The 115,343-nt window shown below is 59.6% G+C and carries 102 protein-coding genes and 1 riboswitch (2 of these 103 only partly in view); of the genes, 50 read left to right on the top strand and 52 right to left on the bottom strand.

Annotation, left to right across the window (positions count from 1 at the left end; translation table 11 throughout):
- The 3 genes in view from LCQ44_RS05935 to LCQ44_RS05925 are tightly spaced (at most 2 nt apart) and all read right to left on the bottom strand, a layout consistent with a single transcriptional unit that may run on beyond the window.
- Positions 1 to 942 carry the 5' portion of an electron transfer flavoprotein subunit alpha gene (locus tag LCQ44_RS05935; protein WP_225093336.1) on the bottom strand. 264 nt of this gene lie to the left of the window's left edge, so 942 of the gene's 1,206 nt are visible here — the first part of the coding sequence; the start codon lies at positions 940 to 942; its stop codon lies beyond the left edge, outside the window.
- Positions 943 to 1,758 (bottom strand): electron transfer flavoprotein subunit beta/FixA family protein, encoded by an 816-nt coding sequence (locus tag LCQ44_RS05930; RefSeq protein ID WP_117769804.1) that lies wholly within the window; start codon positions 1,756 to 1,758, stop codon positions 943 to 945. It lies immediately after the preceding gene.
- A gap of 2 nt (positions 1,759 to 1,760) precedes the next feature.
- Positions 1,761 to 3,362, bottom strand: a complete 1,602-nt coding sequence (locus tag LCQ44_RS05925) for an FAD-binding oxidoreductase (protein WP_225093335.1) — start codon at positions 3,360 to 3,362, stop codon at positions 1,761 to 1,763.
- Positions 3,363 to 3,707: 345 nt separating this feature from the next.
- On the opposite strand from LCQ44_RS05925, the gene LCQ44_RS05920 reads away from it, so the two are divergent.
- The 9 genes from LCQ44_RS05920 (at position 3,708) to LCQ44_RS05880 (ending at position 13,456) form a co-directional block, all read left to right on the top strand.
- Positions 3,708 to 4,004, top strand: coding sequence for a hypothetical protein (locus LCQ44_RS05920; protein WP_195503477.1), 297 nt, complete (start codon positions 3,708 to 3,710; stop codon positions 4,002 to 4,004).
- A complete protein-coding gene (locus LCQ44_RS05915) occupies positions 4,001 to 4,510 on the top strand; it encodes a hypothetical protein (protein ID WP_117746254.1) in 510 nt (169 codons plus the stop codon). The genes LCQ44_RS05920 and LCQ44_RS05915 overlap by 4 nt, the downstream gene beginning before the upstream one ends.
- 90 nt (positions 4,511 to 4,600) lie before the next feature.
- Positions 4,601 to 5,200, top strand: coding sequence for a hypothetical protein (locus tag LCQ44_RS05910; protein WP_161160416.1), 600 nt, complete (start codon positions 4,601 to 4,603; stop codon positions 5,198 to 5,200).
- Positions 5,184 to 5,465, top strand: a complete 282-nt coding sequence (locus LCQ44_RS05905; RefSeq protein ID WP_055287144.1) for a hypothetical protein — start codon at positions 5,184 to 5,186, stop codon at positions 5,463 to 5,465. The genes LCQ44_RS05910 and LCQ44_RS05905 overlap by 17 nt, the downstream gene beginning before the upstream one ends.
- An 18-nt stretch (positions 5,466 to 5,483) precedes the next feature.
- Positions 5,484 to 6,914 (top strand): hypothetical protein, encoded by a 1,431-nt coding sequence (locus LCQ44_RS05900; protein ID WP_138111938.1) that lies wholly within the window; start codon positions 5,484 to 5,486, stop codon positions 6,912 to 6,914.
- Between the two features lie 118 nt (positions 6,915 to 7,032).
- Positions 7,033 to 7,749, top strand: a complete 717-nt coding sequence (locus tag LCQ44_RS05895) for a DUF554 domain-containing protein (RefSeq protein ID WP_035137052.1) — start codon at positions 7,033 to 7,035, stop codon at positions 7,747 to 7,749.
- An 88-nt stretch (positions 7,750 to 7,837) separates the two neighbouring features.
- Positions 7,838 to 9,598, top strand: a complete 1,761-nt coding sequence (locus tag LCQ44_RS05890; RefSeq protein WP_225093334.1) for a TerB N-terminal domain-containing protein — start codon at positions 7,838 to 7,840, stop codon at positions 9,596 to 9,598.
- On the top strand, positions 9,591 to 10,895 hold the full coding sequence (locus tag LCQ44_RS05885) for an ATP-binding protein (RefSeq protein WP_225093333.1): 1,305 nt from the start codon (positions 9,591 to 9,593) through the stop codon (positions 10,893 to 10,895). Before LCQ44_RS05890 ends, LCQ44_RS05885 begins: the two co-directional genes overlap by 8 nt.
- A 116-nt stretch (positions 10,896 to 11,011) precedes the next feature.
- Positions 11,012 to 13,456 (top strand): DEAD/DEAH box helicase, encoded by a 2,445-nt coding sequence (locus tag LCQ44_RS05880; protein WP_225093332.1) that lies wholly within the window; start codon positions 11,012 to 11,014, stop codon positions 13,454 to 13,456.
- 26 nt (positions 13,457 to 13,482) lie between these two features.
- Here LCQ44_RS05880 and LCQ44_RS05875 read toward each other — a convergent pair whose 3' ends face one another.
- From LCQ44_RS05875 to LCQ44_RS05860, 4 genes are all read right to left on the bottom strand, one after another.
- Positions 13,483 to 14,361, bottom strand: a complete 879-nt coding sequence (locus LCQ44_RS05875) for a spermidine synthase (protein ID WP_225093331.1) — start codon at positions 14,359 to 14,361, stop codon at positions 13,483 to 13,485.
- The gene (locus LCQ44_RS05870) at positions 14,362 to 16,269 is read right to left on the bottom strand and encodes an elongator complex protein 3 (protein WP_225093330.1); all 1,908 of its coding nucleotides are present in this window, start codon (positions 16,267 to 16,269) and stop codon (positions 14,362 to 14,364) included.
- Positions 16,270 to 16,366: 97 nt separating this feature from the next.
- Positions 16,367 to 17,266: a DUF4097 family beta strand repeat-containing protein gene (locus LCQ44_RS05865; RefSeq protein WP_225093329.1), complete on the bottom strand. Its 900-nt coding sequence runs from the start codon at positions 17,264 to 17,266 to the stop codon at positions 16,367 to 16,369.
- Complete coding sequence (locus LCQ44_RS05860) at positions 17,263 to 17,985, bottom strand: helix-turn-helix domain-containing protein (RefSeq protein WP_225093328.1); 723 nt, start codon at positions 17,983 to 17,985, stop codon at positions 17,263 to 17,265. The genes LCQ44_RS05865 and LCQ44_RS05860 overlap by 4 nt, the downstream gene beginning before the upstream one ends.
- A gap of 267 nt (positions 17,986 to 18,252) precedes the next feature.
- Between LCQ44_RS05860 and LCQ44_RS05855 the strand changes: the two genes are divergently transcribed.
- From LCQ44_RS05855 to LCQ44_RS05845, 3 genes are all read left to right on the top strand, one after another.
- Positions 18,253 to 19,125 carry a class I SAM-dependent methyltransferase gene (locus LCQ44_RS05855; RefSeq protein ID WP_225093327.1) on the top strand — a complete coding sequence of 291 codons (873 nt, stop codon included), beginning with the start codon at positions 18,253 to 18,255 and terminating at the stop codon, positions 19,123 to 19,125.
- Between the two features lie 117 nt (positions 19,126 to 19,242).
- Positions 19,243 to 20,082, top strand: coding sequence for a tRNA (guanine(46)-N(7))-methyltransferase TrmB (gene trmB, locus LCQ44_RS05850; protein ID WP_225093326.1), 840 nt, complete (start codon positions 19,243 to 19,245; stop codon positions 20,080 to 20,082).
- 309 nt (positions 20,083 to 20,391) lie between these two features.
- Positions 20,392 to 23,073, top strand: coding sequence for a DEAD/DEAH box helicase (locus LCQ44_RS05845; RefSeq protein WP_225093325.1), 2,682 nt, complete (start codon positions 20,392 to 20,394; stop codon positions 23,071 to 23,073).
- A 79-nt stretch (positions 23,074 to 23,152) separates the two neighbouring features.
- Here LCQ44_RS05845 and LCQ44_RS05840 read toward each other — a convergent pair whose 3' ends face one another.
- The 7 genes from LCQ44_RS05840 to LCQ44_RS05810 form a co-directional block, all read right to left on the bottom strand.
- Positions 23,153 to 24,910: a DUF2130 domain-containing protein gene (locus LCQ44_RS05840; protein ID WP_225093324.1), complete on the bottom strand. Its 1,758-nt coding sequence runs from the start codon at positions 24,908 to 24,910 to the stop codon at positions 23,153 to 23,155.
- A 139-nt stretch (positions 24,911 to 25,049) separates the two neighbouring features.
- Entirely contained in the window at positions 25,050 to 25,814 is a 765-nt protein-coding gene (locus tag LCQ44_RS05835; protein WP_225093323.1) for a ChbG/HpnK family deacetylase, read from the bottom strand.
- Between the two features lie 67 nt (positions 25,815 to 25,881).
- Entirely contained in the window at positions 25,882 to 26,427 is a 546-nt protein-coding gene (locus LCQ44_RS05830; protein WP_225093322.1) for a metallophosphoesterase, read from the bottom strand.
- A 66-nt stretch (positions 26,428 to 26,493) separates the two neighbouring features.
- Positions 26,494 to 26,673, bottom strand: coding sequence for a hypothetical protein (locus LCQ44_RS05825; protein WP_225093321.1), 180 nt, complete (start codon positions 26,671 to 26,673; stop codon positions 26,494 to 26,496).
- A gap of 18 nt (positions 26,674 to 26,691) precedes the next feature.
- Entirely contained in the window at positions 26,692 to 27,018 is a 327-nt protein-coding gene (locus LCQ44_RS05820) for an HIRAN domain-containing protein (RefSeq protein WP_128620442.1), read from the bottom strand.
- Between the two features lie 422 nt (positions 27,019 to 27,440).
- Positions 27,441 to 28,820: an aldehyde dehydrogenase gene (locus LCQ44_RS05815; protein ID WP_225093320.1), complete on the bottom strand. Its 1,380-nt coding sequence runs from the start codon at positions 28,818 to 28,820 to the stop codon at positions 27,441 to 27,443.
- Positions 28,821 to 28,828: 8 nt separating this feature from the next.
- Positions 28,829 to 30,049, bottom strand: a complete 1,221-nt coding sequence (locus LCQ44_RS05810) for an iron-containing alcohol dehydrogenase (protein ID WP_225093319.1) — start codon at positions 30,047 to 30,049, stop codon at positions 28,829 to 28,831.
- Between the two features lie 256 nt (positions 30,050 to 30,305).
- Here LCQ44_RS05810 and LCQ44_RS05805 point away from each other — a divergent pair, with 256 nt between their 5' ends.
- Entirely contained in the window at positions 30,306 to 30,866 is a 561-nt protein-coding gene (locus LCQ44_RS05805; RefSeq protein WP_022094328.1) for a ferritin family protein, read from the top strand.
- 242 nt (positions 30,867 to 31,108) lie between these two features.
- On the opposite strand, the gene LCQ44_RS05800 is transcribed toward LCQ44_RS05805, so the two are convergent.
- From LCQ44_RS05800 to pdxR, 3 genes are all read right to left on the bottom strand, one after another.
- A complete protein-coding gene (locus LCQ44_RS05800; RefSeq protein ID WP_225093318.1) occupies positions 31,109 to 31,990 on the bottom strand; it encodes a hypothetical protein in 882 nt (293 codons plus the stop codon).
- A gap of 537 nt (positions 31,991 to 32,527) precedes the next feature.
- A complete protein-coding gene (locus LCQ44_RS05795; protein WP_089573697.1) occupies positions 32,528 to 33,862 on the bottom strand; it encodes an IS256 family transposase in 1,335 nt (444 codons plus the stop codon).
- A 180-nt stretch (positions 33,863 to 34,042) separates the two neighbouring features.
- A complete protein-coding gene (gene pdxR, locus LCQ44_RS05790) occupies positions 34,043 to 35,482 on the bottom strand; it encodes a MocR-like pyridoxine biosynthesis transcription factor PdxR (RefSeq protein WP_225093317.1) in 1,440 nt (479 codons plus the stop codon).
- A 145-nt stretch (positions 35,483 to 35,627) separates the two neighbouring features.
- On the opposite strand from pdxR, the gene pdxS reads away from it, so the two are divergent.
- Together pdxS and pdxT are read left to right on the top strand one after the other, a co-directional pair.
- Entirely contained in the window at positions 35,628 to 36,518 is an 891-nt protein-coding gene (gene pdxS / locus LCQ44_RS05785) for a pyridoxal 5'-phosphate synthase lyase subunit PdxS (protein ID WP_022094325.1), read from the top strand.
- A 20-nt stretch (positions 36,519 to 36,538) separates the two neighbouring features.
- A complete protein-coding gene (pdxT, locus tag LCQ44_RS05780) occupies positions 36,539 to 37,126 on the top strand; it encodes a pyridoxal 5'-phosphate synthase glutaminase subunit PdxT (RefSeq protein ID WP_225093316.1) in 588 nt (195 codons plus the stop codon).
- Between the two features lie 321 nt (positions 37,127 to 37,447).
- Here pdxT and LCQ44_RS05775 read toward each other — a convergent pair whose 3' ends face one another.
- Positions 37,448 to 38,359 carry a hypothetical protein gene (locus tag LCQ44_RS05775; protein ID WP_225093315.1) on the bottom strand — a complete coding sequence of 304 codons (912 nt, stop codon included), beginning with the start codon at positions 38,357 to 38,359 and terminating at the stop codon, positions 37,448 to 37,450.
- A 152-nt stretch (positions 38,360 to 38,511) separates the two neighbouring features.
- Entirely contained in the window at positions 38,512 to 39,924 is a 1,413-nt protein-coding gene (locus tag LCQ44_RS05770; protein WP_225093314.1) for an MFS transporter, read from the bottom strand.
- Positions 39,925 to 40,128: 204 nt separating this feature from the next.
- On the opposite strand from LCQ44_RS05770, the gene LCQ44_RS05765 reads away from it, so the two are divergent.
- The gene (locus LCQ44_RS05765) at positions 40,129 to 40,539 is read left to right on the top strand and encodes a peptide deformylase (RefSeq protein WP_225093313.1); all 411 of its coding nucleotides are present in this window, start codon (positions 40,129 to 40,131) and stop codon (positions 40,537 to 40,539) included.
- 75 nt (positions 40,540 to 40,614) lie between these two features.
- Here the strand turns inward: LCQ44_RS05765 and LCQ44_RS05760 are convergent, their stop codons facing one another.
- Both LCQ44_RS05760 and LCQ44_RS05755 read right to left on the bottom strand, forming a co-directional pair.
- Positions 40,615 to 42,096: an aminotransferase class I/II-fold pyridoxal phosphate-dependent enzyme gene (locus tag LCQ44_RS05760; protein WP_276530462.1), complete on the bottom strand. Its 1,482-nt coding sequence runs from the start codon at positions 42,094 to 42,096 to the stop codon at positions 40,615 to 40,617.
- A gap of 202 nt (positions 42,097 to 42,298) precedes the next feature.
- Positions 42,299 to 43,156, bottom strand: coding sequence for a LysR family transcriptional regulator (locus LCQ44_RS05755; RefSeq protein ID WP_225093312.1), 858 nt, complete (start codon positions 43,154 to 43,156; stop codon positions 42,299 to 42,301).
- A 118-nt stretch (positions 43,157 to 43,274) separates the two neighbouring features.
- On the opposite strand from LCQ44_RS05755, the gene LCQ44_RS05750 reads away from it, so the two are divergent.
- Together LCQ44_RS05750 and LCQ44_RS05745 are read left to right on the top strand one after the other, a co-directional pair.
- A complete protein-coding gene (locus tag LCQ44_RS05750; protein WP_225093311.1) occupies positions 43,275 to 44,186 on the top strand; it encodes a DMT family transporter in 912 nt (303 codons plus the stop codon).
- Positions 44,187 to 44,358: 172 nt separating this feature from the next.
- A complete protein-coding gene (locus tag LCQ44_RS05745; protein WP_225094241.1) occupies positions 44,359 to 46,575 on the top strand; it encodes a KUP/HAK/KT family potassium transporter in 2,217 nt (738 codons plus the stop codon).
- A gap of 79 nt (positions 46,576 to 46,654) precedes the next feature.
- On the opposite strand, the gene bsh is transcribed toward LCQ44_RS05745, so the two are convergent.
- Together bsh and LCQ44_RS05735 are read right to left on the bottom strand one after the other, a co-directional pair.
- Positions 46,655 to 47,620: a choloylglycine hydrolase gene (bsh, locus tag LCQ44_RS05740; protein ID WP_035137018.1), complete on the bottom strand. Its 966-nt coding sequence runs from the start codon at positions 47,618 to 47,620 to the stop codon at positions 46,655 to 46,657.
- A 243-nt stretch (positions 47,621 to 47,863) separates the two neighbouring features.
- Complete coding sequence (locus tag LCQ44_RS05735) at positions 47,864 to 48,283, bottom strand: peptide deformylase (RefSeq protein ID WP_196025965.1); 420 nt, start codon at positions 48,281 to 48,283, stop codon at positions 47,864 to 47,866.
- A 193-nt stretch (positions 48,284 to 48,476) separates the two neighbouring features.
- Between LCQ44_RS05735 and LCQ44_RS05730 the strand changes: the two genes are divergently transcribed.
- A complete protein-coding gene (locus LCQ44_RS05730) occupies positions 48,477 to 49,787 on the top strand; it encodes an NCS2 family permease (RefSeq protein ID WP_225093310.1) in 1,311 nt (436 codons plus the stop codon).
- A gap of 143 nt (positions 49,788 to 49,930) precedes the next feature.
- A complete protein-coding gene (locus LCQ44_RS05725) occupies positions 49,931 to 50,590 on the top strand; it encodes an alpha/beta hydrolase (RefSeq protein ID WP_225094240.1) in 660 nt (219 codons plus the stop codon).
- A 60-nt stretch (positions 50,591 to 50,650) separates the two neighbouring features.
- On the opposite strand, the gene LCQ44_RS05720 is transcribed toward LCQ44_RS05725, so the two are convergent.
- The 4 genes from LCQ44_RS05720 to LCQ44_RS05705 form a co-directional block, all read right to left on the bottom strand.
- Complete coding sequence (locus tag LCQ44_RS05720; protein ID WP_161160389.1) at positions 50,651 to 51,985, bottom strand: uracil-xanthine permease family protein; 1,335 nt, start codon at positions 51,983 to 51,985, stop codon at positions 50,651 to 50,653.
- Between the two features lie 123 nt (positions 51,986 to 52,108).
- Complete coding sequence (locus LCQ44_RS05715) at positions 52,109 to 53,242, bottom strand: 5-methyltetrahydropteroyltriglutamate--homocysteine S-methyltransferase (RefSeq protein ID WP_225093309.1); 1,134 nt, start codon at positions 53,240 to 53,242, stop codon at positions 52,109 to 52,111.
- A 155-nt stretch (positions 53,243 to 53,397) separates the two neighbouring features.
- Positions 53,398 to 54,294, bottom strand: coding sequence for a LysR family transcriptional regulator (locus LCQ44_RS05710; protein ID WP_055286633.1), 897 nt, complete (start codon positions 54,292 to 54,294; stop codon positions 53,398 to 53,400).
- Positions 54,295 to 54,304: 10 nt separating this feature from the next.
- Positions 54,305 to 55,213: an HAD-IIB family hydrolase gene (locus tag LCQ44_RS05705; RefSeq protein WP_225093308.1), complete on the bottom strand. Its 909-nt coding sequence runs from the start codon at positions 55,211 to 55,213 to the stop codon at positions 54,305 to 54,307.
- Between the two features lie 93 nt (positions 55,214 to 55,306).
- A riboswitch (TPP riboswitch) is annotated at positions 55,307 to 55,417 on the top strand.
- A gap of 51 nt (positions 55,418 to 55,468) precedes the next feature.
- Here LCQ44_RS05705 and thiM point away from each other — a divergent pair.
- The 3 genes from thiM to LCQ44_RS05690 are packed head-to-tail and all read left to right on the top strand — an operon-like array spanning position 55,469 to position 57,345.
- A complete protein-coding gene (gene thiM / locus LCQ44_RS05700; RefSeq protein WP_055310018.1) occupies positions 55,469 to 56,308 on the top strand; it encodes a hydroxyethylthiazole kinase in 840 nt (279 codons plus the stop codon).
- Between the two features lie 3 nt (positions 56,309 to 56,311).
- On the top strand, positions 56,312 to 56,653 hold the full coding sequence (locus LCQ44_RS05695; RefSeq protein ID WP_225093307.1) for a thiamine-binding protein: 342 nt from the start codon (positions 56,312 to 56,314) through the stop codon (positions 56,651 to 56,653).
- Positions 56,650 to 57,345, top strand: a complete 696-nt coding sequence (locus LCQ44_RS05690; RefSeq protein ID WP_225093306.1) for a thiamine phosphate synthase — start codon at positions 56,650 to 56,652, stop codon at positions 57,343 to 57,345. Before LCQ44_RS05695 ends, LCQ44_RS05690 begins: the two co-directional genes overlap by 4 nt.
- Positions 57,346 to 57,457: 112 nt before the next feature.
- Here the strand turns inward: LCQ44_RS05690 and LCQ44_RS05685 are convergent, their stop codons facing one another.
- Positions 57,458 to 58,327, bottom strand: coding sequence for a patatin-like phospholipase family protein (locus LCQ44_RS05685; protein ID WP_225093305.1), 870 nt, complete (start codon positions 58,325 to 58,327; stop codon positions 57,458 to 57,460).
- Positions 58,328 to 58,585: 258 nt separating this feature from the next.
- Here LCQ44_RS05685 and LCQ44_RS05680 point away from each other — a divergent pair, with 258 nt between their 5' ends.
- The 6 genes from LCQ44_RS05680 to LCQ44_RS05655 all read left to right on the top strand — a co-directional run bounded on the left by LCQ44_RS05680 (position 58,586) and on the right by LCQ44_RS05655 (position 62,717).
- Positions 58,586 to 59,209 (top strand): flavodoxin family protein, encoded by a 624-nt coding sequence (locus tag LCQ44_RS05680; protein WP_225093304.1) that lies wholly within the window; start codon positions 58,586 to 58,588, stop codon positions 59,207 to 59,209.
- A 14-nt stretch (positions 59,210 to 59,223) separates the two neighbouring features.
- Positions 59,224 to 59,562 carry an arsenate reductase family protein gene (locus LCQ44_RS05675; protein WP_225093303.1) on the top strand — a complete coding sequence of 113 codons (339 nt, stop codon included), beginning with the start codon at positions 59,224 to 59,226 and terminating at the stop codon, positions 59,560 to 59,562.
- Positions 59,563 to 59,648: 86 nt separating this feature from the next.
- Positions 59,649 to 60,779 (top strand): GTP-binding protein, encoded by a 1,131-nt coding sequence (locus LCQ44_RS05670; protein WP_138341106.1) that lies wholly within the window; start codon positions 59,649 to 59,651, stop codon positions 60,777 to 60,779.
- 94 nt (positions 60,780 to 60,873) lie between these two features.
- Positions 60,874 to 61,473 carry a tRNA (cytidine(34)-2'-O)-methyltransferase gene (locus LCQ44_RS05665; RefSeq protein ID WP_225093302.1) on the top strand — a complete coding sequence of 200 codons (600 nt, stop codon included), beginning with the start codon at positions 60,874 to 60,876 and terminating at the stop codon, positions 61,471 to 61,473.
- Between the two features lie 314 nt (positions 61,474 to 61,787).
- The gene (locus LCQ44_RS05660) at positions 61,788 to 62,327 is read left to right on the top strand and encodes a hypothetical protein (RefSeq protein WP_225093301.1); all 540 of its coding nucleotides are present in this window, start codon (positions 61,788 to 61,790) and stop codon (positions 62,325 to 62,327) included.
- A gap of 33 nt (positions 62,328 to 62,360) precedes the next feature.
- On the top strand, positions 62,361 to 62,717 hold the full coding sequence (locus LCQ44_RS05655; protein ID WP_225093300.1) for a winged helix-turn-helix transcriptional regulator: 357 nt from the start codon (positions 62,361 to 62,363) through the stop codon (positions 62,715 to 62,717).
- A 40-nt stretch (positions 62,718 to 62,757) separates the two neighbouring features.
- On the opposite strand, the gene LCQ44_RS05650 is transcribed toward LCQ44_RS05655, so the two are convergent.
- The 4 genes from LCQ44_RS05650 to LCQ44_RS05635 all read right to left on the bottom strand — a co-directional run bounded on the left by LCQ44_RS05650 (position 62,758) and on the right by LCQ44_RS05635 (position 69,221).
- Positions 62,758 to 65,253: an excinuclease ABC subunit UvrA gene (locus LCQ44_RS05650; RefSeq protein ID WP_225093299.1), complete on the bottom strand. Its 2,496-nt coding sequence runs from the start codon at positions 65,251 to 65,253 to the stop codon at positions 62,758 to 62,760.
- Between the two features lie 10 nt (positions 65,254 to 65,263).
- Positions 65,264 to 66,382 carry an AAA family ATPase gene (locus LCQ44_RS05645; RefSeq protein WP_225093298.1) on the bottom strand — a complete coding sequence of 373 codons (1,119 nt, stop codon included), beginning with the start codon at positions 66,380 to 66,382 and terminating at the stop codon, positions 65,264 to 65,266.
- 93 nt (positions 66,383 to 66,475) lie between these two features.
- Positions 66,476 to 68,479 carry a GTP-binding protein gene (locus tag LCQ44_RS05640; protein ID WP_225093297.1) on the bottom strand — a complete coding sequence of 668 codons (2,004 nt, stop codon included), beginning with the start codon at positions 68,477 to 68,479 and terminating at the stop codon, positions 66,476 to 66,478.
- 253 nt (positions 68,480 to 68,732) lie between these two features.
- Positions 68,733 to 69,221, bottom strand: a complete 489-nt coding sequence (locus LCQ44_RS05635) for a GNAT family N-acetyltransferase (protein WP_225093296.1) — start codon at positions 69,219 to 69,221, stop codon at positions 68,733 to 68,735.
- A 125-nt stretch (positions 69,222 to 69,346) separates the two neighbouring features.
- Between LCQ44_RS05635 and LCQ44_RS05630 the strand changes: the two genes are divergently transcribed.
- A complete protein-coding gene (locus LCQ44_RS05630; protein WP_225093295.1) occupies positions 69,347 to 69,595 on the top strand; it encodes a hypothetical protein in 249 nt (82 codons plus the stop codon).
- Positions 69,596 to 69,643: 48 nt separating this feature from the next.
- Here LCQ44_RS05630 and LCQ44_RS05625 read toward each other — a convergent pair whose 3' ends face one another.
- Positions 69,644 to 70,348: a class I SAM-dependent methyltransferase gene (locus tag LCQ44_RS05625; RefSeq protein ID WP_225093294.1), complete on the bottom strand. Its 705-nt coding sequence runs from the start codon at positions 70,346 to 70,348 to the stop codon at positions 69,644 to 69,646.
- A gap of 439 nt (positions 70,349 to 70,787) precedes the next feature.
- Here LCQ44_RS05625 and LCQ44_RS05620 point away from each other — a divergent pair, with 439 nt between their 5' ends.
- Complete coding sequence (locus tag LCQ44_RS05620) at positions 70,788 to 71,189, top strand: hypothetical protein (RefSeq protein WP_055286664.1); 402 nt, start codon at positions 70,788 to 70,790, stop codon at positions 71,187 to 71,189.
- Between the two features lie 128 nt (positions 71,190 to 71,317).
- Here the strand turns inward: LCQ44_RS05620 and LCQ44_RS05615 are convergent, their stop codons facing one another.
- Complete coding sequence (locus tag LCQ44_RS05615) at positions 71,318 to 72,133, bottom strand: putative RNA methyltransferase (protein WP_225093293.1); 816 nt, start codon at positions 72,131 to 72,133, stop codon at positions 71,318 to 71,320.
- A 178-nt stretch (positions 72,134 to 72,311) separates the two neighbouring features.
- Between LCQ44_RS05615 and LCQ44_RS05610 the strand changes: the two genes are divergently transcribed.
- Positions 72,312 to 73,694 carry an MATE family efflux transporter gene (locus tag LCQ44_RS05610; protein ID WP_225093292.1) on the top strand — a complete coding sequence of 461 codons (1,383 nt, stop codon included), beginning with the start codon at positions 72,312 to 72,314 and terminating at the stop codon, positions 73,692 to 73,694.
- Positions 73,695 to 73,721: 27 nt separating this feature from the next.
- On the opposite strand, the gene LCQ44_RS05605 is transcribed toward LCQ44_RS05610, so the two are convergent.
- Positions 73,722 to 74,588 carry a LysR family transcriptional regulator gene (locus tag LCQ44_RS05605; protein ID WP_225093291.1) on the bottom strand — a complete coding sequence of 289 codons (867 nt, stop codon included), beginning with the start codon at positions 74,586 to 74,588 and terminating at the stop codon, positions 73,722 to 73,724.
- A 158-nt stretch (positions 74,589 to 74,746) separates the two neighbouring features.
- Between LCQ44_RS05605 and LCQ44_RS05600 the strand changes: the two genes are divergently transcribed.
- Positions 74,747 to 75,649: a DMT family transporter gene (locus tag LCQ44_RS05600; protein WP_225093290.1), complete on the top strand. Its 903-nt coding sequence runs from the start codon at positions 74,747 to 74,749 to the stop codon at positions 75,647 to 75,649.
- Between the two features lie 88 nt (positions 75,650 to 75,737).
- Positions 75,738 to 76,463, top strand: a complete 726-nt coding sequence (locus LCQ44_RS05595) for a uracil-DNA glycosylase (protein WP_225093289.1) — start codon at positions 75,738 to 75,740, stop codon at positions 76,461 to 76,463.
- 50 nt (positions 76,464 to 76,513) lie between these two features.
- Here the strand turns inward: LCQ44_RS05595 and LCQ44_RS05590 are convergent, their stop codons facing one another.
- The 3 genes from LCQ44_RS05590 to LCQ44_RS05580 form a co-directional block, all read right to left on the bottom strand.
- On the bottom strand, positions 76,514 to 77,194 hold the full coding sequence (locus LCQ44_RS05590; protein ID WP_055309998.1) for an SDR family NAD(P)-dependent oxidoreductase: 681 nt from the start codon (positions 77,192 to 77,194) through the stop codon (positions 76,514 to 76,516).
- Between the two features lie 9 nt (positions 77,195 to 77,203).
- The gene (locus LCQ44_RS05585; protein WP_225093288.1) at positions 77,204 to 77,926 is read right to left on the bottom strand and encodes a VUT family protein; all 723 of its coding nucleotides are present in this window, start codon (positions 77,924 to 77,926) and stop codon (positions 77,204 to 77,206) included.
- Between the two features lie 156 nt (positions 77,927 to 78,082).
- Positions 78,083 to 79,696, bottom strand: coding sequence for a peptide chain release factor 3 (locus LCQ44_RS05580; protein WP_055252215.1), 1,614 nt, complete (start codon positions 79,694 to 79,696; stop codon positions 78,083 to 78,085).
- Positions 79,697 to 79,911: 215 nt separating this feature from the next.
- Between LCQ44_RS05580 and LCQ44_RS05575 the strand changes: the two genes are divergently transcribed.
- From LCQ44_RS05575 to LCQ44_RS05565, 3 genes are read left to right on the top strand one after another with little or no spacing between them, the layout of a single operon-like run.
- The gene (locus LCQ44_RS05575) at positions 79,912 to 80,292 is read left to right on the top strand and encodes a GntR family transcriptional regulator (protein ID WP_225093287.1); all 381 of its coding nucleotides are present in this window, start codon (positions 79,912 to 79,914) and stop codon (positions 80,290 to 80,292) included.
- A gap of 23 nt (positions 80,293 to 80,315) precedes the next feature.
- The gene (locus tag LCQ44_RS05570; protein WP_225093286.1) at positions 80,316 to 81,197 is read left to right on the top strand and encodes an ABC transporter ATP-binding protein; all 882 of its coding nucleotides are present in this window, start codon (positions 80,316 to 80,318) and stop codon (positions 81,195 to 81,197) included.
- Positions 81,194 to 81,892 carry an ABC-2 transporter permease gene (locus tag LCQ44_RS05565; RefSeq protein WP_225093285.1) on the top strand — a complete coding sequence of 233 codons (699 nt, stop codon included), beginning with the start codon at positions 81,194 to 81,196 and terminating at the stop codon, positions 81,890 to 81,892. Before LCQ44_RS05570 ends, LCQ44_RS05565 begins: the two co-directional genes overlap by 4 nt.
- A gap of 88 nt (positions 81,893 to 81,980) precedes the next feature.
- On the opposite strand, the gene LCQ44_RS05560 is transcribed toward LCQ44_RS05565, so the two are convergent.
- The 3 genes from LCQ44_RS05560 to LCQ44_RS05550 all read right to left on the bottom strand — a co-directional run bounded on the left by LCQ44_RS05560 (position 81,981) and on the right by LCQ44_RS05550 (position 84,406).
- Positions 81,981 to 83,285, bottom strand: coding sequence for a chloride channel protein (locus LCQ44_RS05560; RefSeq protein WP_225093284.1), 1,305 nt, complete (start codon positions 83,283 to 83,285; stop codon positions 81,981 to 81,983).
- Between the two features lie 125 nt (positions 83,286 to 83,410).
- On the bottom strand, positions 83,411 to 83,944 hold the full coding sequence (locus LCQ44_RS05555) for an LOG family protein (protein ID WP_225093283.1): 534 nt from the start codon (positions 83,942 to 83,944) through the stop codon (positions 83,411 to 83,413).
- Between the two features lie 36 nt (positions 83,945 to 83,980).
- Positions 83,981 to 84,406: a potassium channel family protein gene (locus LCQ44_RS05550; protein ID WP_225093282.1), complete on the bottom strand. Its 426-nt coding sequence runs from the start codon at positions 84,404 to 84,406 to the stop codon at positions 83,981 to 83,983.
- A 198-nt stretch (positions 84,407 to 84,604) separates the two neighbouring features.
- On the opposite strand from LCQ44_RS05550, the gene LCQ44_RS05545 reads away from it, so the two are divergent.
- Both LCQ44_RS05545 and LCQ44_RS05540 read left to right on the top strand, forming a co-directional pair.
- The gene (locus LCQ44_RS05545) at positions 84,605 to 87,409 is read left to right on the top strand and encodes a response regulator (protein WP_225093281.1); all 2,805 of its coding nucleotides are present in this window, start codon (positions 84,605 to 84,607) and stop codon (positions 87,407 to 87,409) included.
- Positions 87,410 to 87,451: 42 nt separating this feature from the next.
- Positions 87,452 to 87,931: a pyridoxamine 5'-phosphate oxidase family protein gene (locus LCQ44_RS05540; RefSeq protein WP_055286693.1), complete on the top strand. Its 480-nt coding sequence runs from the start codon at positions 87,452 to 87,454 to the stop codon at positions 87,929 to 87,931.
- Between the two features lie 69 nt (positions 87,932 to 88,000).
- On the opposite strand, the gene LCQ44_RS05535 is transcribed toward LCQ44_RS05540, so the two are convergent.
- From LCQ44_RS05535 to LCQ44_RS05520, 4 genes are all read right to left on the bottom strand, one after another.
- Positions 88,001 to 90,193 carry a hybrid sensor histidine kinase/response regulator gene (locus LCQ44_RS05535; RefSeq protein ID WP_225093280.1) on the bottom strand — a complete coding sequence of 731 codons (2,193 nt, stop codon included), beginning with the start codon at positions 90,191 to 90,193 and terminating at the stop codon, positions 88,001 to 88,003.
- Complete coding sequence (locus tag LCQ44_RS05530) at positions 90,190 to 91,059, bottom strand: substrate-binding periplasmic protein (protein ID WP_225093279.1); 870 nt, start codon at positions 91,057 to 91,059, stop codon at positions 90,190 to 90,192. The genes LCQ44_RS05535 and LCQ44_RS05530 overlap by 4 nt, the downstream gene beginning before the upstream one ends.
- Positions 91,060 to 91,203: 144 nt before the next feature.
- Positions 91,204 to 92,418 (bottom strand): MalY/PatB family protein, encoded by a 1,215-nt coding sequence (locus LCQ44_RS05525; protein ID WP_225093278.1) that lies wholly within the window; start codon positions 92,416 to 92,418, stop codon positions 91,204 to 91,206.
- A gap of 111 nt (positions 92,419 to 92,529) precedes the next feature.
- Entirely contained in the window at positions 92,530 to 93,267 is a 738-nt protein-coding gene (locus LCQ44_RS05520) for a tRNA (N6-threonylcarbamoyladenosine(37)-N6)-methyltransferase TrmO (protein WP_225093277.1), read from the bottom strand.
- A gap of 141 nt (positions 93,268 to 93,408) precedes the next feature.
- Between LCQ44_RS05520 and LCQ44_RS05515 the strand changes: the two genes are divergently transcribed.
- From LCQ44_RS05515 to LCQ44_RS05500, 4 genes are all read left to right on the top strand, one after another.
- Positions 93,409 to 94,236, top strand: a complete 828-nt coding sequence (locus tag LCQ44_RS05515) for a TipAS antibiotic-recognition domain-containing protein (RefSeq protein WP_225093276.1) — start codon at positions 93,409 to 93,411, stop codon at positions 94,234 to 94,236.
- A gap of 51 nt (positions 94,237 to 94,287) precedes the next feature.
- A complete protein-coding gene (locus LCQ44_RS05510; RefSeq protein ID WP_225093275.1) occupies positions 94,288 to 94,533 on the top strand; it encodes a glutaredoxin family protein in 246 nt (81 codons plus the stop codon).
- A gap of 261 nt (positions 94,534 to 94,794) precedes the next feature.
- Positions 94,795 to 96,129: an IS256 family transposase gene (locus LCQ44_RS05505; protein WP_089573697.1), complete on the top strand. Its 1,335-nt coding sequence runs from the start codon at positions 94,795 to 94,797 to the stop codon at positions 96,127 to 96,129.
- Positions 96,130 to 96,743: 614 nt separating this feature from the next.
- Complete coding sequence (locus LCQ44_RS05500; RefSeq protein WP_006234572.1) at positions 96,744 to 97,010, top strand: ribbon-helix-helix protein, CopG family; 267 nt, start codon at positions 96,744 to 96,746, stop codon at positions 97,008 to 97,010.
- A gap of 151 nt (positions 97,011 to 97,161) precedes the next feature.
- Here the strand turns inward: LCQ44_RS05500 and LCQ44_RS05495 are convergent, their stop codons facing one another.
- The 5 genes from LCQ44_RS05495 to LCQ44_RS10120 form a co-directional block, all read right to left on the bottom strand.
- Positions 97,162 to 98,115: a tRNA dihydrouridine synthase gene (locus LCQ44_RS05495; RefSeq protein WP_225093274.1), complete on the bottom strand. Its 954-nt coding sequence runs from the start codon at positions 98,113 to 98,115 to the stop codon at positions 97,162 to 97,164.
- Between the two features lie 53 nt (positions 98,116 to 98,168).
- Positions 98,169 to 101,423, bottom strand: coding sequence for an ABC transporter ATP-binding protein/permease (locus LCQ44_RS05490; protein WP_225093273.1), 3,255 nt, complete (start codon positions 101,421 to 101,423; stop codon positions 98,169 to 98,171).
- 256 nt (positions 101,424 to 101,679) lie between these two features.
- A complete protein-coding gene (locus LCQ44_RS05485; protein ID WP_225093272.1) occupies positions 101,680 to 102,648 on the bottom strand; it encodes a TlpA family protein disulfide reductase in 969 nt (322 codons plus the stop codon).
- A 29-nt stretch (positions 102,649 to 102,677) separates the two neighbouring features.
- A complete protein-coding gene (locus tag LCQ44_RS05480; RefSeq protein ID WP_225093271.1) occupies positions 102,678 to 103,580 on the bottom strand; it encodes a 4Fe-4S binding protein in 903 nt (300 codons plus the stop codon).
- Positions 103,573 to 103,644 carry a CD1871A family CXXC motif-containing protein gene (locus LCQ44_RS10120; protein ID WP_254179316.1) on the bottom strand — a complete coding sequence of 24 codons (72 nt, stop codon included), beginning with the start codon at positions 103,642 to 103,644 and terminating at the stop codon, positions 103,573 to 103,575. The genes LCQ44_RS05480 and LCQ44_RS10120 overlap by 8 nt, the downstream gene beginning before the upstream one ends.
- Before the next feature lie 147 nt (positions 103,645 to 103,791).
- Between LCQ44_RS10120 and LCQ44_RS05475 the strand changes: the two genes are divergently transcribed.
- The 5 genes from LCQ44_RS05475 to LCQ44_RS05455 all read left to right on the top strand — a co-directional run bounded on the left by LCQ44_RS05475 (position 103,792) and on the right by LCQ44_RS05455 (position 111,230).
- Positions 103,792 to 104,484, top strand: a complete 693-nt coding sequence (locus LCQ44_RS05475; protein WP_225093270.1) for a response regulator transcription factor — start codon at positions 103,792 to 103,794, stop codon at positions 104,482 to 104,484.
- Complete coding sequence (locus LCQ44_RS05470) at positions 104,481 to 104,702, top strand: hypothetical protein (RefSeq protein WP_225093269.1); 222 nt, start codon at positions 104,481 to 104,483, stop codon at positions 104,700 to 104,702. The genes LCQ44_RS05475 and LCQ44_RS05470 overlap by 4 nt, the downstream gene beginning before the upstream one ends.
- 137 nt (positions 104,703 to 104,839) lie before the next feature.
- Entirely contained in the window at positions 104,840 to 105,634 is a 795-nt protein-coding gene (locus LCQ44_RS05465; protein WP_225093268.1) for a sensor histidine kinase, read from the top strand.
- A gap of 68 nt (positions 105,635 to 105,702) precedes the next feature.
- The gene (locus tag LCQ44_RS05460; RefSeq protein ID WP_225093267.1) at positions 105,703 to 106,707 is read left to right on the top strand and encodes a helix-turn-helix domain-containing protein; all 1,005 of its coding nucleotides are present in this window, start codon (positions 105,703 to 105,705) and stop codon (positions 106,705 to 106,707) included.
- Positions 106,708 to 106,862: 155 nt separating this feature from the next.
- Positions 106,863 to 111,230 carry a hypothetical protein gene (locus tag LCQ44_RS05455; protein WP_225093266.1) on the top strand — a complete coding sequence of 1,456 codons (4,368 nt, stop codon included), beginning with the start codon at positions 106,863 to 106,865 and terminating at the stop codon, positions 111,228 to 111,230.
- A gap of 89 nt (positions 111,231 to 111,319) precedes the next feature.
- Here LCQ44_RS05455 and LCQ44_RS05450 read toward each other — a convergent pair whose 3' ends face one another.
- Positions 111,320 to 111,904: a hypothetical protein gene (locus tag LCQ44_RS05450; protein WP_225093265.1), complete on the bottom strand. Its 585-nt coding sequence runs from the start codon at positions 111,902 to 111,904 to the stop codon at positions 111,320 to 111,322.
- A 9-nt stretch (positions 111,905 to 111,913) separates the two neighbouring features.
- Positions 111,914 to 112,144 (bottom strand): helix-turn-helix transcriptional regulator, encoded by a 231-nt coding sequence (locus LCQ44_RS05445; RefSeq protein WP_195568536.1) that lies wholly within the window; start codon positions 112,142 to 112,144, stop codon positions 111,914 to 111,916.
- Between the two features lie 256 nt (positions 112,145 to 112,400).
- On the opposite strand from LCQ44_RS05445, the gene LCQ44_RS05440 reads away from it, so the two are divergent.
- Both LCQ44_RS05440 and LCQ44_RS05435 read left to right on the top strand, forming a co-directional pair.
- Positions 112,401 to 113,783 (top strand): ATP-binding protein, encoded by a 1,383-nt coding sequence (locus tag LCQ44_RS05440; RefSeq protein WP_225093264.1) that lies wholly within the window; start codon positions 112,401 to 112,403, stop codon positions 113,781 to 113,783.
- Positions 113,784 to 113,939: 156 nt separating this feature from the next.
- On the top strand, positions 113,940 to 115,343 hold the 5' portion of the coding sequence (locus LCQ44_RS05435) for a DNA gyrase/topoisomerase IV subunit B (RefSeq protein ID WP_225093263.1). Its footprint extends 594 nt past the window's final position; 1,404 of the gene's 1,998 nt are visible here — the first part of the coding sequence; the start codon lies at positions 113,940 to 113,942; its stop codon lies beyond the right edge, outside the window.

Below are 115,343 nucleotides of genomic sequence, written 5' to 3'. Positions count from 1 at the left end.
AAGCTCGGCACCCAGCGCATCGGCGAGCTTTCGCATCAGAGGCAGATTCTTCTTGGAGCCAATGCCGCGGCCCACCACGACCAGGCGCTCGGCATCGGCAATTGATGCCTGCTGCCCCCACTCCTCGGCTGGAATCGAGATCTTGACGCGGGCCTTAACATCATCCGCCAGCGATACCTGGGTAATCGTGCCAGAGCGGCCGTAATCAAACTCGGGCGCTCCAAAGATGCCGGGACGCACCGTTGCCATCTGGGGACGATGATTGGGGCAGATAATGGTGGCCATCAAGTTGCCGCCAAACGCCGGGCGCGTCTGCTGCAGTAGGCCCGACTCCGCATCCATCGAAAGCACGGTGCAGTCGGCCGTAAGACCCGTCTGCGAACGCACGGCAACGCCGGGTGCCAGTTCGCGACCAAAAGCGGTTGCACCATATAGGATGGCCTCGGGTTTGCGTTCGGCTGCCAAATCGCAGATCAAGCGGGCGTAGACCTCCGCATCGTTTTGGCGCAGGCGCTCGTCGCGACAGGCCAGGACTTCGTCGGCGCCCGCGCAAACCAGATGCTCCAGGTCCCCAAGCGAGCCCTCGGGGCTCATGCCGACCAGTGCCACCAGACGGCAGCCGCGAGCATCGGCAAGCTCGCGCCCCTTGCCCATGAGCTCGTAGGCCACGGGAGCCACGGCATCGTGCTCGTCAGTCTGCACGAAGACCCAAATGTCTCGATATGCATCAAGGTCCACCGCACCAGCGGCCTCGTCACGCTCGATCGAGATAGCATTGACGGGGCAGGCGTCGACGCACCCACCGCATAGGATGCAGCCGTCAGTTACGCGGGCGCATCGGTTGGGTCGCTCGCCTTCCACTACGATGCCGCCCGAGGCACAGGCGCGAACGCAGCGACCGCAGCCGATACAGGCTTCGCTATGGATAATCAGTCCGCTCATCTATGCCATCCCCTCGATAATCTTGGCAAGCTTTGCCGCCTGCTCGGACGCCGTCCCCTCAACGGCCTCGCACGTTTGGTCACGGTCGGGCACAAACGAGCGCACGACCTGTGTCGGCGACCCGGCAAGACCGCAACGCGCGGGGTCGGCGTTCACGTCGGCGGCACTGACCACGCGCACGTCCGCCTCCTCCGCCGCGCGAATACCGGCAATACTCGGCATACGCAACTGGCCAATCTCCTTGGCAGTCGTCATCGCGCACGGCATCTCAAGGTACACCGTCTCCTCGCCGGCATCGCATCCGTGAACGAGCGCCAGCGAGCCACAGGTCGTAAAGCCCGCGCTCTGCACGCAGCTCACGTCGGTCACGCAGGGAATATCAAAGGCACCGGCAAGCTCGGGACCAATCTGGGCCGTATCGCCATCCACCGCCATCTTGCCGCAGATGAGCAGGTCGAAGTCCTCGTCGAGCGCCTCGATGCCGCACTTGAGGGCATAGGTGGTTGCCAGGGTATCGGCACCTGCAAAGGCGCGATCGGTCAGCAGCAGCGCATCGTCGGCGCCTCGAGCGATGCAGTCGCGCAGCAGCGACTCGGTCGCGGGGATGCCCATCGACACCACCGTCACGCGCACATCCATGCCAAAGCCGATAAAGTCGTCCTTCAGCGCCAGCGCGCATTCCAAAGCGCTCGCATCAAAGGGATTAATGACCGCCTGCTTGCCATCGCGCACGATGGTATTGGTCTTGGGGTCCATCTTGACCTCAGTGCTGCCCGGCACGGCCTTGACGCACACCACCATATGGAAATCGCTCATCTTCACGCGCCCCCTTTCTGGACGAGCTCATCCAAGAGCTTCTCCGAAAACAGGTTACCGCGACCCAGCTGCCCGGCAGGATCGAGCTGGAGCTTGAGCCGCGCCGACTCGACCATGGCCTCGTGACCGTACATCGTCTCCAAGAAGCCCGCCTTGATCTTGCCGACGCCGTGTTCTGCGGAGACGGCACCGCCCATGGCCGTGACCTCGGAAGCCCACTGGGCAAAGAGTTCTGCGCCGCGGCGATAATCCTGTGCATCGCGCGGCAGAATGTTCACATGCAGATGGTTGTTACCGATATGCCCCCAGGCGGCAGATTCAAGCCCACTTTCCGCCAGCGTGCGGCGATAGAGGGCGATAACATCGGCCAAGTGCGCGTTGGGCACCGACATGTCCGAACCCAGTTTGGTGATGGTGGGATCCATGCGGCGGCGCTCGTCGATGAGCATGTTGACGCTCTCGGGCACCGCATGGCGGAAGAATCGCTGACACTCGCGATCGACCTCGGTGCGCGCGACCCATGTCGCATCGTCACTGCCGCCCGCAAGCTCCAGTACCCACCCCAAGTGATACAGCTCCTCAGTCGCCTGGGCTTCGTCGTCGCAGTCGAGCTCCACGTAGACACAGACCTTGGCGTCTTTGTCGAGCGCAGGCAGCGAGGCAAACGCCGTCGACTGCTCACGCTGACGACGCAGGATATCCAGGGCGCCAGCATCGAAGTACTCGATGGCAGCCGCATGGGACAGGACGGGACGCACAGAATCGGTGAAGGACACGGCCTTGTCTTCGCTGTCGAAGAAGCAGCTCACGCCCCAAACGACCGCGGGTGCCACCTGCAGGGCAATCTCGAGTTCGGTGATGACACCGATTGTGCCACACGCACCGATAAACAGATCGATGGCATCCATATCGTCAGCAACGAAATAGCCCGAAGCATTTTTTGTCTTGGGCATGGTATAGCCGGGAAGATCGAGCTCGAGTGTACGGCCCGCTGCCGTCACGAGCGACAGGTGGCGGCCCTGGGCAAAAGCCTCGCCGCGCCGAAGCTCAAGCAAATCGCCATCAGCCAGCACGACGTGGAGTCCCGTGATATGTGGGCGCATGGGGCCGTAGGCGTAGCTGCGGGCACCGGAGGCGTTACATGCCGCCATGCCGCCCAGACAGGCAGACGTCTCGGTGGGATCGGTGGGAAAGAACTGCTCGGGGGCCTCTTGGAACTCCTCGTAGGCCTCAAGCGATGCCTGGTCCCAACCAGCGGTCGGCAGCACCTTCTTGCTCAGCTGCTTGCGCAGCTCCGAGAGCACAACGCCCGGCTCCACGCGCAGCAGAAATTGGCCTTGTTCATCGCGGCGAAGGCCCAAGTAGCGATTCATACGGGAAGTATTGAGGATATGCCCGCCGTGGGGCACGGCACCGGCGGCAAGGCCGGTTCGGGCGCCCTGAACCGTTACCGGGACACGCTCGGCATGGAGCTTTTCCAAAATGGCACGGACCTCGTTTTCCGTCGTCGGAAACGAGATGCTCGATGCTTCGCCCGATGCGCGAGATTCATCGCGGCCATACTCTTCGAACTCGTCGGTGAAGGGTTTGATGGTTGCAGACACGCGAACTCCCCCTTTAGCTAACTACAGTGTTTGCAGGGAGATGTTACCGCATCGTTTCGTCGACGTGTTCGAGACCGTCTCCATAATTGGCGATTTTTACGTTCGTGCAATTCGGCGAGCGGCTTGATTTCCTCGGCAGACGATGCTTTTGACACATATGGCCCCGCCGTCGCCGACCGCGCGATTGTCGCTCGAAAAAAGTTGGAGTATTTTTTGCCGCCTTTTACCTGCGGAGACGCCAATCCGTCAAGCATTTGGTCAGAAATTGGTCAAGTAGCGGCTGATACCGTCGGCATCGACAGCCAAAACCGATAGAAGTTTTGGCCCAGAAGCAGGGAGGTTCCCATGGCATATTACTGGCCCCAGTACGGCATCGCCATCGAAGTCGACGACGATCCCCATCTCCTGCCTTTCGACGAAGAGGCATTCCCCGATACGACGGTCTACCACGTTACCACCGATGTGATCTGCGACCCCGAGTCGTTCTCGGCGCTCGCCCACCACATCGCGCATATCCACGACATCGAGCTCCCTCCCGACTTCGACGAGCTTGTCTACTCACGCCGCCTGATGCTTCACATGCTCTTTGGAGCGAACCCGTCCACCTTTGCGCGCATCTATACCGCCAAGGATGCCGCATGAGCGCGAAGAAGCCACCCCACTTTGCAGGCCTGGGTCGTCGCAAGAAGCTCATCGTTGCCTGCTTGGCCATCGTCTGTGCCCTTGTCGCCGTAGGACTATACGCTTGGCAGTCGCAGCCCGTACCCGAGGCGGGCGCTTCGGTTACGACGGCCGAGGGCAAAACGCGTCAGGAAATCCAAGATGAGCTCGACGCCATCGTCCGCGACAACATGATGACGATTTCGGTCGCACCGGTCGCTCAGCTGCAGGAGGACGGCAAGCTGCGCGTCAACGTGCAAAACGTCCAAGACAATAAATTTCCCCAGCGATTCCGCGTCATCCAAAACGACGAGACCATGTACGAATCCGGTGTGGTCGAGACCGGCAAGACAATCGAAACGTGCCCCGCCGGCGACATCAAAGAAGGCGAGGCGTACATCGAGATTCAGGCGCTCGATGCCAAGACCCTCGACAGCCACGGCAATCCGACACGTGTCAAGGTGCGGGTTGAGCAAGCCGAGAACTAGCTTTTCCGGCCGACGCGGCACCGCACGCAATTCACCAGCATTCGTCCAATCATCGCGGGGACGGCCCGCGGCGAATAGAAAGGAACGACCATGGACATCACCAGGAACATGAACGGAGCCAGAGCGCTCGCCGTGGGCGCAGGGCTCGCGCTCGCGCTCGCAATGGGCGCCGCCCCGACGCCAGCTATGGCAGCCGGGCGCGTTGGAACCACGAAGGTAATGGTCAGGACCGAGATCGACAACGTTGAGTTCAAAGTTCCGACGGTTATTCCCTTCGTCGCCAAGGCCGACGGCACGCTTCAGGGCCCCTCAGAAGACGCGACCACCATCGACAATCATTCGGCCTACGGCATCCATGTCACCAACATGAAGATCGACGCCATGAACACCTGGACCATTGCCGCCGACGCCAAGGCCGGAACCGCGCAGAACTCCATCGACTTTAAGGTCGGCCCCGACGGCGCGCTCCAGAACGCCAGCGCCGCAATGCAGGGAACGGGCCTCGATCTTTCCAAGAATGCAGCCTTCGACATGGGCTACCAGGGCATTGCCGGTGGCACGGACAAAATTAAGCTCAAGACAAGCGGAAACGTCGCCCGCGTCACGCGCGACATCTTCCGCGTAACCGGCGAAGGCGATCAGGTTGCAACGATCACCTGGACGGTCGAGCCCGGTGCGCACACGGCATAAGGCCGTCGCCCTGGCCGCCGCCGTCAGCATCCTAGCGTTTGGGCCAGCCATGGCCTTTGCCCAGCAAGAACAGGCGCAGGCCGCCACGCAAGTGACGGTCGACCTCTCGGAGCTCGACCGCAGCGACCGCGAGGAACCGTTGGCGCAGACAGGCGACAAACGATGGCTCTTGGCAGCAGGCGCCGCAGCAGCAGGCGCGGGAACCGCCGGCCTCGGTCTGCACATCAAACACAGCCAGAAACAAAACATGAACAGGCCGCACTAAATTAGCTAAGGAGACCCCATGGCATCGAAGAACCTTTTGCCCGTCGTCGCACTCTGCGGCGCGCTCGCAACCGGAACGCCTGTCGCCGCTTGGGCGACTCCTGTCATGGCAGACTCCTTACCAGCGGCCCTAAGCTCCGCACCAAATCCGTCGAGCGCCATTGCGTGCAAGCGTTTTTCGATCGCACAGGCCGCAATCTCAACCTCGGGATGCCTTCGTCGTAATACGGACGGCTCGATAGTCGTGGATATCAATCGTTCGAACAAGGCAAACGGCTCCCAGGCGGGGTGCGCCGTCTGCACGTGGCGCTCGGTTGTGCTCGATGCAGATGGCGATCCATGCAATTTAGAGCTGCGCATCGACATCGCTTCGGTCGATGACTCGGCGAACGGAGCGAAGGTCGCCTTCGACGGTACGTTTTTTGAGAAAGGAGGCGGTATATGTCTGGGCTGCGCCGCCGCGAATGCAGACGACACGCAGCCCACCCTCTCATTCACGGCATCGTTGCGGCTGACCAAAGCCGGTACCGATGCCATCGCGGCGGGAGAAGCGTCCCTGCTGTTCTACGCCGTCAGTACCAAAGACACAGACGCTCATTTCGAGAAGCCAGCCGGATCACTCAGCCTTACACGAGGGATAGAGGCAGGCCCTATTGAAATCGATGCCCGCGCGCAAAGCAGGCAACGCATTCTTGCCGACCCGGCGCTTCTCGAAATGGAGTGGAACGGATCCGGAGCCATCGGAATTCTCCCCTCCGCGTTTGACGCCAAGACGCTCCCCCCAAACGACGAACCCATCAACGCAACCATACAAGAAGAGAGCGCGGACAAAGAAGCAGGTGCGGGCGACACGCCGTCGCCGACAAACAGCGTCCCAGCTTCTTTCGAAGCGCCGAATGAGCCCGCTGCCGATCCAAACGATCCCGAGTTCGCGGACAGTCTGGGGCTTGCTGATCCTCAAGAGATCGATGAAGGTAACTGCTGCGTGCTTGCCGCGCTCGACCACACGGAGGTCATCGACGCTGCGAACATCGAAGTTGCCGCCGCCAATCAGCCCGTCCGCAAGTCGGCTATCATCGCATTTCCTGAATCCATCGAAGTCGTCTTTTTGCCATCGGGCGAGGTCGTGGCCCCAACACTGCTCACCTTGTTGGGCGCCAAGAATACTCGAAACGAAATTAAAAAGGTCACGGTTGTCGACCCTGCAACCACCGCCAAGCTGCGTCTATACGCCGTTGCTCCAGACGGAGGCAAGACCTTGGAATTCGATGGTGACACACTCCTAGCCTGGCGACGTCTGGACATTATGCAAGACGTCTCGTATCAGATCGAACTCGAAGGGTTTGATCGTGCCCGCGATGCCAATATCATCGCCGCGGCTATTGAATCCCCGCAGCGGCTTATGACACTGCGCTTTGAATACTATCCCTATGTCCCGACAACCACCTGAGGCTTAAATGCTGCACATCATTCCTAACACCACTTATATAACGTATTAGATGAGTCGCGATGTGCCTCGCATTTCGTTCTGCTACGATTGCCACGTTGGCATCAATACAGGAGGGCTCATGCCGGGCTTGGGAACAATCATCAACGTTGTGCTTTTAGTTGCGGGCGGTCTTTTGGGATTAGCGGGCGGCCGCTTCATCACACCGCGCATCCAAGACACGCTCATGAAAGCATCGGGGCTGTGCGTCCTGTTTATCGGCCTTGGCGGCACCATGCAAAAGATGCTCCTTATCGATGGGAAGGCGCTAGCGACCACCGGCACCACCATGCTCATTGTCTCGTTCGCCCTCGGCTCGCTCATCGGCGAGGCCATCAACTTGGAGGCCGCCATTGAGAACCTTGGCGAATGGCTCAAGCGCAAAACCGGCAGCGAGGGCGATAACGAGTTCACCAACGCTTTTGTCTCGACTTCACTCACCGTGTGTATCGGCGCCATGGCCATTGTGGGATCGATCCAGGACGGCCTGCTCGGCGACTGGTCCACGCTTGCCCTCAAGGGCGCGCTGGACTGCATCATCGTCTGCACCATGACGGCGTCGCTTGGCCGCGGCTGCATTTTCTCCGCCCTGCCCGTCGCCGTGTTCCAGGGGACGATCACGCTGTTTGCCGGCGCACTCTCCCCCATCATGACTACGGCAGCCCTCGACAGCCTTTCGCTCGTAGGCTCCATGCTCATCTTCTGCGTCGGCGTCAACCTCATCCGTCCTCAGACCTTCCGCACGGCCAATATGCTCCCCTCCGTCGTCATCGCCGTCATCTACGCCCTCCTGTTCTAAATCTATCTACGCAGCAGTATCTCGAACACCTGTTTGATGCTGTGCTATGATATGAGGTCACCGAAGCTGCGTTAGGAGAGGAGAAGCGGTGGCCGACCAGGACATCAAGATGCTCATCGAGCGCATTATGGCCGAGGCCCGGACCCATCAGTCCGCCCGTTTCTCACATGAAGTCTACGCAGACGAGCCGATTCTCAAGACCGGCCGACAGATGCAGAACTTCCTCCCCGACCAATACCGCAAGATGCGTGAGATATCGCGTTGGCAAGAAGACCCCGAGGGCGGCGCGGGTCGCTGGCTTTCGGAAGCCGAGCTTTTCTACCGCCAAGGCCTACTGATGGCCGACTTTGAGGACGACTGCCCCTACAACGGCACCTTTAAGTCGTACTTTCCCACCTACAATGCCATGAGCGATCGACAGTTGCGCGGCTACTTTACCTGGCGTGCCCAAGTGCGTCGCGGAACCGTCGAGGAAACGTCTACGTCCTTTGCCTTTCTGTATCTCTATGAGCTGATTTGCGGCATTGGCGTAGATAATCCGCTCGATGGTTTTAACAAGATCAAGGCTTTTTGGGATGTCTATCGCGCCTTCGAGCCCGGCATCGACCGGTTTGCGCGCGTGTGGCTGCAGGATTACGCCGTGTTCCATGGGCTCGACCCCAAGCTGCTTCGTGACTCTAAAACCGTCATGTTCGATAACGCCCTTATCGAGCTGCGACGCGCCGCACGAGACCTTGTGCCAGCGCCAGCACCGTCCGGCCAGACCCCTAAGCGTCGCAAAACCTCCGAGCCCACGCTCCCCCTTCCGCCCGATGAGGTGCGCGAGGAGCGACTCATGGCCGCCATCAACGCCCTCTCCGCGTACAACCTAAGTAACTCGCGGCTCGACCGCAGCTACCACCGCGATCTGCGCCACGTGGCGTGCGCCGTGTATGTCCGTATGGCGCGCTACTATGACACGCACCGAAAGACCGGCATCGTGGCGAGCTTATTTGGGGAGGAGACGGCCATGCCCTACACCATGTTTGCCTCGGCCGTATTCTTTGCGCCCGAGCGCCACGAGGACTGCGAATACCGCCTGGATCCTATCCATATCTACCGTTGCCAAAACGGCTTTTGGGAATGCATGCGTATCCACGGTAGTAGGCAAAAGAGCAGCAAGCTCGGTGAAATGATGCGCGCCTGCGACCAACGCCTGCGCCTGGCGCTGGACCCCGCCCATCCCCTTAAGGAAGAAAAGGTCCCCAAATATCTGGCCAAGATTATCGATGACGAGATTGTGGCATGGCTTTCGTGGGACGCCGCACACCAGCCCGTCAAGATCGATATCGATCTGAGTCAGCTGGGGCACATTCGGAACGCCGCTGCGCAAACGCGCGAAGCGCTTTTAATCGACGAGGAACGCGAGGACAGCGCGTCCGCAGAAGCTGAGGCAGCGGACTCATGGCAACCGGAAGCCGAGCCTGCGACCGACGTGATTGTCGAACCGGTCGTGGCACCCATTCGGCAGGACTTGACCGACGAGCCGACCATATCCACCGAACAGTTTGGTGTCGTGGCACCGCTTCTCGCGCCGACGCCCGCGTTCGCAGCTGCTGCGCCCGCTGACGCCACAAACGAACTCGCGCCCGCCGCAGATGCCTTCCTTCGCGCACTGCTCGAGCAAAACGCAGCGCAAGCGACATCGGCAGTGGCGCACTCAGGACAGAGCGAGGACATGCTCGTCGATACCATCAACGAGGCGCTCTTTGACCTGGTGGGCGACACCGTAATTGAATTTAGCGCGGCAGGGCCGCAGATTATTGAGGACTACGAAGCAGACGTGAGAGGATACCTAGACCATGAGTGATACCGCATCCGCAGCACCCCGCGTGCCCAAGCGCGTCGCTGCCGTCATTCTCAACTCGCTCAAGGGCGGCGTGGTCCCGCGCATCGGCCTTCCCTACATTACCGTAGGGCGCGAGGTCGAGATCCGCGCCCTGCTCACCGATCTGAGTCTCATCGCCGACGGTGGTGCGAGCTTCCGCTTTCTGGTCGGTCGTTACGGCGCCGGCAAGAGCTTTTTGCTCCAGACCATCCGCACGCACGCCATGGGTGAGGGATTCGTCGTCGCCGATGCAGACTTATCCCCCGAGCGCCGTCTGCAGGGCGGGCAGGGGCAGGGCCTTGCCACCTACCGCGAGCTCATACGCAATATATCGACCAAGACGCGCCCCGAGGGCGGTGCGCTCAACCTTATTCTTGATCGCTGGGTCGCCTCGTACGCCGACGTCGACGAGTCGGTTGTCAATGCCCAACTGGCCCCGCTCGAGGAAATGGTCCACGGCTTCGACTTCACCCGCATGCTCCGCCGCTATCGCACGGCCGTATCCGAGGGCGACGAAGAAGCCATGAGCCGCGTGACCAAATGGATTCGCGGCGAGTACCGCACCAAGAGCGAGGCTCGCGCCGAACTGGGGTCCTCAACCATCATCAGCGACGATGACTGGTACGACTACGTCAAACTCATCGCGCGTTTTTTGGTTTGCAGTGGCTACAAGGGCATGCTGGTGCTCATCGACGAGCTCGTGAATCTGTATAAGATTCCCAACGCCATTACGCGCCAGTACAACTACGAGAAGATCCTGACCATGTACAACGACACGCTCCAGGGCAAGGCGCAGTACCTGGGCATGATCATGGGTGGCACGCCAACCTCCATCGAGGACCGTCGCCGCGGCGTGTTCTCCTACGAGGCCCTGCGCAGCCGACTCGCTCAGGGCCGTTTTGCGCGCGAGGACCTTAAGGACATGCTCGCGCCCATCATTCGTCTGCAGCCACTCACCTATGAGGAGCTGCTGGTGCTCATCGAAAAACTCATGCAGATCCATGCCGGCTACTTTGGCTGGACGCCCACGCTTACCGAGAACGACTTGGTGGACTTTCTCAGGATTGAGTTTGGCCGCGTGGGAGCCGATACGCACTTGACGCCGCGTGAGGTCATTCGTGACTTTATCGAGCTGCTCGACATCCTATGCCAAAACCCCGACGCCAACGTGGCCGAGCTACTGCAAAGCGTCGGCGGCGACGCGCTGGCGCCGGCAACAGCAACAGGCGACACCGGCACCGCAAGCGGCGACCGCAATTTCGCCGAATTCACCATCTAACCCGCCAAAAAGGGACAGGTTTATTTTGGCAGGCTTTATCTGGGCAAACGTCGAGGCAGTGATGCGGCAAGCCACTGCTCACCGCGTTAAGAGGTTCGTATTTGAGAGGAGGCCCCGTGAACGCCTTTGACCGCTACGCCCCGTTTATCCAAGACTTCATCTACTCCCACGATTGGGAGAGCTTGCGCTCTATCCAGGTTGCGGCAGCTGATGCCATCTTTAACACGCAAGATAATGTGCTCCTGACGGCATCCACGGCTTCCGGCAAAACCGAGGCAGCCTTCTTTCCCATCCTGACCGAGTTTTGGGAGAACCCGCCCGCAAGCGTGGGCGCCCTCTACATTGGCCCCCTCAAGGCGCTCATCAATGACCAATTCGTCCGCCTCAACGATCTGTGCGAAGAAGCCGATATCCCTGTCTGGCACTGGCATGGCGATGTCTCGCAGTCGCACAAGGCTAAGCTCATCAAAAAACCGAGCGGCATCTTGCAGATTACGCCCGAGTCACTCGAGGCGCTCCTGATCCATAAGCACATGGCGATTCCGCGCATGTTTTGCGACCTGCGCTACGTGGTCATCGATGAGGTCCACTCGCTCATGCGCGGCGACCGCGGCGGTCAGACGCTCTGCCTTATTGAGCGCCTCTCGCGCATGGCGGGCGTGCAGCCCCGCCGCATCGGCCTTTCTGCCACCATCGGCGACCCCGAGCGCACGGGCGCTTTTCTCTCACAGGGAACGGGGCGCGACTGCGTTATCCCCCGCTTTGAAGAACCGCGCCACGTGTGGCGCATCTCCATGGAGCACTTCTACAACTCGGGTCCCCAGGCACAGCAGCGGGGATTCGAGAGCACGGGTCCTCAAGAGGCCGAAGTGCTTGCGTGCGAGCGCATCGAGGCGGCGGCATCCGCGACACTGCCCGCCGGCGCCCAAGACATGCGTCACAGCGGACAGCTCACACAAGAGGAGCGCCGTCAACGTCGTGAGCGGGCACGGGGCAAGGCCGCTCCCAAGGACCGCCAAACTTCCTCGGCCCCCGAGGGCGAAGTCGACATCCCACGAGCGACCGAGCAGGCGCTTCTCAACCCCACCGACACAGCACCAGACAACGCCGACCCCGGCATGGGCTATATCTTCGAACACACCCGCGGCCGCAAGTGCCTGGTCTTTGCCAACTCGCGCGAGGAGGCAGAGGCCGTATGCTCCATGCTGCGTAGCTACTGCGAGAGCCGGCACGAGCCCGACCGTTTTCTCATCCACCACGGCAATCTTTCGGCATCGCTGCGCGAGACGGCCGAGGAACTCATGCGCGATGAGGAGCAGGCGCAGACAACCGTCACCACCTCCACGCTGGAACTCGGCATCGATATCGGCCGTCTGGAACGTGCGTTTCAGATCGATGCGCCGTTTACCGTCAGCTCCTTTTTGCAGCGTATGGGCCGCACGGGACGCCGCGATCTTCCACCCGAGATGTGGTTCGTCATGCGCGAGGAAGAGCCCGAGCCGCGCACGATGATGCCCGAGACCATTCCGTGGAAGCTCCTGCAGGGCATCGCGCTCGTACAGCTCTATCGCGAGGAAAAGTGGGTCGAGCCGCCTGAGCTCGATCGACTCCCCTACAGTCTGCTCTATCACCAGACCATGTCGACGCTTGCCAGCACCGGCGAACTCACGCCGGCAGAGCTTGCCCAGCGCGTACTCACGCTCAGTTATTTCCATCGCGTCTCGGCCGATGACTATCGCGTGTTGCTGCGCCACCTCATCAAGATCGACCATATCCAGGTCGCCGAGGGCGGTGGGCTCATTGTGGGCCTCGCGGGCGAACGCATCATTAACAACTTTAAGTTCTACGCCGTGTTCCAGGAAAACGAGGAGTTCACCGTCCGCAGCGAGTCGGCCGAGTTGGGCACAATCGTCAATCCGCCACCGCCCGGCGAGCGCATCGCCATCGCCGGACACTGCTGGATTGTCGAGGAAGTGGACTGGAAGCGCCATACCGTCTTTGCCACGCAAGTCAAAGGTCGTGTGCCGGCCTACTTTGGCGATTGCCCCGGCGACATCAACACGCATGTGCTCGAACGCATGCGTAAAGCGCTCAACGAGCACGCGGCATATCCGTACCTTATGGGTAACGCGCGGGCCCGCTTGGCGCAGGCTCGCCATACAGCCGAGATTTCGGGCGCGGGAACTAAGCCGCTCATTAACCTGGGTGGCGACACCTGGGTGCTCTTCCCCTGGCTGGGCAGCTACGCCTTTTTGGCACTCGAGCGCATGCTCAAGATTAAGTGTGCCGCGGAGCTGGGCCTTCGCGGACTCGACCCGTCACGCCCGTACTTTATGCAGTTTAAGATGAAGGCCGACGAGGAGGCGTTCTTTGAGGTGCTCGCCGCCGAGGCCGAGAAAGACTTCGATCCCATCGAGCTCGTCTATCCCGGCGAGGTGCCTTACTTTGACCGCTACGACGAGTTTGTTCCCGAAGAGCTCGTGCGCAAGGGCTTTGCCGAAAGCGTGCTCGACATCGAGGGTATGAAGCAGCGCGTTCTCGGCTGGCGCGACCACGCCTAAGACCAGTCTTTTTGGGACGGGGAGACTTACTTGTCGTGAAGGACGGTGCCAAGGAAGTCGGCGTCAAAAGGCACGGCTTCGGCAAAGGCGTAGTCGCCGTCGCTGGCGATGAGCAGATAATTCTCCTCGCCGCCGAACTCTGCATCGCCACAGGGGACCACCCAAGCATGGTCGAACACCTCAAGCGCCGTGGCGGCACAGTCGCGCAGGAACGTCACATCGCTCCCCTCGTTTGCGCTCACGATATTGGCCACGTAGATACCCCCGGGGTTCAGGCTGCCCCGCACCAGGCGCAGCGCCTCAACGGTCGCCAGCCCGCGCACGGGCTCGGCACCGCCAAAGCAATCGCTCACGACCACGTCGTAGCGACGATGGCCCACGCTCGTCACACCCAAATACGAGCGAGCCTCAGCGGTTATCACCCGCAGGCGATCGCCCGCCGCGCGCTCCAGCTCGTCTAGGTAGAACCAGCGGCGCGCCAGGCGCGTAATCTCGGCATCGTACTCAATGACGTCCATGCGCAAGCTCTCGTGCGACATCAGCGCGAACTTGGGATAGGCAAACCCACCGCCGCCCAGCATAAGCATACGGTCGATCCCGTGACCATAAGCATCACGCATTGCGTCCTCGGCTTCAAACACATCGTCAAACGCGCGATAGTACGCAAAGACGGGCTCCGCCCAGCGCTCGCCAACGTAACTCGCACTTTGGTAGACACCGCCCTGCACGAGCACACGGACCTCGTCACCGCCCTCGTCGTGCATGCGCTTTACGCGCGCCAACCCGTTGCGGGTTCGCGCAACCTGCAGACAGGCAGCACGAACAGCGACGGCGGCCGCACCAAGCGCCGCGGCTCCCAAAGCAACGCCGGCAACGACACCAGCAGAAACACTTGGCTTGTTCATCTAGAGCTCCTTTTGCAGATAGAGTCCGTGGTCATAAAAACCCAAATGGCGATAGTACTCGCGCGTACCGATCGCGCTAATCACGTTGATGCGCGTATAGCCCGCATCCCGGGCAATCTCGCAGGCGCGCTCCACCAGCGACCGCCCCAGCCCATGATGCTGAGCCGCCTGGCCCTGATCGCCCACACGTGCCGCCATGCCATACACGTGCACCTCGCGAATCATTGCCTCGTCCGGCGTCGTCGGCAACTCGTCTGCGTGCGCGGTAACAAACGCACGATCGGGCAACGACAGGCGCAAAAAGCCGGCGATCTTGCCTTCGAGCGTCACCCACTGCAAAAAGCGCTCGCGCGTCACCGGCGTCTCGTACGCCACTTCCTCGTCAAGGGTCAACTCGTCCAGGTCGGCACCCGCCGTGCTGATCTCGCGATAGCGAATCTCACGCACCGTCGCACCATCACCCCGAGCAGCCAGGCGGTTCTCAACGAGCTGGCGCAGGTTGGGCTTCTTGTTGCCCACCATAATGTCGTCGGAGCTAAAGTCACGAATCATACGGCTGATGCGACAGAACGCCGGCGTCACCACGATGTCGTCGGCCAGCACATCGAGCAGCTCTTCCTCGGTATAGGGGCGCCACTCGCCGCGCTCATAGCGGCCCACCAGACGCGAGCCCTCGATGAGCGCGCACGGGTAGACCTTGACCTCGTCGGGCATAAAGGCCCCCTCGGTCATAAAGCGCTCGTAGTCGCGCTTGTCCCCCTCGGGCGTGGCGCCCAGCAAGTTGAGCATAAAGTGCGCGTGGATCTTAAAGCCAAACAAGCGCGCAAGCGAAAACGCCCGCTCGATCTGCGCCACCGAAATGCGACGCTCGTTGATATCGAGCAGGTGCTGGTCGAGACTCTGGATACCCATCTGAATCTTGGTGCAGCCCAGGCGGCGAATGAGCGTGAGGGTCTGCGGCGTTACGGCATCGGGGCGCGTCTCGATAACGAGCCCCACCACACGATGCTTCGCCGTCTCGTTGATGCGCTGCTGGTGCTCAAGCTCCTCCATCGTTGCCATCTGCCACTCGGCAACTTCACCCCACGGCGTACCAGGGCCGTACAGACGACGCACCGCGCGGTTATAGCCACCCACGGCAGCATCCACACGCTCCTGCTCGTCGGCAACGCCGGCAGCAAGCTCAGCCTCGTCTGTCGCAATGCCGGCGGCCCGATAGCGCTCGCGGCGCTCTACTACCACCGGCGGCAGGGCATCGGCGGGAGCGTCATCGAGCAGACGCCCCGCCTCGGCACGGCTGATGCCCGGACGCGCCAACATGGGGTTGGCCGCCACGCCCGCCACCGCATCATCATTGAGTGCACGGAAGAGCTCCGACATAAACCATGCCTGATACCCTTGTGGATAGTCGCTCCAGGTACCACCAAGAACGATGAGCTCTATCTTGTCGGTCGCATGCCCCATCTGCGAAAGCGCGGTCAGACGAGCGCTCACCTGCAGATACGGATCGAAGCAGTTTTGCTCCGCACGGGCACACGCCGGCTCAGCGTGCAGATAGCTCTTGGGCATGCGCAGATCGTTGGGACAAAATAGGCAATCGCCCGAGCATGGCCAGGGCTTGGTGATAACGGTAATGGTCGCCACGCCCGAAGCCGTGCGGCGCGGCTTCATGCGTAGCACCTGCAGCAGTTGGCGTTCCAGATCGGAATCGACATTCCACGTAGCCCACCGAGCCGGCTCCTCACGTTTAACCCGCTGGTAGAACGGCAGCAGACGGCGCTTGGCCAAATCGCGTTTGTCGGCACCCTCACGGCGCGCCTCGGCATGTATCAGTTTGACGAGCGCCTTGTCGTCCACGGTCTCGCCGTGATGCAGAGCCTCGAGTATGTTCAAGATAATCTGTTCCATGTCCCCATTGTAAAGGCAAAGGCGCCGAAGCCCGTCACGGCTCCGGCGCCTCCATCAAAGAGCATGCCTATATGTACCGATCTCCGAAAACCGCATGTCACTCCGGATCAAACGACATGTCGCCCGAACCGACCTCAAAACGATACGTAGCAGACTTATCGCCGTTATCGAATTCAAGATTCAAAATGGTCTCGCCGTCGTAGCCAAGCGGAAGGAAATCGCTCTCGAAGTCGCCGCTGCCCAAGGTGAGGCTCGCCTTAAAGCCCGTCGAGTTCGGAACCGTCATCTCCACATCGCCCGAGCCCACACTCACGTCCATCGACTTCGCGGGGGCCTGGTAGAGCTCGAACGTCACATCGCCCGAACCGACCTCGGCATTCAGGGTATCGGTCACGGTGCCCGTAAACTCAACGTCTCCAGAGTCCAAAGTCAGGTTGAGGTCATGACACGCAATGCCCGCGACCGTCAGGTCGCCCGATTCTACATTCGCTGTAATGCCCACCATGTTATCGGCAAGCTCACGCGGCAGTTCAATGGTGACCTTACGGTCATGGGCGCGCTCGTCATCGCAGTCGAACTGGCTAATCTTGAGTGTAGAGCCCTCGATCTTGGCTAGATTCTGAGTGGCGGCATCGGAAGCAGATGCCCCCTTTGCAACGTGCCCGCTTTCGATGACACGTACCGGTCCGTCAGAGACACGTTTAACCTCGACCGTCCCCGACGTCACATCCAAGTCGAGCGATTGGAACGCGTCTTCGTCAAAGGTCGTACACGAAAGCTGCTGAGGCCGAGCGGAATAGTTACCGTCATCCAAAAGATCGCCCTCGTCCACCACATCGTCCATACCAGACAGGCCGGATACAACATCGTCGAGATCCCACGGGCCATCAAAATGAATCAATGTCCGCGAAACGCCAAAAACAAGCCCAACAATGAGCACAAACGCTCCGATGCCAACACCCAGGCGTACCTTGGATTCATGCGAAAGCTTCATCATTCGTCACCCTCTTTGGCACATGGCTCAGCGGTGGTCGTGGTAGCCACGTCAGCATCAGGTTCCGCAGAAGCATCCTTCCCCTGAGCCTTGATCGCCACCGACGCCGGACCAACCTGAATATCCCCGCGCACCCAATCACCATCGAGCGCACGCGCCACCCAGTGATAGATGGGAATCGTAAAGAAGATCAGCGCGGCAAAGGGGCCGGCACCAAACAGGAACATCAGCAAAAAGAACAGCAGCCAGCACACGGCCCAATACGGGAACGACTGGAACGGGCCCTTCACCGGAGTCGAGCCAACCGCGGTGCCACTCGTCGCCTGCGCCGTAGCGGCATTGGCGGCCTGCGCACTCCAGCTTGCCGCCTGCGCCGCCTTGGCCGCGGCATCACTTGCCTGCGTAGCTGCCTCCGTGGCGCGTGCCGCCGCCTCATGGGTGCGGGCGCGCTCCGCCGCCTCGGCCTCGCGCTGACGGGCGCGGTCCTCGTTCTCAAACTCGATATCGTCCTCGATCTCATCGCTCGGATTGAGCAGCTCGTCCAGGCTCACGCCATAGAGTTTGGCAAGCGAGATCAGATTCTCGGTATCGGGCGAGCTCTCCGCACGCTCCCATTTACTGACCGCCTGGCGCGACAGTCCCAGCTTTCGTGCAAGCCCTTCTTGGCTAAAACCCTTGCTGCGACGAAGGTCGGCGAGCCGCTGCGCAGTTTCTACATTCATGGTTCCTCCTATGTGATGCCAGCCGTGCCGCCGGACCGTTTTTGTTCTTAAGGCGCCTTGCACAGTTAAAAATGTATCCGCCACCGCCAAAAGCATGCCACCTATTCTAGTGAGATTTTTGACAACCGGCGGTTGCGGGTGCATATGAGCTGCGGAAATGTGTCCAAACAAAGCAATGACCCGTAGCTTGGTTGTCCCCGTTGCAGCGTTAACGGTAGTATGGTCGTACTGTTAATTCCGCACCGCCAACGGAGGGAGTTCCGCGCCGTGAACCGCGATTTCGCCTCATCGCTCATCCAGCTCAACAATACGTTCTATCGCGAGCACTCCGCCTCCTTCTCCGATACGCGCCAGGCCCCGTGGCCCGGCTGGGTGCGCACCATGGATATCGCACTCGGGCAGCTCGACGTCGCCACGATCGAGCATCCCGTCCGCGTCTTCGATCTTGCCTGCGGCAATATGCGATTCGAGAACTTTGCCGCCGGCGGCGCACTTGCCGCCAAGGGCGACGACGGCGCAAACCCCTCGGCGGATGCCAGCTGCCCGTTTGAGTTCTATGGTGTCGACTCGTGTCAGGATTTGGCTATCGATGCACGCGGCCACGCCCTGCGCATTCCCAACCTGCACTTCCAGGAACTCGACGTGCTCGACGCTCTCATGAAGCTCAACCCCGCCGAGACGCCCGACGTGCTTTTCGACGCCCCACTCGCCGACATCTCGGTCTGCTTTGGCTTTATGCACCACGTACCGTCATGCGAGTACCGCGTACGCGTGCTCGACGCCCTGGTGCGGCAGACGCGCCCAGGCGGCATCATCGCCATCAGCTTTTGGGAGTTCATGAACGACGAGCGCATGGCGCGCAAGGCCGTTCGAGCCGAAGCCCGCGCCGAGCTCACCCCGCCGTTTGAGGGTTACGATTCCGCACAGTTTGAAGCCGGCGACCACCTCATCGGCTGGCAAAACGACCGCCACGCCTACCGCTATTGCCATCACTTTGACGATCAGCAGATCACCGACCTGGTGCGCGGCGTCCGTACGTTCTACAAGAGCGGCGAGGTCCCCGTGCGCGAGCTTGAGCGCTTCCATGCCGACGGTCGTAGCGGCGAGCTCAACCGCTATGTGATTCTCAAGCGCCTGTAGGCACCGACGACTCGCCGCCGAGCCGCACCACATCTTTCGGGCAATCTATGCCCGCCCTTTTCAACCCATTGACGGAACGCGCGGCCATGCGTTTCGCATTTATGACCAAGGAGCCTCATGGGAGCCGTCCACGTTCGCACGCCTAAGAACTTTGTGCTCGAGGAGCGCCTGGAGCGCTACGCCGATGCGATCGAGACGAACCCCGAGGCTTATGCCGGAGATTGGCGCGAGGCTTGCGCGCCAGCTGGCAGCAAGCCCTTCGAACACCTTCACCTGGATCTTGGCTGTGGCAAGGGAACCTATCTGGTCGAGCGCGCCCACCGCGAGCCCGACACCCTCTTTATCGGCATGGACCAGGAGCCCATCTGCATCGCCTATGCCGCGCAGAAAATCTGCGAACAGGGGCTATCCAACGCACTCGTCCTGCCCCGAGGCGCCGCATCGCTGCCACAGCTGTTTGCCGCAGGCGAGCTCGATGCCATCACCATTAACTTTCCCACGCCGCAGCCCAAGGCCAAGTACGCTAAAAAACGACTCGTCCATGTCGACCATCTGATGCTCTACCGCCCGCTCTTTTCAGCCGGCGCTACCGTCACGCTGCGCACCGATAGCAAGCCGTTGCGCGATTACGCCCTGGGACAGTTTGCCGCGGCCGGCTACGATACGCTTTGGGTAAGCGACGACGTCCGCCGCGACCATCCCGAGCACCCCGAGACCGAATATGAATGCCGCACGCGCGAGATGGGTGCCGCCGTCTATGGCATTTGCGCCACACCCGGCGCGCAGCCCAGCGATGAACAGCTCGCGGCGGGCCGCGCGCAGGAGCAAAGCCTTGCCTGCTACCTGCCCGAAAACCTCGATGCGCTCACCTATGTACCTCTGGGCATGGAAGAGGCCGTCGAGAACTTTAGAAACCGCGCCCGCAAAGGCAAGAAGCGCCTGCCGCAGGAGTCCTAGGGGCTTCTGATGGTCGCGGCGTCGGCAAACAAGTGAAAATAGGCGTCAGCGAACGACCCTCAAACCTAAGTGAGTAGACTTTTTTGCAATAGCCAAGCACAACCCGCATAACGAAAACTAAAACCGCAGGTAGAGCTCTTGCGCAAAAGCCATGTGCTCGCGATATTGCAAAAAGTCTACTCACTTAGCTGGCAACTGCACCAAACGGCTGGGCAGAACGCCCATTTCCTGCATTTTCTCGCGCGCTGGCACCCCGCACCGCCGCTACGCCATAATAGTTGGCGGACAATCGCGAGAGAAAGCAACCATATGGCACAGACCACGACAGATACCGCCGCCAGCACCGTCTCCGGCGCCGGCGCCGCCAGCTCATTCTCGGGCGGCACGGGAACCGAGGCAGAGTTCGGCTCACTCGGCGCGCTCTCCCCCACCTGGTGGGAGCCCGAGGACGGCAGCGAGCCCGAACCATGGCTCACGCCCGATCAGGCCTTCGAACGCTTCTTTGAATGGACGAGCGACCGTGGCATTGAGCTGTGGGACCACCAAGAAGAGGCCCTCATGGACCTGGCTGCCGGCGACCACGTCATTTTGGGAACACCGACCGGATCGGGTAAATCGCTCGTCGCGCTGGGCATGCTCTTTATGGGCATGGCGCAGGGCAAGCGCTGTTATTACACGGCCCCCATCAAGGCTCTGGTCAGCGAAAAGTTTTTCGACCTTGTGCAGGTGCTCGGCCGCGATAACGTCGGCATGATCACCGGCGATACGCATATCAACACCAAGGCGCCCGTCATCTGCTGCACGGCCGAAATCCTTGCCAACGACGCGCTGCGCGAGGGTGAGGACGCCGATGTGGGCTGCGTGGCCATGGACGAGTTCCACTACTTTGCCGACCCCGATCGCGGTTGGGCCTGGCAGGTGCCGCTGCTCACCCTGCCCCACACGCAGTTTATGCTCATGAGCGCCACGCTCGGCGATGTCACTGCCATCGCCGCCTCACTCGAGGAGCACACCGGCGCTGCTTGCGACTTGGTTGTCGACGCCCCGCGTCCTGTTCCGCTGAGCTACGACTATGTGACGACCTCCCTCGAGGGCACGGTCGAGCTCGCCATGCGCCGCGGCGAGGCCCCGCTCTATATCGTGCACTTTAGCCAGGATGCCGCCCTTGCGACGGCACAGTCGCTCGCCAATTTTGGCATCGCCAGCAAGGAGCAGCGCGAAGCCATCAAAGACGCGGCAAAGGGGACGAGCTTCTCAACGGCCTTCGGCAAGATCCTCAAGCGCTTGCTCGGCTGCGGCGTCGGCGTGCACCATGCTGGCATGCTGCCGCGCTATCGCCTGCTGGTCGAGCGCTTAGCGCAGCAGGGCCTACTGCCCGTCATCTGCGGCACCGATACGCTCGGCGTCGGCATCAACGTGCCCATCCACACCGTGGTCCTCACCGCGCTCACCAAGTTCGACGGCTACAAGATGCGTCGTCTGCGCGCCCGTGAGTTCCATCAGATTGCTGGTCGCGCCGGTCGCTCGGGCTTTGACACCGAGGGTATGGTCATCGCCGAGGCCCCGGAGCACGAGATCGAGAACGCCAAGCTCATGGCCAAGGCGGGCGACGATCCTAAAAAGCTCCGCAAGATTAAAAAGAAGAAGGCCCCCGAGGGCTTTGTCACCTGGAACAAGCAGACCTTTGAGCGCCTGATCGAGACGCAGCCCGAGACGCTCAAGCCGCGCCTGCGCATCACGCACTCCATGGTGATTAGCGTGGTCGAGCAGGGCGGCGATGCCCGAGCCCGCGTGCACGACCTCATCGAGACGAGTCTGCAGACTCCCGAGGAAAAGGCCAAGCTCGAGGTTCGCGCCGACGAAATCTTCGCTACGCTCATCGACTCCGGCGTCGTCGTGCGCACCGAGGTGCCGCCCGCACCCGACGCTCCGGCTGACGCCGCGCCGGACATCGACTACGCGCTGACGGTCGATCTGCCCGAGGACTTCGCGCTCGATCAGCCGCTCTCGCCGTTCTTGCTTGCCGCGTTGGAGCTGCTCGACCCCGAGAGCGAGACCTATACCATGGATCTGATCTCGATGGTCGAGGCAACGCTCGAGGATCCCAAGCAGGTGCTGCGTGCACAGGAGCGCACCGCACGCGACCGCGCGATGGCCGAAATGAAGGCTGACGGCGTCGAATATGAGGAACGTCTGGAGCGCATTCAAGACGTCACGTACGAAAAGCCGCTCGAGGATTTGCTCGACGCTGCCTTTGACAAGTACTGCCAGGAAGTACCCTGGGCAAACGACTACCAGCTCTCTCCCAAGAGCGTCCTGCGCGATATGCTGGAAAGCGCGAGCGATTTTAAGGGTTACATTCAAAAGCTCGGCATCGCCCGCTCCGAGGGCATTTTGCTGCGCTACCTGGCAGAGGCCTACCGTTCGCTCGACCGCACCGTACCCATCGAGAAACGCGACGAGCGCCTGCGCGACATTATCTCGTGGCTGGGCTTTGTGGTGCGCTCGGTGGACTCGAGCCTGGTGGACGAGTGGGAGAACGCCGGCAACCCGGCAGCCCTCGACGCCGCGCCGCCGCAGGGCATCGACGAGGTCGTGGCGGACCGCCGCGGCTGCACGCTGTTGGTGCGCAACGCGCTCTTCCGCCGCGTAACCCTTGCCGCTCGCGAGCACGTTCGCGACCTGGGCGAACTCGACGACGACTGGGGCATGAGCGAGATCCGCTGGCAAAAGGCGCTCGATGCCTACCACGAACAGCACGAGGAGATCCTCACCGACGGAGATGCCCGCAGTGCCGCGATGTTTTCCATCGATGAGTCCGATGAGAAGACCGCGCACGTGTGGCACGTGCATCAGATCTTTGCCGACGAGGAAGGCGACCACGACTTTGGCATCATGGGCGATGTCGATCTGGACGCCACGCAAGACGGCGGCGAGGTCATCTTCAAAAACTACCGCGTCGGTTTTATCGAGGACCTGCTCGAGGACTAACCGAACATACTGGAACGAAACGAAGCGGGGCCGTTGGCAATATCGCCAGCGGCCCCGCTTTTGCACTAAACGCTATGCCTTACTCGGCATCCTCGACCTCATACGAATCCGCCTCGGCTGGTTCATCACCTGTCTCCGGCGCAGCCTCACGTGCCTCGTCAAAGGCAGCCTTCATGGTCTTGTTGCCCCACGTGAGCTTTCGAATGGTGAGTTCATCGGCTTTGTTGTGGGCCAGACGCAGATTCTCGGTACTGCGACGCAGGTCGTCCTTGGTCTTCTCGAGCTGCTTAATGGCGGCATCGATCTCCTTAATCGCCGACTCGAACTGCTTACTCGCCAGGTTGTAGTTGCGCGAGAAGCCGTCCTTGAACTTCTCCATCTTGGCTTCGAAGTTCGTAACATCGATATTCTGCTGTTTGTACTCCGCCAGCTCCTGCTTATAGCGCAGCGAACCCATGGCGGCGTTGCGCAGCAGCGTGATCATGGGAATGAAGAATTGCGGGCGGATCACGTACATCTTCTCATAGCGGTAACTCACGTCGACAATACCCGCGTTATAGAGCTCGCTCTCGGGCTCCAGCAGGGTGCAGAGCACTGCATACTCACAGCCCTTCTGTCGGCGATCGTGGTCGAGCTTCTTAAAGAAGTCCTCGTTCTTGTGCTTGGTCGCGGTCTCGTCGTTCTCGTTTTTCATCTCGAACATGATCGAGATGATCTCGTTGCCGCTCGCGTCGCACTCGCGGAAGATAAAGTCGCCCTTGGTACCCTCGGACGCATCGTTATCTTTCTCGAAGTACGCGTTAGGAAACGCCGTCATGCGCAGACGGTTAAACTCGGTCTCGCAGTGCTGCTCGAGCGACTCGCCCACCATCTTGGTGGACAGGCGGACCTTCATGTCCTTAAGGCGCTCAATCTCTTCATCCTTGTAGCGGATCAGCTCATCGCTCGCACGCTTGGCTTGAGCAAGCTCGAGCTCATGTGCCGCCTTTGCCTGTTCCTCGCGCGAATCGCGCACTGCCAGCTCACTCGTCAGTTTCGCACGTGCCTCGTCGCGCTCTCGCTCCGCCGCGGCGACTGCCTCCGACAGGTTCATTTTTGCCATCAGCTCCTGCTCGCGCAGCTGGGCACGCAGACCCTCAGCCTCTTGCTCAGATTGTACCTTTGCGGCGGAAAACTTCTCCTGTACCGTCGCGCGGTAGTCAGCAAGTGCACGTTCGGCCTCGCTGCGAGCGGCATCGAGATCACGCTGCGACTCTGCCGCGGCAGCGGCAAGCGCCATCTCCTGAGCCTTGTCCGCTGCGGCAAGCCTGGCCTGCAGCTCGGCAATCTGGGCATCACGTGCAGCTAAATCGTTTTGAGCAGCGTTGCGCGCCGCCGACTCGGCAAGCTTGGCTTCGTCATCTTTGCGCCCCAGCTGCGCACGCAAATTGTCGATCTCGCGCTGAAGCTCAGCATTCTCCTTCTGAGCATCGGCACGGGCCTCAACCGCCGCACGCTGGCTTGCGCTCTCGCGCTCTGCGGCAGCGCCCTCGAGCTTGGCGCGCAGCTCGACAAGCTCGGCATCGCGCTTGGCGACCTCTTGTGCCAACTCCCGAGCCGCAGCATTCTTCTGCTCAACGAGTTGTGCATCGCGCTGAGACTCCGCCTCCTGCAGGGCAGCCGTCGAACGCGAGCGCTCAAGCTCCAGCGCCTGCTCGCCCTCGCGCTGGACCGCCTTCACACGCTCGTCCAGGTCGCGCGAGAACTCAGCATCGCGCACCTGTTTGACGATGTCCGCATAGCCGGACGCATCGACCTTAAAAACTTCGCCGCAATGCGGGCACTTGATCTCGTTCATAACAGCTCCTCGATGGACGCAAATTTCAACCGCCTACACTCTACCGCGCCGCACGGACAAAAAAGGCGCCGCCACCATAATGGCAACGGCGCCAGAACCACCGCAAAGGTGCCTGTTCCCCTTGTGTTGGCTTGAGCTCTTACAGGTCGCGATAGTCGATCAGGCGAAGATCGGGTTGAGACTCGAGCCAAGCGCGCAGCTCAGGATCGATCAGCGCATCGACTTCCTTGGTACGATCAGTCGTAAGCGAGCTGTTCTCGAGGATAAAGCGATCAAGATAGCCCGGGTGACACACAAAAACGACCGTCTCGCCGTCGGATATCTCGCGAACCGTCTGCATAATCGAGTCCTTGGGTTCGTAGCCCGGCTCCATCGAATGCATCACCATGCGCAGGTCGGTATCTCCGCAATGCACCACCGCCGTGGGGTCGAAGCTTGCCTTTTGCTCCTTAAGGCCCAGCTCCTGGGCAACCGCCGAGATCGCTCGGTTAAGGTTTTCGCTCATGACGGCATGGGCCTCAAAGTAATCGGGCTCGCGGCCCACAATCTCGACAAAACGGTCGTGCTGTGCGCGGATCTCGATGCAGGCCTCGTCGAAGTCTATCAGCTCCTCACCGCGCTTAAAATGCTCACGGAAGGTACGGCTGCTATGGAACTCGCCGCTCTCGTTGAGCATGCTCGGGATGAGCGCCGGATCGGCGCACGGCTTGCCCAGGCACACGTTGGTATGCTGGCCCACTGCAATATCGGCATCCGCCACGAGCGACCACCCACGCTCGGCCTCGGGCATATTTGGCATAAGGCCCGCCGAGCGCACCAAGCCCTCGTTGACGCTGCGAGCAATCCCTAAGTCAACGGCATACGAATACCCGATATCATCGGCACGAATAAGCAATTGCTTCATAACGACTCCAATCTATGTGAAAACCACCACAAAAGTTCACTGTCCCCTTTGTGGTGGTTCTGGCACCCTATAGCCCAAAGAAGCTAAGAATCTGGTCGCGGCTTACGGGCTTGTACTCGTTGGCGTCGAGGCCCACATCGTAGCGGTAAATGGGGCGCTCGCGATCGCGGTTGCGCGCGTTGGTGCGGTCTCCCCTGCTGTGGATATGCCCGTGCAGCATGATGGCGCCACGCGCCTTGCCATTCCAGCTAAGCATGGGGTAGTGGCTCATAACCAGACGATGGCCCTTGGCATAGCCGGGGGCAATCTCCAGATAATCACGCACGTCTTCCCAAATTTGCGGCACGTCGGGATCTTCCCAATCGCCGTCATGGTTACCACGGATGAGCGTCACGTTTTGGCAGGCAATACGCTCGCGCAGGCGCACCGCCTCCGCCAGGGGCAAACGATAGGTAAAGTCACCCAGAATGTAGAGACGGTCATCCACAGCCACGCACTCATTGATGGCATCGATGACCTTGCGATTCATCTCCTCGACCGAGCCAAACGGCCGGTCCATGTCGTGCAAGATATTCGTATCGCCCAGGTGCAGATCGGCGGTAAACCACATCATCGTCTCTGTCCTCATTTCGCAACGTGTTCAACTCGTGCTAAGTATACAGACGCAGCGATGCGGCGGTTATCCAAAGAACCCGCCGAACAGTCCGCGGCGGCGCTTGTCTTGCTTTTTCGAAGCGTCACCCTGGGTATTCTTATCCTGCCGCTTCTTACAATCCCGCTCCAACTCATCGTCATCGAGTAGCATATCCCACTCAAACGGATCGTCTGTCAGATCGAACTGGTCGTCGTCATCAAACATGGCAGTCTCCCTTACCGATTAGCGTGCATCCACCACGTAGAGTCCAACACGCACCTGATGCCACGGGCTGCGCTCGGGAGCAACCTGTTGCACGCGGGCCTCAAATACGTCCTCATGGCCGTAATACATCATCAAGGACAGCGGGCCGACCTCGTTTCCCGGAACATAGCCAAGCTTGGTGTTGCCACAGTAAATCGCAACCGCCTCGGGATCATGGGGATTATCGCGCTCGGCGCACAGCGTCAGTTTATCGCCCACTTTAAGATCGCCTAGGACCAAAGCGCCGTCGGCATATTGAAATCCTGCGATATGAAATGACAGAAGAACACGTGAAGGCTCGTACATGGCAACTCCTCTAACGGCCGGATAAACCAACGCTTAACCTCACTGAGAAGTTTACGGGCCCGTGCGGACACGAATTCACCCGCTCGCGCCTTTCACCCAGTTGCCGCAACGCTTGCGAGACAGAGCGCTTGCAGATAAGATAGGGGTACGGATGGCACCCGTGGCAGCGGGTCTTGCCAACTCCGATACACGTTTTCATCGTGAGAAGTGGCCGTCTTCGCTTACGCGGGGGCGGCTATTTCATTCGGCCGATAAACAGGCCGAGTTCGATAGCCGCGATTAACAACGCCAGTAACGAAATAACATCGCTTACGTTCATACCAATTCCCTTCTAAAGGGAGTTGGCCCATCCGTACCCCATAGCAGTAGTCTAACGTTAATGACAGGTAATAGGAACACTTGTTCGTATTACCTGCCATTTCCTAATGCACAAACATGCGCACAAATTTGTGCTTCCAGCTTGCGTAGGGCGCATACCGAAACGGCACGTCCAGCCACGTTGCCTTGTTCACGATGCTCTTCTTATGGCTAAACGTATCGAAGCTCTCGCGGCCATGGTACTGCCCCATGCCGCTCGCGCCCATGCCGCCAAAGCCCATATGGCTCGTAGCCAGATGCATGATCGTGTCGTTGACGCAGCCGCCGCCAAAGGGCACGTAGCGCACAAAGCGCTGCTGAACCGCGCGATCCTGACTAAAGATATACAGGGCCAGCGGCGTCGGACGATCCGTAATAAACGCTTCGGCCTCGTCTAGGCTCTCAAACGTCAGCACCGGCAAGATGGGGCCGAAAATCTCCTCCTGCATCACGGCGTCCTCAGGCGCCACGCCGTCTAGGATCGTCGGCTCAATTTTGAGCGACGACTCGCGCGCCGCTCCTCCCAGCACAACCTTATCGGGGTCGATCAGCCCGCGCACGCGCGCAAAATGCTTGGCGTTGACAATATGACCGTAGTCCTCGTTGTCGAGCGGGTGCTCGCCAAACATGCGACGGACCTCCTCCTTGATGAGACCCAACAGCTCATCGTGCACGCGCACGTCGACCAGCAGGTAGTCGGGCGCCACGCAGGTCTGGCCCACGTTGAGCCATTTACCAAATGCGATACGCCGCGCCGCGACCTTCAGGTTTGCCGTCGCATCCACGACACAGGGGCTCTTTCCGCCCAGCTCAAGCGTCACGGGCGTAAGGTTTTTACTCGCGCGCTCCATGACGAGCTTGCCAACCGGAACACTACCGGTAAAGAAGATCTTGTCCCAGCACTCATCGAGCAGCGCTTGGTTTTCGGCGCGCCCGCCCTCGACAACCGTCACCAGGCGCGGATCAAATGCCTCTTCACAGATTTGCTTGAGCACCGCACTCGATGCCGGAGCATAGGCACTCGGCTTGATGACCACGGTATTGCCCGCGGCAAGAGCCCCGGCGAGTGGCTCGAGCGTCAGCAAAAACGGATAGTTCCAGGGCGCCATGATAAGCGTGACGCCATAGGGCACGGCTTGCGTTTTGCACACGCTCACGGCGTTAGCGAGGTCACACGGACGCAGGCGCGGACGACTCCATCGAGCCACATGAGCGATGTGATGACGAATCTCGGAAAGCGACGTGCCGATCTCGCACATATAGGCCTCGTCATGCGACTTTCCCAAATCGGTCTTGAGCGCATGGGCAATATCGGCCTCGTGGGCCCGCACCGCATCGCGCAGGCGCACCAGTGCGCGGCGGCGAGCATCGACATCAAACGTAGCGTGCGTCTTAAAGTAGGTGCGCTGATCGCCGACGATGCGCGCAATTTCCTCGGTGTTCATGGACCCTCCTAGTTCTCGTCCTCAAACATACCACCTGCAACAACTTCGTACATATGCTCGAGCTCCAGGCGGTCCATCAAAAGCGGAACGGGGTACAGCGGATTGGCCTCGGCATCGGCATGTGCCGCCATTTGCGGAATATCGGAGCGGCGAATACCCGTCACATACTTGGGAATGTCCAAGGCGGCGTTCATTCGATCGACCCAATCGATAAAGGCCTCGGCCGCCAGGCTGTCCTGCGCGTTAACCGGCGCGATGCCGGCCATGCGGGCGAGATCGGCGAGCTTGGGAGCAGCAGCTTCGCCATAGGCGCGAAGCATATGCGGCAGGATAATGGCGTTAGCCAAGCCGTGCGGAATCCCGTAACGCCCGCCCAAGCTGTGTGCGATGGCATGAACGTATCCAACATAGGAGCGCGTAAAGGCAACACCCGCCTTATACGCCGCCGCAAGCATATTGCGACGTGCGTGCATGTTGTCGCCATGCTCATAGGCCTCGAGCAAATTGTCGTGGATGAGCTGAACCGCCTGTCGCGCCATCTTGCGCGTATAGGGCGTGGTGCTTCGCCCGATAAAGGCCTCGACGGCATGCGTCAGGGCGTCCATCCCCGTCTGCCCCGTAATGGAGGCGGGCAGGCCGCGCGTAAACTCGGGGTCGCGCACCGCAAGGCGCGGGATAAGCACAAAGTCGTTAATGGGGTATTTATAGTGCGTCTCGTCATCGGTGATAACCGCCGCGAGCGTGACTTCGCTTCCCGTACCGGCGGTAGTGGGAACCGCAATAAGCAGCGGCAGGAGACGGTGGACGCGCAACAGGCCACGCATCTTGTTGATGGGCTTGTTTGGCTGCGCGATACGTGCCCCCACGCCCTTGGCACAGTCCATGGCCGATCCTCCGCCAAAGCCGATAATGGCCTGGCAGTCGTTCTCTCGATACAGGGACGCCGCTTCCTCCACGTTTGAGACCGTAGGGTTCGCACGCGTTTCGGCATAGACCGTAACACCAATCCCCTGAGCCGTAACCGCACGCTCGAGTGATGCCGTGAGCCCCAGACGGGCAATGCCGGGATCCGTCACGATAAGGACCTTCTGGATCGAGCGCTTTTGAAGCACTGTGGGCACATCCTCGGCATGCTCTAAAATGTGCGGCTCGGTATAGGGCAGGATCGGCAATGCAATGCGAAAAACCGTCTGATATGTTCGGCACCAGGCACGACGGGCTAGATGCATAAAGGAAACTCCCTCATTTGTTGATTGGTCAACATTTGCTCGACCGATTGTACTCAGCGACGGTCAAAGACGGCCTGCCAATCGTTAATCAATCAACATCTTCATATCTCAAAATTGTTTTATTAAAAATCATTCCTAATAGGCTTCACATTTGGTTGCATTTATGGATAATAGAACTCGTCAAGACGCACGTCCGGAGAGGGCCCTTACGGGACCGGACGAGCGCGCAATCGCCATCGATCGAAAGGATCGAATCATGAAGTTTGTTTGCCCCGTTTGCGGTTATGTGGAAGAGTTCGACGGCGACCAGCTGCCCGAGGATTTTAAGTGCCCCCAGTGCGGCGTTCCCGGTTCTCGTTTCCTGAAGCAGGAGGAGGGACAGCTCGAGTGGGCCGCCGAGCACGTCGTGGGCGTCGCCAAGATGGAGGGTGTCTCTGAGGACATCGTTGCCGACCTGCGCGCCAACTTTGAGGGCGAGTGCTCTGAGGTCGGTATGTACCTGGCCATGGCTCGCGTCGCTCATCGCGAGGGCTATCCCGAGATCGGCCTGTACTGGGAAAAGGCTGCCCACGAGGAGGCCGAGCATGCCGCCAAGTTCGCCGAGCTCCTGGGCGAGGTCGTGACCGACTCCACCAAGAAGAACCTCGAGATGCGCGTTGAGGCCGAGAACGGCGCCACCGCCGGCAAGACCGATCTTGCCAAGCGTGCCAAGGCCGCCGGCCTCGATGCCATCCACGACACCGTGCACGAGATGGCTCGCGACGAGGCCCGCCACGGCAAGGCTTTCGCCGGCCTGCTCAAGCGCTACTTTGGCTAAGCCAACCGCCTGAGACATAACCTCAAGCTCGATGAGGCCCGGACCGTATTGGTTCGGGCCTTTTTCGTGCCTCACGAACTTGTTAACGCCCTGAAATAGGACCGCCTTCGGCATCGGCTTCTCGTCAAAAACTAAGTGAGTAGACTTTTTGGAACTTGCCGAGCACACCACCCATATTGCTTTATAAAGCCGCAGGTAAATGACTTGTTGCAAAACGGCCTGGTCGCCAAAGTGCTAAAAGCCTACTCACTTAGAACCGCAGCCGTCCACGATCGAGCCATTTTGTGTCTAGCGGGCATCTTTCCGTCGATTACTCCCAATTTTGTCCAGTCAACGAATAGTTCAGACCGGAGTAATGCCTCAGCCCTTTGCTCATCTGAGCTTTTATCACGATATTCAGCATCGAGCATCCTGCATACGGCCTTAACGATCGCGCGGAATCTATCCTCATCCGATATCTGTCTGTATGTCAGGAGAAGCACATCGTAGCCCATGGCCTGAAGGGCCGTCATGCGGTCAGCGTCACGCAAGCCATCCCCTGCGCGTCCGTGCGAGGCCTTTCCCTGACATTCAATGGCCACCTGTCGCCTACCGTCCGGTGAAGAAAGAAGTAGGTCGATATATACACGGGACTTTCCCACAATCGCTCGAGCACTTGTGCCTAGCATCACTTCAACATTAAGCTCTATGTCGCAAAAACCTTCGCCTCCCAGGGATCGCGGCAGTGCAAGTAGCAAATACGCCTCGACCTCAAAAGGCGACGCGGCACCCAATGGAACGAATTGCGATACCGCCATAAATCTATTGCCGTAACGCATCCCGCAAACATCTGAACAAAAACGGTCAAGGTCTCTGCCCAAAACCAAAGCGTCTCGACGCCATAAATTTGAAGCGGTGCCGTCCTCGGACGGGCAGCGCACCCAACCCAACGTCGTCGAAATCGCGCCCGAATCAATTGCACGCGTAAGCTCCGCCTCAAGTGCCGCCGGCAGAGCACACACCGCAAACAGGCCGCACATCTCCGCCAACACAAAAAGAAGCTGAAGATCCGTCAGATGCCGCGACATGATGAATGCCGTCAGTAGAGGAGACGTAATCAAAAATCCATGCTCCGTTTCCAGCACGGATTCCCTGGGGGGCTCACCAAGGAACAGCCGCTGCCTAATGCTGGTAGGACAAGTCCGTTTGTTTCTCGTCTGAACCAATGTATACAACGGAAAACCGAGCGCGACCGCAGCCGTCGGGTTGCGGGCGAGATCATATCGCTGCCGGTCTTCTTCCGGTCGTGGAAGCGGCGGACACAGAGCGCGGACCTGAGGGGGCAAACGCCAGTACCTAAAAGCCGATATGTCACAAAGTAGATCTTTCATAGGCACAGGAAAACACGAATTTCAACCCAGTCAGTCACGCATTGGCGCGAACGCGCCAAAAATGGTGCCGAACGGACTGCCAAGTTTTCAACAGCCCTCCCCAACTGGCCAAAAGCTTGCCGAGAGCTGGACGAAGTTCTGTTGAAAACCCCATTTTTTTCTCATGCAGAAACTTTGCGCGACAAGTGAGTAGACTTTTTTGAACATCCCGAGCAGCCCGGTCATCCTGCTGGTGGCGCGCGCAGACGTGGTGTAAGAGCGTCCTGAGGTCCGTCGCTGCAAGTCCCGATATTACTCCTTCTTGAGACCGCGCCTCTCGACTATCTCGTCCACTATCTCCCTGGCGCGCCGCCCGAGCGCGCGGCGCCTCCCCTCTGTCGGGGCCGGCCTGTCCGCGGGCTCGGCGAAGCCCTCGGCGGCCGAGGCCTCGGAGAACACGCGCTGCTGGGACCACTGTCCCTCGGTCTCCATGAGGCTCGCGCACGTCAGGCGCAGCATCGACTCCCTCGAGGGGAAGGACTGCACGACCCTGTAGCGGCGCTTGATCTCGCGGTTGGCGCGCTCCTGGACGTTGTTGGTGCGGAGCTTGGCCCAGTGCGCCCTGGGGAAGGCCGTGAACGCCAGCGCGGAGTCCTCGGCCTGCTCGAAGACCTCGCCGGCCCTGGCGGACACCGACGCCACCCAGGGCGCCGCCTCGGCCCACACGCAGCGCGCGAGGTCGGGGTCGTCCTGGTAGACCGCGGCGTGCACGAGGTCCCTGACGGCCGCCTTGGAGTCCTCGGGCCTGCCCGAGCAGGCGCTCTGGAGGTTGCGCTGCAGGTGCGTCACGCAGCGCTGCCAGGCGCAGCCCTGGAACAGGCGCGAGACGGCGGCCACGAGCCCGGCGTGGCTGTCGGAGACCACGAGGCGAACGCCGGCCAGCCCGCGCTCGCGCAGCCCGCCGAGGAATGCCGCCCAGGAGTCCTCGCTCTCGGTGTCGACCACGTCGCAGCCCAGGAAGTGCTTGCGCCCGTCGGCGCCCAGCCCGATCGCGGTCACGACGCCCTGCGAGACGACCGACGAGCCGACCCTGCAGCTCATGTAGGTGGCGTCGAGCCACAGGTAGCAGCACGGCGTGCCCGACAGGTCGCGGCGGCGGAACTCCGCCACCTCGGCGTCGAGGTCGGAGCAGAGGCTCGAGACCTCCGAGCTCGACAGCGAGGATATGCCCAGCTTGGACGCCACGCGCTCGACCTTGCGGGTGGACACGCCGCATACGTACATCTCCTGCACGATGGCGGCCACCGAGGTGTCGACGCGCGACCATCGCGCGAGCATGCCCTCGGGGTAGTAGGTGCCGTGCCTGAGCTTGGGTATCTCGAGCTCCACGTCGCCCACGGCGGTCTTGAGCGACCTGGGGCGGTAGCCGTTGCGGCTGTTCTCCCTGCCGTCGCTGCGCTCGTTGCGGCTCGCGCCGCACATCTGCTGGGCCTCGGAGTCCATCAGCGCGTTCATCACGCTGCCCAGCACCCTGCACGCGAACTCGCGCGCGTCGCCGCACTCCTGCCAAAGCCTCGCCGCCTCGAGGGCCTCGTCGCGGCCGAGGCGCAGTACACTCTCTTCTTGGGGCATCGCCTTTCCTTCCATTCGTCACCTTCATTACTCCAACGACGAATTCTAGGCGGTGTCCCCTCCCTTTCAAGAAAGGGCGGAGGCGGGGCATGCCCCGCCTCTTACACCACATCTCTGCGCGCTACCATCCTGCTTTTCAAAACCGCAGGTAGATAGCTTGTTACAAAACTGCCTGGTCGCCAAAGTTCCAAAAGCCTACTCACTTAGGTTGCAGAGTGCTCCCATTAGCTGCGATTCCAAGGTATTTAGCGCTTTTGGACTCAAATCGTCATACTGAACAAGAATTTGACTTGAGTTTTCAGGGACAGATGCGCCATCGGCACACCAATAACAGTCACTGATATCGACAAAAGGGATACTCGAGCGCGTGAGGGCCCGCACAAAAGAGCTTCCGCCCGCTCCACGCTCCGCAACCACGATACAGTAAAGGCCCGCGTCTGCATGCTCGATCGAGACCTCTCCTGCCGGAAATACCTTCCGCACAAGCGCCATCAGGCCATCACGCGCCTCGCGAGCACGAACGCGCACGCGGTTCACATGTCGCTCGTAATCACCCGATTCCAGCAAACGCGCCAAAGCGACCTGATCAACAGAGCTCACCGACGAGGCGTAGAAACCAAGGTTGCGCCTAAACCGCTCCATTAACTCATCGGGCAACACCATGTACGCCAAACGCAACGCCGATGAAAGGCTCTTCGAAAACGTGTTGGTGTAGATAACCGACTGGGCGGCATCGATCGACGCGAGCGCGGGAATCGGCTTCCCGGCAAGGCGAAACTCACAATCAAAGTCATCTTCGATGAGATACCGACCTGGTCGCTCGGCGGACCAGCTCAGAAGCGCATAGCGCCGCGCAATGCTCGTCACAAGGCCGGTCGGATACTGATGGGACGGCATCAGATGAAGTACATCGGTCCCGGTTTTCTGCAGAGCGCTCAAGTCCACGCCCTCATCATCCAACGGGATATGTCGAACTTTGCAGCCCATAGCCTGATAGATGCGCGTCAGACGTAAATAGCCCGGGTCCTCAACGGCATACACCTTGTCAGCGCCAAGCAACTGAACCAACATGGTATCGAGCAGCTGGGCGCCCGCGCCGATAACAATGTTATTGGGATCGACATTCATGCCCCTTGTCCCACGCAGGTGGTGAGCAATTGCGCGTCGCAGCCGAGCGGTGCCCTGCGCCGGTGCGGGCGAAAAGATTTCGCGCTCATCTTCGGATGCCAGCGTCGCCCGTAGTGCGCTTTGCCAAAGCCGCGCCGCCTCCAAAGCGGAAGGAGAAAGTGCATCGAATCGCTCGACCTGTCCGTTGACATCATGCGCGCTGGGACCCGCAGAGGCGGCATCTCGGTCGATGCCCTCCGCAGCCGAAGCCAAAACCGGTGCATCCGGAAGCTCGCAAGCGTAGTAGCCACGACGCGGCATTGAGCAAATATAGCCCTCGGCAAGTAACTGGCTATATGCATTCTCGATGGTAATGACACTGATTCCCAGATGACTGGCAAAGGCGCGCTTAGACGGAAGATGCTCCCCCGCCGCAATACGTCCAGCAACAATATCATCTCGAATTTTCTGGTAAACATACTCATAAAGCGATGCTTCGCCGCGTTTTTCCAAATTGTAGTCAAGCATGAGCCTATCACCTGACCTTATTAAGCCATTCAATCTGGTATTAGTCTGACCTTGTTATTATCTTGAAAACTGAGTATTTCGCCATACCCAGCTCCCCGATAGGATGTTCCGTCAAGCAATGCACATGCCAACCAAGGGAGCAACCATGGCAGAACAGACCAGCAAGGCCGATCGCGTCAAACTCAATCGCGAGCTCGCGCAGATGCTCAAGGGCGGCGTCATCATGGACGTCACCACACCCGAGCAGGCGCGCATCGCCGAGGAGGCAGGCGCCTGCGCCGTCATGGCACTCGAGCGCATTCCGGCCGATATCCGTGCCGCGGGCGGCGTCTCGCGCATGAGCGACCCCAAGATGATCAAGGGCATCCAGGAGGCCGTCTCCATCCCTGTTATGGCCAAGTGCCGCATCGGGCACATTGTCGAGGCGCAGGTCCTGCAGGCCATCGAGATCGATTACATCGACGAATCCGAGGTTCTCTCCCCCGCCGACGATGTCTACCACATCGACAAGACCCAGTTTGACGTCCCGTTTGTCTGCGGTGCCCGCGACCTGGGCGAGGCGCTGCGCCGTGTTGCCGAGGGCGCCACGATGATCCGCACCAAGGGCGAGCCGGGCACGGGCGACGTGGTCCAGGCCGTGCGCCACATGCGCAAGATCCAAAAGCAGATCCGCGACGTTGTTGCCCTGCGCGATGATGAGCTCTTTGAGGCAGCCAAGCAGCTGCAGGTTCCGGTCGAGCTGGTGCGCGAGGTCCATGCCACGGGCAAGCTTCCCGTCGTGAACTTTGCCGCCGGCGGCGTAGCGACCCCCGCCGACGCCGCGCTGATGATGCAGCTGGGCGCCGAAGGCGTCTTTGTGGGCTCGGGCATCTTTAAGAGCGGCGACCCGGCCAAGCGCGCCGCCGCCATCGTCAAGGCCGTGGCCAACTTCACCGACGCCAAGCTCATCGCTGAGCTTTCGGAGGACCTGGGCGAGGCCATGGTGGGCATCAACGCCGACGAAATTGAGATCATCATGGAGGAGCGCGGGCGCTAGTCCAGCAGAAAGGATCGCACATGAGCGATTACGCAGACCAGACGGTCGCCGTGCTGGCGGTCCAAGGTGCTTTTGCCGAGCACGAAGCGAGGCTGTCCGAGCTGGGCGCACACTGTATTGAGCTGAGGCAGGCGGCTGATTTGAAGCAGGACTTTGACCGTCTGGTACTTCCCGGCGGCGAGTCTACCGTTCAAGGGAAGCTGCTTGATGAGTTGGGCATGCTCGAGGAGCTTCGTGCCCGTATCGCTGAAGGCATGCCCGTCCTGGGCACCTGCGCCGGCCTGATTCTACTGGCTCACGACCTTGCAGCCCACGACGATAAGGGGACGCCGCGCCTGGCAACCATGGATGTACTTGTCGAGCGCAATGCCTACGGCAGGCAGCTCGGCAGCTTTCGAACCAAGGGGCAGGTAGCCGGCATCGACGGTGAAGTGCCGCTGACGTTTATCCGCGCGCCCCGCATCGTCGAGGTCCACGGCGACGCCAAGGCCTTAGCGAAAGTCGACGAGCGCATCGTCGCCGCCCGCCAGGGCAACCAGCTCGGCGTAACCTTCCACCCCGAACTCGACGAAGACACCCGCCTCCACGAACTGTTCCTACAAATGTAGGCAGAAAACAAACGAGCGTGGATTTTCGGACGCATAGCAAATGAGAGTGGATAATCTCCCACTTTGAGCTTGAATGCAGGCTCAAACCGGGAGATTATCCACTCTCATGCTATGCAGTCATTTAAGAACGTCCCCAATGACTACTTCGACAACACCGATGTTTTGGTACCGACAGCGAAAGCCCGCCAGGGCGAGCAAGGTGCCTTGAAGCGAGGCGGCATTGACCTTCTGGTCATGCCGCCGAAGTTGAAAGGCAGATTGCCGCTCTGGCGGGTTTGCAGCGTCAAGCGGTTACGGCGTTTGGTAAAACGCCGTAACTAATTAAAAGCGATTGCCGCGGAAGCCGCCACCGTTGCGGCCGCCACGATCGCCACCGCGGCCGCCGCGGTCGTTACCACGGTTGCCGCCGAAGCCGCCACGGTTGCCACCGCGATCGCCATAGCCACCACGGTTGCCGCCAAAGCCGCCGCGACCGCCACGGTCGCCGCCACGGTCACCAAAGCCGCCACGGCCACCGCGATCGCCACCGCGACCGCCACGGTCGCCGCCACGGCCACCGCGATCACCAAAGCCGCCGCGACCGCCACGGTCGCCGCCACGGCCACCGCGATCGTCACGGCCGCCGCGAGGACCGCGGTCCTCGTCCAGGCCCATGGCGACGAGCGGAGCGATAACCTTATCGAGAGCGGCCATCAGCTCGGTGGCCTCCTCGTAAGAAAGCTCGGGCAGGAGCTTCTCCTTCTTGTTGGCAAGCTCGACCAGGCCCTCAGCGGCATCCTCGGCAGCGAAGACAACGATCTTGCGCATATCGCCCTCGGCGTCGTCGATGCGGCCGACCAGATCGGCAGCCTCGGCCTCGGCCATCAGGCCATCGAGCTCACGAAGGCGCATGCCCAGTAGGTCGGACATTTCCTTCTGCTCCATCTTGGGCTTGAGGTCAAGAAGCTTGATGGCGCGCTCGATGTTCGCCATGCGCTCGGCCTTGGCCTCCTCCTCCTTGGAAATAGCAAAGCGACGGCTACGCAGCAGGCGGGCGGCCTTCTGCATCTTGTCCATCAGCTCTTCGTCATCGTAATCAACGGCGGCCTCGGCAACCTCGGCCTCCTCCTCGGCGGAAACCTCGTCAGCAGCCTCAACCTCGGCAGCTTCGGTCTCCACGGTCTCGACTGCCTCAACCTCGGCAGCCATGATCTCGTTCTCGGTCTCGTTCATGATCTCTTCGTTCTCAGACATGAGACTCCTTCTTGGCCCTCTCGGGCATCATCGCCCCATTCGCGGGGCCCGTCGCGCACTCTTTGCGCTTTAAACATTCATGCCTCTCGGCAAAACGTCCATTAGTTTATGGTGTCGCCATTCAATCTAGCTGCAGAATCTATGTGCACACATTAATGCGACATGTGCGACTCGCGACGAGCGTACACAACCGATACCACAAATCCGACCACGGCAATTACAGCCGCCACACGCACGGCTGCCGCAAATCCAATCGCCTGGGCAACGTCGGTCGCAACGCCAGCGGCGCCGGCAGTCGCCGCAGAACTCGAGAGCAGGCCGATAAACAGCGACGGGCCAAACGATGCGGCAATCATGTTCCACGTGTTGAGCAATGCTGTTCCGTGAGGATGCTCAGCGACAGGCAGCGTCTCCAAGCCGGCCGTTTGCGAGGGGCTCAGCACCAAACCGACTCCGGCATACACAACAACGGTCAGCGCCACGACGACGCCGATGTTCATGCTTGCGGCCGTCATCGAGATGGCAGTCTGCCCCACGGCGATCAGGGCAAAGCCGACCGGCAGCAGCGGCCATGCACCACGGGCGTCCATCACGCGTCCGCCCACAATCGAGGTCACGGCATTGCAGGCAATCGCCGGCAAAATGAGCAAGCCCGCAACAAGGGCGGTCATGCCGTATGCGCCCTCAAAATAGAGCGGCAACAAAACGCTCATCGAGAACGTCGTCATCATCGACACCACCACAAGCAGACACGCAGGCCAAAAACGAACGCCCGCCATGGGACGCACGTTAAGCACCGGATGCTCGAGCTTGAGCTGGTGGGCCGCAAACAGGCCGAGCAGCACAATGGCGGCGAAGAGCGTCGCGATGCCGGCAATCAGATTGGTCGAGAACTCGCCTACGGAATACACAAATGCCGTAATACCGGCGGCGAGCAAAACAACCGACAGAATATCAAGCGTGGCGTTCGAACGCTCTCCGACATTCTGAACGAGCTTTACGCCCGCCGCAGCGACCACAATGCCGCCCACCAGCGGCACTACGAACACCGCCCTCCAGCCAAACAACGTGCACATGAGACCGCTGATCACGGGTCCAAACGCCGGCCCCAGCGTAATGCAGGCACCGCCCAGGCTCAGATACAGACCGAGCTTCTCGCGCGGAGCGCAAGACAGCACTACGTTCATCATGAGCGGGAACAAGATACCCGATCCCGCAGCCTGCAAAATACGGCTTGGCAGTAAAACGCTAAACGACGGAGCGACCAGGCACAGGACTTCGCCGGCGACCATGCATCCGCATGCGAAAAACAGCAGATTGCGTGTCGAGAAACGACCGGACAGGAAGGCCATGATGGCCGTAAAGATCGACGTCACGATCATGTAGCCCGAAACAAGCCACTGCGCCGTGGTGGCACTCACCGAAAAGGCCGCCATAATGTCGTGCAACGCCACGTTAATGATGTTCTCGTTAAACGCGGCGACAAAGGCTGCAGCATACATTACGACGAGAATCGCCGAGGCTGTCGACGGTGATTGAGTTTGCTTTTGGGATTTGGTCCCCATGAAATTCCTTCCTCTTAGAACGACAATCGCATCGCCCCAGAGGAACGGTCCAGGGCGAAAATGAGCCCTAGACTTACGCCAGACGCCGTACACGACGAATCTGACAACATGGTCCAACGTCGAAAGATTGTAACGCGGACGCGCAGCTTTCCTTCCGCGCTATTATTAAAAGTCCACGAAAGCATGAGACATGAGGAGCCCGCCATGATTAAGCCCATCATGAAATCCGAGTTCTTTTTACGCCTGCCTTCCGAAGACGCGGGACCCGACGACGCCGTGATCGGGCAAGACCTCCTGGATACGCTCCACGAGCATGAGCACGAGTGCGTGGGCCTCGCCGCCAACATGATCGGCGTGCGCAAACGCATCATCTGCGTAAAGGACGGCAACAGGGCGCTCCTGATGTACAACCCGCAAATTCTTGAGCAGGTCAATGCCTATCAAACGAGCGAAGGATGCCTCTCGCTGATCGGCGAGCGTCCCTGTACCCGCTATCGCCGCATTAAGGTTGAGTATTTGGACGAGAACTTCATCCACCGCATCAAAAACTTCTCGGGCTACACCGCCGAAATCATCCAGCACGAAATCGACCACTGCAACGGGATAGTGATTTAGTTCCGCCGATCCAAGAAAGCTCCCTGCAGCAAAACAACTGCAGGGAGCTTTTCATAGTGCGGAGCTTCTATCCCACTAGCTCTGACGGTAATGGTCAAAGAAGTCGGCGAGGTCTTCGAGGGACTCTTTGAGCACTTCCATGCGCGGCAAGTACACGATGCGGAAGTGGTCGGGCTCGGCCCAGTTAAAGCCGCCGCCGCGCGTGATCAGGATCTTCTTCTCGTGTAGCAGGTCGAGGGCGAACTGCTCGTCATCGGTGATGTTGAACTTCTTAACATCCATCTTGGGGAAGATGTAGAACGCCGCGCGCGGCTTAACCACCGAGATGCCGTCAATCTTGTTGAGCGCCTCATACACAAAGTTGCGCTGCTCGTAGACACGGCCGCCGGGACGGATGTAGTCGTTAACCGACTGATGGCCGCCGAGCGCCGTCTGGACGATCGACTGAGCCGGCACGTTGGAGCACAGGCGCATGTTAGAGAGCATGTTGATGCCCATGATGAAGTCGCTCATGCAGCGCTGGTTGCCCGAAAGCACCATCCAGCCAATACGATAGCCCGCGATCATGTGCGACTTGGAAAGGCCGCTAAAGGTGACACAGGGCAGATCGGGAGCGAGCGAGGCAATCGAGACGTGCTCGTAGCCGTCCATGCACAGGCGGTCGTAGATCTCATCGGCAAAGATCATGAGCTGGTGCTTGCGCGCAACCTCGACGATGCCCTCGAGCACCTCGCGCGGATAGACCGAGCCCGTGGGGTTGTTGGGGTTGATGATGACGAGGGCCTTGGTCGCGCTCGTGATCTTGGACTCCATATCCTCCAGGTCGGGATACCAATCCGCCTGCTCATCGCACAGATAGTGCACGGGATGGCCGCCGGCAAGGGTTGCGCACGCCGTCCAGAGCGGATAGTCGGGGCTGGGGATCAGAATCTCGTCGCCATTGTCGAGCAGCGCGTTCATCGAAAGCTGAATGAGCTCGGACACGCCGTTGCCCGTGTAGATATGCTCCATCTGAACATTGGGCAGGCCTTTGATCTGGGAGTACTGCATGATCGCCTTGCGCGCAGAGAACAGGCCGCGCGAGTTGGAATAGCCTTCGCAGTCGGGCAGCTGCTGACGCATATCCTTGATGACCTCGTCGGGCGTGCGGAAACCGAAGGGCGCCGGGTTGCCGATATTGAGCTTGAGGATGCGCTCGCCCTCGTCCTCCATACGGGCAGCCTCGTCGACGACGGGACCGCGCACATCATACAGGACGTTATCAAGCTTGGTGGATTTAGAAAAAGTACGCATGGTGGTGCTCCTTGGAATTTGAGCTGAGGGACTAGGTTCGGATTTGGCAACTTTACGGGACGGAGGGGTCTCACCTTGGTCGGCGTCACCGGCAAGCAGCCAGGTAACATCGACCTCCAAAATGCGGGCGAGCAGCTCGGCCACATCGCGCCGCGGGATCGTCTTGCCGCTCACATATTGGCTCATCTGACTCTTGCCGAGTTTTTTGCCGAGCATCTCCGATGCGCGGATCACGTCCGACTGGCGAACGTCGCGATCGGACATAGTCTGTCGCAGGCGATCGCTAAACGTCTCTTGGGCCACTAGAACCTCCTTGCTGGCAAAGTTCAATTTATAGAACACGAATTGAACCTGAGTTCAATTTAGGCAGCAGTATAGCGCGGCGCATTATCCGGAAGTTCAATTTCACAAGAAAATGTACCGAACCCCGAGAATTGTCCCAAAGCGGACAATGACGTGTACACGTTTAGAGGTATTCAAGGAATCGAGCGGCCGCGAGCGAAACATCGGCCGTTCGATATATGGCGTTGATCTGGCGATGGGGATGCCCCTCGAGTGGGCGCACGGCAACATCGAACTGACAGCGGCGCAAGATGAGCGCGGGTAGAATGCTCACGCCCAGGCCGTCCTCGACCATAGCCATAATCGCATAGTCATCCCAAGTCGACAGTTTTGAGCGCACTGTCAGTCCCGTCCGACGAAACAGCGGCGTAATCTCGTCATCGGTGCCGCGTTCTAGCAGAATAAACTGCTCGTTTGCCAAATCGGCAAGGGGAACGACCTCCGCCGCGGCAAGCGAGGAGTCCGCCGGCACTACCGCCATCAACTCGTCGCGCACCAAAGACCGCGATGCCATGCCGTTTTCTCGGGGTTCACGCGGGATAAAGCCCAGATCGCAGCGGCCCTCTGCCACCCATTGTTCAATCTCTGAGTAATCGCCCATCAGCAACTCGTAATCGACGTCCGGGTGATCGGCGCGAAAGCGCGCAATCACCGGCGGCAGCACGTGGGTCGCCACGCTCGAAAACGTACCGATGCAGATTTTGCCGCGCATGAGCCCGCGCATCTCATCCACCCGTCGCTGCAAGCGAGTGAATTCCTCACAGAGCGCTTCGACAGCCGGCATGACCTGCCGCCCATCGGCAGAAAGAGCCACGCCCTCGCGACTGCGGTCGAGCACCTTAAAGCCCCAATCGGCCTCAAGATCGGCCACCATACGGCTCACGCCCGACTGCGAATAGCTCAGGCGCTCGGCAGCACGCGTAAAGCTTCCGGCGCGCACGGTCTCGAGCAGCACCTGCATCTTTTGAACATTCGTTTCCACGGCACCCCTCCACCTATGCATGAGCTTTTGTCATGTTATCTATGCATTATATTCGCTTTTCTTCTAAAGCCAGTTCACCCATAGTGAACATGCTCGGATATAGAGGGGATGGAAGCGCATGAACAACGGGCTGTTTACGTACTTAGCAGCATTGCTATTGTTTGGCTCCAACGGCATCATCGCCTCTGCCATCGCGTTGCCGAGCTCCGATATCGTGCTACTGCGCACGTTTTTGGGCGCCCTCTCGCTTGTCACTATCCTTGCCATCACCCAACGCCATAAGTTGCAGGCGCCATCTCGCCTCCGCGAAGCCGCAGCCCTCCTCCTTTCGGGAGCCGCGCTGGGCGCCAGCTGGATTTTTCTGTTCCGCGCCTACCAGACGATCGGCGTCGACGTATCCTCGCTGCTGTACTACTGCGGCCCCATCATTGTCATGGCGCTCTCCCCGCTCATCTTTGGCGAAAAGCTGACCGGCGGCAAAATCGCCGGCTTTGTCGCCGTTGCTTGTGGTGCTTTTCTCATTGCAGCGCAAGGTCTAGGCGGCAATATGCCCATTGCGGGTATCGTCTGCGGTATCGCCTCGGCATTTTGCTATGCGCTGATGGTCATCGCTAGCAAGGGTGCGCCACACATCGAAGGCCTCGAGAACTCCACGCTCCAGGTGAGCGCCGCCTTTGTGACCGCGCTGGTCCTCACGCTCATCACGCAGGGCGCTCCCTCATTCCTGTCCGCCGGCGTCGCCACCAGTATTGATTGGCGCGCCGTCGTCATGCTCGGCGTCGTCAACACCGGCATCGGTTGCCTGCTCTACTTTAGTGCCGTCGCCAAGCTGCCCGTCCAGACCGTCGCGGTCGTCGGCTACCTCGAGCCGCTTTCGGCCGTCGTGTTCTCGGCCGTCCTTTTGGGCGAAGCCATAACACCGGTCCGCCTGACGGGCGCCGCGCTTATCATCGGCGGCGCGATTTTTTGCGAACTCGCCGGCAAACGCGCAAACGCCAAGGCTGGCATCGCCCAGACAGTACGTGCTTAAAAGCCCCTGCTTTGAAATACTACCTGCGTAGATAAATAATCCCCAGCTGAGGATTATTGTCTAAAATAACCCGATGTGCCAAACTGCTCTTGTATGTATAAAGACGGCATAAAGTTTTTTGTCCTAGACAGATAACCGGATGTCTAAGGGAGTCCTCGTGGCACACAATAAAATGGAGGCAAACCTCCAAGACCAGCACGGGCAAGGCGGGCACGGAGCCATCCCCCTCTCCGCTGGCATGCTGCTCGTAACGCTCGGCGTCGTCTATGGTGACATCGGCACGAGCCCCATGTACACCATGAAATCAATCGTCGCCAACAACGGCGGCATCGGTACCGTCAGCGAGGACATGATCCTGGGCGCGCTTTCGCTCGTCATCTGGACCATGACGCTCGTGACCACGGTCAAGTACGTAGTAATCGCCATGAAGGCCGACAACCACAACGAAGGCGGCATCTTCGCCCTGTTCAGCCTCGTACGCAAGGTGGCACCATGGCTGATTCTGCCCGCCATGATCGGCGGTGCGGCACTGCTTGCCGACGGCATCCTCACCCCCGCCGTCACGGTCACCACAGCCATCGAGGGTCTGCGCACCATCGAATGGGGCCATGCGCTGCTGGGCGACGGCCAGACCAACGTCATCATCATCACAATCATCATTATCTGCGGCCTATTTGCCATGCAGCGCGCCGGCACCTCGTCAATCGGCAAGCTCTTCGGCCCGCTCATGACGCTGTGGTTCCTGTTCCTGGCAGGCGCCGGTCTGTTCAACATGCTCGGCAACCTGTCCATCTTGCGCGCGCTCAACCCCATCCGCGGCATTATGTTCCTGTTCTCGCCCATCAACCATTCGGGCATTATGGTGCTCGGCTTTGTCTTCCTGTCGACAACCGGTGCCGAGGCACTCTACTCGGACATGGGCCACGTGGGCAAGGCAAACATCTATGCATCCTGGCCATTTGTTAAGGCGGCCCTTATCCTCAACTATCTGGGTCAGGGAGCTTGGCTACTCGCCAATAACTCCAACCCCCAGATGCTCGCGATGGATATCGTCAACCCGTTCTATATGATGCTCCCCGAGCCCCTGCGCCCCTTTGCCATCGTGCTTTCGGCCGTGGCGGCCATCATTGCCTCGCAGGCGCTCATCACCGGCTCGTTCTCGCTGGTATCCGAGGCAACGCGTCTCAACCTTATGCCGCATCTGCGCATCCACTACCCCAGCGACACCAAGGGCCAGCTCTATATTCCGCTCGTCAATAACATCATGTGGGTCGGCTGCATCTTCATCGTGCTGCTGTTCCAAAACTCCGAGCGCATGGAGAGCGCCTACGGCCTCGCCATTACCGTGACCATGCTCATGACCACGACGCTTTTGACGAGCTACATCGCCGGCATCCTCAAGCACAGGCTGGGTGCCTGCGTCTTCGCCCTGCTCTTTGGTGCCATTGAGCTGTGCTTCTTCGCCTCGTGCCTCACCATGTTCTTTGACGGCGGCTACGTCATGATCTTCCTGGCCGCACTGCTGTTTGGCCTTATGTACGTGTGGCGCCGCGGCACCGCCATCGAGCGCACGCAGACGATTCTGTTGCCCGTCTCCAAGTACATCGATCAGCTCAACCGCCTGCGCAACGACGAGACCTATCCCGTGCTCGCCGACAATCTGGTATTTCTCACCAACAGCCCCGACCCGCTCACGCTCGACCGCGACGTGCTCTATTCCATCCTGGATAAGCATCCCAAGCGCGCCAAGGCATATTGGTTCATTAACGTGCACGTTACCGACGAACCCTATACGCACGAGTATTCCGTCGAGACCTTTGGCACGGACTTCCTCTTCCGCGTTCGCCTGGACCTGGGCTTTAAAGTCAACCAGCGCGTCAACGCTTATCTGCGTCAGATCGTCGGCGACTTGATGGCATCGGGCGAGCTGCCGCCGCAACATCACATCTACTCCATCTACGAGACACGCGGCAACGTGGGTGACTTCCGCTTTTGTATGCTGCGCAAGATGCTTGCCCCCGAAACGGACATCAACCGCAATGACCACCGCGTGATGGCCATCAAGTACGCCGTCCGCCGCGCCTGCGGAAGCCCGGCACGCTGGTACGGTCTTGAGAACTCGGCCATCATCATCGAGTACGTGCCGCTGTTTGCCCGCATGCGCCCGGCCGTTAAGCTCGTGCGCACCCAGGTGCCGCTCGAGGTTCAGATCGAAGAGGCCGAGGAAATGGAAGTCGACATCTTCTCGGACGACTTGGTCAACGGCAACGAGGCCGGTAGGGACATGAACGTCGATCCCACCGAGCTGCTCGAGAGCGTCGCCGATACGCCCGAACAGCAACTGCTCGACGGCCTCGAAAGTGAACAACTCAACGACGCCAACTTCTAGCGACGTCACAAATCAACGAAAGCGGCCCTGCACCTCACGGGAGATGCAGGGCCGTTTTGCATTGCGGTAAAGCTATCGGCTACGAACGGCGCGGCTCGGGAACCACGAGCCTATCGGGGCTCGCGCCCTCGGCATCCATCAGGCTCACGTAGCGAATCGACGGATCCCCATACATCGCGTAGTAATAATTGCCCGTGCGCGCGCTAAAGCATCCGGTGTAGATAGTCTTCTCGAACTTGCCATCGCCCATCCTGGACGCTCCCTCGATCATCACCACGCCCTCGAGCGAGCGGAACATGCGAACGACGTTTTCGGTCTCGCTCTCCTTTTGCGGGTAATTGGCATTGAGGTACGCCGCCTTTACAAAACGGCTCGGCGAATAGCAATCGCCCGGAATGCCGCGCATGCCGGCACCGGCTCCATAGGGCTTGAGCTCGGCGCCACGCCATGTCGCCGTCTGCGGAAAATCGCTTGTGGCGGTGATATAGGTGCGCAGGTTTTCCATGTGCCACGGGAAGGTCGGCTGGTTGGCAAGGGTGTCGACCGGATCGTCGTATACATGCAGGCCGTCAGCCATCATCTCGACCACGATGCTGCGCTGGCTGTCGCCGATAATCCAATGGAGCAGCGACACGCCCAGCCCCTCTCCGGCAGATTTGGCGACAATCACCGTGTCGCGCAGCGCGGCCTCGACCTCATCGACCGTCGAGAACGTCGCTGCCACCCACAGGGGGAACTCATAGGCCGCGATATTGGTCTTGCCGTCGACAGGGTCCTCGGCATACTCGGCATAACCCGGGAAATTGAGACCCGCCACGGCGAGGCCCGCATCGTTGCCGCAATCGAAGAACATAGGGTAGTTCCTGTAATCGATGCACATACCAATCACCGCGTGCGCCGCTGTCGCGTCGTCGATAAACGAATACGGAATGTGAAACCCGCGCGGCATCACGCGAACCTGTTGGCCGTAGTCAAAGCTCCAGTCGAGATTGCGGCCCAGATACATGTGGCCAGAATTATCGGTAAATCGAATACTCGTACACATAGCGCCTCCTAGCTTTACGTTCTTGCTAATTTCATTGTCTCCAAACAAAAAGGCGCTAAACACAAAAGCCCGGACATGACAACAATGTCACGCCCGGACTATTCAAGCAGGATAAACTCAACCAAGTTAACCCCGCAGGTCGTCTAAGGGGTCAAAGTGCCGCAGATTGCCACGAAAGAGGAGCAAAGCGTACTTAAGGTACGCGAGCGACGATTGAGCGGCAAGGTGCGGTGCTTTGACCCCTTAGACCAACTTTCCTAGACAGTGATCGATCATATGCTGGATCATCTGTGCCTCAAAGCCCGCGTAGTCGCGGCGGCACTCCTTCATCTTGCCGTCGACGATCTGGTCAAAGGCAACCTTGCACTTGATGTAGCGCGTGGACTTGGTGACCTCCTCGTGCGTCAGGCAGCTCTCCTCCATCTTGCTGGCACCCAGGCCAAACACCAGACGGGGGTTGTAGAGCACATGGGGCTCGCCGGCGTCGTCCAGATAGACGCAGACCTTCTTGGTGACGCCGATCTGGTTGGCGGCCAAGCAGCCGGCATCATCGAGCGACTTGATGGTATCAATCAGATCCTGAGCGACCGACTCGTCCTCGACAGTCGCAACCTCGCAACGCTGAGACAGGATAGCCTCGTCGCGGCAGAGCTCTTTAATCATACGTTCCTCCATAGGGGTCGTTGTAACTGCTTAAGTATACGGTACCCACTCATTTTCATGCGAAAAATACCGTCCGTCTGCTACAAAGCGCCGAACATCAACATGCGAGGAACAACAGCGTCGTAAAGGGGCTATAGTGAGTGAGTTCGTGTCAATCGGCCTAAACTCGGGGCCGAACAAGGAAAGGGTATGCATGGACGAACTATTTCACGTCAGCGAGCGCAAGTCCACAATCGGGACCGAACTTCGCGCTGGACTGACAACATTCCTGGCGATGGCCTACATCATCGCCGTCAACCCCGCGGTGCTCTCGGGCGCTGGCATCGATGCGGGAGCGCTCGCCTGCGCCACCTGCCTGGGCGCCGGCATCATGACCATCTGCATGGGCATCTTCGCCAACCGCCCGCTCGCCTGCGCGTCGGGCTTAGGCGTCAACGCGATGATCGCTGGAATCGCCACCACCGTCTGCGGCGGTGACTGGCACGTGGCCATGAGCGTCATCTTCCTTGAGGGCGTCGTCATCTTGCTGCTCGTGCTTTGTGGCCTGCGCGAGGCCATCATGGACGCCATCCCCGTGGTTCTGCGCCACGCTATCTCGGTGGGCCTGGGCCTGTTCATCGCCATGATTGGCCTGTGCGATGCCGGCATTATCACCGCTGGCGCCGGTACACTCGTCGGTCTGGGCGACATCACCTCCCCCACCTTCATCGTCGGCATCATCTCCATCCTGGTGACGGTCGCCCTCGCCTGCCGCAACGTCCCCGGCTCGCTGCTCATCGGCATCGTCGTCGCCGTCATCGCCGGTATCCCCCTAGGTGTGACCCAGGCTCCGACCGGTATCATCGCCCCGCTCGACTTCTCGAGCATCGGTGGCCCCATCGCCGACGCCGGCGGCGTGCCCGCCATCGTCAAGGTCCTTACCGACCCCACGCTCCTCGTCATCTCGTTCTCGCTGCTCATGAGTGACTTCTTCGACACCATGGGCACCGCGATGGCCGTGGCCAAGCAGGGCGAGTTCCTCACCGACGACGGCAACGTCGAGAATATCAAGGAGATCCTGATCGTCGACTCCGCCGCCGCCGCTGTGGGCGGTTTCATGGGCGTCTCCTCCATCACCACCTTCGTCGAGTCCACCTCTGGCGCTGCCGACGGTGGCCGCACGGGCCTCACCTCCGTCACCACCGGCGTGCTGTTCATTCTCGCTGCGTTCTTCTCCCCCATCGTCACCATCGTTTCCAGCGCCGCCACCTGCGGCGCCCTGGTCTACGTCGGCTACCTCATGATGAGCGAGGCCTCCGAGATCGACTGGTCCGACGTGTCGCAGGGTTTCCCGGCGTTCATGATTGTCGCCGGCGTGCCCTTCACCTACTCCATCTCTGCCGGCATTGGCCTGGGCTTTATCGCCTACGTGATCGTCGCGCTCTTTAAGGGCGAGGCTTCCAAGATCAAGCCGCTCATGTGGATCGCAGCCCTTGCCTTCCTCGTCTACTTCTTCGTGGCGTAACAGCATAGTCTGCTAAAGCAAAACAACAAGGCGCGGAATCGCATCGAGCGGCTCCGCGCCTTTCTTTTAGCGTCTGCCCCCGTGCCAGCGTGCGACAATTGAGGCTGTCAATATCACAACACCGAGAGAAGCCTGCCTTGGAAGTGCATCAGAAGCAGATAACCGTTTATTCAGAGTGTGCAGAAGGCGCGCCCGTCATCTACCTCCCCGTGGTTATGGGCGACGGTAGTGAAGTCTACGAGCGCTGCCGAGAGCTCGACTGCCCGCCGTTCACCCTTGTCGCCATCGGAGGACTCGATTGGAATCGCGAGTTGAGCCCCTGGGAATGTGAGGGAACTATACGAGATGCCGAGCCCTTTGGCGGACAGGCTGCTGGTTTTCTTGACGAGTTGTTGAAGCAGATAATCCCCCAGGCCGAATCATCGCTCCCGCAACCACCCGCCTGGCGCGGCGTTGCCGGCTACTCGTTGGCGGGCCTCTTTTCGCTTTGGGCCCTCTGGCAGACCGGTACCTTTGACCGCGCCGCAAGTGCATCGGGGTCGCTGTGGTTCCCCGGCTTTATCGACTACGCGCGAGAGCGCACGATGACAGCCACGCCCGACGCCGCCTATCTGTCGCTCGGTAAAAAGGAAACCAAGACGCCCAACCGCATGATGCGGCACGTACTCGACGATACGCGTGCGATGGAAGAGCTGTTTATCGAGCATGACATTCCAACAACGCTGGAGCTCAACCCCGGCAACCACTTTGCCCAAACTGACCTGCGCATGGCGCGCGGCATCCACTGGATACTGACGCATTAAAAATGGCGTCCACGCGTACATACGCATGGATGCCATTTTTAATTTGGCTGAACGCAGCTACTATTCGGCAGTCTCCTCAAGCTCGGAAGTATCGAACTCAAAGTCATTACCGGGCAGGATGGCGTTGAGCACAATGCCCACCAGCGAGCCCACGGCAAGGCCCGAAAGCGAAATCGTCACGCCGCCCAGCTCCAGCACGATGGCACCGGCGGTACTGTAGGCAATGCCGAGCGAAAGCACGAGCACCAAAGCCGCAACCAGCACATTGCGGTTGTTCTGGAAATCAACCTGATTCTCGATAAGGTTGCGAACGCCCACGGCACTGATCATGCCGTAGAGCACGAGCGACACGCCGCCGATTACACACGCCGGCATAGCAGCGATCACAGCAGCAAACTTGGGGCAGAACGAAAGCACGATGGCGCAGCAGGCGGCAATGCGAATCACGCGCGGGTCGAACACGCGCGTCAGGGCAAGCACGCCGGTGTTCTCGCCATACGTCGTATTGGCGGGGGCGCCAAAAAGCGATGCCAAGATGGTCGCCAGGCCATCGCCGAGCAAGGTACGGTGCAGACCGGGATCGGCAATGTAATTGCGTTCGCAGGTAGAGCCAATGGCGGAGATATCGCCGATATGCTCGATCATAGTTGCAAAGGCCAGCGGCATGATGGTGATGATGGCCGTCGTGGCAAGACCGCTATCGAACTGCGGTCCAAAGAGCGCAAACACGGTGTTGTCCCACACGACGGGCAAGCCAACCCAGGGGGCAGCTGCGACGCCAGAGAAGTCGACCTCACCCAACGCAGCCGCAACGGCATAGCTCACCACCACGCCCAGCAGAATCGGCACGATCTTGACCATGCCGCGGCCCCAGATGTTGCAGATGATGATCACGGCCACAGCGATAACGGCGACAAGCCAGTTGGTCTGACAGTTGGCAATGGCAGAGCTCGCTAGGATCAGGCCGATGGAAATGACGATGGGGCCGGTCACCACCGGCGGAAAGAAGCGCATGACACGTTTGGCGCCAAATGCGCGGAACAGCGCCGCCAGCACCGGATAGAGCAGGCCGGCGCAGGCAACGCCCAGGCAAGCGTAGGGCAAAAGCTCGGCCTCGCCGTTGGGTGCAATGGCGGCATAACCCGCGATAAAGGCAAACGACGAGCCCAGAAACGCGGGCACCTTACCACGCGATAGAAAATGAAACAGCAGCGTGCCGATGCCGGCGAACAGAAGCGTCGCCGAAACGGAAAGGCCGGTGAGCACGGGCACGAGCACCGTGGCTCCGAACATCGCAAACATGTGTTGCAAACCCAACACGAACATGCGCGGGCGGCCGAGCGATGATGCATCGTAGATGGCATCGGTGACGGCGGGCGTCGAGGATTGGGACATGGAAGTCCTTTCATGATGGAAGGGCGATCAGGCATATCGGATAACCTGCCCGAACGATACGATCCGGACCATTGTACGTGATACGTCATGTCTCGCGCGCGCCGTCACCTGCAAGCGGTAGCGTTACTTCCAAACGCGCTCGGCAATGCGCTTGACCAGCGCGATCTTTGCCCACTGTTCGTCCTCGGTCAGCTTGTTGCCAATCTCGCAGCTGGCAAAGCCGCACTGGGGCGACAGGTACAGGTTCTCGAGCGGCACATACTTTGCGGCCTCGTGGATACGTTCGACGATAACGTCCTCGTCCTCAAGCTCAGCCGCCTTGGTGGTCACCAGACCCAGCACGACCTTCTTGCCGGGAGCAACGTACTTGAGCGGCTCAAAGCCACCGGCGCGTGGCGTATCGAACTCAAGGTAGAACGCGTCAACGTTCTCATGTACGAACAGGTACGGCGCAATGGGATCGTAACCACCCTCGAAGGCATACGTGGAGTGATAGTTGCCGCGGCACACGTGCGTGTTGATAACCAGATCGTCGGGCTTGCCCGCGATGGCGGCATTGTTGAGCGCCACGCCCAGCTCGCTCACCTTTTGCAGGTCAACCGGGCTCATGCCGGCCTTGGACACAAAGTCGGTATCGCAATAGATGCCCCAGGTGCAGTCATCAAATTGGATGTTGCGGCAGCCTGCTGCGTACAGGTCGGCGATCACCGTGCGATAAGCGGCCGCAATGGCGTCGGCAAGTTCCTCATCGATCTTATAGACAGCGCGCAGGCTCTCCTGCTGGCCGTCGCAGCGATCGAGCGTGACCTCAGAGAACGTCTGGATCGGCGCCGGAATGGTCTGGCGTGCGACCTGGCCCTCCCCCTCAAGCGCCTTGACGAACTTAAAATGCTCGACGAACGGGTGGTTCTCGCCGCTAATGGGACCAGTAACCACGGCGGTGTCGGCCGTCGTCTCCTCATCATGGAACATATAACCCGTGCGTGAGGTGCGGCGCTCAATGCCGTTAAGGCCCCACATAAAATCGAGGTGCCAGTAGCTGCGGCGGAACTCGCCATCGGTGATCACCTGCAGGCCGGCGGCCTTCTGCTTGGCCACCAAATCGCGAATGGCATCGTCCTCGACGGCCTTAAGGCCGGAAGCGTCGAGTTTACCCGCGACATAGGCGACACGGGCGTCCTTTACAGCCTGCGGACGAAGAAAGCTGCCGACGATATCGGCGCGAAACGGCGCGTTCGGTTGAATCGAAGTGCTCATAGATATCTCCCTTTGCATTGGTTGCTTTACCGGGACAGAGTATGAGCGCTCATATGACCATCGTAAAATATACGTTTATAACAGTTTGATATAGATGTTTCCTATATCAGTCTGGACTGTCATAAAGAGACTTGAACCGTGCGGAGCACAGCAGCCTAGATATGCTGACGAATCGCGTCGATATAGGCCCGACCGTAGCGCGTAAGCGTCGTGTTCTTGCGCGTGATGATGCCAATCTCCATGTACTCGTCCACGTCGAGCGGAATCGAGATAATGCCGGGGCCGTTGAGCTCGTGGCTGATCACGCCCGAGCATACCGTGTAGCCGTTGAGGCCCATGGCCAAATTGAACAACGTCGCACGGTCGCGCACGCGGATATTTTTGCGACGCTCGAACGTCGAGGTCAGCTCCTCGGAATAGTAAAACGAGTTGTAGCTGCCCTGCTCGTAGGACAGGAACGGGTAGTCTTCCAGATCCTCGAGCGTCACGCTGGAGCGGTCCGCCAGCGGATGGTCGGCGCAGACGAAGACATGCGGCGTGGCGCAGAAGAGTCCTTCGAACACGAGCTCGTTGGCCACCAGCATGCGCTCGATGACCTCGCGGTTGTGCTCGGACAGATATAGGATGCCCAGCTCGCTTTTCATGTGCGCGACATCCTCGATAATCTCGTGGGTCTGTTCCTCGCGCAGGGTAAAGTCGTAGCGCGCGGCATCGAACTCGCGGATCACGTCGACAAACGCGTTGACGGCAAAGGAATAATGCTGGCAGCTCACACTAAAGTGCGGCACCTGCTCGGATGCGCCCTTGTACTTGCCCTCGAGCAGGTCGGCCTGGTCGAGTACCTGGCGCGCATAGCCCAAGAAGGTCTCGCCTTCCTCGGACACAATGACGCCCTTGTTGGTGCGCTCAAAGATGTGCACACCCATCTCGTTTTCGAGATCGCGAATCGACGCGGTAATCGAAGGCTGCGACACAAAGAGCCGGCGCGAGGCCTCGGTAATGCTGCCGCATTCGGCAACTTTGACGACATATCTGAGCTGCTGGAGCTTCATGGCTGTCTCCTTAGCTGTTAGTGAGATTCGCGTCGGCAGTACCCGGCAGGCGCATAAACGGCGGCATCTCCCCCGTCGCGGCGCAGGCGGCAATCTGATGCAGGACTCCGGCGACCGCATCATCCACCGCGGCGCCGATATGCCAGCGCGCGGCAGCCGTGACGGCCTCGTTGGCATTGGCGACTGCAACGGAGTTGGGAACGGCATCGATCATGGGCAGATCGTTATCGGAATCGCCAAATACGGCCACCTCGTCGGGCGTCAGGCTCAAGGCGCGCGCCAGCTCCAGCGCAGCGCAGCCCTTGTCCCAACCATCCGGAAGGATGTCGAACAGGCGCACTCGGTTGTTGGGAAACACAAGCGAGAGTTCCGGCACCTCAACGGCAACGCGCTCGCGTAGCTCCGCGAGCTCCTCACGCGAACGGGCACTCCAGATATTCGCCTTAAACACCGGCGCGCCATCGACGACGGGACGACACGGGGCCTCTTCGCCTTTGAGCCACGCATTGCCGCCCGACTCCATAGCGCGACGCACACGCTCGGGATTGCTCGTCACGCAATAGGCATCGTTGCCCCAAAAGTCATCGCCCAGGCTGTAGACTTTTAGAAATGTATCGTCGGTCTCTTGCTCCAGATAGTCAGCCAAACGCATCAGAGCATCGTTGTCGATTGCGCGCGAAGCGACTACTTCGCCGTCGACAAACATCACCTGGCCGTTACAGAACGCACCGGTCGAAAAACACTCGGAACGGTTTTTGAACATCCAGCCCATCGCGGACGGCTGACGACCCGAAACCGGCCCAAAGTGCAGACCCGCCGCCTGCATGGCATGAACACCCTCAATGGCGTAGTCGCTGGCGCCGTCATGCCCGGCTGGAATCAGTGTATCGTCCATATCGGTCAGCACAAGTTTAATCATAAGGCCCCCATTCGTATCGGTCCTACCTATTGTAACGACCTGCCAAAATAAACCTGTCCCTTTTTGGCAGGTGCGCTAGTATAGGGAACAACAGATTCGATGCGGGAGTGCCGGCGGTGCAAACCACAAGGCTGAGAGGGCATGGGGCCCAATCCTTTGAACCTGTCAGTTAATGCTGGCGTAGGGAGCATGCCGCCTTTACAGGGGCGCTGTCTATGCACAGCGCCCCTTTTCTATGCCAAGGAGGCATGTGCAGTGATTGATTCGGAACAGCTTAAGCAACATATGGTCAAGGCCGTAGAGGAAATTCGCGCCACCAATCCGATGGCCGGCTCCATCACCAACACGGTGACGATCGACTTTGTCGCCAACGCACAGCTCGCCGTGGGCGGATCGGCCGCCATGGTCTATCTGCCCGACGAGGGCGAAGCGCTCGTTGCCGGCGGCGGCGCCATCTATCTCAACATGGGCACGCTCTTCCCTATCTACGAGCAGACGATTCCCCGCGCGGCGAAGGCGGCACACGACGCCGGCAAGCCCTGGGTGCTCGATCCGGTGGGCCTGGGTATCGGCAGCCTGCGCACCCAGCTGGTAAACGAGCTCAAGCAGTACAAGCCCGCCATCGTGCGCGGCAACGCCTCCGAGATTATCGCACTCGCCGGCCTGTGGGGTCTTGAGGGCGAGGCGGCTGATCTGAGCCGCGTGCGTGGTGTCGATACCACCGACACGGTCGACGCCGCCCGCGATGCCGCCGTGGCGCTCGCTCGCCACACCGGTGGCGCCGTTGTGGTCTCGGGCGAAGTCGACCTAATCACCGACGGCACGACGGTGGCCAAGTCTCACGGCGGCAGCCCGCTCATGTCCAAGATCACCGGCTGCGGCTGCTCGCAGGGCGGCGTGCTGGCCGTGTATGCCTGCGCCGCCGACCCGTTTACGGCAGCCGTCTGCGGCACCGCCGTCTACAACGTGGCCGGTACGCGTGCCGCCGCTGTCGCCGACGCCCCGGCAAGCTTTAAGGTCGCCTTTATCGACGAGCTCTACCGCGCAACCGCCCAAGACATCGCCGATAACCGACTCGAGCTCGAGGAGGCATAGGCCATGTCCGAGCCCGCAACCAATGCCGGCATGAACACGCTCGTCGCCGTGGCCATCGCCCCGTGCGGCACCGGCGATGAGCTATCCGCCGAGGTCGCCGAGGTCGTGCGTGTCATTCGCGAGAGCGGCCTGCCCAACCGCACCACCTCCATGTTCACCGAGATCGAGGGCGACTGGGACGAGGTCATGCAGGTCGTGCGCGACGCAACCTTTGTGTTGGCGAGCAAGGGCATCCGCACCGAAGTCGTGCTCAAAGCCGATATTCGACCCGGATTTACCGACACCATGACCGGCAAACTCGAGCGCATGGAAGCACAGATCAAAAAGCAGGAGGAAGCACGATGAGCATCCGCGACAACCTTGATATCTCGGCCTATCTGGTACTCGGCCCCGAAAACACGCTCGGGCGCCCCGTGGGCGATGTGGTGGCCCAGGCGCTCGACGCCGGCTTTACCTGCATCCAGGTGCGCTCCAAGGTGGCAAGCGCCCGCGAGATCATTGCGCTGACCGGCGACGCCGCGCAGGCAATCGCTCAGGCCGGCAAGACCGGTCAGGTCGCCTTGCTGATCGACGACCGTCTGGACTGTGTGCTTGCCGCGCGCGAGCAGGGTATTGCTGTCGACGGCGTGCACGTGGGCCAAAGCGATATTCCCGTCGAGGTCTGTCGCAAGTTGCTGGGCCCCGACGCCATCGTGGGCCTTTCGGCCCGTTGCGAGGAGATGCTCAAGTACGTCAAGACCGCCGATATGAGTTTGGTCGACTACCTTGGCATCGGCCCACTCCACGAGACCGAGACCAAGCGCGACTGCGGACGCGCGGCCGACGGCTCTATCATCACCAAGAGCTTTGAGGACCTGGCCGCGCTCCATGCGGCAAGCCCCGTGCCCATCGTGGTGGGCGGCGGCGTCAAGACGGCCGACCTTCCGCAGCTCAAGGCTACCGGCGTCGACGGCTTCTTTGTGGTGAGTGCCGTCTGCAGCGCCGATGACCCCTACGCCGCGGCCAAGGAGCTCGTAGACACCTGGCAGCAGGCATAGGCATAAGCCGAGCAGTTGCTCCGCGGCCCCATAACTTCAGCAATGGAAAACGCATCCCAGTTTGGACGTCCATTCTGGGATGCGCTTTCCGCTGAGCACGCGGCAGTTTGCCCTACTCTGCCAGATATGCCTCCAGTGCCGGCAAGGTCGCCTCCGCATCGCGGCGACCAATCTGGTAGATGCGTTCAAGTTCATCGGGCTCGCGACACAGCGACGGCACCTTCACCGATTCGCTCGGCCGCACCACAAAGATCTCGCCGGCAGCCTCGCGACGTGCCAGGTCATCGAGCGTGGTATTGTAGACCTCATGCCGATGCTCAAGCGCTGCGACAAACTCCGGATAGTGACGGAACACGCGTCGCAGCATGGGCATCACGCTGTTGGGCTGCTTCACAAAGCCCGCTGGCTGCGTGAGTACCACGATATTGCGGTCATACCCCTGCGCAAACAGCCATGCGCTGGGAATAGAATCAGCCACGCCACCATCCAGATACTTATGCCCGTCAATAGCAACGGGACGCGTCGCCACGGGAATTGCCGACGACGCCCGGATCCACTCGATATCGCGCTCGTCGCCATACGGCAGATCGTGATAGACGGCCTTGCCCGTCTCGATATCGGTACACACGCACGTAAACCGCATGGGGCAGGCGCGATATGTCTCCAAATCGATGGGATCGCGCTCGATGGGCACCTCGTGATAGGCAAAATCGGCATTGAACATGTCGCCGGTTCGCAACCAGCTCGTCACGCTCGCATAGCGCTTATCGGCACAATAGGCTTTGTTGTAGCGAATGGCGCGGCCGATCTGGCGCGATTTAAAGTTGTAGCCAAACGCCGCGCCCGCCGAGACACCCACCATATGGTCGCAAGTCAAACCGTGCTCCATCCAAACGTCGAGCACGCCCGCCGTATACATACCGCGGTAGCCGCCTCCCTCGAGCGCAAGCCCCACCGTGTGTGATGTCTCCGGCTGTGTCATGCAACCATCTCCGTTCCCATGCTTTTGAACTCAACAAGTATATCTGTCAACGTATGCCGTCAAAAACGTGTTTATAAGCATTTATCGAACGTTTCCCAATGCATTCCCCATGCCGTACCGCAATGCCCCTAGATGGCCTTAGGCATGAACGCCCTTAAGAACGTTGCGGGATAAACATCGCCCGCACCATGCCGACGTCATCGCACGCAACGTGAGATAATTCTCAGCAGAATTCACCGATAGCAGAGGGAGTTTGTGATGAAGGTTCTTTTAGTCAACGGTAGCCCCAAGGCAAACGGCAACACTGCCCGCGCACTCGCCGAGATCGCAGAGCAGCTCAATGCCGAAGGCATTGATACCGAGGTGTTTCAGCTAGGCGCCAAGCCCATTCGCGATTGCATCGGTTGCGGTCAGTGCGGCAAGCTTGGCGGACGCTGCACCTTTGACGACGACGTGGTGAACGAGCTCATCGCTGCCGCCGAGCAGGCAGACGGCTTTGTCTTTGGCTCGCCCGTCTACTACGCGCATCCCAGCGGACGCATCCTTTCGGCCCTCGATCGCGCCTTCTATGCCGGCAGCAAGGCCTTTGCACACAAGCCGGGCGCTGCCGTCGCTGTCGCCCGTCGCGGCGGCACGTCAACGACCTTCGACGTACTCAACAAGTACTTCACCATCAACCAGATGCCCGTGGTTGCCTCCACGTACTGGAACAACGTGTTTGGCGCCATGCCGGGCGAGGCCGCCCAAGACGCCGAGGGCCTGGCCACCATGCGCAACATCGGCAAGAACATGGCCTGGCTCCTGCATTGTATCGAGGCAGGACAGGCCGCCGGCATCGAAGCCCCCGAAGCCGATCGCGAGCGCACCAACTTTATCAGGTAGAACGGCGGAACAAAATGATTCAGATTTTTGGCACCAAGAAGTCCTTCGACACCAAGAAGGCGCAGCGTTATTTTAAGGAGCGCCGCATTAAGGTGCAGTTTATTGACCTTAAGGAAAAGGAGATGAGCAAGGGCGAGCTCACGAGCGTGATGCAGGCGGTCGGCGGTATCGACAAGCTGCTCAACCCCAAGGCCAAGGACGAGGAGACGCGCGCGCTCATTCAGCATCTCACCCCCAGTCAGCGCTTCGACAAGCTGCTCGAGAACCAGCAGCTTCTAGCCGAGCCCATCGTGCGCAACGGCAAAAAGGCCACCGTCGGTTATTGCCCCGATGTATGGGGAGCCTGGGAGTAGCTTGTGTTATTTGCCGGCGCGTGGGTATAAGAGCAGGCGTTTGGCATAAGATTCAACTGTAAGCCATGTCTAACAAAGGAGGGCACATGCCCAACAAACCCGTGAAGATCATCATGCTTACCGGATACCTCGGTGCCGGCAAGACCACGCTGCTCAACCACATCCTCGCTAACGACGGCGGCATCCGCGCCGCCGTGATCGTCAACGATATCGGCGAGATCAACGTCGACGCCAGCCTTATCGCCGACGGCGGCCTTTCCGAGACCGATGACCTCATCCCGCTCACCAACGGCTGCATCTGCTGCACGCTTTCGGACGACCTGGCCAACCAGCTGCAGGGCATCGCCGATTCGGGCAACTTCGACTACATCATCATCGAGGCATCGGGCATTTGCGAGCCTATCCCCATCGCCTACACCATCTCGAGCTTCTGCGACGAGGCCAAGGTGGGCGGCGAGCCCAAGCTCGCGCTCGACAACATCGTGGCCGTGGTCGATTGCGCCCGCATGTACGACGAGTTCAACGGCGGTCGCGACCTGCTGGCCGAGGATATCGACGAGGACGACATCGAAAGCCTACTCATCCAGCAGATCGAATTCTGCTCCACGCTGATCCTCAACAAGACCGATACCGTGACGCCCGAGCAGATCGCCGAGCTCAAGGCCATCGTGCGCAGCCTGCAGAAGGACGCCGTGATTGTCGAGGCCCAAAACGGCGAGGTCCCCATGGAGGAGCTGCTCGACACCGACCGCTTCGACTTTATGCGCGCCTACAACTCCGCCGCCTGGATCGAGGCCATGGAGCATCCCGAGGAGCACGACGACCCCGAGGTGCTCGAGTACGACATCGAGACCTTTGTGTACTCGCGCCGCAAGCCGTTTGACCTGCAGAAGTTCACCAATTTTGTTGAGCAGGAGTGGCCCGACGAGGTCATCCGCGTCAAGGGTCCGCTGTGGCAGACCGGCGATCCGGACATGTGCTACATGTTTGAGCAGGCCGGCCACCAGATGCGCCTGATGGAGAACGGCCTGTTTGTCGATTCGGCGCCCGAGGGCGAGAAGCAGAAGATCATCGACGAGAACCCCGAAATCATGCAGATTTGGGACGACGAGACGGGAGACCGCATGACAAGCCTGTGCATCATCGGCCGTCACATGGACAAGGACGCGCTCATCGCCTCCCTCGATGCCTGCCTGACCGACTGGCACCGCGCCTAGGTTTATTCAAGCGGGCATTTTCCGCCTACGTAGCCGCCAAACCACCACGAAGGTGCTCTTCGTGGTGGTTTTTCGTTCTGAGCCAAGGAGATTCATGTTCAACATTGTGCTGTATGCGCCCGAGATTCCGGCCAATACGGGCAATATCGGCCGCACCTGCGTGGTTGCCGGCGCCCGCCTGCATCTGGTGGAGCCGCTGGGGTTTTCACTCGACGACAAGACAGTACGTCGCGCCGGCCTGGGCTACTGGCAAAACTTGGACGTGACCACCTATGCCGGCTGGGAGGATTTCCTTGCGCGCAACGGTCTCTCCCCTGCCGACGAACGCCTGCATCTGCTGACCAAAAAGGCACGCCGCACCTATGCGCAGAGTACCTACCGCGATGGTGACTACTTGGTCTTTGGCAGCGAGAGCTCGGGCATTCCCGAGCCACTGCTTGCCGTGGCGCCCGAGCGCTGCGAGCGCATCCCGATGCTGCGCGATTGCGACTCACTCGATAACGCCGAGGCTTGGGAAGCTCACGAGGAATCGCTGGGGCATACCGAGGACAGCCACGAGACCATCCTTCAACAGGACATCTGCGGCAACTTCGTTAACCCCGACGACTACCGCATCAGCGCGCTCAACCTCTCCAACAGCGCCGCCATCGTCCTCTACGAGGCCCTACGCCAGGCAGGCTTTCCGGGAATGTGACAAAGGGACTATCCTTTTGCCACATTCGAGCGCCACGTCGATGGCACACACGCCTAATTGATGCTCTAGATAAAGGCCCTCACTTTTAATCAGAATTAACTAAAGTAAAATGAAGTTAAACGGCGGTGTGAAAGGAGAGCCGTGTGAAATATCTCGAGAACCCGTTTACCCCCAGTTTTGGTGAGGTTCCTGCCCATCTCGCTGGCAGACAACAGATTATTCGGGATTTGGACCGCGCCTTCTTGAGCCAGCGCAGGCGCCCAGAATTGACCTCGATCTTCTCAGGCGCGCGTGGAACCGGTAAAACCGCTCTCATGTCATCGCTCGCGACAAGGGCGGAATCCCACGGCTGGATAGCCGTAAAGACGACCGCGCTCCCGGGAATGCTTGAGGAAATCGAGTTCGGGACGAAACGCGCCGCAGCCCATCTCATCGACTCGTCCTACCACTTCGAAGTCACCGGCCTCGGAATTGCACCGCTCGGCAGCATCGAGGTCAATCGCGTTCACGATGCCTCAACCTGGCGTTATCGCATGAGCGATATCATCGACCAGCTCAACGGGGCCGGTACCGGTCTGCTCGTCACGGTTGACGAGGTGGACCCGACACTCGACGAGATGATTCAGCTCGCAGCGACGTATCAGCACTTTGTGACCGATGGGAAACGCGTCGCCCTGCTCATGGCGGGACTTCCCAACAATGTCTCGACGTTGCTGAACCACAAGACGGTCTCGTTCCTTCGCCGCGCCCAACAATATCATCTGGGTCGCATTGCCGACTATGACGTGCGCGAGGCCTTGATTCGCACAATCCAGGAAAACGATCGCCTGGCAGATGCCGAGGGAATCGATTGAGCCGTTCGCTCGATCTCTGGTTTTCCCTTCCTATTGCAACTCGTAGGCTACCGTGCCTGGGATCTCACAAGCGATTCGAAGGAAATCTCGTCACGCGACTTTGACCTGGGAATCAAAATCGCGCGCGACGAGATGGACGACCGAATCCTCGCGGCAACCTATCGGGAACTCACTGCAGAGGACAAGCGATTCCTCATCGCCATGCTCGATGACGAAGAAGAGTCCACCACCGCCGACCTTATCGAGCGCCTTAAGCGTTCGCCGCAGCAGGTCTCCCGCTACCGACGCCGCATGATAGATGCCGGCATCATCGGAGAACGAGGACGAGGGCTCGTCGCATTTGAATTGCCATTCTTCCGCGACTATCTCGCGGCTCAATGCGTGAAATAGAAATCAATGTGACAAAGAGGCAGTCCCTTTGTCACATTGCCTATAGGTAGCGACCGGTAATGCTCTTGGAGCAGGCCGCGATGTCGCCCGGCGTGCCGGCGCAGACGATTTGCCCGCCCGCGTCGCCACCGCCCGGGCCCATGTCGATTACGTAATCGGCGTTACGGATAAGGTCGAGGTCATGCTCGATCACGACAACTGTGGCGCCCTTGGCAACGAGGCCGTCAAACACACTCAGCAACACCTGAACATCGAGCGGATGCAGGCCAATCGTGGGCTCGTCGAATACGAATACGGCATCATCCTGCACGCGGCCCATCTCGCTCGCGAGCTTGAGGCGCTGAGCCTCACCGCCCGAAAGCGCCGGCGTTGGCTCGCCAAGCGTGAGATAACCCAAACCCAGGTCGTGCAAGGTCTGCAAGCGCGCTTGAACTTTCTTAAGTCCCACCGTGGCGTCGAGGGCTTCGTCCACACTCATGTCCATAAGCTGCGGCAACGTAAGCAGGCTCCCGTCCTTGCCCTCGCGATGGATATGCGAAGCCGTGTCTGCATAACGTGAGCCGCGACATGCCGGGCAGACGATCTCGACATCGGGCAAAAACTGCACGTCGAGCGATATCGAGCCCGTGCCATCGCACGTAGGGCAGCGCAAGGCGCCAGTGTTGTAGCTAAAGGCACCCGCCTTGTAGCCGGCTGCCTTGGCCTCGGGCGTACGGGCGAAAGCGCGGCGCAGCTCATCATGGATGTCGGCATAAGTCGCCACCGTCGAGCGCACGTTGGCGCCGATAGGCGTAGCGTCAATCAGGTTTGCGCGGGCAATGCCTTCGGCATCGATCCAACGCACATGTTTTGGCAAGCGCTCGCCGGCTGCCTGCGCCTTGAGTGCCGGGATGAGCGTCTCGAGCACCAACGTCGTCTTGCCCGAACCCGAAACGCCCGTCACCGCGACAAGGCGACCGCGCGGGATATCGACTTCGAGCGGCTTGACGGTATGGATGGCATCGGTTGCCATGCGGATGTGACCCTGGTCGAACATTTCGTCGTCAGTCACCTGCGGGCGCAAGCGCTTGGGGTCTGCGCGCAAAAACGGGGCGATGCGGCTGCCCTGCGATTGTTCGACCTCGTCCACCGTACCCGCAGCGATCACATTACCGCCGCCTGCTCCGGCAACGGGGCCCATCTCGACCAGATAGTCGGCTTCCGCCAGCACACGTGTATCGTGGTCGACAACAACCACGGTGTTGCCGTCATCCACCAGATCGCGCATCACGCCTACCAGACCGTCGACATTTGCCGGATGCAAGCCAATCGAGGGCTCGTCCAGCACATAAAGCACGCCCGTCGATCGGTTGCGCACCACACGGGCGAGCTGCACACGCTGGCGCTCACCCGTGGAGAGCGTGGCACCGGCGCGGTCGAGCGAAAGATAATCGAGACCCAGGTCGACCAGACGACGGGCCGCGCTCAAAAACGATTCGCAGATATCCGTCGCCATGGGTTGCATCTCGGCCGGCAAGGATGCGGGCACCCCGCGCACCCACTCAATCGCCTCGCCCAATGTCATGGCCGCCGCCTGCGCCAGATTGATACCGCGCACCTGGGGCTGGCACGCAGCCTCGGAGAGACGCGTGCCGCCGCAGTCACGGCATGGCCCCTCGCGTAAAAAGCGCGCAACGCGCTTGAGGCCCTTGTCGTCCTTAACCTTGGCGAGTGCATTCTCGACGGTATAGACGGCGTTGTAATAGGTAAAGTCGAGCGGCGTGGCGCCCTCGCCGTTTTTGGGAACGTAAAGAATGTGCTTCTTAACCGCCGGGCCGTGGAACACGATATCGCGCTCTTGAGGCGTGAGCTGGTTAAACGGCACGTCGGTGCGCACGCCCATCTCGCCGGCTACCTGCTTCATCAGATCCCACATGAGCGTACCCCAGGGAAGCACCGCGCCTTCGTTGATGGTCTTTGACTCGTCGGGCACCAGGCTCGCCTCGTCCACCTCGCGCATGACACCGGTGCCGCCACAGGTGGGGCATGCACCGCCGCTATTGAAAGCCAAATCCTCGGCACCCGGCGCGTAGAACTCGCGGCCGCATGCGGGGCACGTGAGCGACAGGCCCGCAGCCACATTAAGGCTCGGCTCCACACGCGCCCCGCAATGCGGGCACACGTGATGGGCACAGCGGCTAAAGAGCAGACGCAGGCTGTTGTTGAGCTCGGTCATGGTGCCAAAGGTGGAACGCACGCCCGGCACGCTGGGGCGCTGATGCAATGCGAGCGCCGCCGGCACGTGCAGTACCTCGTCCACCTGGGCGTGTTCGGCCTGCGTTAGGCGACGTCGAGTATAGGTGCTGAGTGCTTCCAAGTAGCGACGCGAGCCCTCAGCATAAAGAACCCCCAGCGCCAGCGAACTCTTGCCCGAACCCGATACGCCGGCAATACCCACGAGCTTTCCCAGCGGAATGTCGATACCGATGTCCTTGAGGTTATGGACGCGCGCGCCACGTACCTCGATAGCCTGCGGGCTCATCTTCTGTTCCGTCACCTTTATCACCCTACTCATGCCATAAAACTCGATCGCGAATGTACGCGCCCAGCATGGGCACGGTAAACCGGACGAGGCCGTATCCGGCAGCTTCGATGACGCGCTCGCGAATCAGGCTTGCGCGATATTTACTCGCCCAGCTCTGGGTACGCTCGCAGCGCTCAATGATATCCGCCATGCGCGTCGGTTTGCCCTCGTCAACCGCCATGGCCTCGATAAAGAGGCGCTGTGGACTGCGCAGCCCGTAATACAGAGGCGCGTCAACCGCTTCGTAGAACTCGGAGACGGCATCCGCATGGCCATCCTCGACATCGCGCCTTTCGATGACCTGCGAGCTACGCCGGACAGCAGACCGCCACATGTAATAGCCCACCAGCTGAACCATATAGGGATGCCCCATGCTCTTGCGCGCCGCAAGGTCCGCCGTCTCCGCGTCAACGTAAAGACCAGCATCTTTGACCGCCTGGATATATGAATCACGCACCTTGGGCAAGGATATCGCCCCCAGCGTACGCTGCTGGGCACGCCGCAAAAACGTCACGCTCGGCTCTTCGAGCAGGTCGTCAACCATACTGGGTAAGCCGGCGAACACCAGCGCAAGACCACGCTGCTCGCTATCGGGCAAGCCCGTGGCATCCTGGTCTCCGAGCACCTGCTGATAGAGAACGGCAAGGGCCGCCAGCTCCTCGATAGACGCCGATTGCGCCTCGTCAATCGCAAACAGTATGCCTTTGCCTGGACCGAGCTTCTTGAGGCGCTCGTTGACCAGCCCTCGCAACATCTCGCCCTTTGCCCGCGCCGCCTCGACTGACATCCGACCAAACGACGGACCGAACTCCATTGACGTCACAACGGGTTTATTCGAGCGAAGCGCGTCGGCCAATCGGTCGCATAAGCCAAGCGAAGCGGAATCGGAGACAACCGCCCATCCGCGCTCGCTAGCTAAACGCTGCAGCTCCCGCAGGAGAACCGTCTTGCCGCAGCCGCGGTTTCCCGTAATGAGCATGAGCCTACCCGGCGCTCCGGCGCCGTTATCGAGCCCTTCCTCGAAATCTTCGATGACCGACTCGCGACCGATGAGTATCGGAGGCCGCTTGCCAGCCGTGGGCTTAAAGGGATTTGGATTCATGTCGGCCTCCTCGGATTGGCAAACCCTGGAAATAGTTATACCAACTTATACCGAGTTATACCAATAGCATGTGACAAAGGAACTGTCCCTTTGTCACATGTGGCCGAAAAACTCGGCGTCTGCTGCTCGCCAGGGGCGGAAGGTGGCGGGATCGATCTTTACGTGCGCCGCGGCGGGTACGTCGTACCATTTGACCGTGTAACCGGCGCCGTGAGAGCAAAAGACCGAGTCGGGCGTGTTGGGCAGATCGGCTTCTGGCTCATAGGCGGCCGTCTCGATGACGCGCTCGGCATCATGGCAAGCCGCATAGCCGGCAAACTCTAGATACAGATGTCCGCGACCACTCGTGTAGGCAGCCACCTCCAGCGCGTAATCCTGCACTTCGGATGCCGGCACGCGACCCACAAGCTTCGCCCGGTCTCCCGCCATCGTCGGCGGCTCGTACTCGGCACCCATACGCGTGGCATCCGAGAGCGCCCGGCCCACGCACTCCCCCGGCACCTCGAGCTCAAAGCGATACCACGGCTCCAACAGTACCGCCGCGCCGGCCTCACGCGCCTGCATGAGCCCCTGACGAATCGCGCGGTACGTGGCCTGGCGAAAATCGCCGCCCTCGGTGTGTTTGGCATGCGCGCGGCCGCCCGTGAGCGTAATGCACACATCGGTGATGGGCGAGCCGGTCAGCGCGCCCAGGTGATCGCGCTCCATGGCGTTGGTGAGTGCCAAACGCTGCCAGTTAAGATCGAGCTCGTCGGTCGAGGTCACGGTGCCAAACTGCACGCCCGAACCCGCTGGCAACGGCTCCAGGCGTAGATGCACCTCGGCATAGTGGCGCAGTGGCTCAAAGTGGCCCACGCCCTCGACCGGCTGCGAAATAGTCTCCTTATAGAGAATGCCGCCGGGCTCAAACGCAATCGAAAGGCCAAAGCGATCGCCCAGCACCCGCTGCACGACCTCGAGTTGCACGGCGCCCATCAACTGCAAATGAATCTGCTCAAGATGCGTATTCCAGCTTACGCCGAGCATGGGATCCTCGTCCGCCAACTCAGTCAGCGCTTTGAACACCGCGTGGACATCGTGTTCGCCCGGAAGCACCGTATAGGTGAGGACCGGCGCAATGACGGGCGCATCGCCCGCAGGCTCCGCGCCCAGGGCATCCCCCGGGCGAACGTGCGCAAGACCCGTCACGGCACAAATACCGCCAGCAGCAACTTCTTGGGCAAGCTCATACTTCTCGCCGTTATAGATGCGTACCTGATCGACCTTTTGCTCCCATGCCTCGGCACCGGAACGTCCGTCAATCATCTGCTTGGCATGCAGTGTGCCGCCGGTTACTTTAAGCCATGCCAAGCGCTCGCCGCGATCCCCGCGGCTGACACGATAGACGCGCGCGGCAAACTCCGGGAGCCACGCCTGTTCACGCATCAGCGCGCATATGCCATCCAGCAGCTCGTCCACGCCTTGGTCCTTGAGCGCCGAGCCGGCAAAGCAGGGAAAGAGCTTGCGCTCGGCAACCATGCGCGACAGCGTTGCGACAGAAAGCTCGCCCGCTTCAAGAAACTCCTCGAGCGCCGCCTCGTCCAACGCAGCAGCGTCCTCCTGAACGGCGCCGCCCGCCAGCAGTTCGTTGGCATCCAGGCAGCCTTCGGAAAGACGCTGCCCGAGCTGTGCCAGCAAAATATCGCGACCGGGATTCTCCAAATCAATTTTGTTGATAAAGATGAACGTCGGAATGTCATAGCGCGCAAGCAGGCGCCACAGAGTTTCGGTATGCCCCTGCACGCCATCGTTGGCACCCACAACCAAAATCGCGTAGTCCAGCGCGCGCAATGTGCGCTCCGCCTCGGCAGAAAAATCGACATGCCCCGGCGCATCCACGAGCATGACGTGGGTATCGCCATGATCGAGTACGGCCTGCGACGAGAAGATCGTAATGCCGCGCTCGCGCTCGATCGCGTTAGTGTCCAGATGCGAATCGCCATCGTCCACGCGGCCGCGCTTGCGGATGCGACCCGCGTTGAACAGCATGGCCTCGGCCAACGTGGTCTTGCCGGCATCGACATGCGCCAAGATTCCAACGACCGCTTGCTTCGACATGGCTCTCCTCTTATTGCAAGCCCATCGCACGCGGCAACGGGCGTTCACGCTCCACACTGGATGATACAATTTACGGGCCGGCGGGCGAAGCGGGCCCTATCCCCCGACCGAGCTCATCGCCCCGCGTTGCCGCGCGGCGATTTTCGTAGGTTCGCGCCTTGCGAAAGCCGGCTTGCAAATCAGCGCAGCGAACGAAAATGGCCCCGCCCGGGCCATTTTCGTTCGTGCGAATTGTTGACACGCGCCCCTGCTTTTACGCCTCGCGCAGCCAATCGAACGCGACACGCGCCGTGCCGTCGGACACATAGACGATACCGGCGCGCTCAAAGCCAGCCTTTAAGATGGCACCCTGCATGGGCAGGTTGTCCTGATGCGTGTCGATGCGCAGGTGATCGGCACGCTCCTTGGCAAAGGCAAACATCGCAGCCGCGATACCGTGCACGGTGCCGTCGGATGCCACACGGTGCAGCACGGCGTACGGAGCGTCGCTACGCCATTGACCGTCCTCAATTGCGTCATAGCACTCGTCCGGACCCGGCAAAAAGGCAAACGTCGCCACCACGCGGCCGTCGACTTCGCACACATAGCTGCCACCGGCGGCGATATCGGCAGCCAGCTGCTCGGCAGAAGGCGTGCCCTCGGGCCACTGCGTGGCGTTGCCATGCGCGCGCATAAAGGCGCGGGCCGTGTCATAGATAGCCATGACGGCGGGAATGTCGGTATCGAGGGTTTTTCTGATCATCACGCGGCGACCTCACGTTTATTGGTATCACTTTGATTGGGCAATGATACCAGCGTCTGGAGAGGGGCACGAAGCAGATGGGAAGCAAAAAGCGAGCCGCCTGGTCAAAAGCAAAAAGCGAGTTTTTGAGCACTGCCACCGGCGGCGATATGAGCGACCTGTTTGCACGCGAGGACGAGCGCCGCGACGCCCTGGACGCCGAGCGCGATGAGGCCTGGCGCTACAAATCGTGCGAGCGCAAAAACCGTTACGACACGCGCGCCGAGGCCGAGGCAGTTATGGCCGACTGCGAAAGCCGCGGGCGGCGCGGTTTGGCCTGCTACAAATGCGAATACTGCGGTGGATGGCACCTGACGTCGCACCCTTGGAAATAGGCGCCGCATCGGCACGGCATTGACGGAGCGCCAGCCATCGCACGCAAGCTACGGGCGCGGCGGCACCAAAACATCGTAACGAACGGCCTTGCCCGCAAGTTGATAGCTCGGCTTAACGCCGGCAAGCAGTGGCCCCTTCACCGGTCGCTTGATAACGACCTTGCGCGGGTGCACCGCAAGCGCAGCTTCGACCAACGTCTCCTCATCGGCGCACGGCTGTTCCAGATGATGCAAGAGTTGGAACTTCTTTTTAACCGCCGCGCTCTTGGTGCGTCCGGGAAACATGGGGTCCAGATACACCACGTCAGGAGCGGTGAGCTCGCCCTGCCCGATCAGCCCAGCTGTATGGCGAAGGCCGGCAATGCTGTCCTCGCCCGCATGTAAGCGCATGCGCGCCACGGCTGTCGCAAGCGCCGGATCATCTGCCGCGCGATCCAAGGCATCCTTGAGGAGCGCCGCGATCACGCAATCCTGCTCATACAGATCGACGGTAAAGCCCGCGGCCGCCAGCAGCAGCGAATCCTCGCCAAAGCCTGCCGTGGCGTCAATCGCCCATGGGCTCTCGATGCCTTTTGCGCGCGCAGCCTTTACCAGCAGTTCTTGCTGCAGACGGCCCTGCTTGAGCCGTGGAAGCATGCGGCCAAAATCGGCACGCAGCTCCATCGTGCCGTCGGTGAGCGTGAGGCCCTCGGACTTCCCGATCAGCTCAAGCCCCGCGGACCGAGCAACAGAAAAGGGATCGACGACGCCCATGGGTACTCCTTAACAAGCAAAACGAATACGTGAGCGCCGTTTATGTCGGCACCCAACCGTCCGCTATTGTCCCACATGCGACATGGCCCACAGCATCCCAATGCAAAGCACCGCCATCAATCCCGTGCACACGGCAGCGATCACAGAATCACCCATGCGCCTTCCCAACGACCGCGGCTCATGCACTTGCCCTGCTCCGTACATCATGGCTCCTCCTTCGGTCCAGCTCTTACCATGGACCCATCATCGCAGCGCCGCGCATACGCTGCCATCGATTTGACTTACGCCCAGCTTTCCTTTTTGAAAGGTTGGGTTTGGCTGCGCGGGCTCAATGCGCTTTCAAACGCATGCATCGCCGCGTTGAACTACAATGTGCTTCACCATATGTGCAGTACATTGGGTGCGCCAAGTTGGCGTACTCGTATCGAAAGGACCAGCCATGAGCTTCACTCGCAAGACTCTCAAAATCCTTGCTCTCATCTACTTTGTTTTGGGCATCGCCAGCCTCGTCACCGCCGGCGTCGGCATCGCCACGGGCGGTCTCGATTCCACGTACGGTTCGTACGCCACGCTCGCAGCGGTCGTGCTTATCGCCAAGGGTCTCGTCGACCTTGCCGCAGGCGTCGCCGGTATCAAGGGCGCCAACAAGCCTTCACAGGTGGACGGCGCGTTTAAGCTCGGTATTGTTGCCGCGGTCGCCACGCTTGCCCAAGCGGTGCTCACGCTTCCCGCGTTTGGCGGCGACGCCATCAACTTTGGCGCCTTTGTCATCGTGGTGTACGACCTGTTCTTTGTTCAGCAGGCACACGCCGTTAAGGCCGAGAACAAGGACCGCCTATAAGCGCTCGCTTCTCATAACCTCTGCAGCCAAGCAACTAAAAAGGGCCGATCGCGCATCTCCGCGGTCGGCCCTTTGCGTTTGCCCAGATAAAACCTACCAAAATAAACCTGTCCCTTTTTGGCAGGTTGTTAGCCGTGGCGGTACTCGGCGATGATGAAGTCGATGTCAGTCTGAAGGGTATCGAGGTTTGCCAAGCGCTCTTTGTCGGCGGGGCGCGTGCGGTAGTAGTACGGCGTCATCTGGAACACCGCCTCGATGTCGGCCTGGGTCTGAAGTGTAATATTCGCAGACACCCGCTGCGTTCCGACCAACTCGAGCTCGGTGGTCTTCGGCAGCTTCTCATCGTTAAGGTACGGCGTGTCGTAGAGTACCTCCTTGAGCCCAAAGAGGTGACGAGCACCCGGCACCACGGTGTAGAGCGAACCCTCCGGCGCCAGCACGCGGGCAAACTCGCGTTCGTTAAAGGGGGCAAAGAGCTCGGTCACCATATCGAAGGCGCCATCGGCCACGGGGATGTCCTTCATGTTGGCCACGAAGTAGGTCGCATCGCCGCGCTTGGCGGCCAGGCGCACCATCTCCTTGCCCAGGTCAAAACCGTAAGCATCTACGCCCGGCGCCGCGCCCATGGCACTGGTGTAATAGCCCTCGCCACAGCAAATATCGAGCAGCGTCATGGGGCCGTTCGCAGACGTGGCGCGCCCAGACACCTGCTTGCGCACCAGCTCGACCATCGCATCGCGCAACGGCGCGTAGTATCCACGGTTCAAAAAGTCACGACGGCTGCGCGCCTGCGACTTGGGATCGCCCATGGAGTCGCCGCTCTTGGACGAGCGCAGTAGATATAGATAACCCTCGCGCGCACGGTCAAACCGGTGTCCGCCCGCACATGCGGCCCCACGCTCATCGTCCACCAACGGCTCATGGCAAACGGGACACAACAACATGGCAACTCCTTAGCGCGAACAACACAACGCCCACCATTGTCTCACGCCTTCCCCACCTAGTCATTGGGGACGTTTTTGAATGACTAGTCGTTTAAGAACGTCCCCAATGACTAGTCGATTAGGAGTATCATCATCTGCGCAAATAAGCACGAAAGAGCATATTAGAGATTGAGAGCGTATGGCTGATACCGTATCTAAGCACATTGACATGACCACCGGCTCGCTGTGGCGCAATATTCCCCTGTTCGCCTTCCCCGTGGCCGCCACGAGCATCTTGGAGCAGCTGTCAAACCTCATCGCCACGGTCATCATCGGTAACTTCTCGGGCGACCAGGGAACCCTCGCCATGGCGGCGGTCGGCTCCAATGTTCCGCTTACCAGTCTTATGCTCAACCTGTTTATTGGCATGTCGCTTGGCTCCAACGTGGTCATCGCCAACGCTATCGGCCGCAACGATCAGAACATGGTCAAACGCGCCGTCCATACCTCGATTTTAATGGCGCTCGTGGGCTTTGTCGTCATCGCACTGGGCGAGATCTTTGCCGAGCCCATGCTCGCCGCGCTCAACGTTCCCGCCGAGACCATGCCGCTCGCTTCGCTCTACCTGCGCGTCTTTTTGCTGAGCATGCCCTCGATCTTGCTCTACAACTTTGAGGCCGCGATCTTCCGCTCCGTCGGCATCACCCGCATGCCGCTGCAGGCGCTTGCCGTGTCCACCGTCCTCAACATTGGCCTGGATCTCATCTTTGTCCCCGTACTCCACTGGGGCGTCGCGGGCGTCGCCATCGCCACCGCCATCGCCTACACCGTCAGTGCCGCTACACTCTTTATCCGCCTGCTCAAGACCGACTCCGTCGTCCGCGTCACCCTACGCGACCTGGCTATCGACCCCGTCGCCCTCAAGCGCATCGTCAAGATCGGCCTGCCCGCCGGCATCCAAAGCGCCGTCTTTGCCGTCGCCAACATCATCATCCAGTCTGCCATCAACAGCCTGGGCACCGAAGTCATGGCGGCATCGAGCGCCGCCATGAGTCTAGAGTATGTGTGCTACAACCTGCTCAACAGCTTTAGCCAGGCTTGCACCACCTTTGTGGGACAAAACCACGGTGCCCGCCAGATCGACCGCTGCACCAAAACGCTCAAGGTCTGCCTGGTCGAAGGTGGTATCGTCGCGCTCACCACAATTATCGTTATTGTCGGCTTGGGGCGCGAGATCCTATCGCTGTTCAACAGCGATCCCAATATCGTCTCGATCGGCTATATCCGCGTGTGCTCGATCTTCCCGGCGTACGCCTTTAGCATGTTCTACGAAAACATGTCAGGCTACCTGCGCGGCTTTGGTATCTCGCTCACGCCCGCCCTCATCACCATGATCTGCGTCTGTGGCATCCGCTTCTATTGGGTGTTCTGCGTGTTCCCGCACTTCCGCACCTTTGCGAACATCATGATGGTCTATCCCATCAGCCTGGGCACCACGGCGTTCTTTATGGTCGTGGCGGTACTACTCTGCCACCCGGCACGCACCTATCGCGCCACCCAAGCCAAAGCGACAGCCCGCTAAACACCGCACTCAACGCCACGCCAGTCATTAATTGACAATATGTGAGCTCATATAGTCGATAAAGCGCCTCGTGGCGATGGGCATGGTGTCCCAGCTGCGCCAGGCGGCCACCACGTCGCGCGAGGGGGCATGCACGATGGGCCGCACACGAATATCGGCTCGCATGCCCTCAACGGTACGGCGATACAGCATGCTCACGCCTAGGCCCTCCTCCACCATCGCCATGATGGTGTAGTCGTCGGTCACCTCACTCGTCACGTGCGGCGACAGCCCGTGCGTTGCGAATGCATCGAGTACCAGACTCTGTTCGCCCTCATCCAGCAGCACAAACGGCTCGGACGCCAGGTCAGCGAGTGTCACCTTTTCCTTTGCCGTCAGCGGATGCGCGGCCGGCAACAATGCTACCAACTCGTCGTGATAGACGACGCGCTTCTCGAGCCCAGCGGTAAATCCGCGTGCTGTAAAACAAAAATCAACCACGCCATCGTGCACCCATTGAGCGTTGCGCGTGTAATCGCCCTGCTTGAGGGTGAAGCGTACGCCCGGGTGCAGCGCACCAAAGTCGCGGATCACACGCGGCAGCACGGTACGACTCACGTTGGTAAACGTCGCGATGCGAATGTCGGTCGACGAAAGCCCCAGCAGCTCCTGGCGCTTGCCCTCGAGCTCGGCCTCGGCGGTCACAATCTGGCGCAGGTACGGCAGATATTGTTTACCGTCGCGCGTAAGCGAAACGCCCTGCTTTCCGCGCTCGATAAGCGTGGTACCCAGCTCGCGCTCGAGTGCCTTGACGGCTTGGCTCACCGCGCTTTGCGTATAGCCCAGCTCGTCCGCCGCGCCTTTAAGGCTGCCGCGATCGACTACCATACAAACAATCTGATACCGCGATGCCATCGTGCCTCCATATCAATGCAGCCGCAAAACGTTTTGCCAGCGCTTTTCGCACTCACTTTAGTATTTCTTAATCGTACTGAAGATACATTCGCTTTACTACATCCAAATCTGGGAGCAGAATCCTTTGTGCGAAACCGTTCTGTAACAAAAGGAGTCCCATGGATCGCAAAAAAGCAATCGCGCTCTCATTTTCCGTTCCCGTCGCATGGGGCTTTTCGTATCCCCTCATGAAGATCGGTATGGACAGCATGAATGCCACGAGTATCGTCGCGCTACGCTGCATCATCGCCTTTGTGGCCTGCCTGCTGCTCTTCCACAAGCGCGCGTTCCGTATCAACCGCGACCTTATGGTCCGCGCCGCCATCATCGGCGCCATTATGGCAACCGAGCTCACCTGCATGTGCCTGGGCTCCAGCCTCACCTCCGCCTCCACTGCCGGCTTTTTGCAGAGCCTGACGGTCGTGATCGTGCCGTTTGCCAACGCCGCCCTGCTGCGCCGCGCCCCCGAACGCAAAGTGCTTGTCGGCACCGCCATCGTCACCTGCGGCATGCTGCTGCTCTCGGGCGCCGACTTTACCAGCCTGAATCCCGGCGCGATCATCATGCTGCTCTCCGCTTTTGTCTATGCCGGCCATATCATTGTGGCGAAGCGCTTTGTCGAAGATGTCAATCCGCTTGCTCTGGGTGTTTGGCAGCTGGGCTTTGGCGGCCTGTTCTCTGGCATCGCCGCATTCACCTTTGGCGGCTTCACGCTTCCCGGCACGCCTAACGAGATCGTCGTTGTCTTCGCGCTCGCACTCATCTGCTCTGCCTACGGCTTTATCACCCAGACGCTCGTGCAGCCCCACGTGCCCGCCGAGACCACCGGCTTCGCTTTCTCACTCGAGCCGGTCTGCTCTGCCGTCTTCTCCTTCTTCCTGGTCGGCGAGGTCCTAAGCCCCATCGCCTTCTTTGGCGCCGCCCTCATCCTCACCGGCGTCATGGTAGCAACCGTCGAGCTTCCGCGCCTCCGCGCACATGGACAGGCTCGCATGGCAGGAGCGCCCGAGCACGTCTCGTAGACCCCACTCTTCATACAGCCGCGGCATAAAGGCAACCGGTGCGCCTTTACAATAGATGCCAGCAGAGCATCTGACGTAAAGGAGCCCCATGGACGCCGCGACCCGCGACCGCAACATAGCAACTTGGTTGGGCGATGCGCCGCAGCCGGTACGTGACACTACGAACCAGCTGCTCGAGCGTATCGCCCTTTTGCGTGCCGAGCAGACCATCTACCCGGCACAAGACGACATCCTCAATGCCCTCGCCTACACGCCGGCCGACCAGGTCAAAGTTGTCATCTTGGGTCAGGACCCCTATCACGGACCCAACCAGGCAATGGGACTGTCGTTCTCGGTCGCCGCGACGCAAACCAAGTTGCCACCGAGCCTGCGCAACATCTATAAGGAACTCAAAGCCGATCTGGGTTGTCCCATTCCCGCCACGGGAGATCTAACACCATGGGCACAACAGGGCGTCCTGCTCCTCAACACTACGCTCACCGTGCGCGAGCATGCCGCTAACTCGCACGCCAAGCTTGGCTGGAACACGCTCACCGACTACATTATCGAACGCTGCTGCCAGCTGCCCCAACCGGTCGTCTTTTTGGCATGGGGCCGCTTTGCCCAGCAGATGGTCGAAGGTAAGCTCGTCGCAACTGGTGCGGTCAAGGCAACCGATAAGTTCTGTCTGGCCTCCACGCACCCCTCGCCGCTTTCGGCCAACCGTGCCACGGCAGAACTCCCCGCTTTTATAGGGTCGCGCCCCTTCTCGGCAGCCAATCGGCTACTCGAACAGCACGGCTTGACCCCCGTCAACTGGACTTGCCTCGGCTAAAAATCGATGCATCAAAAACGCGCCCGACGGCTTTCCATCGGGCGCGCTTCCTATTCGGGCCAAATAAATTGTGTGCGGCCAGCCTCGCCGCCATCGATCAACAGACTCTGCCCGGTCATAAACCGGTTGGTCACGCCCACAAAGTAGATCCACTCGGCGATCTCTTGGGCGGTTGCCCAGCGCTTAAGCGGTGTGAGCTCCATAATCTGGTTCCACAGGTGCTCGTCTTCCATCACACAACGGTTGAGCGGCGTGATAACGCCGCCCGGGTCCACACTGTTGGCGATGGCCTGCGGTGCCAGGCGGTTTGCAAGGTTCTTGGTGTAGGCGATAACGCCGCCCTTGCTGGCGGCATAGGCGGGAAACTCCGATCCCGTATGCCCGCTCGCCGACCCCACATTGACCACGGATTTAATAGCCGGCGCCGGCTTGGCGGCAAGCCCCTCCCCCACAAAGGCATAGCGCTCGGTCACGTTGATGGTGCCACGCAGGTTGGCGGCGATGTCGTCGGCCGAATCCTGCGTACCGGCAACGTTCACGATTACCTGGGGTTCAATATCGCCTGGAAACGAGTTAGGCTCGCGTACATCAACGATCAGATGGCGGTAGCGCTCGTGTTCGATCGCCGCCGGCAGCAGGTCAAAGCCCACGACCTCGTGGCCCTCGTCCAAAAAGCGCTGCACGCACGCGGCTCCGATACCGCCCGAAGCGCCCGTGATCAAAACCCGCATACTTGCTCCTTAGGCGGTTGCGTGGCGCTCGAGGTACTCGGAGCCCACATTCTCGCGCTCCCAGCCGCGCACAACCTTGTAGCCCACGGGGCTCAGGAAGACTTCGCACAGCAGCTCGGCGACGGCACCCGTCAGCGAGCACATAAGGACCTGCACCCAGGTCCAACCAAAGAACGTGTGGCTCACCACAATGGCAAAGACCAGGTTGTCGATAAACTGGCCAACGCCCGTAGACACATAGGAGCGGAAGGCGAAGCTCGCAAAGTTATTCTTTTTGAGCATACGGCCGAGCGACTGGTTGAGCGTGGAGTTAACCACGGCAGAAACGAGCATTGCCAGCGAAGAGCCCAACACCACGTACCAGGTGCCGCCGATGGTGGCGTTAAGGGCGTTGTTGACCTCGATCATGCCCGTGTCGTAGTAAGCGCCCCACATGCCGGGCGTGAGCGAGCACGTCCAAAAGCACAGGCTGACAGCGAGGTTGACCAGCAGCGCGAGGATAGAGATTTTAATGGACGCCTTGGCGCCAAAACGCTTGCAGATCATGTCCTGGCACAAAAAAGAAACCCAGCTCACCACAAAGCCGCAGTCGAGTGCCAGATACGGCAGGCTGATAAGCTCTTTGTTGGCCAGCAGGTTCATCATGATGACGCTCACGAAAAACAGCGAAACCGTTGCCGCGGGAATGCTCCGCAGCAGGACCTTGTAGTCCTCCATGACCTTCTTGATCACTATGTACTCCTTTGGTTTTAGGTTTAACGAGCAGGATATCGGACCCGAACTGCTCGGACGCCCCGGTCTTGAGACGACGGTGGGTATAATAGCCGCTCACACGGCATAAGGCAAGCAAACGGCGCGGCAGCCCCGCAGGGCCACCGCGCCGATGCGTTAAAAGGCTACGTTGCCAAACTCCGACAGGATAAGGTCGGGATTGTGGTCGGTTGCCCAATCCACGTTCCACGGACTCGTGAACAGCAGCAGCTTACCGCCGCGCATGTCCTCGACACGCAGCGTGTCGCGCGTGAGCGAAAGGCCCGGGATATCGATGGTGTCGGGGTCGTTCTGGATCCAGCGGATGTCCGTATAGGGCAGCGGCTGGCGACGAACCTCAACACGGTACTCGGCCTTGAGGCGGCGCTCGAGCACCTCAAACTGCAGCACGCCGACCACGCCCACAATGACGCTCTCCATGCCGGCACCCAGTTCGCGGAAGATCTGGATGGCACCCTCCTGGGCAAGCTCCTCCATGCCCTTGACGAACTGCTTGCGCTTGAGCGTGTCGACCTGCGTAATGCGAGCGAACATCTCGGGGGCAAACGTCGGGATCTGCGGATACTGCACGTGGCGCTTGCCAGAGCACACAGTGTCGCCGATGCTAAAGATACCCGGATCGAACAGGCCCACGATATCGCCTGCGTACGCCTCGTCCACGATGGCGCGATCGTCGGCCATCATCGACGTGCCCGTGGCAAGCTTGAGTTTGCGGTTGCCCTGCACGTGGAAGGCATCCATGCCGCGCTCGAACTTGCCCGAGCAAATGCGCACAAAGGCGATGCGGTCACGGTGGTTCTTGTCCATGTTGGCCTGGATCTTAAACACAAAGCCGCTAAAGTCGTCGCGGCAGGGATCGACCGGCTCGCTGGTGAGCGTATCGGTATAGGCACGCGGCGTCGGGGCCAGGCGCAGGAACTCCTTGAGGAAGGGCTCCACGCCAAAGTTGGTGAGCGCCGAGCCAAAGAACGCCGGGCTCAGCTTGCCGCAGGCCACGGCATCCAAGTCGAGCTCGTCGCCGGCGCCATCGAGCAGCTCGATGTCGTCCATCAGGTTCTTATGGTTCTCCTCGCCGATGAGCTCATCCATGGCAGGGTCGCCCAGCTCGGCCTCGACCTCGGCGACCTTCTTGGTGGCGTTGGCGTGGCCGTCGCCCTCAAAGGCAATGACGCGACGAGTCTGACGGTCGAACACGCCACGGAAATTGCGGCCGCTGCCGATCGGCCAGTTCATGGGATACGTATTGATACCCAGGACGTTCTCGATCTCTTCCATGAGCTCAAACGGATCGCGAGCCTCGTGGTCGAGCTTGTTCACAAAGGTGAAGATGGGAATGTGGCGCAGCGTACAGACCTTAAAGAGCTTTTTGGTCTGGGCCTCGACGCCCTTGGCGCCGTCGATGACCATAACAGCAGCGTCGGCGGCCATAAGGGTACGGTAGGTATCCTCCGAGAAGTCCTGGTGGCCGGGGGTATCGAGGATGTTGACGCAGGCGCCGTTGTAGGTGAACTGCAGCACCGAGGAGGTAACGGAGATACCGCGCTCCTTCTCGATGTCCATCCAGTCCGAGACGGCATGCTTGGCCGAGCTCTTGCCCTTGACCGAGCCGGCAGTCTGGATGCTGCCGGTATAGAGCAGCAGCTTCTCGGTAAGTGTGGTCTTACCGGCGTCCGGGTGGCTGATGATCGCGAATGTGCGGCGCGACGAGATTTCATCCGACAGGCTTGCCATGCGGATCCTTTCTTGCATTGAGTGCATTACGTCGTTGTAACCGCACTATTGTAGCCGCGAAATCCCGCTCTAGAGCGCCTATCAGGACAAATTCATCAGTTGGGGCCTGGGTAGCCGGCCCAATCAGCATTTGCCTCTTGCGTAACTGTGCATAGTGTATATATACTGTGCTTACCGGTTATATACACGTGTAGCCCAACAGCTAAGGAGCCGCTGTGGACATTATCCTATCCAATTCGAGCGACAAGCCCATCTACGAGCAGATATCCTCGCAGGTCAAAGCTCAGATCCTTTCGGGCACGCTCGCCGCGGGAGCCAAACTCCCCAGCATCCGCGCACTCGCGAGCGACCTGGGCGTGAGCGTCATCACCACCAAGCGCGCCTACGCCGATCTGGAGCAGCTCGGGTTTATCTGTACCGTGCAGGGCAAGGGCTGCTTTGTTGCCGACGGCAACCAAGAACTCTTGCGTGAAAACCAGCTCTGCCATATCGAAGAGCTGCTTACGCAGGCGGCAGAACAAGCCGAAGCCCTGGGCGTCACGCGCGACAAACTGCACGAGATGCTCGACCTGGTAGCCCCCGAAACCATGCAGTAGCCATCTGCAAGAAAGGCTATACCATGCAAAACTTGCTTGAACTCAAAGGCATCTCACGCACTGTAAGCGACCGCTTTTCACTGCGCGACGTCACGCTTGCCGTGGAGCCTGGCCAGATCGTCGGCTTTGTTGGTGCCAACGGTGCTGGCAAAACAACGACGATTCGAGCTGCTCTCGGGCTTATAAAGCTCGATGCCGGCGAGGTGCGCCTGTTTGGGCAGCGCTGTGGCGCCGACGCGCCCGATGAGACACAGCGTTGTCTACGTGCCCGTGTCGGCCTCGTGCTGGACACGTGCCCCTTCCCTTCAACGCTCAAGGTGGGCCAGATCGAGGCACTCGTAGGCCCGGCGTACCCCACGTGGGACCGCAAAACGTTCGCCGGATTCATCGACCGATTTGGCCTCGATCCCAAGACAAAGGTCAAGGACCTCTCCCGCGGCATGGGCATGAGGCTGCAGCTTGCCTGCGCACTCAGCCACAATGCCAAGCTGCTCATTTTGGACGAAGCCACCGCGGGCCTCGACCCCATGGCGCGCGAGGAGCTGCTCGACGAGCTGCTCGCCTTTGTTTCCGACGGCCAGCGCAGCGTGCTGCTCTCGAGCCATATTACTTCCGACCTTGAGCGCGCTGCCGACCGCGTCATCTGCATCGATAACGGCTCGATTGTGTTTTACCTGCCGCGCGAGGACATTACCGACCGAGCCGGCATCGCCCACTGCACACAGGCACAAGCCGTCGAGCTTATGGCTTGCGTCGAAGACGCCCGTGCCGCCCACCACGCCTATAGCGTTGACGTGCTCGTGCCCAACCGTCGCGAGGCGCTCGAGGCCTTCCCCGAAATTCCCTGCGACCGGGCAACCATTGATGACTATCTTCGCCTCATGCTGAAAGGGGCTTCAAAATGAAACGTGCCTTTATGTCTGAGCTCGCCATCGTCCGCACGCTTGTCCCGAGCATCGCGGGCGTCGGCCTGTTCATATTCGTCGTACTGACCCTCGCCAACGCATCGGACGGTGACTCCGGCATGAGTGCCGGCGCCTGCGCGGTCAGTGCCATGTCGCCCATCATGGCCATGAGCTCGCTGGCCGGCTTCGACAATCAAAATGGCTGGGAGCGTTATCGGGCGACGTTGCCCTTCTCGCGCAAAGACATTATTTGTGCCCGCTACCTGTGCATCGTTGTCTTCTCGGCCATCATGGCCTGCGCCGCCGTGCTTTTGAACATCATCGTCCTTCCGCTCTTCAACAGTGCGGGCGTGACCTCGACAGGACAAACCGTCTTTGAGATCGCAATAGCCTCGGCAGCATCGATGCTCATCTCCCTCATGATGGTGTTTTTGGCACAGCCGCTGTTCTTTCGATTTGGACACATGGAGGCGCTGCGCCTATCCGTTGGCCTGTTTGCCCTGCTCTGGTGCCTTGCCATTGCCACGTTGAGCTCCTCCAACCCCATCAGCAACTGGCTTATGTCGAATGCCGGGGCAAATCCCGATCCCACCGTCCTTGGCTGTCTGTGTGCAGGAATTGCAGTACTGGCGCTCGCACTATGTGCAATCAGCTGCACCGTCAGCACCAAGGTTTACCGAGCACGCGATTTGTAAGCACGCGAGTCTCGATCTACGAAGGGCGTGATCGCCCCCTCCCCGCCAATCCGTGGCAAACGGCATGTCCCCGGCGTGCGCCACCGTACTACTTGCGCAGCGGCTTGGGCAGCGGAATGCCAGCGGCGATAACGGCGGCGATGATCATGCAGACGATACCCTTGAGTGGGAAGCACATGAGCAGCAGGCCCACGACCATGACCGGCTGACGCATGACCGCACCCATCGTCGATGCCGTGCAGACGGCGACGCAAAATACCGGATCGGCGCCGGTGAGGATGGCAAGGCCGTAGCCCAGGCTTACGCCCGAGAAGATGACGGGAAAGAAATGGCCGCCGCGCCAGCCCATATTGATGAGGGCGGGGGTCAGCATGGCCTTAACCAGACCGGTCGCGATGAGCACGCCGGCGGGGATGGTCAGATAGGTTTCCATGAGCACGTCGGCCTGCGTCTCGCCGGCAAACATGGTGAAGGGCAGAGCCGTACCGCAGGCGGCAAGTACCAGACCGGCCAGCATTGCCTTGGCGATGGGGCGCTCCCCCATCGCGTGCGCCAGGGCCTCGCTCGCGTGCTCCGAAACAAAGTACAGCCAGCCGCAGACCGTACCGACGAGCGACAGGGGGATAAGCCAGGCAAGTTCCAGGTTGCCCACCTCGGCGGACTCGAACCTGGGCATGCCCATGCCGCCGCCCACAAGCTGGCCAAGCAGCAGGTAGGCACCCAGACCGCTGGCAATCGCAATGCCATAGACCACCGTCTTTTGCGCCTTGGGCAGCTTGATGGTGATCTCGTCGGACGCGGACTCATTGTGGGCGTCTTCGCCCTGGCCGTCAGCGCTACCGGCGAGCGGCGCCACAAAGCCAAAGACGGGCGCGGTAAAGAGCGCCGTCAGGGCAGCCTGGGTACCCAGCAGTGTGAGCTCCCTAAACTCGGCGCCAAAGCGGCGCATGCGGTCGCCAACCCAGCTGCACAGACCCGCGATAACGCCGGTCAGGCCCGCCTCCGGTCCAATACTTCCGCCAAACAGCAGCGGCAGCAATGCCGCGAGCGAAAGCTTGCCCAGGTTGTCGTACGGGTAGCGCCCATCTTGCTTGACCTTAGCCATCACCTGATTGAGGTTATCGGTCTTGGCGCCCGTAAGCTTTTCGTACAGACCGATTAACAGGCCGCCCAGCAGGCAGACAAAAAACGGGTACGGCAGAAAGCCAAACGGGCCGCTGGCGAGCTCGGGCGAAGCGACGCCCAGTGCGTGCGGGATCTCAGTCCATAGATAGTCGATGCCGTGCTCCATCGCAAAGAAGAACAGCCAGACTGCGGCGCCCGCGAGTGCGCCGGTCACGGCAACGCTAACTAAAAACAGCACGCGGTTTGTGGGTTTGGCAAGGTTATCCATCGGGTCCTCCCGCGGTCAAAGTCGACATAGATGCGTTTTATTGTAGAGCGAGCGTCGCCCGAACGAGCCAACCATCTGCGCTGCAAACGGCACCATTGGGAGTCATAGTGGGGCAGGCTCAAGCCTTATCCGTTGATAATCGAGGCGATCTCGCGCAAATCGTCGGCAAAGTAGATGCCGTGCTGGCGCCTCGGGCTCGAAAGCCCTTTATCAATCATGTGCCCGAGCAGCGCCTTGAGGTCGTTGTAGTAACCGTCCAGGTTATACAGGATGCACGGAGCACTCAGGTGCCCCAACGACACCGCGGACATAACCTCGGCAATCTCCTCGAGCGTGCCCGTCCCGCCGGGAAAGGCAATGAAGGCATCACCAAGCTCGATCATCTTGGCTTTACGCTCGGCCATATCGCTCGTCACGATGAGGTCGTCGATTCCGTCATGTTGAAACTCGGCCTCGATAAAAAAGCTCGGCTCAACACCCGTCACATGTCCACCTGCCTCGAGTACGCTATCGGCGAGCGCGCCCATCAGTCCCGACTTGGACCCGCCGTATACCAGCGCGTGTCCGTTGGCGCCAATCCAGTTGCCCAGCTCCTGCACCGCGGGCAGAAACGCCGGGTCATTACCGACGCTGGCACCCAGATACACGGTGATATTCATATTCAGTCCCCCTCGTCGTGACGCGCGACGTCCGTTCTAGCGTTGGCGTCGGCGATATTCGCGCACGCGGCGCGACAGGTCGGCGAGCTCGTCACGATCGAGTTCCTCCAAATGCTCAAGATCGTCCATAAAGCGCGCCATGGTGTCCTTTTGGCGCAGCTTGATGAGCGTATTGCAGTAGTTCACCGCCACGCCCGTAAGCATGGCGATATAGAAGATACTGATGACGCTTAGGATGACGGTAATGCCGCGGGCAACCGGCGTTTCTGCCGGGATATCGCCAAAGCCGATCGTCGAGACCGTCTCAAAGCTAAACCACAGGCCATCACCAAAGGTGAGGGTCGTAGGCTCGGACAGCCAGACAGCCGTCGAGCACAGCAGGTAAAAGATAAGAAACAGGCCCGTGATGCGTGCAAAGCCAGCCTGTCGCAGCACATCGGCAAGCGTCCTCAACCTGTTCATCGCGACCCCTTTTCCCAGACACCCAATCTCGTTCGCTCGGTATTGTCCCACAACCGGCAGTTAGGGACGTTCCTTTTGTGCCAGCAGAAAGGGACTGTCCCCAACTGCCGGGCGGGAGCGTTTAGCGGTGCAGCTGCCGACTGGGCAGGCTGAGCTGGTATCCTTATGCGGTAATGTCTCGATTCGTTAGGATTGCACGTGAGAGCTGCCACTGTCCTTCGTTCAGTTATATATCGCGCCCTGACCATTGTGCTTGCCGCGCTTGCCGTGCTGAGTTCTATCGCGCCTGTCCAGGCTTTTGCCGATGACTCTAGTCAGCAAGTCAAGACGGTCCGCGTTGGTTGGCTCGTCAGCAACGAGGGCTTCCAAGACGGCACCCCCGGCGAGCGTCTCTCGGGATGGGGTTACGAGTACCTCCAGACCCTGTCATACTACACGCCCGGCTGGCGGTACGAATACGTCTCCGGCACCTTCACCGAGCTTATGGACATGCTCGAGGCGGGCGAGATCGACCTCATGCCCAACATCTCCTACTCCGAGGAACGCGCCCAAAAGCTGCTCTTTTCCTCGAACCCCGAGGGCACCGAGCGCTACTACATCTACGCCAAGCCCGATCGCGACGATCTGGCCAAGGGTGACCCCCAAGCGCTCCAGGGTCTCACTATCGGTTGCAACTCCGGCGTCATGCAAACCTTCGTTGGCCAGCAGTGGCTCGCCAACGAAGGCATTACCTGCACCTATAAAGAAATCGACACTGGCAGCGCCCTCTTTGACGCGCTCACAAACAACGAGGTCGATGCCATCATCATGAACGACACGACCTCGTCGCCCAGCGCCTCCCCCATGTTCTACATTGGTTCGAGCGACTACTATTTTGCCGTCCCCAAAAGCCGCCCCGACCTGATGGACGACATCAATGCCGCCATGTCGGCAATCGCCCGCGTCAACCCACGCTATATCGACGAAGTCAAATCTAACTACTCGGCCCAAAACAGCGGTTCATCATCGCTCAACGGCCCCGAACGTTCCTGGCTCAAAGCAAATGACAACACCATCACGCTCGGCTACATTACGGGCAAACTCCCCTACTGCAACGAAGACGAAGACGGCAAAATGGAAGGCTCGCTCGCATCGCTTGCGACGACACTGCACGATAAATTTGGCATTACGGTCAAAACCGTCGCCTTTGATAGCTACAAGATGATGTCAAAGGCCCTGTCAAAGGGAAGCGTAGACGTCGCGCTGCCGGTATACCGAGATTACTGGTTTGCCGAGCAATCAGGCGTTGTGCAGTCGGTATCGTTGGGGACCATATCCCTCACCGCCATCCACAGCGGAAGCAACCTGAACAAAGACCTTCAGAACATCGCCTGTACCAAATCATCGTTTATCAACCGAAAAGTACTTGAAAGTCTGTTCCCCACAGCGACCGTGACCGAATACCGATCCGACGATGAAGCGTTCGACGCCCTCAGGAGGGGAACGGCGCGCTGCGTCGTCGCTCCCAGTTCACGCGTAAAAACCCTCGGCGATCGTTATGATCTCGAAGACTGCGAGACGGTCGAGCTCCCTGACACCTGCGAGCTCTCGTGCTGGATTTCGCGCGGAAAGCCCGAGCTGCTGGGAATCATCAACAAGGGCATCATCAATGCCGGAGAATCGCTCTCCGCAAGCAATTACTCCTCCACGTCGTACACGGCCCAGGAATCCAACACGCTTCAATTCCTTTATCGCAACCGCACCGCCATTGCAGCTACCCTCATCGGTATGTTGTCGGTCGGCATCGTCCTGCTCATCTGGGCACTCGCGCGCGCTCGAACCGAGCGCAAAAAAGCCGATGCTGCCAACGCCGCTAAGACGGCATTCCTCACGCGCATGAGCCACGACATCCGTACGCCGCTCAACGGTATCCTGGGCCTTATCGAGATCGAGGAATTGAAGGAAGGCGATATCCAGGTCGCCCGCGAGAGCCGTGCCAAGGCGCGCGTTGCCGCCAATCACCTGCTCTCGCTGATTAACGACATCCTCGAGATGGGCAAAATCGAAGACCGCAAGCTAACACTGGAGCATGCGCCTTTTAACCTCAAAGAGCTCTGTAACGATACGCTGGTGCTGTGCAAGCTCCGCGCGTCCAGTAACGGCATCACCATGCAGGACAATAGTCTGCCGTACGCCACGGGGCCATACATGATCGGCAGTCCCACCCATATCCGACAGATCATGATCAACCTGTTAGACAACAGCATTAAGTACAACAAGCACGGCGGCTCCGTCACCTTTAGCTCAAAGACCAAGCCACTCGATAACGGGCGCGCGCTCTTTTGCTTTAGCGTTTCGGATACCGGCATTGGCATGACTCCCAAGTTTTTAAAGCATATCTATGAGCCGTTTGCCCAAGAAGGTGACGATGCGCGCAGCAAGTTCCAAGGAACCGGCATGGGCATGCCAATCGTCAAGTCACTTATTGAACTGATGGACGGCACTATCGAAGTCACCAGTGAGCTCCATGTGGGCACCTCGTTCTACGTGGAGATTCCGCTCGATATCGACGAGAATCCCCAGGCGCGGGCGAATACGGTTGAGAGTGTGCCCGACTGCTCGCTCGCCGACATGAACGTGCTGCTCGCCGAAGACAACGAATTGAATGCCGAGATTGCCCAGGCGCTGCTAGAATCCGAGGGCATCGTGGTCACCCGCGCCGCCAACGGCAACGAAGTCGTCGATCTGTACCTGTCGCATCCCGCCGGCAGCTTCGATGCCATTTTGATGGACATCATGATGCCGGACATGGACGGCTACGAGGCAACCCGCGTGATTCGTCTGAGCGAGAAGGTCGATGCAGCCGATATCCCCATCATCGCGCTCACCGCCAACGCCTTTGCCGAGGACGCCAAGGCGGCACATGACGCCGGCATGAACGCCCATCTGTCCAAACCGCTCGACTTTAACAAGCTCAAAAACATACTCGCCCGCATCAAGAAAAACGGATCCATTTCGCTATAGTTTGTGCTCAACCACTACGCACGACCAGAAAGGAAGCCAACGATGTTTAGGCCCTTACGTCGAAAGAAACGCGCTATCACCGACGAGGAAGCGCGCGAACTGCTCGCCACCTGCAAGCGCGGCGTCTTTGCCGTCAACGGCGACGATGGCTACCCGTACGCCATTCCCGTCAACTACTTCTTTGACGCCGAGCACGACAAGATCTATTTCCATGGCGCCAAAGCCGGCCACAAGGTCGACGCACTCAAGCGCGATGACAAGGTCTGCTTTACCGTATACGGCAACGAGTGGTACCAGGACGGTGACTGGGCTCCCTACGTTATGAGCACCGTCGTCTTTGGCCGTTGTCGCCTGGCGAATGACACCCCCGCGTTTATCGAGGACAAAGTCCGCCAGCTCGCCCTTAAGTACTACCCTTCTGCCGAAGAAGTCGAAGAGGAAATCGCCAAAGACATCAAGGGCGTCCAGCTCTACGAGATTTCGATTGAGCATCTTTGCGGCAAGCAGATTCAAGAAAAGTAAGCCCCTCAGCAGGCCTCATCAATAATAATATGGCCCGGTTCCAACCCACCTTGGAACCGGGCCATATGCTTACGAAGCGTCGGCGGCGATGTGCGCTAGCGCCTCGACGAGCTCTTGCGAGCTCACAGGTTTGCTCAGGTGCGCGTTCATGCCCGCCTCACGCGAAAGCCTACGGTCGTCGGCAAAGGCGTTGGCACTCACGGCGATAATCGGCGTGGTCGCGGCATCCTCGCGATCGAGTGCTCGAATCTGACGCGTGGCCTCAAGGCCATCGATGCCAGGCATCATGATGTCCATCAACACCACGTCGTACTCGTGCGGTGCGCTCGCGGTAAACATCTCGACGGCAGACTCACCATCCTTAGCATGCGTCACGATGGCACCGGCACGGCTGAGCGTAAACTGCGCGATCTCGGCATTCAGATCGTTATCCTCTACGAGCAAAACGCGCAAGCCCTGGAGCGCATCGCCGTCTCCCGCATCCGCGGGAACTGCCTGAGGAATCTCGGAGCGGTCGCACTTCTCGAACGGCAGGCGAATGGTAAACGTCGTCCCCTGCCCCAAGACACTCGTAAAGCTCATGGTTCCGCCCATAAGCTCGACCAGCTGTTTTGCGATAGGCGCGCCCAGGCCAGTTCCCGACGAAGCGCCTTCCACCTGCTGCTCCTCGCGGCAAAACGGCTCGTAGAGGTGCTTTTGGAACTCCTCGCTCATGCCAATACCGTTGTCGGCGATCGTGTATTCATAGACGGGGACGCCATCCGCTGGCTCCACCTCGCGGCACACCAGGCGGACATAGCCGCCCTGGCGGTTGTACTTGACGGCATTGCCGGCAATATTGAGCAACAAACGCTTGAGGTGCGTCACGCTCACCCGCGCATAGGGATGATTAAGCGTCTGCTGGTCGGAGATAATTGTCACCAGACGCTCCTCGGCCTGGCGCTCCAGAATATCGCGCACTTCACAGTTGAGGGCCACCAAATTTATGGGCACGAGGTTCAGGTCGACCTGCCCGCTCTCCAGGCGACTCATATCGAGCGCCTCGTTGGCAAGGTCGAGCAGCAGTCCCGATGCCGTCCAGATTTTTGAGCGGCACTCAGTCTGCTTTTGCAGATCGTCCGCATTGGCATCGCCAACCTCGACCATGCCGCGAATGCCGTTGATGGGCGTGCGCAGATCGTGGCTCATGCGACGCAGAAACTCCGTCTTTGCCGAGTTGGCAGACGAGGCCTCACGCGCCGCCTTTGCCAGCTTGTCGCCATAGTCGCGCTCCTGCTGCAGCAAGTCCGTCAAACGTCGACGATCAGCGCGGCGACGCACCGTCACAACAACGGCTATAACACCGCCGTAGAGCACCAGCACGCCGGCGGCAACAGCCGCGGCGACCTCAAAGTAGCGCTGCGCCGAGGCATAGGTGTACACATAGAATTTGTGCGCTTTTCCAAATGTGCCCAAATACCACTCGCCGTCGGCGTTAACCAATCTGACCTTACCAGCCAGGCATCGATCCTTAATACCGTCGACAATAAAGACATCCGTCGCAGGCAGATCGAACACGCCCAATACGGTGGGTTCAACGGCATTGGTCGCAACGACCTTGCCGTCGCTTTCGATCACGATATTGCCGCTATCGATGGTTTCATAGCCATCAAGCAGGCTCTGCAGTTTGAGTGTATTGCTTGCAACCGCTTTCGCGCTCTGATGCCTTACCGCGATAACGATGCCCTCGCCATCCTGCCGAGTCACGCAGCCAATGTCTGCAACCGAATCATCCGCAAGCGTAATACTATCGGTATAAGACTTAAGCGGATGGGTTGCCACCTCCAACACGGGCGCTTCTTTGAGATACGTAGCAAGCGACTCGTAGCCCACGCCATCCGTCGAGGACTCGGACACCAAGTTGCCCGATGCGTCCGTCACGATCAGCGCACTCACGTTGAACTGGTCAGCATATTGCTCCAGCGCGGCGTTATCCACCGAGCCGTCGCGCTCCATATCGCGCGCCGCCTCTCCGGCGATCTCCATAACGCGAATCAGGTTTTTGGTCGTATAGGCGCTATTGAATGCATCGTAGGAAAGGCTCTGCGTCGCCACGTAATCGACAACGTCGGCAAAGCGCTGCTCGGCCTGGGCTGTCGTGTAACCGTATCTCATCATGCCGGCAACAACCGAGAGCGCTATCCCCAACAGGGCGGCAATGAGCCATACCCATGCCGAACGATCGTCCCGCTCCTCTACGGCGTGGTCGGGCGCATCGATCATGACAGGCCCTCCGTATTCAAAAATGGTGCAGGGTCATCAAAGTACTTTGACACCAGGCGTTCCATGGTGCCATCGACAAGCATTTCTTGGTAGGCATGGGTGAGCTTAACGTCGATGCCGCGCGTATCGTTGAGATCGAAAGCGGTGCCCAAACCAACCTCCAGCAGCGGCTCATCCAAAATGCGATACGTCACACCATAGTCTTTTTCGTAGGTGAGGAACGAGGACTCATGCGCGGCGATAGCGTCGACCAGGCCCTCGACGAGCGCCGGGTTCAGGTATGAACCGTCCGAAAAGCTGTAGAGTTCCTTGATCTGCGGAACGTTTTCATTTGTGCGATTGAGCAAAATGTCCTCGGGCTTGGTGGTGGACTGGACCGCCACGACCTTATCCTCAAGATCGGCAAGCGTGTAGATATCGCTCTGGGGATCGACCGCGACCACCTGGCGGCTCGCAAGGTACGGGCCGGCCCAACGATACTCGTTTTCGCGACCCGTCATGCTAAAGCTACCCATGACGCAATCGAGCTCGCCGCTCGCCAGCAGCTCTTCCTTCTTTTCCCAGTCAATCAGCTGGTATTTTGGCTTGTAACCAATGCGGGCCAAAGCCTCGGTCAATATCTCGACATCCAGGCCAACGATATCGCCGTACTCGTCGGTATACACAAACGGTGGATAGAGGTCGCTGCCAACGTTGAGCGTCTTAAGATTGTCGTCCTGGACCTGCGAGGCCTCCAGGCCTTTTGATGCAGACGTCGATGCCTCGTCATTCGACCCGGAGCAGCCAGCTATCGCTACGACAAAAGCGCTCGCCACTGCAAGCGCAACAAACAACGAAATGGCAACCGAGCGACGGGATCTTTTCATCGAGCTCCATACGATCCTGTTTACAGACTGAAATGGTTAAAGATAATAGCAAACAAAACCACACGAGCACCCAATTGTTACAGACGCTTTACCGTGTGGGGCCTTCCAGCCGACTTGGCAGAAGACCCCGCATGCAGTGCTCACTTACCGTGCATTAAAAACGTAGCGGTCCAGGCGGTCGCACGCTTCCTTTACGCGCGAAAGCGGCAGCGCCAGATTCACGCGAATGTGGCAGGGCCCGTGGAACGGACGACCGTCCTGATACCCCACGCCCACGCGCGCCCCCTCGTCGAGCAGCCACTGAATATCGCGGCCATGTTCGCGGCACCACTCGGTGCAGTCCAGAAACACCATGTACGTGCCCTGCGGACGCGAATAAGACACGCCCTCAAAATGCTCGTCCACGTAATCGCAGAAGTACTCGATATTGCCGGCAAGCACCTGGTTGAGCTCGTCCACCCACTCGTAGCCCTGCGGCTGGTAGGCACCGATAAGCGCATGCATGGAGAGGACGTTCATCTCGTTGTAGTGAGTCTTGTTGGACACGGCGCACACGCGGTCGCGCAGCGTCTCGTTGTAGATGATGTGGTAGCTGCCGACCAGGCCCGCCAGATTAAACGTCTTGCTGGGCGCATAGAGGGCAACCGTGCGCATGCGGGCATCCTCGCTCACCGACTGCGTCGGGATATGCTTGTGCCCCGGCAGGATGATATCGGACCAAATCTCGTCCGAGATCACCACGCAATCGTGCTGGCGATAAATGTCCATGGCGCGCTCGATCTCGTCGCGCTCCCATACGCGGCCGCAGGGATTGTGCGGCGAGCAGAACACCGCGGCATGGATGTGGTTTTGCGCGAGCTTGTGCTCCATGTCCTCAAAGTCCATACGCCACACGCCTTGGTCGTCGAGCTTAAGCGGGCTGTGGACAATGCGATAGCCCGCGGCCTCAATGGACTTGGTAAAGCCGATGTAGGTAGGACTGTGGACCAGCACCGCATCGCCCGGCTGAACATACGCACGCAGCGTCGACACGACACCGCCCAGCACGCCGTTTTCGTAGCCGATATGCTCCGGCGCCAAGCCCTCAACGCCGTTGCGACGGCTCTGCCATTCGATGATGCGGTCGAAGTACTCGGGGCGCGGATTGAAATAGCCAAACATGGGGTGCTGGGCACGCTGAATGATGTACTCCTGGACCGTGGGCACCGTGGCGAAGTTCATGTCCGCCACCCACATGGGAATGCGATCGAAGCCCTCGTCGGGTGCGTTTGGAGCCATGCCGGGGATCTCACCCCAAGAATCAACGGCGATGGAGTCCATGCCGTGGCGGTCGATAAGCGAGCTAAAGTCGTATTTCATGCTGAGCTCCCGTGCGAAGTGATTGTTTTGGTAGGCGTTATTGTCCACCAGCGTGGGCGGTTTTGGCATGGGGTTTGCTGTTGATTTTGACGGATACGGACGGATGGCGGGTTAGTCCCGCGCGTCGTTGATGGCGGTTACCGTCAACCTGGCTCCGTCGACCGTAAACGATATGTCGAGCCCGGCGTAAGCCAAGTGGTAAACGCGGTTTGGCTCGTGCTTGCTGCCCGCGCGGCGCGGATCTTGGCGAAGGACCTCGACCAAGCCGGGGAGCTTTGCGGGCGGGACCATATCTTGCAGCGCTCGCGGAAACTTAACATCGAGCTCTTGCCACGGAGCACCCTCGATCCAGCCGCCGGTCGCATCCAAGTGGCAGTCCGCAAACGGAATGTAGGGCTTAATGTCGTAGATGGGCGTGCCGTCGCGCAGATCGGCCCCCAGCACATAGATGGTGGGGCCATCGTCGGTGAGCTCGACACGATCGAGCTTGACGCAGGTGAGACCGATGGGATTAGGGCGAAACGGGCTGCGCGTGGCGAAGACGCCCACACGCTCGGCTCCACCCAGGCGCGGCGGACGCACAGTTTTCGACCATTTTGCGTTGGTGCCGGACCTGTCCTGCGACTTGGCATCGGCAACTATGTCCTTAGCCGTGCCGCCGGGCGTTCCGTTTTCGAAGCGCCACAGCAGCCACAGGTGAGAGAAGGAGTCCAGACCCTCAACCGCTGCATTGGAGGCAAATTCCGGCTCAAAAACGATGCGTCCCTGCAGATGGGGCGCCAAAAAGCTGTTGCGCGGAATGCCGAACTTCTGCGGCAGGTCGGTATGTATGTGTGCAATAGGTTCCATGCCGGTCATTGTACGGCATGGAGGCGTGGGGCGTTGCGCGCAATTCTTCGCCGCGGACTCCTGTCATGCAACCAACGGTTGCTTGGAAGGGCGCCTGCCGCCGCGTATGCTTAAGCCATCAACCAGCAGAAAGGAGCCGCTATGGCCTTTGCAGAAAAGCTCATTGCCATCCGTCGCGCCCATCACCTTACCCAAGAGCAGCTCGCCGCCAAACTCTTTGTCACGCGCCAAGCCGTCAGCCGTTGGGAGCGCGACGAGGTCACCCCGGGCATCGACATGATGAAGCTCATTGCCGCCGTAACCGGAGAGCCGTTGTCCCACCTGTTCGAAATGCCCGAGCATTATTGCCAGAGCTGCGGCATGATACTCACGCCCAACGACTGCGGCACCGATGCCACGGGCGCCACGACCGACCATTACTGCAAGTGGTGCTACGACCACGGCAAGTACACCTACGACACCACCATGGAGGCGATGATCGAGGATTGCGCCCCGCGGCTGGCGCAAAACACCGGCATGTCGCTCGACGAAGCCGTCTCGCTCATGGGCGCCGTCCTGCCGCAACTGGAGCGCTGGCGCACCGTGCAGGAAAACGAGGAGCGCTACGGCTCCGAAGCGCGGGTGCGCTATGGCGATGAGGCTATCGATGCAGCAAACGAAGCACTGCTGGATATGGACCCCGAGACATGGAACGACATGAAGGAACTTGAACGCGCTATTCTGGGTCAACTCTCGATTGCCATGGGCGATGGCGATGCGAATGGAAGCGAGGCTCGCAAGCTTGTCGCGATGCATCGTCGCTGGATTGCTCTCAACTGGGGATGCGAGCCCCAAGACGAGGCGTACCTGGGCCTCGCCCACGGCTATCTTGCCGACCAGCGCTTTGTTGACTACTACGACAAGCCCTGCGGCACCGGAGCCACGGCGTTTCTGGTTCAGGCCATCGAGTCGTCACTGGTCCGCGCATAGACCGCGGCAGCTTTGGGTATTTCAATCGAAACCTCAACCGATTGGAGACCTATGGCTACTAATCATGAGCTCACGCTGTACGTTATGACCGGCTGCCCGTATTGCATAAAAGTCAAACGATTCCTTGCCGATAACGGTGTGACCATCCCCGAGCGCAATATCTCGACCAATACCGAGGCCGAGCAGACGCTCATCGCCGTCGGCGGAAAACGCCAGGTTCCCTGCCTATTCATCGACGGCAAGCCACTCTACGAATCGAGCGACATCATCGCGTGGGTGCAGGAGAACCTACTCTAACACTCGCGTTGCGACCGGCTCGCCCCAACCTATACGACCCAAACATGTACGCCAGCATCCAAAGTCGACCATTTCCGACATCTTTGGATGCTGGCGTACAGCTTTTGGGTAGCCATGGACGCTCTTAGCCGGCTAATTGTTTGAGGCGACGGTAGCGCGCAGAGATGTGGTGTAAGAGGCGGGGCATGCCCCGCCTCCGCCCTTTCTTGAAAGGGAGGGGACACCGCCTAGAATTCGTCGTTGGAGTAATGAAGGTGACGAATGGAAGGAAAGGCGATGCCCCAAGAAGAGAGTGTACTGCGCCTCGGCCGCGACGAGGCCCTCGAGGCGGCGAGGCTTTGGCAGGAGTGCGGCGACGCGCGCGAGTTCGCGTGCAGGGTGCTGGGCAGCGTGATGAACGCGCTGATGGACTCCGAGGCCCAGCAGATGTGCGGCGCGAGCCGCAACGAGCGCAGCGACGGCAGGGAGAACAGCCGCAACGGCTACCGCCCCAGGTCGCTCAAGACCGCCGTGGGCGACGTGGAGCTCGAGATACCCAAGCTCAGGCACGGCACCTACTACCCCGAGGGCATGCTCGCGCGATGGTCGCGCGTCGACACCTCGGTGGCCGCCATCGTGCAGGAGATGTACGTATGCGGCGTGTCCACCCGCAAGGTCGAGCGCGTGGCGTCCAAGCTGGGCATATCCTCGCTGTCGAGCTCGGAGGTCTCGAGCCTCTGCTCCGACCTCGACGCCGAGGTGGCGGAGTTCCGCCGCCGCGACCTGTCGGGCACGCCGTGCTGCTACCTGTGGCTCGACGCCACCTACATGAGCTGCAGGGTCGGCTCGTCGGTCGTCTCGCAGGGCGTCGTGACCGCGATCGGGCTGGGCGCCGACGGGCGCAAGCACTTCCTGGGCTGCGACGTGGTCGACACCGAGAGCGAGGACTCCTGGGCGGCATTCCTCGGCGGGCTGCGCGAGCGCGGGCTGGCCGGCGTTCGCCTCGTGGTCTCCGACAGCCACGCCGGGCTCGTGGCCGCCGTCTCGCGCCTGTTCCAGGGCTGCGCCTGGCAGCGCTGCGTGACGCACCTGCAGCGCAACCTCCAGAGCGCCTGCTCGGGCAGGCCCGAGGACTCCAAGGCGGCCGTCAGGGACCTCGTGCACGCCGCGGTCTACCAGGACGACCCCGACCTCGCGCGCTGCGTGTGGGCCGAGGCGGCGCCCTGGGTGGCGTCGGTGTCCGCCAGGGCCGGCGAGGTCTTCGAGCAGGCCGAGGACTCCGCGCTGGCGTTCACGGCCTTCCCCAGGGCGCACTGGGCCAAGCTCCGCACCAACAACGTCCAGGAGCGCGCCAACCGCGAGATCAAGCGCCGCTACAGGGTCGTGCAGTCCTTCCCCTCGAGGGAGTCGATGCTGCGCCTGACGTGCGCGAGCCTCATGGAGACCGAGGGACAGTGGTCCCAGCAGCGCGTGTTCTCCGAGGCCTCGGCCGCCGAGGGCTTCGCCGAGCCCGCGGACAGGCCGGCCCCGACAGAGGGGAGGCGCCGCGCGCTCGGGCGGCGCGCCAGGGAGATAGTGGACGAGATAGTCGAGAGGCGCGGTCTCAAGAAGGAGTAATATCGGGACTTGCAGCGACGGACCTCAGGACGCTCTTACACCACGTCTGCGCGCGCCACCTTCCACTCGTCCGCAGACGACGTTATTTCTCCTCATATGTTCAATAAAAGTAGCTCCTAATGGGAACTAATCTCATCAGGAACTGCTATTTATAGCAAAATAAATGCAACCATAATGGCAACAGTACTCATATTTGCCCTTTTTTGACCACGACCCTCCAGAATAGTCGCTGAGAACGACACTAAATGACAAAATCCGGCACTTGGACGTTCTTATATGAGTAGCCATTGAAGGACACCTAACGACTACTCCCATTCGCGACACACTGTGTCGCGAATTAAGCTGGTCCCATTACCGAAGACCAGTGAGAGCTCCTGCCCAGAATCTCGATAGCTTAATAAAGCGCTCCCCTCCGGAAGTTCAATGGGCATCCAAATTCCAAGCTGAAAAGCAAAGGAGTATCGAAGCCGTCAATGCTCATTTCCTATCGAACACGCGGGTCAAAACAAGCTAATTAGCCTGATAAACTGTTTATATTTTTGTCTACAAAACTGTATACAAAAAGAGTATCCGTTGACCTGTGCTCGACATTATGCCGATCGATAGGAGGCGCTATGGACGCTAAGCAGCTCGAAAAGATGATGGGGTTTGCTCCCGGAGAGTTGGAGAAAGCCGCGAAGGCATACGAAAAAGATGAATGGCCGAAGGGTCGCACCATCAAGCTGGGAAGGCCGTCGATCTCCGATGAGCCAAGCGTCGTTATAACAGCACGTGTGGGCGAATCGATTCTTGAGGCGTTTGACGAAAAAGCCAAACGCCATGGGCAAACACGCACGGAGCGGCTCAGAGAGCTCATTACACTTGATGCACTGATTGCCTAGGCCCGCTCCCCCGTCGGACCCAAACATGTACGCCAGCATCCAAAGTCGACATTTTTCGACATCTTTGGATGCTGGTGTACAGCTTTTTGCTACATAGTCGTTGGGGACGTCCTTAAATGACCAGTCGTTAAAGAACGCCCCCGATGACTAGTTAGCCGTGGAAGCGAGCTGTGGGTGCAAGCGGCTGTTCGCGAAAGACGCGCTCGACGGCAGCGCGGTATTCGTCGACCTTTTTGGTCTTGCGTACGATCTTGTGGACGGTAGCGGGATCAGCGAAAGCGCACTTGGCGTAGAACCACCACTCCTTCATGCGGAAGACCGCATTGCCGCCAATCTCTTCTGCATAGACCGCAAACAGAGTGTCGTGGAAACGCTGCAGTTCGGCTGCCGTGGCAGCAGGACCGCCCTTAACCATGCGAGCCAGCGCGGGGTTCGCGAGCAGGCCACGCCCTAGCATTACATGGCGCGTGTCGGGATAGGCCTCCGCCAGCGCGTCCATATCCTCAAGATCGAAAATGTCGCCGTTATAGGCCACCGGAAACGGCGCACGCTCCAGCGTCTCGCCGTAAAACTCCTTGCGCGGCGAGCCCGTATAACGGTCCTTCTGTACGCGCGGGTGCACAATCAGCTCTGCCAACGGCATGCGGCAATACAGATCGAGCACACGTTCATACTCGTCATCGCGTTCCAACCCCAGCCTGGTCTTTACCGATACCGGCAACGGCGACCGCTCGCACACATCGCTTAAGAACGCCTCGAGCTCGTCGAGATTGCGCAAGAAACCCGAGCCCTTGCCCTTGGCGACAACCGTTCCCGAGGGGCAGCCAAGGTTGAGATTGACCTCGCGGTAGCCCATGTCGGCGAGCACCTGTGCCGCCCACACAAACTCGTCCGCGTTCTTGGACATGAGCTGGGGCACTACGTTGAGCCCCTGGTTGTTGGCAGGATCGATCTCCTTAAACGCCTTGCCGCCAAAGCGGTTTCCCACCCGCGGCGGCGGCAAAAACGGCGTGTAATAGCAATCGAGTGCACCGAAGCACTCCGCATGCACGCGACGGAACACATGCCCGGTAATCCCCTCCATAGGGGCCAACGATAGAATCATCTACTCTTCTCTCATATCAACGAACGTGACAAAGGGACTGTCCCTTTGTCACATTATTCGGAGCGCAGGGCTTCGACGGGGTCCTTCTTGGATGCGCTACGGGCCGGCAGCAGGCCGGCAACAACCGTCAGCAGCACCGAAATTGCAATGAGCACCAGCGCATCCTGCACGGGCAGACTCATCAGGTTGGGGACCTTTTTGGCCGCAAGCGCCCAGGCATTGACCGGGAAACTCACGAGCACCACGACGATAATGGCAAAGACGCCGGCGATGAGGCCTTCGATAAAGGTCTCGGCATTGAATACGTTGGCCACGTTGCGCTTCGACGCGCCGATCGCGCGCAGAATGCCAATCTCCTTTTTGCGCTCCAGCACGCTGATGTAGGTGATGATGCCGATCATGATGGAGCTCACCACCAGGCTGATACTCACGAATGCGATGAGCACCAAGCTGATGGTGTTCACGATGTCGGTCACCGAACCCATGATGATGCCCATGTAATCTGTGTACGAAATTGCCCGATCATCGTGGCCAGCGGCTTTGACCTGCTTGTTGTACGCATCGATGTGATCGAGTACGCGCTCCTTGGCCTCAAAGTCACGCGGGAAAATCTTGACCGAGATGGGGTCCGCCTCGTCCGCATAGCCCAACGTGGTCAGATTGTTGTCGTAGGTGAGCTTCGACGCCTTCGCATAGCTCATCATGAGCGAGCTCAGGTCCTCGGCGTCCATGTTGAAGTGGATGGCATGAGCAAAGGCACTCGCATCCACGCGCATGGCGCTCGCCAGATTAGCAAAACTCGACGACATCTGCGTCGCCATCTGGCCCATGAGCCCTGCTGCGCCTGCCTTGAGCTGAGCTGACACCGTCGCCGCAATCTGATCGCTGATCGACTTCATCACCTGATCCATAGCCTGCTGCAGATACGGAGCCAACTGCTTTTGCACATAGTCGCTCATCGCCTGTTGCAGGCGCTCGGCCAGGGCATCGCCGCCGAACGCTTTGAGCTGGGCCAGGATTTGCTGGGCTGCCGTATCATTCTCAAGATACGTCGAGAATGCGGCAGAGAGCTTTGACGCGTCTTTAAGATCTTCGGGTGACAGCGCCCCAAACTGATCAGACTGCAAAAAGCCCTCAAACAGCTGGTTGGCTAGTGTTCCCACCTGCTGCATTTGCTCGGGCGTGAGTTCCAGACCGTCAAAGATACCCGAGAAATCTGGGGTTGGCGCTTTTGCCATGATGTCGCTGAAGTCAATGTCCTTGCCAACGCCCGAAAGGTCAATGTCCAGCCCCGACAGATCGATGCCAGAAAGGTCCATACCGCCGGCCGCACCCGAGAGCGCAGACGCATCGAACGAGAATGCGCTCTTCAGCGCCGCCTCGTCAACGCTGAACATGCTGCCCAGATCCACGCCTTGTTTGGCCTCGCCTTGCAGTTCGTCGAAGGTTTTGCCCGTAAAGACATCCGTCTCGGGGTGAGCAAGCTGCTCCTGCACAATCTGCGAATTTGCGGCGCGTTCCATAAGCTGGCGAGTCAGCGCATGCGTGTAGGCAATGCCCGGGGACAACGCGCTCGCGTTGGCGGTCTCGTTGGGTCGCACCACGCCCACAATGTGCACGTCGATACCGTCGACAACCTTGTCGGCCATAAAGTCGGTGTCGCCAGACATATCGGTCCACATGCCGGTCTCTTCGTTTTTGCGATACGCATCGGCCGGCGACAGCACCTTAAACGTGGTAGACAGCACATCGTCGTAGGTAAAGTCGGTGCCAGTCTCGGGCGTTTCGACCCCACCGTCAGCCGTCATAGCGCTGTTTACCAGATCATTGAGCTCATCGATATCCAGCGCACCGATGCTGTAGAGCGTATAGTCGCCCACCGTACCGCGGCTCGAAAGCACCATCACGGCTTCGTTAGCAGACGTAGGCCAATGCCCCGCCACGACATCGTACTGGCTGTCGAGCAGGCTCTGGTCGTCAATCATCTCGTTAAAGACCGAGGTTCCCATGGATTCCATGCTCACCGTTGCCGCCGAACTCGCGCCTCCGCTCATGGCCTCGGTCATGGCGTTGGGCACCAGCCGGACAGGCTTCTCATCGCCCTTGCCGGCACGATAGACAACCGGCGATACACCGTAGCCGTACTGAATGGCGTTGACCTCTTTATCGATGCCGTCGCCACCGGCATCGAGCCATGCCTTAAAGCTCGTCATGTCGTTGGACTTAACGCTCGCAAACATATCCTTTACGGCCGTGACCACAGGAATCTTATCGGTTCCCTTAGCCTTGCCGCCGGCACTGTCGTCGGACGAATCCACGTTTTCAGACGAGTCATCATCCGCAGCCCCCTGCCCGCCCATCATGGACGACAGGTCGTAATCCTGCTTGGAAATGGTGAGCGGGTAGCTCGAAAGCGTATCCTCCTCGACCTTCTTGATGTAGCCGTTTACGCCATTGGAGAGTGCCAGAATCGCCGCGATACCGATAATGCCAATCGAGCCCGCAAAGGCAGTCATGGCCGTGCGGCCCTTCTTGGTCATGAGGTTTCGAGCAGAAAGCCCCAGCGCCGTCACAAAACTCATCGAGGTTTTGCGCGTAGGCCTGGCTTCGCGGCGCGTGGCGTCAGCGACATCGAAAGGATCGGAATCGTCGGTGATCTTGCCGTCCGCCAGGTTGACGATGCGCGTGGCATATTGGTACGCCAGCTCGGGATTGTGCGTGACCATAATAACCAGACGGTCGCGCGCCACGTCCTTGAGCAAATCCATAACCTGTACGGATGTCGTTGAGTCCAGGGCGCCGGTCGGCTCGTCTGCCAGCACGATCTCGGGATCGTTGATCAGGGCGCGGGCGATGGCCACGCGCTGCATCTGTCCACCCGAAAGCTGGCTCGGGCGCTTGTTAACATGCTCGCCCAGGCCGACTTTCTCCAACGCCTCGCGCGCACGCTGGCGGCGTTCGGCATGTCCCACGCCCGTAAGCGTGAGCGCCAGCTCCACGTTTTCCAAAATGGTCTGATGCGGAATGAGGTTATAGCTCTGGAACACAAAGCCGATGCGGTTGTTGCGGTAGGCATCCCAATCGCGATCGTGAAAGTCCTTGGTCGATATGCCGTCGATCAGCAAGTCACCGGAATCGAAATGATCGAGCCCACCGATAACGTTGAGCATCGTGGTTTTACCCGACCCCGAAGGTCCCAGAATGGCCACGAACTCGTTATCGCGAAAAGACAGGCTTACGTTGTCGAGCGCCACCTGCGTAAACGACTGCGTAACGTACCTTTTGCAAATACCTTTGAGCTCCAACATGGACGGCAACCTCTCCCACGCGGGCGCACTTGCCCGCTCTCCCCCGCCGTTCGTATTCGACGCGTTTGTCCTACTCTATCCCCATTTTTGCCGGAGCCAGAGAGGAATGTAACGAAGCGCGCCAAAAAACGAACGGGACGGCGCCCAAAAGAAGAGGTCCCGAGCGGGACCTCTATGTGGTGGAGCTTATCTTGAAAGGTAGCGGACTACTTCGCACAGCTACACACGATTCTCGCTACGCTTTACGCGTTTTCTACTACTCGCTATTTGCAATCGCCTGGTCGATAAGTTTGTTGAGTGCTGCGCGCTGCTCGGCGGAGCTGATGGCTCCCACGATTGGATCCCCTACGATGTTGCCATTCTGATCGATGACATACGTCGTCGGGAACGAGAACAGATTTGACGTAAACTTGCCAGCTTCGCTATCCGACTTGAACCAGATGTTCTTATATGTCACGCCCTTCTTGCTCAGCACGTCCTTGGCATCTGCAATCTCGCCCTTGTTGCCATCGAGCGTAAAGGAATTGACGCCCACGACCTGGCCGCCCTTCTTGGCAAGCTCCTTATTCAGGTCCTCAAGGTCGCCCAGCTCGCCCACGCACGGCTTGCAAGTGGTGAACCAGAAGTTCATGACGGTGACCTTGTTCTTGGAGAACAGCTCGTCGCTGCTCACGTCGTTGCCATCCAGGTCCTTGCCCGTAAAGCTGGGGAACTTCGTCGCCTCGCTCGAAGCATTGGCACCAGCCGTCATGCCAGCGGTCGAAGCGTCGACGCTCTCGCCTGCGCTCGGCGTGCTTCCACAGCCGGGGAACTCCTTCTCCAAGCTCTCGAGCTTGTCCTCGATCTCCTTGATCTGCTGTGCACCGGCCTTGAGCGTCTTAAGCTCATCCGCCGTGAACTCATCCTTGGCGCCGTCGATGGTCTTGAGCAGGAAATCGCCGTAATTGCTGCCGTCCTCAATCATTGTCGAGTCTTTATTTGCCGCATTGAATACCTTTTCCCACAGCGCGTTATCACTCGAAAAGATCTCGTTCTCCTTCTGCATGAGTTTTGCATACAACTCGGCGGCCTCGTCGGCATTGGCCGGCTTCTGCGCAGTGAGCTCTGCGATCTTAGGATCGGAGCTCGCAGATTCGCTCGCATTGCCACCGGGCGCCGAACATGCCACAAGGCACAAGGCCAATACCGGCACCATAAACAGGGCCGCAATCTTAGAAAGCTTCATAGTCATTCCTCCGTTTTGTCGAAGCTTGTTTACTTTTTATCAGCGGTCAAGGGAAGCTTTTCCGCCGACACATCCAGGCCATAGCGATAGCTGATGGCATCGACGGGACAGGCCCCGATGCACTTTCCGCACCGGATACATTCGGCATGATTGGGCGCGCGGACCACATCAACGTCCATCTGACAAACCTTTGAGCACTTGCCGCACGAGACACATTTGCACGCGTCAACCTGAATCCCCAACAAGGACACCCTATTCATGAGCGCATAGAATGCGCCGAGTGGGCAAATCCATTTGCAGAAGGGGCGGTAGAACAAAACGCTCAGCACTACCACGGCAATGAGAACGGCAAGTTTCCAAGTAAAGAGATGTCCCAACGCAGATCGAATGCCGGCATTGGCGATGGCCAGCGGAATGGCGCCCTCGAGCACACCCTGCGGACAGATGTATTTGCAAAAGAATGGGTCGCCCATGCCCACGTCGTTAACCATCAAGACGGGCAGCAGCACCACGGCAAACAGCAGCACGACGTACTTGATGTACGTGAGCGGCTTAAGCTTTTTCGTGGAAAGCTTTTTGCCGGGAATCTTATGAAGCAGCTCCTGCAGCCAGCCAAACGGGCACAGAAAGCCGCATACAAAGCGTCCCAGCAGCACGCCGAGCAAAATGAGCGCACCGGTAACATAGTAAGAAAAGTTGAACCTGGATGAACCTACCACCGACTGGAACGACCCGATGGGGCACGCACCCGATGCCGCGGGGCACGAATAGCAGTTAAGTCCAGGCACGCAGACGGTTTTTCCCGCGCCCTGATAGATGCCGCCTTTGGCAAAGTTTGGCAGGTGAATGTTGGTGACGAGCGTCGCCGCCGCCTGAATGAATCCGCGAAATCGAGCCAAAACATGCGACGCAGTGTTTTCTCTTTTATCCAATTCCGATACACTCCAAGCACAGCCTAATCGCTTTGGCCAGCACGGCATCCGCCTCGCCACGCATAACGCCAAAGCACACCATGGCAATTCCGACGATCAACAAAGCGACCTGTACCACGGGTTTTACCGCTTTGAACAACACGACCACTCCTTTCGTTACGCGACCATTGGACCATATCGACTATAAAATCCGTGTTAAGCGCGATTTGGAATGTGCAAGGAGACTGTTATGCGTATTTTGATCGTCGAAGACGAGCGAGCACTGTGCGACACGATCGCACGCAGCTTGCGAAACATGGCATACAGCGTCGACTGCTGCCACGATGGACGGGAGGCGCTCGATCTGCTGAGCATCGAAGTCTTTGACCTCGTGGTACTCGACCTCAATCTCCCCCGTATCGACGGCATGACCGTGCTCAGGGAACTTAGGAAAACCGACTGCGAGACCAAGATACTGATTCTGTCCGCGCGTGGCGAAGTATCCGATAAGGTCGCCGGACTCGATGCCGGCGCCAACGATTACCTCACCAAGCCGTTTCATCTGGACGAACTTGCGGCAAGGATCCGCAGCCTTACCCTCAGGCGCTTCGCACAAAGCGACATAGTATTAACCTGCGGAAAACTCAGCTTTGACACCAAGGCGCGCATCGCTTCCGTGGGCAGCGAGGCCTTATCTCTTACACGCAAGGAAACGGGAATCTTGGAATACCTGATGCTTAATCAGGGGCGACCGGTAAGCCAAGAGGAGCTTATCGAGCACGTTTGGGATAGCAGCGTGAACAGCTTTAGCAACGCAACCCGCGTTCACATCTCGTCGCTCCGCAAAAAGCTACGCAGCGCTTTGGGATACGACCCGATTCGCAATCGGATTGGAGAGGGCTACGTTATGGAGGATAGCGAATGAAAAGGCTTTCGCTGCAATGGCGCATAACGATTATGACGGCACTGCTCACGTGTGCAGCATGCGTGCTGACGAACTGTCTGGTCGGCTATACGGGCATGCGCTACATGGATGCCATCGGCAGTGACATCTCGGCCTTTAACGCAACCGGCGAAGAATCGCCCCAGGCGTTCGACCCAACGAAAGCGACCCTCGATGACGAGAGGTCACGATCGTCGTAAACGACGCACAGGAGTCTTTTGGCACGACAGCCTGGCGCATCACGGCTGGAGTCACACTCCTTGGCGGCGTGCTGGCATACTTTGTGAGCGGCCGTGCACTCAAACCGCTACGAGCTTTTGCAGCCCAGGTTGAGTGTGTGCAGCCTGACAACCTAAGCGAAATCAGACTCAGTGAAGATATGCCCACCGAGCTACAACGATGCAGCGCCTCTTTCAACGACATGATCGCCCGTCTTGGCGAAGGGTTCTCTGCACAGCGTCAGTTTACCGGCAACGCCGCACACGAGCTGCGCACCCCGCTCGCCCTTATGCAAGCACAGATCGAACTGTTTGTCTCCGAGCGCTCCAACTTACAACCCGAAACAGCCGAGTTGCTCGGCCTACTACAAGAACAAACTGAGCGAATGTCGCGGATGACCAAGGTGTTGCTCGAGATGAGTGAGCTCCGCAGCGTTCCTTGCGAGGACGATGTGGAACTTGGTCCCTTGTCCGAAGAGGTCCTCACCGACCTTGCGCCACTTGCCGAGAATAAGGGCATAGCCCTCAATTGTGCTGGAGACGCTTTAGTAATCGGGAACGATGCGCTCCTCTATCGGCTGGTGTTTAACTTGACCGAAAACGCTATCCGTTACAGCCGCTCCGGCTCAACTGTCAACGTCTCCATCAGCGACAGCGACAACCACGTGTTCCTGCGAGTCGAGGACCAGGGCCCGGGAATACCCCAGCAGTACCGTGAGAGCATCTTCCAACCGTTCTTTCGCCTGGATAAATCCCGCAGCAGGGCGTACGGCGGCGCAGGACTCGGACTAGCACTCGTTTGGGAGATTGCAGCGCTTCACGGTGGCACGGTAGAGGTCGAAACAAGTTCCGAGAACGGGACTACCATGCTCGTAAGCCTTCCAAAACGATCTGCAGCGTCAACCGAGCAGTAAAACGAAAGGGGTCCCGAGCAACAGGAGTACAATTGCTGCTATTGTTGCCAGCTGTTGGGAGATGGAAGATGGACTGCGATGGCTACCCATGCGTTCCCATGCCGTTGATGTGCACTGCCTTTGTGCCAGGGCAGATTGACGCTGCGGTTGCAGGCATTTCCGACCCCGATTCACGCACCATCGCCACGGCAGAAGCGCTGTACTTTCGCGGACAGGCCGCCCTCGCTGCCAAGACGGCGCGCTCCTATCTTGACGCCACCGATCCCGCACTGCGCTATTCCGCATGCTTTATCTGCGGATATGCCAGCCTGTCGCTCAACCGTATCGCCGACGCCCGCCGGTGCCTTGCGGGCATCCTCGATACGCCGGCCGACGAGGAATCATCCGCTATCCACGCCACGCATATCCTGTTCGCCTCGGCCGCAAGCGTCCTGCTGCACTTGCCTTCCCCGTATTCTGCCGAAGAGTTTTATCCACTTGCGGCGCATCTGCCCGAAGGCCTGCGCCTGTTCGCCAGCTACGTGATGGCGCACGCCTTGTATCTGCGCGGCGAATACGGCCGCAGCCTGGGCATGGCGGAAAACGCCCTGATTATGAAACAGGGAAGTTATCCGATCTCGGAACTGTTCCTGCACCTGGCAGCCTCCATGGCATGCATGAGCCTCAAGGACATCGACGCCGCAAAGGCACACTTCGGAGCCGCTTGGGGCATTGCGCGCCCCGACGGCCTTATCGAGCTCATTGGCGAGCACCACGGCCTTTTACAGGGGCTCATCGAGGCGTGCCTAAAAACGCAATACCCAGACGACTTCGCGCGCATCATCGAGATCACGTACCGCTTCAGCTACGGCTGGCGGCGCATCCACAACCCTGATTCGGGCGAGGACGTGGCCGACGATCTAACGACCACGGAATTCACCATGGCCATGCTCGCCTGTCGTGGGTGGACCAACGCCGAAATCGCACGCCATATGGGAGTATCGCCGGGCACCGTCAAAAACCGCCTATCCGGCGTATACGCAAAGCTTGGTATCGGCACACGCGCCGAGCTGGTCGCGCATATGTTGCGTTAACAACCGGGCTGCCAAGCGCATCGAACGCGTTCCGGAACCCGGCGCTTCGCTCGATCAATTTGGACATTTTGACCCTTGAACGGCACTACCACCACGGGGCACCTTCTCGCAAAATTGGATTATTTCCACCGATACCTGCGGGATGGGAGCCCAAAATGCTTAATCGCCGTTCGCTACTCGTTGCCGGAGCGTCCTCGCTGGCGAGCATTATGTTGCCGCGCGCGCCGGGAAGCGCAAACGCCTTCATATTGCCGTTCGCGCCCACCGAAGCCTATGCCGACGAAAAAGACCCCTTCAGGGCGCTCGTTCTCCCGCGCACCATGTTCGGTGTGGTCGTGGTCGACGTCGCCAACAAGAATACGCCCATCACGGGTGCCCAGGTCACGCTCACATCGCGCTATGCCGCAGGCAAGCAGCTCACCGCCACGACCGATGACGAAGGCACAGCCATCTTTGAGGTCGCACCGCTTTCGGAAGGCTACGTGGACGAGGCAACGCTTCTCGACGCGTACGACTTTAACGGCGGCATCTCCATTAGCATGGCGGGCTACCGCGATGTCGAGATTCCCCTCGCGCGTGTCCAAGGCGGCACCGCCATTACCGCACCCACACGTCCGCTCTCCGATGGCGAGCCGTACTTTCGCCAGCTCACATTCGATGAATGGGACATCCAGTACGCCGACGCTACGTTCATGGCATTGCCGAAGGACGACGCCGGAAACGACCAACCCGACACGCACGCCTTTACCGTGCAGGCACATCTGCCACAGGGTGGACAGGCAACGCTGCACATCAACAAGGTAATGCCCGCCACGGGCAGCTCGCCCGAAACCGTCACACAGATTGGCCAAGTCAAGGCCAGCGCATCGGGCGCGGATAATCTGGCGACGTTCACGCTCGAAGACAAGTTCCTCGATGCAGCTTCGGTCCTTCTGGAGGAAGGGTGCAAGCTGCGCTTTGTCCTCGACTATCAGGGCAAAACCTACACGCTCTCCTCCCCCATGGCCGTTGTCACCGCGCCGGCGGCAAAGGCGGAATCGGGCTCGACCACTATCGTCCCCACCACCATGGACCAAGAGGTCACTCCGTTTGATTTCCCAGCGGCGTTTCCCGGCATCGGCGGCAACAAGTTCACCTGCTGGATGCCCTCGTTCCCCATTATGTTCGATTTCTCGTTTGCCGGATACGTGCTGTTTGGCGGAGGATACAAACCAGCCAGCTATATGAACGATTCGGGCAACCCTGATCCGGAATACTGGAAGAAATCGCCGCGTGAATCGGGCGCCAAGCAGGCAAACCGCTACCTCGACGAGATGGAGGGGAAGTGGAATCAGTACAAGAGTATGAGTGCCGGTTCGGGCACCGATCCAAGAAACACTAAGCTCCTTCGCCACCGTTGCACGCCGCTGTTCACGATGGATATCGCCACACAGCTGTACGGCTCGCTCGCCTACGATTGGGTGGGCAAAACCTGGGGTAACAACAACGACCCCGCATACGGCAATATTAAGGCCCTCTTCCAGGTAAAAACCGACCTCAACTGGACCGAACAGTTCACCTTGGGACCGGTGCCGTTTTTCCTAAACGTCAACCCCTGGGTGCTGGCAAAACTGGCGCTCGCCGTGGGCGCCCACACGCACGGCAGCGGCGCGGCGTTTTTTAAAAACATTTCGCTCGACTATTCAAACACCTCGGGCTCGTTCACCATCCAGATCGGGCTTGCCGTCACCTTTGGCGCCGGCGTTGCAGGCGTCGCTTCGTCTGCCGTGCGCGGCGCCGCATCCCTCACGCTGTTCATTGGGTATGAGAAGGCAGATGGACACCAGCTTCCGCGACTGCGCGTAGGTGCAGACGTCGATGTCGATGTGATACTCCAGTTTGTAATGTTCAAGTGGACCACCAAGGCTTGGTCGGGGTCGTGGCCCACACTCCTCGATTCGTGGAATATGTCGGTGAACAATGGCAACCAGTATGTGCTCCAGCGCTCTGAGCTCGCATTGGGTGGAGATACGCCTTACACGCTGGATGCCCGCTTCGGCACGCCCGGCAACATCGAGGCGGGCGACGTGCCGCAATTTATCGCATCGGCCACCATCGTCACCAACGCCGAGCTGCTCGCACGCGCCGAGGTTGCAGCCACCGCGATAAACGCCGCGCCTGTCGTGCGCGATTGGGATCGGGCGGTCACGCGCATTGAGCTCGAGGCGGATGCAGAAAGCGACGACACGGGACAGATCGAGCATTTCGTCCATGCACTGATAGAGAACGACGAAAACGCCGCGCCGATGTATGAGTACACCTACATCGGTCAGGCAACGAACACCGCTGCCGACCCGAACGCCGATTCTGCCGGCGTGTCGGAGGACGAGCGTGGCGGCATCAAGCCCTCGAGCGACAACGTGCTGTTTGCTGGCGTGCTCAGCGAAGCCCACATGAAGCTGGCAATGATTGCCGGCGTAGAATGCCTGTTCCGTATCGCCTCGGTGCGTTACGGCGACAATGGTCGCTCGCGCCTGGTGGTACACACAAAGGCAAACGGAACGTGGTCCGCTCCCACGCCTGTGGACTTTCCCCTTGGGTTTGGCGAGGGCGACGTGGAGCGCGACAGCATATACGATTACGACTTCGACGTAGTGGAATATACGGACGGAAGAGGAAACCAGGACGCCTACGTGCTGCTGGTCTCGGGCGAGCGCCCCGCCGGCGACGACACCCTTTTCGATATGGCAAGCACAGCCGGCATACTGTCCGTTGTGCGCCTGCGCATAAGCAACGACGGAGTTCGCGTGGTATCGCACACGTCGTGGCGCAGCATCTCGCGCGGCCGCCTTCAGGAGGATGGCTACCATTGCCTGCAGTGCCCACGCATCACGGTGGGCAAGACACTTGTCGACGGGCGCCTGTCGGGCGCCTACCTCCACCGCCGCGGAACCACCGCAGAAAAGACGCTCGGCAGCGAGGCCGAGGTTGCGCTGGAGTGCTTTACCCTGTGGTCGGACGTTTCGGGCGACAGTCTCACGTTCCGTCAGGTCCTCCGCTTTCCGCAGGCACCGTCGAGCATCGAGCTCGGCGCGCCCGAGAATATCAACGGCAAAATGGTGGTGCCCATTGCATACGAGACCGCAGGCGGTTGTGGCTGTGCATCGTACGCCGTGATCGGCCAGTCCATTGCGAGCTGGGGCGTTATGTCGCCAGATGCCACAGTACCCCACGCGGTGCCGTGGCCGCAGCACACGGGCTTTTTGGCTACCGTCAACGAGCAACTGCAGCATATTACTTGGACGCGAGGCGCATCGGCATTTGCAACGCAGCCCGTGGGTGCCGCAGGCTGTGGCCCGGCATCGTTTAGCGTAAGCAACAACGGCAGGTGCGTGCTCTATGTAGAGAACACCGATGGCAAGGTGGGGCAAACCTACGACGAAGAAGGCAACCCGGTAGCAGTGATGGGCAAGCACTTCCGCATCTTCGCCAGCACCTTGGCAGGCGATCTGTTTACGGAGCCGTTCGTGATGTGCGAGCTGGACCATCCCGTCGATCAGATAACGACTTTTTTGACGTCGGGAGGCATGCTCTCCGCACTCGCCACGCACATTGTAAGCGCGGAGAAGAGCGAGGCAGAGCTGCACGGCATCGAAGTACCCTTGGTGGCGTGTGCCACTCCGACGGGCGCGGTCGCCACCTCGGGCGCAGTGGTGCCCGGAGCAGCAGGCGAATCCTTCATGGTCACGGTACGAAACGACGGCAACACCTTGCTGACCGCCGGAACGATCGATCTGTACCGAGAGGGTTTCAACCAGCCGTTCTCCAGCGCATCCATCGGATTCGGAGCGAACGCACGCACGGCATCGATCTACGATCCGGAGCTTGCCGAGGACGCTTCGGCCAACGACATGGCACACGTGAAGTACGCGCTCGAGACGCTGGACACACGTTTTGCAACGCACCCGCTGGTTGCCGACAATGGAAACGCCGTGCTGGCACCGGGCTGCACGGCACAATTCCGCATGAGCTTTGCCATCCCGGAGAGCTGGGGCGACGAGGTGGGCAAACGCGTCACGCTGTATGCGAAGGCGCGTGACCTGGTGGCACTCGATCCCGTAACGCTCGAGGAAATTCGACCGGGCGCAAACTCAGCGCTGGGTGCCGTACTGCACGAGCTTCATGTGCCCGACGCGGCATGCGAACGCTCAGAAGTTCAGGTCGGCGTATGCGACAGCGCGGATACGACAGGACTTCACGACGCCCCGATGACAGCAGACGACGATGGTGGCTCGAGTGGCGGCGGTACCGACGAGGGCGGCGGCTCCGGCGGAAGCCGCTCCGGCAGTGGCAAGGATCACGGCAATAACAAGCGCTCCGGAAAAGCGGGCGCGCTCGCTGGCACGGGCGATGTCAACGCTCCCCTTACGGCAGCCGCTGCAGCACTCGCCGCGGCAGGCGCCGGCCTCATCGCCTACAGCGCCCGCCGCACGGCGCTCGAAAAAGACACCGCCGATGAGGTCAATTCTGATAAGCCTCGCTAGCTCCTAGTTACTTTTGTGAGAGACGCCAACTCGGCTCGTCGAACATCAAATGGGCTGGTTCTGGATACCCAGAGCCAGCCCATTGCGCATTAGTTATCGTCAGTGGAGTCGAGTTCTGCCTCGAGCTTGGCACGGCGTCTTTTCGCCGTGAAAAACGTTGCGCACAGGACAGCAAACGTGGCCGCGAAAATCGTCGCACCGCAGAACACGCCCGTGGCCAGATTCGCCAACCAAAAGACGCTTTCGAGCGGTACGATCTGCGCCTCAGCGATACAGCGCATTGCAGCAATAACAAGCGCGAACGCGGCGCCGCTAAGACCGCTGACAAGCAGGAAATATCCAACAGGAAGATGCTCGGTTTGCCCAAAACGATTGGTATCGACATAGCCCTTCCGCGTTTGCAGTCCTGCGCAAATCAACATCACGAGAACGAGCCACAAATACATGGCTGCCTCGAACGGCGTTGCAAAGCCTTGCGGCATTTCACTGGCGTCGCTGTGAACCCACGCAACCTGTCGAGCTATAAACTGGTAGAAAAAGATCATCAGCATGCCAAACGAAAGCAGCACGAAACCAATCTTGTAGATTTTTGCGCTCTCAGCCTCCAGGCGCTCATCCTTTGGGCCGGCATATTCGCACCACTTTTGCACGAGTTTTAAATCTTCAAATTTCATAGCGAACTCCTAAAGAGCGTTAGGGTCGACGTCGATCCCGTCTTCCCAAAACAGATCGTTCAACGTAACGCGTAGCGCTTTGCAGATCGCCACGCACAAATTGAGCGTGGGGTTGTAGCCGCCCGCCTCGATCAGGCCGATGGTCTGGCGCGTAACGCCCACGGCCTCGGCCAAGTCAGCTTGCGAAAGGCCAACCGCCGCGCGCGCCGCCTTCATGCGGAGGTTCTTTTTGCCCGGCATGGAGTTCCTTTCGTAGTAATGGACAGATATCCGTTGCAACATGACAGAAATATATTGCATATATCATACAATGTCAACTATATCTGTCATTATGAAAACCATATTCGTCATCGCCATGCGGACATTACAACTTCGGTTCACTATTCAAACTTACTCGGACAGAACCGACTCGGTTTTGTCCGAGTAAACTCGAGCATAAACTGATCCATGCGATACAATTAACTCGGACAAAACCGAGTCGGAAGGAACCGAGTAAGTGGAATTTATTGGCAGGGAGCGTGAGCTCGCCCGTATTAAGAAAACGCTCAAAGCACCCGAGCAGCGCAATGTTCTCATTTACGGCAGGCGTCGCGTCGGAAAAAGTGAGCTCATCAAGCAGGCGCTAACCGATTTGTCGGACGTCGCAACGGTCTATTACGAGTGCCGCCAAACCTCCGAGGCAGACAACCTCGAGAGTCTGTCCGTCCTTGTTGCTGAAGCGCTGAGCTTTCCTCCGCTCGCCTTCACAGGCATCCGCGAGCTCATCGAATTTCTGTTTGCCCAAGCTAAAGACAAGAACATTACCCTCGTTCTCGACGAATACCCCTACTTGAGAGATGCGGTTAAAGGCCTAGACAGCATTCTTCAGACCTCAATCGACGCCCGCAGGGAAGACTCACGTTTAAACATTGTCCTGTGCGGCTCCTACGTTGAGATTATGAAATCCCTCATCGAGCATGAAAGCCCCCTCTACGGGCGAATTGATCTCGCGCTTGAGCTTAAGCCCATGGATTACTTTGACGCTGCGAAGTTCTATCCCGCGTTCTCGCCCGAGGACAAGGTGCGGCTCTATAGCGTTTTTGGCGGTATCCCCTTTTACAATCGCCTCATCGATCAATCCCAAAGCGTACGCGACAACATCATCGAGCTCGTCACGGAACCTGGCGCCCGCTTAGAAAGCGAGGTGCCGTCCTATCTCAACGCCGAGATCTCGAAGATGACCAACGCCAACGAAGTTTTCGGGGCTCTCGCACAAGGCTACTCCCGTTGGGGGGACGTGCTGGCACAGTCGCACGTCTCGAGCGGTCCGGCCATGGCAGACGTGCTCGACAAGCTCATGTCACTCGAAATCGTCCAAAAGCGTGCACCCATCAACGACCCTACGAACAAGCGCAAGTCTGGCTACTTTGTAGTGGATCCGCTTTCGCTCTTTTACTATCGCTATGTTTTCCGCAATGCCTCAGCGCGTCAGCTGCTCGACCCGGAAGTCTTCTATGATCGTCACGTCTTCCAAGACTTCGAGGAAAACTACGTTCCTCATATGTTCGAGGAGATCTGCCGTCAATACCTCGTGCGGCAGAACAGGACCGGCAAGATCGAACCGGCTTTCGACGCCATAGGCAAGTACTGGTACGACGACCCCGCAAACAAAACGAGCGGCGAATTCGATGTGGTAACGCAAGACCCCGAGGGCTACGCATTCTACGAAGCAAAGTTCCGCAAATCCCCCATCACGCAAAAAATGGTCGACGAGGAAATCGCCCAAGTCGAGGCAACGGGACTCAAGTGCCATCGCTATGGATTCTTCTCCCGTTCGGGCTTCGAAGCTGGCGAAAGCGATCGAACCGTCTTCATCGACCTGCCGCAGATGTTTGAATAGGACAGGACAGGTCCCTCCCGATTCCAAGCATTCATTATCTAATCGAACGATTGTTCGATGGATTTCGTGTTGGGTGGAATCGTCTGTGGGCCGGGCTATGCTACCTTGACTATCTATATGACTTAAACGCAGCAAAGGAGCACCGAGAGAGCGAGTATGGCAAAAAACACCGCAAACTATGGTAACGACAGTATCCGCCAGCTCAAGGACGAGGAGCGCGTACGTCTGCGTCCCGCCGTCATCTTTGGCTCAGACGGACTCGACGGTTGCGCGCATGCCGCCTTCGAGATCCTGTCCAACGCCGTTGACGAGGCGCGCCAGGGCCACGGCAAGCTCATCACCCTTACCGCCTTTCGCGATGGTTCCATTCAGGTAGAGGACAACGGCCGCGGCTGCCCGCTCGACTGGAACCCCTCCGAGAAGCGCTTTAATTGGGAACTCGTTTTTTGCGAGCTCTACGCCGGTGGCAAATACAATAACAACCAGGGCGGCGACTACGACTTCTCGCTCGGTACCAACGGCCTGGGCTCGTGCGCAACCCAGTACGCATCCGAGTACATGGACGTCACGGTTTGGCGCGACGGCAACAAGTACTCCCTGCACTTTAAGAAGGGCAAGGTCGTCGGTGCCAAAAAGAAGGCACTCGAGATTGAGCCCAGCGACGAGGACCGTACCGGCACCACCATCAAATGGCGCCCCGATCTTGAGGTCTTTACCTCCATCAGCATCCCCCACGAGTGGTATCGCGAGACCATGCGCCGCCAGGCCGTGGTCAACGCCAACGTGACCTTCCGCCTGCGCATCGAGGGCGACGATGGCGAGTTTTCCGAAGAGGACTTTTGCTATCCCAAGGGCATCGAGGACTACGTGCTCGAGAAGGTCGGTACCGACTACCTCACCGAGCCCTTCTTTATCGAGGCTGACCGTCGCGGTCGCGATCGCGAGGACCTGCCCGACTACAACGTAAAAATCACTGCTTGCATGTGCTTCTCGCGCACCTTCACGATGCAAGAGTACTACCACAACTCATCGTGGCTCGAGAACGGCGGCTCACCCGAGAAGGCCGCCCGCAGTGCTCTGACCAGCGCCATCGATGCCTACATCAAGCAACAGGGCAAGTACAACAAAAACGAGAGCGGCATTAAGTGGCAAGATGTCCAGGACTGCCTGGTACTGGTGACCAACTGCTTCTCCACCCAGACGTCCTACGAAAACCAGACCAAGAAGGCCATCAATAACCGCTTTATCCAGCAGGCCATGACGGCATTCTTTAAGGAGCGCCTCTCGACCTACTTGATCGAGAACAAAGATGCCGCCAACAAGATCATGGAGCAGGTGCTCATCAACAAGCGCTCGCGCGAGAACGCCGAGAAGACGCGCCAGAGCATCAAGACCAACCTGCAGCAGAAGACCGACATGGCCAACCGTGTGCAAAAGTTCATCGATTGCCGCTCCAAGGACAAGAGCCGCCGCGAGATCTACATCGTAGAGGGTGACTCGGCAGCAGGCGCCATTCGCACGTCGCGCGATGCCGAGTTCCAGGGTGTTATGCCCGTCCGC

Origin of the sequence: Collinsella aerofaciens, from assembly GCF_020181355.1 — a bacterium.
In the GTDB taxonomy this organism is placed as follows: Bacteria; Actinomycetota; Coriobacteriia; order Coriobacteriales; family Coriobacteriaceae; genus Collinsella.
This window is presented reverse-complemented; position numbering and strand designations above follow the sequence as displayed.

Bases quoted from the DNA above. Each gene is read 5' to 3' on its own strand.
- LCQ44_RS05460 (WP_225093267.1), top strand. From the start codon at position 105,703: ATGGACTGCGATGGCTACCCATGCGTTCCCATGCCGTTGATGTGCACT.
- LCQ44_RS05510 (WP_225093275.1), top strand. From the start codon at position 94,288: ATGGCTACTAATCATGAGCTCACGCTGTACGTTATGACCGGCTGCCCG.
- LCQ44_RS05775 (WP_225093315.1), bottom strand. From the start codon at position 38,359: ATGTCTGAGAACGAAGAGATCATGAACGAGACCGAGAACGAGATCATG.
- pdxR (WP_225093317.1), bottom strand. From the start codon at position 35,482: ATGCTTGACTACAATTTGGAAAAACGCGGCGAAGCATCGCTTTATGAG.
- LCQ44_RS05835 (WP_225093323.1), bottom strand. From the start codon at position 25,814: ATGAAGCAATTGCTTATTCGTGCCGATGATATCGGGTATTCGTATGCC.
- LCQ44_RS05840 (WP_225093324.1), bottom strand. From the start codon at position 24,910: ATGAACGAGATCAAGTGCCCGCATTGCGGCGAAGTTTTTAAGGTCGAT.
- LCQ44_RS05555 (WP_225093283.1), bottom strand. From the start codon at position 83,944: ATGAATATCACCGTGTATCTGGGTGCCAGCGTCGGTAATGACCCGGCG.
- LCQ44_RS05715 (WP_225093309.1), bottom strand. From the start codon at position 53,242: ATGAGCACTTCGATTCAACCGAACGCGCCGTTTCGCGCCGATATCGTC.
- LCQ44_RS05565 (WP_225093285.1), top strand. From the start codon at position 81,194: ATGAAACGTGCCTTTATGTCTGAGCTCGCCATCGTCCGCACGCTTGTC.
- LCQ44_RS05520 (WP_225093277.1), bottom strand. From the start codon at position 93,267: ATGGAACCTATTGCACACATACATACCGACCTGCCGCAGAAGTTCGGC.
- LCQ44_RS05765 (WP_225093313.1), top strand. From the start codon at position 40,129: ATGATTAAGCCCATCATGAAATCCGAGTTCTTTTTACGCCTGCCTTCC.
- LCQ44_RS05455 (WP_225093266.1), top strand. From the start codon at position 106,863: ATGCTTAATCGCCGTTCGCTACTCGTTGCCGGAGCGTCCTCGCTGGCG.
- LCQ44_RS05815 (WP_225093320.1), bottom strand. From the start codon at position 28,820: ATGAACACCGAGGAAATTGCGCGCATCGTCGGCGATCAGCGCACCTAC.
- LCQ44_RS05530 (WP_225093279.1), bottom strand. From the start codon at position 91,059: ATGAAAAGATCCCGTCGCTCGGTTGCCATTTCGTTGTTTGTTGCGCTT.
- LCQ44_RS05865 (WP_225093329.1), bottom strand. From the start codon at position 17,266: ATGATGAAGCTTTCGCATGAATCCAAGGTACGCCTGGGTGTTGGCATC.
- LCQ44_RS05860 (WP_225093328.1), bottom strand. From the start codon at position 17,985: ATGAATGTAGAAACTGCGCAGCGGCTCGCCGACCTTCGTCGCAGCAAG.
- LCQ44_RS05450 (WP_225093265.1), bottom strand. From the start codon at position 111,904: ATGAAATTTGAAGATTTAAAACTCGTGCAAAAGTGGTGCGAATATGCC.
- LCQ44_RS05570 (WP_225093286.1), top strand. From the start codon at position 80,316: ATGCAAAACTTGCTTGAACTCAAAGGCATCTCACGCACTGTAAGCGAC.
- LCQ44_RS05915 (WP_117746254.1), top strand. From the start codon at position 4,001: ATGAGCGCGAAGAAGCCACCCCACTTTGCAGGCCTGGGTCGTCGCAAG.
- LCQ44_RS05615 (WP_225093293.1), bottom strand. From the start codon at position 72,133: ATGTTGTTGTGTCCCGTTTGCCATGAGCCGTTGGTGGACGATGAGCGT.
- LCQ44_RS05690 (WP_225093306.1), top strand. From the start codon at position 56,650: ATGAGCATCCGCGACAACCTTGATATCTCGGCCTATCTGGTACTCGGC.
- LCQ44_RS05625 (WP_225093294.1), bottom strand. From the start codon at position 70,348: ATGGGCGTCGTCGATCCCTTTTCTGTTGCTCGGTCCGCGGGGCTTGAG.
- LCQ44_RS05485 (WP_225093272.1), bottom strand. From the start codon at position 102,648: ATGAAGCTTTCTAAGATTGCGGCCCTGTTTATGGTGCCGGTATTGGCC.
- pdxT (WP_225093316.1), top strand. From the start codon at position 36,539: ATGAGCGATTACGCAGACCAGACGGTCGCCGTGCTGGCGGTCCAAGGT.
- LCQ44_RS05795 (WP_089573697.1), bottom strand. From the start codon at position 33,862: ATGGAAGGAAAGGCGATGCCCCAAGAAGAGAGTGTACTGCGCCTCGGC.
- LCQ44_RS05560 (WP_225093284.1), bottom strand. From the start codon at position 83,285: ATGGATAACCTTGCCAAACCCACAAACCGCGTGCTGTTTTTAGTTAGC.
- LCQ44_RS05535 (WP_225093280.1), bottom strand. From the start codon at position 90,193: ATGATCGATGCGCCCGACCACGCCGTAGAGGAGCGGGACGATCGTTCG.
- LCQ44_RS05820 (WP_128620442.1), bottom strand. From the start codon at position 27,018: ATGTACGAGCCTTCACGTGTTCTTCTGTCATTTCATATCGCAGGATTT.
- LCQ44_RS05445 (WP_195568536.1), bottom strand. From the start codon at position 112,144: ATGCCGGGCAAAAAGAACCTCCGCATGAAGGCGGCGCGCGCGGCGGTT.
- LCQ44_RS05920 (WP_195503477.1), top strand. From the start codon at position 3,708: ATGGCATATTACTGGCCCCAGTACGGCATCGCCATCGAAGTCGACGAC.
- LCQ44_RS05830 (WP_225093322.1), bottom strand. From the start codon at position 26,427: ATGATGTGGTTTACCGCCGATCTGCACCTGGGCGATACGAATATCTTG.
- LCQ44_RS05705 (WP_225093308.1), bottom strand. From the start codon at position 55,213: ATGATTAAACTTGTGCTGACCGATATGGACGATACACTGATTCCAGCC.
- LCQ44_RS05805 (WP_022094328.1), top strand. From the start codon at position 30,306: ATGAAGTTTGTTTGCCCCGTTTGCGGTTATGTGGAAGAGTTCGACGGC.
- LCQ44_RS05490 (WP_225093273.1), bottom strand. From the start codon at position 101,423: ATGTTGGAGCTCAAAGGTATTTGCAAAAGGTACGTTACGCAGTCGTTT.
- LCQ44_RS05610 (WP_225093292.1), top strand. From the start codon at position 72,312: ATGGCTGATACCGTATCTAAGCACATTGACATGACCACCGGCTCGCTG.
- LCQ44_RS05600 (WP_225093290.1), top strand. From the start codon at position 74,747: ATGGATCGCAAAAAAGCAATCGCGCTCTCATTTTCCGTTCCCGTCGCA.
- LCQ44_RS05505 (WP_089573697.1), top strand. From the start codon at position 94,795: ATGGAAGGAAAGGCGATGCCCCAAGAAGAGAGTGTACTGCGCCTCGGC.
- LCQ44_RS05620 (WP_055286664.1), top strand. From the start codon at position 70,788: ATGAGCTTCACTCGCAAGACTCTCAAAATCCTTGCTCTCATCTACTTT.
- LCQ44_RS05930 (WP_117769804.1), bottom strand. From the start codon at position 1,758: ATGAGCGATTTCCATATGGTGGTGTGCGTCAAGGCCGTGCCGGGCAGC.
- LCQ44_RS05760 (WP_276530462.1), bottom strand. From the start codon at position 42,096: ATGTCCGATCGCGACGTTCGCCAGTCGGACGTGATCCGCGCATCGGAG.
- LCQ44_RS05770 (WP_225093314.1), bottom strand. From the start codon at position 39,924: ATGGGGACCAAATCCCAAAAGCAAACTCAATCACCGTCGACAGCCTCG.
- LCQ44_RS05605 (WP_225093291.1), bottom strand. From the start codon at position 74,588: ATGGCATCGCGGTATCAGATTGTTTGTATGGTAGTCGATCGCGGCAGC.
- LCQ44_RS05515 (WP_225093276.1), top strand. From the start codon at position 93,409: ATGGCCTTTGCAGAAAAGCTCATTGCCATCCGTCGCGCCCATCACCTT.
- LCQ44_RS05875 (WP_225093331.1), bottom strand. From the start codon at position 14,361: ATGAACAAGCCAAGTGTTTCTGCTGGTGTCGTTGCCGGCGTTGCTTTG.
- LCQ44_RS05470 (WP_225093269.1), top strand. From the start codon at position 104,481: ATGAAAAGGCTTTCGCTGCAATGGCGCATAACGATTATGACGGCACTG.
- LCQ44_RS05895 (WP_035137052.1), top strand. From the start codon at position 7,033: ATGCCGGGCTTGGGAACAATCATCAACGTTGTGCTTTTAGTTGCGGGC.
- LCQ44_RS05870 (WP_225093330.1), bottom strand. From the start codon at position 16,269: ATGGAACAGATTATCTTGAACATACTCGAGGCTCTGCATCACGGCGAG.
- LCQ44_RS05680 (WP_225093304.1), top strand. From the start codon at position 58,586: ATGAAGGTTCTTTTAGTCAACGGTAGCCCCAAGGCAAACGGCAACACT.
- trmB (WP_225093326.1), top strand. From the start codon at position 19,243: ATGGGAGCCGTCCACGTTCGCACGCCTAAGAACTTTGTGCTCGAGGAG.
- LCQ44_RS05910 (WP_161160416.1), top strand. From the start codon at position 4,601: ATGGACATCACCAGGAACATGAACGGAGCCAGAGCGCTCGCCGTGGGC.
- LCQ44_RS05710 (WP_055286633.1), bottom strand. From the start codon at position 54,294: ATGAAGCTCCAGCAGCTCAGATATGTCGTCAAAGTTGCCGAATGCGGC.
- LCQ44_RS05595 (WP_225093289.1), top strand. From the start codon at position 75,738: ATGGACGCCGCGACCCGCGACCGCAACATAGCAACTTGGTTGGGCGAT.
- LCQ44_RS05810 (WP_225093319.1), bottom strand. From the start codon at position 30,049: ATGCATCTAGCCCGTCGTGCCTGGTGCCGAACATATCAGACGGTTTTT.
- pdxS (WP_022094325.1), top strand. From the start codon at position 35,628: ATGGCAGAACAGACCAGCAAGGCCGATCGCGTCAAACTCAATCGCGAG.
- LCQ44_RS05745 (WP_225094241.1), top strand. From the start codon at position 44,359: ATGGAGGCAAACCTCCAAGACCAGCACGGGCAAGGCGGGCACGGAGCC.
- LCQ44_RS05495 (WP_225093274.1), bottom strand. From the start codon at position 98,115: ATGATTCTATCGTTGGCCCCTATGGAGGGGATTACCGGGCATGTGTTC.
- LCQ44_RS05580 (WP_055252215.1), bottom strand. From the start codon at position 79,696: ATGGCAAGCCTGTCGGATGAAATCTCGTCGCGCCGCACATTCGCGATC.
- LCQ44_RS05825 (WP_225093321.1), bottom strand. From the start codon at position 26,673: ATGTTTGATGACGACGACCAGTTCGATCTGACAGACGATCCGTTTGAG.
- LCQ44_RS05550 (WP_225093282.1), bottom strand. From the start codon at position 84,406: ATGAACAGGTTGAGGACGCTTGCCGATGTGCTGCGACAGGCTGGCTTT.
- LCQ44_RS05590 (WP_055309998.1), bottom strand. From the start codon at position 77,194: ATGCGGGTTTTGATCACGGGCGCTTCGGGCGGTATCGGAGCCGCGTGC.
- LCQ44_RS05685 (WP_225093305.1), bottom strand. From the start codon at position 58,327: ATGACACAGCCGGAGACATCACACACGGTGGGGCTTGCGCTCGAGGGA.
- LCQ44_RS05475 (WP_225093270.1), top strand. From the start codon at position 103,792: ATGTGCAAGGAGACTGTTATGCGTATTTTGATCGTCGAAGACGAGCGA.
- LCQ44_RS05660 (WP_225093301.1), top strand. From the start codon at position 61,788: ATGTCATCGCTCGCGACAAGGGCGGAATCCCACGGCTGGATAGCCGTA.
- LCQ44_RS05640 (WP_225093297.1), bottom strand. From the start codon at position 68,479: ATGTCGAAGCAAGCGGTCGTTGGAATCTTGGCGCATGTCGATGCCGGC.
- LCQ44_RS05900 (WP_138111938.1), top strand. From the start codon at position 5,484: ATGGCATCGAAGAACCTTTTGCCCGTCGTCGCACTCTGCGGCGCGCTC.
- LCQ44_RS05675 (WP_225093303.1), top strand. From the start codon at position 59,224: ATGATTCAGATTTTTGGCACCAAGAAGTCCTTCGACACCAAGAAGGCG.
- LCQ44_RS05645 (WP_225093298.1), bottom strand. From the start codon at position 66,382: ATGAATCCAAATCCCTTTAAGCCCACGGCTGGCAAGCGGCCTCCGATA.
- LCQ44_RS05730 (WP_225093310.1), top strand. From the start codon at position 48,477: ATGGACGAACTATTTCACGTCAGCGAGCGCAAGTCCACAATCGGGACC.
- LCQ44_RS05540 (WP_055286693.1), top strand. From the start codon at position 87,452: ATGTTTAGGCCCTTACGTCGAAAGAAACGCGCTATCACCGACGAGGAA.
- bsh (WP_035137018.1), bottom strand. From the start codon at position 47,620: ATGTGTACGAGTATTCGATTTACCGATAATTCTGGCCACATGTATCTG.
- LCQ44_RS05665 (WP_225093302.1), top strand. From the start codon at position 60,874: ATGTTCAACATTGTGCTGTATGCGCCCGAGATTCCGGCCAATACGGGC.
- LCQ44_RS05500 (WP_006234572.1), top strand. From the start codon at position 96,744: ATGGACGCTAAGCAGCTCGAAAAGATGATGGGGTTTGCTCCCGGAGAG.
- LCQ44_RS05670 (WP_138341106.1), top strand. From the start codon at position 59,649: ATGCCCAACAAACCCGTGAAGATCATCATGCTTACCGGATACCTCGGT.
- LCQ44_RS05720 (WP_161160389.1), bottom strand. From the start codon at position 51,985: ATGTCCCAATCCTCGACGCCCGCCGTCACCGATGCCATCTACGATGCA.
- LCQ44_RS05735 (WP_196025965.1), bottom strand. From the start codon at position 48,283: ATGATTAAAGAGCTCTGCCGCGACGAGGCTATCCTGTCTCAGCGTTGC.
- LCQ44_RS05750 (WP_225093311.1), top strand. From the start codon at position 43,275: ATGAACAACGGGCTGTTTACGTACTTAGCAGCATTGCTATTGTTTGGC.
- LCQ44_RS05845 (WP_225093325.1), top strand. From the start codon at position 20,392: ATGGCACAGACCACGACAGATACCGCCGCCAGCACCGTCTCCGGCGCC.
- LCQ44_RS05695 (WP_225093307.1), top strand. From the start codon at position 56,312: ATGTCCGAGCCCGCAACCAATGCCGGCATGAACACGCTCGTCGCCGTG.
- LCQ44_RS05525 (WP_225093278.1), bottom strand. From the start codon at position 92,418: ATGAAATACGACTTTAGCTCGCTTATCGACCGCCACGGCATGGACTCC.
- LCQ44_RS05635 (WP_225093296.1), bottom strand. From the start codon at position 69,221: ATGATCAGAAAAACCCTCGATACCGACATTCCCGCCGTCATGGCTATC.
- LCQ44_RS05885 (WP_225093333.1), top strand. From the start codon at position 9,591: ATGAGTGATACCGCATCCGCAGCACCCCGCGTGCCCAAGCGCGTCGCT.